The organism is Pantoea sp. CTOTU46764, assembly GCF_031974595.1.
Lineage (GTDB): Bacteria > Pseudomonadota > Gammaproteobacteria > Enterobacterales > Enterobacteriaceae > Pantoea > Pantoea trifolii.
Genome location: NZ_DALYOQ010000001.1, coordinates 115,344 through 227,860, shown reverse-complemented (window position 1 = coordinate 227,860; position 112,517 = coordinate 115,344). Strand labels below are relative to the sequence as shown.

98 protein-coding genes, 1 tRNA gene and 2 pseudogenes (1 of these 101 only partly in view) are annotated in these 112,517 nt (G+C 55.0%); 45 read left to right on the top strand and 56 right to left on the bottom strand.

What is annotated here, in order from left to right; all coding sequences use genetic code 11:
* Nucleotides 1-56: 56 nt before the first annotated feature.
* Complete coding sequence (locus RTM06_RS01020; protein ID WP_293794401.1) at nt 57-419, bottom strand: helix-turn-helix domain-containing protein; 363 nt, start codon at nt 417-419, stop codon at nt 57-59.
* Between the two features lie 97 nt (nt 420-516).
* On the opposite strand from RTM06_RS01020, the gene RTM06_RS01015 reads away from it, so the two are divergent.
* Both RTM06_RS01015 and treF read left to right on the top strand, forming a co-directional pair.
* Nucleotides 517-1,371, top strand: coding sequence for an SDR family oxidoreductase (locus tag RTM06_RS01015; RefSeq protein ID WP_312179262.1), 855 nt, complete (start codon nt 517-519; stop codon nt 1,369-1,371).
* 403 nt (nt 1,372-1,774) lie between these two features.
* Complete coding sequence (treF, locus tag RTM06_RS01010) at nt 1,775-3,433, top strand: alpha,alpha-trehalase TreF (RefSeq protein WP_052026007.1); 1,659 nt, start codon at nt 1,775-1,777, stop codon at nt 3,431-3,433.
* A gap of 164 nt (nt 3,434-3,597) precedes the next feature.
* Here the strand turns inward: treF and RTM06_RS01005 are convergent, their stop codons facing one another.
* On the bottom strand, nt 3,598-4,545 hold the full coding sequence (locus RTM06_RS01005) for a sensor domain-containing diguanylate cyclase (RefSeq protein WP_256697362.1): 948 nt from the start codon (nt 4,543-4,545) through the stop codon (nt 3,598-3,600).
* A 353-nt stretch (nt 4,546-4,898) separates the two neighbouring features.
* Between RTM06_RS01005 and RTM06_RS01000 the strand changes: the two genes are divergently transcribed.
* From RTM06_RS01000 to RTM06_RS00985, 4 genes are all read left to right on the top strand, one after another.
* A complete protein-coding gene (locus tag RTM06_RS01000) occupies nt 4,899-8,114 on the top strand; it encodes a transporter substrate-binding domain-containing protein (protein ID WP_312179259.1) in 3,216 nt (1,071 codons plus the stop codon).
* Nucleotides 8,115-8,126: 12 nt separating this feature from the next.
* On the top strand, nt 8,127-8,837 hold the full coding sequence (locus tag RTM06_RS00995) for a response regulator transcription factor (RefSeq protein WP_256697364.1): 711 nt from the start codon (nt 8,127-8,129) through the stop codon (nt 8,835-8,837).
* A gap of 111 nt (nt 8,838-8,948) precedes the next feature.
* Complete coding sequence (gene uxuA / locus RTM06_RS00990; RefSeq protein ID WP_312179257.1) at nt 8,949-10,013, top strand: mannonate dehydratase; 1,065 nt, start codon at nt 8,949-8,951, stop codon at nt 10,011-10,013.
* Between the two features lie 200 nt (nt 10,014-10,213).
* Nucleotides 10,214-10,627, top strand: a complete 414-nt coding sequence (locus RTM06_RS00985) for an ester cyclase (RefSeq protein ID WP_265299143.1) — start codon at nt 10,214-10,216, stop codon at nt 10,625-10,627.
* Here the strand turns inward: RTM06_RS00985 and RTM06_RS00980 are convergent.
* The 12 genes from RTM06_RS00980 to RTM06_RS00925 all read right to left on the bottom strand — a co-directional run bounded on the left by RTM06_RS00980 (nt 10,610) and on the right by RTM06_RS00925 (nt 21,030).
* Nucleotides 10,610-11,032 (bottom strand): MarR family winged helix-turn-helix transcriptional regulator, encoded by a 423-nt coding sequence (locus RTM06_RS00980; protein ID WP_265299140.1) that lies wholly within the window; start codon nt 11,030-11,032, stop codon nt 10,610-10,612. The genes RTM06_RS00985 and RTM06_RS00980 overlap by 18 nt on opposite strands.
* A 43-nt stretch (nt 11,033-11,075) precedes the next feature.
* Nucleotides 11,076-12,338: a beta-ketoacyl-ACP synthase II gene (gene fabF / locus RTM06_RS00975; RefSeq protein WP_312179256.1), complete on the bottom strand. Its 1,263-nt coding sequence runs from the start codon at nt 12,336-12,338 to the stop codon at nt 11,076-11,078.
* 35 nt (nt 12,339-12,373) lie between these two features.
* Nucleotides 12,374-12,916 carry a helix-turn-helix domain-containing protein gene (locus RTM06_RS00970; protein WP_312179254.1) on the bottom strand — a complete coding sequence of 181 codons (543 nt, stop codon included), beginning with the start codon at nt 12,914-12,916 and terminating at the stop codon, nt 12,374-12,376.
* 163 nt (nt 12,917-13,079) lie between these two features.
* A complete protein-coding gene (locus tag RTM06_RS00965; protein ID WP_312179252.1) occupies nt 13,080-13,772 on the bottom strand; it encodes an amino acid ABC transporter permease in 693 nt (230 codons plus the stop codon).
* Between the two features lie 15 nt (nt 13,773-13,787).
* The gene (locus RTM06_RS00960) at nt 13,788-14,474 is read right to left on the bottom strand and encodes an amino acid ABC transporter permease (RefSeq protein ID WP_293794437.1); all 687 of its coding nucleotides are present in this window, start codon (nt 14,472-14,474) and stop codon (nt 13,788-13,790) included.
* Nucleotides 14,475-14,556: 82 nt separating this feature from the next.
* Nucleotides 14,557-15,372 (bottom strand): transporter substrate-binding domain-containing protein, encoded by an 816-nt coding sequence (locus RTM06_RS00955; RefSeq protein ID WP_312179250.1) that lies wholly within the window; start codon nt 15,370-15,372, stop codon nt 14,557-14,559.
* 20 nt (nt 15,373-15,392) lie between these two features.
* Nucleotides 15,393-16,130, bottom strand: a complete 738-nt coding sequence (locus RTM06_RS00950) for an amino acid ABC transporter ATP-binding protein (protein ID WP_265299132.1) — start codon at nt 16,128-16,130, stop codon at nt 15,393-15,395.
* A gap of 10 nt (nt 16,131-16,140) precedes the next feature.
* Nucleotides 16,141-16,707, bottom strand: coding sequence for a peroxidase-related enzyme (locus RTM06_RS00945; protein ID WP_312179246.1), 567 nt, complete (start codon nt 16,705-16,707; stop codon nt 16,141-16,143).
* Nucleotides 16,704-17,186, bottom strand: coding sequence for a hypothetical protein (locus RTM06_RS00940; RefSeq protein ID WP_312179244.1), 483 nt, complete (start codon nt 17,184-17,186; stop codon nt 16,704-16,706). Before RTM06_RS00940 ends, RTM06_RS00945 begins: the two co-directional genes overlap by 4 nt.
* Complete coding sequence (locus RTM06_RS00935; RefSeq protein ID WP_312179242.1) at nt 17,183-18,637, bottom strand: NAD(P)/FAD-dependent oxidoreductase; 1,455 nt, start codon at nt 18,635-18,637, stop codon at nt 17,183-17,185. The genes RTM06_RS00940 and RTM06_RS00935 overlap by 4 nt, the downstream gene beginning before the upstream one ends.
* A gap of 297 nt (nt 18,638-18,934) precedes the next feature.
* Nucleotides 18,935-19,894 carry a LysR family transcriptional regulator gene (locus RTM06_RS00930; RefSeq protein ID WP_312179240.1) on the bottom strand — a complete coding sequence of 320 codons (960 nt, stop codon included), beginning with the start codon at nt 19,892-19,894 and terminating at the stop codon, nt 18,935-18,937.
* 227 nt (nt 19,895-20,121) lie between these two features.
* Nucleotides 20,122-21,030: a LysR substrate-binding domain-containing protein gene (locus RTM06_RS00925; protein ID WP_312179238.1), complete on the bottom strand. Its 909-nt coding sequence runs from the start codon at nt 21,028-21,030 to the stop codon at nt 20,122-20,124.
* Nucleotides 21,031-21,160: 130 nt separating this feature from the next.
* Between RTM06_RS00925 and RTM06_RS00920 the strand changes: the two genes are divergently transcribed.
* From RTM06_RS00920 to RTM06_RS00890, 7 genes are all read left to right on the top strand, one after another.
* Complete coding sequence (locus tag RTM06_RS00920) at nt 21,161-22,471, top strand: MFS transporter (protein WP_293794415.1); 1,311 nt, start codon at nt 21,161-21,163, stop codon at nt 22,469-22,471.
* Nucleotides 22,472-22,485: 14 nt separating this feature from the next.
* A complete protein-coding gene (locus RTM06_RS00915; RefSeq protein ID WP_312179234.1) occupies nt 22,486-23,574 on the top strand; it encodes a tartrate dehydrogenase in 1,089 nt (362 codons plus the stop codon).
* A 140-nt stretch (nt 23,575-23,714) separates the two neighbouring features.
* Nucleotides 23,715-25,121: an MFS transporter gene (locus tag RTM06_RS00910; RefSeq protein ID WP_312179233.1), complete on the top strand. Its 1,407-nt coding sequence runs from the start codon at nt 23,715-23,717 to the stop codon at nt 25,119-25,121.
* A 415-nt stretch (nt 25,122-25,536) separates the two neighbouring features.
* Entirely contained in the window at nt 25,537-25,719 is a 183-nt protein-coding gene (locus tag RTM06_RS00905) for a general stress protein (RefSeq protein ID WP_101761861.1), read from the top strand.
* A gap of 70 nt (nt 25,720-25,789) precedes the next feature.
* Nucleotides 25,790-26,302 (top strand): ferritin-like domain-containing protein, encoded by a 513-nt coding sequence (locus RTM06_RS00900; protein WP_137386456.1) that lies wholly within the window; start codon nt 25,790-25,792, stop codon nt 26,300-26,302.
* 129 nt (nt 26,303-26,431) lie between these two features.
* On the top strand, nt 26,432-27,049 hold the full coding sequence (locus tag RTM06_RS00895; RefSeq protein ID WP_312179228.1) for a glutathione S-transferase: 618 nt from the start codon (nt 26,432-26,434) through the stop codon (nt 27,047-27,049).
* A 10-nt stretch (nt 27,050-27,059) separates the two neighbouring features.
* Entirely contained in the window at nt 27,060-29,102 is a 2,043-nt protein-coding gene (locus RTM06_RS00890) for a pyridoxamine 5'-phosphate oxidase family protein (protein WP_312179226.1), read from the top strand.
* A 51-nt stretch (nt 29,103-29,153) separates the two neighbouring features.
* Here the strand turns inward: RTM06_RS00890 and RTM06_RS00885 are convergent, their stop codons facing one another.
* The 4 genes from RTM06_RS00885 to RTM06_RS00870 form a co-directional block, all read right to left on the bottom strand.
* Nucleotides 29,154-30,068: a hypothetical protein gene (locus RTM06_RS00885; RefSeq protein ID WP_409455781.1), complete on the bottom strand. Its 915-nt coding sequence runs from the start codon at nt 30,066-30,068 to the stop codon at nt 29,154-29,156.
* Between the two features lie 470 nt (nt 30,069-30,538).
* The gene (locus tag RTM06_RS00880; protein WP_312179222.1) at nt 30,539-30,964 is read right to left on the bottom strand and encodes a hypothetical protein; all 426 of its coding nucleotides are present in this window, start codon (nt 30,962-30,964) and stop codon (nt 30,539-30,541) included.
* A 62-nt stretch (nt 30,965-31,026) separates the two neighbouring features.
* Nucleotides 31,027-32,415, bottom strand: a complete 1,389-nt coding sequence (locus RTM06_RS00875) for an ATP-binding protein (protein ID WP_312179220.1) — start codon at nt 32,413-32,415, stop codon at nt 31,027-31,029.
* Entirely contained in the window at nt 32,415-33,092 is a 678-nt protein-coding gene (locus RTM06_RS00870) for a response regulator transcription factor (RefSeq protein WP_312179218.1), read from the bottom strand. The genes RTM06_RS00875 and RTM06_RS00870 overlap by 1 nt, the downstream gene beginning before the upstream one ends.
* A 206-nt stretch (nt 33,093-33,298) precedes the next feature.
* Between RTM06_RS00870 and RTM06_RS00865 the strand changes: the two genes are divergently transcribed.
* A complete protein-coding gene (locus tag RTM06_RS00865; protein WP_312179216.1) occupies nt 33,299-34,135 on the top strand; it encodes a MipA/OmpV family protein in 837 nt (278 codons plus the stop codon).
* Between the two features lie 70 nt (nt 34,136-34,205).
* Here RTM06_RS00865 and RTM06_RS00860 read toward each other — a convergent pair whose 3' ends face one another.
* On the bottom strand, nt 34,206-35,090 hold the full coding sequence (locus tag RTM06_RS00860; protein ID WP_312179214.1) for a LysR family transcriptional regulator: 885 nt from the start codon (nt 35,088-35,090) through the stop codon (nt 34,206-34,208).
* A 129-nt stretch (nt 35,091-35,219) separates the two neighbouring features.
* Between RTM06_RS00860 and RTM06_RS00855 the strand changes: the two genes are divergently transcribed.
* Nucleotides 35,220-36,617 carry an amidohydrolase family protein gene (locus tag RTM06_RS00855; protein WP_312179212.1) on the top strand — a complete coding sequence of 466 codons (1,398 nt, stop codon included), beginning with the start codon at nt 35,220-35,222 and terminating at the stop codon, nt 36,615-36,617.
* A 14-nt stretch (nt 36,618-36,631) separates the two neighbouring features.
* Nucleotides 36,632-36,845: pseudogene (locus tag RTM06_RS00850) on the top strand (hypothetical protein).
* A gap of 288 nt (nt 36,846-37,133) precedes the next feature.
* Here RTM06_RS00850 and RTM06_RS00845 read toward each other — a convergent pair.
* Nucleotides 37,134-37,817 (bottom strand): hypothetical protein, encoded by a 684-nt coding sequence (locus RTM06_RS00845; RefSeq protein WP_312179210.1) that lies wholly within the window; start codon nt 37,815-37,817, stop codon nt 37,134-37,136.
* Between the two features lie 215 nt (nt 37,818-38,032).
* Between RTM06_RS00845 and RTM06_RS00840 the strand changes: the two genes are divergently transcribed.
* Nucleotides 38,033-38,470 (top strand): VOC family protein, encoded by a 438-nt coding sequence (locus RTM06_RS00840; RefSeq protein WP_256697404.1) that lies wholly within the window; start codon nt 38,033-38,035, stop codon nt 38,468-38,470.
* Nucleotides 38,471-38,769: 299 nt separating this feature from the next.
* Here the strand turns inward: RTM06_RS00840 and RTM06_RS00835 are convergent.
* Nucleotides 38,770-38,845: transfer RNA gene (locus tag RTM06_RS00835), tRNA-Phe, on the bottom strand.
* 195 nt (nt 38,846-39,040) lie between these two features.
* Here RTM06_RS00835 and RTM06_RS00830 point away from each other — a divergent pair.
* The 5 genes from RTM06_RS00830 to RTM06_RS00810 all read left to right on the top strand — a co-directional run bounded on the left by RTM06_RS00830 (nt 39,041) and on the right by RTM06_RS00810 (nt 43,349).
* Nucleotides 39,041-40,363, top strand: coding sequence for a PAS domain-containing methyl-accepting chemotaxis protein (locus RTM06_RS00830; protein WP_312179207.1), 1,323 nt, complete (start codon nt 39,041-39,043; stop codon nt 40,361-40,363).
* A gap of 100 nt (nt 40,364-40,463) precedes the next feature.
* Nucleotides 40,464-41,687 carry a SpoIIE family protein phosphatase gene (locus RTM06_RS00825; RefSeq protein ID WP_312179205.1) on the top strand — a complete coding sequence of 408 codons (1,224 nt, stop codon included), beginning with the start codon at nt 40,464-40,466 and terminating at the stop codon, nt 41,685-41,687.
* Between the two features lie 9 nt (nt 41,688-41,696).
* A complete protein-coding gene (locus RTM06_RS00820) occupies nt 41,697-42,248 on the top strand; it encodes a SiaB family protein kinase (protein ID WP_312179203.1) in 552 nt (183 codons plus the stop codon).
* A 7-nt stretch (nt 42,249-42,255) separates the two neighbouring features.
* A complete protein-coding gene (locus RTM06_RS00815; protein WP_008103278.1) occupies nt 42,256-42,642 on the top strand; it encodes a DUF1987 domain-containing protein in 387 nt (128 codons plus the stop codon).
* Nucleotides 42,639-43,349, top strand: coding sequence for a GGDEF domain-containing protein (locus RTM06_RS00810; RefSeq protein ID WP_085982347.1), 711 nt, complete (start codon nt 42,639-42,641; stop codon nt 43,347-43,349). The genes RTM06_RS00815 and RTM06_RS00810 overlap by 4 nt, the downstream gene beginning before the upstream one ends.
* Here the strand turns inward: RTM06_RS00810 and mrdA are convergent, their stop codons facing one another.
* The 11 genes from mrdA to RTM06_RS00755 all read right to left on the bottom strand — a co-directional run bounded on the left by mrdA (nt 43,350) and on the right by RTM06_RS00755 (nt 56,108).
* Nucleotides 43,350-45,224: a penicillin-binding protein 2 gene (mrdA, locus tag RTM06_RS00805; protein WP_312179199.1), complete on the bottom strand. Its 1,875-nt coding sequence runs from the start codon at nt 45,222-45,224 to the stop codon at nt 43,350-43,352.
* A gap of 223 nt (nt 45,225-45,447) precedes the next feature.
* Nucleotides 45,448-46,161: a purine-nucleoside phosphorylase gene (gene deoD / locus RTM06_RS00800; protein ID WP_277977717.1), complete on the bottom strand. Its 714-nt coding sequence runs from the start codon at nt 46,159-46,161 to the stop codon at nt 45,448-45,450.
* Between the two features lie 33 nt (nt 46,162-46,194).
* The gene (gene deoB, locus RTM06_RS00795; RefSeq protein WP_312179194.1) at nt 46,195-47,418 is read right to left on the bottom strand and encodes a phosphopentomutase; all 1,224 of its coding nucleotides are present in this window, start codon (nt 47,416-47,418) and stop codon (nt 46,195-46,197) included.
* Nucleotides 47,419-47,512: 94 nt separating this feature from the next.
* Nucleotides 47,513-48,835, bottom strand: a complete 1,323-nt coding sequence (gene deoA, locus RTM06_RS00790; protein ID WP_312179192.1) for a thymidine phosphorylase — start codon at nt 48,833-48,835, stop codon at nt 47,513-47,515.
* Nucleotides 48,836-48,888: 53 nt separating this feature from the next.
* Complete coding sequence (deoC, locus tag RTM06_RS00785) at nt 48,889-49,668, bottom strand: deoxyribose-phosphate aldolase (RefSeq protein WP_256697413.1); 780 nt, start codon at nt 49,666-49,668, stop codon at nt 48,889-48,891.
* 292 nt (nt 49,669-49,960) lie between these two features.
* Complete coding sequence (locus tag RTM06_RS00780) at nt 49,961-50,740, bottom strand: TatD family hydrolase (protein ID WP_312179190.1); 780 nt, start codon at nt 50,738-50,740, stop codon at nt 49,961-49,963.
* Nucleotides 50,737-51,789, bottom strand: a complete 1,053-nt coding sequence (locus RTM06_RS00775; protein ID WP_312179188.1) for a DUF6363 domain-containing protein — start codon at nt 51,787-51,789, stop codon at nt 50,737-50,739. The genes RTM06_RS00780 and RTM06_RS00775 overlap by 4 nt, the downstream gene beginning before the upstream one ends.
* Nucleotides 51,790-51,968: 179 nt before the next feature.
* Entirely contained in the window at nt 51,969-52,130 is a 162-nt protein-coding gene (locus RTM06_RS00770) for a DUF1328 domain-containing protein (RefSeq protein WP_007893192.1), read from the bottom strand.
* Between the two features lie 93 nt (nt 52,131-52,223).
* On the bottom strand, nt 52,224-52,838 hold the full coding sequence (gene osmY, locus RTM06_RS00765) for a molecular chaperone OsmY (RefSeq protein WP_101761824.1): 615 nt from the start codon (nt 52,836-52,838) through the stop codon (nt 52,224-52,226).
* Between the two features lie 261 nt (nt 52,839-53,099).
* A complete protein-coding gene (gene prfC, locus RTM06_RS00760; protein ID WP_312179183.1) occupies nt 53,100-54,689 on the bottom strand; it encodes a peptide chain release factor 3 in 1,590 nt (529 codons plus the stop codon).
* 315 nt (nt 54,690-55,004) lie between these two features.
* A complete protein-coding gene (locus RTM06_RS00755) occupies nt 55,005-56,108 on the bottom strand; it encodes a M20 peptidase aminoacylase family protein (protein ID WP_265299056.1) in 1,104 nt (367 codons plus the stop codon).
* Between the two features lie 238 nt (nt 56,109-56,346).
* On the opposite strand from RTM06_RS00755, the gene ftnA reads away from it, so the two are divergent.
* Complete coding sequence (ftnA, locus tag RTM06_RS00750; RefSeq protein WP_256697419.1) at nt 56,347-56,853, top strand: non-heme ferritin; 507 nt, start codon at nt 56,347-56,349, stop codon at nt 56,851-56,853.
* Nucleotides 56,854-56,913: 60 nt separating this feature from the next.
* On the opposite strand, the gene RTM06_RS00745 is transcribed toward ftnA, so the two are convergent.
* From RTM06_RS00745 to RTM06_RS00725, 5 genes are all read right to left on the bottom strand, one after another.
* On the bottom strand, nt 56,914-59,757 hold the full coding sequence (locus RTM06_RS00745; protein ID WP_312179180.1) for a bifunctional diguanylate cyclase/phosphodiesterase: 2,844 nt from the start codon (nt 59,755-59,757) through the stop codon (nt 56,914-56,916).
* Nucleotides 59,758-59,959: 202 nt separating this feature from the next.
* Entirely contained in the window at nt 59,960-61,696 is a 1,737-nt protein-coding gene (locus RTM06_RS00740) for an iron ABC transporter permease (protein WP_312179178.1), read from the bottom strand.
* 2 nt (nt 61,697-61,698) lie between these two features.
* Nucleotides 61,699-62,688 (bottom strand): ABC transporter substrate-binding protein, encoded by a 990-nt coding sequence (locus RTM06_RS00735; RefSeq protein WP_312179176.1) that lies wholly within the window; start codon nt 62,686-62,688, stop codon nt 61,699-61,701.
* A 25-nt stretch (nt 62,689-62,713) separates the two neighbouring features.
* A complete protein-coding gene (locus tag RTM06_RS00730) occupies nt 62,714-63,781 on the bottom strand; it encodes an ABC transporter ATP-binding protein (protein WP_312179174.1) in 1,068 nt (355 codons plus the stop codon).
* A gap of 142 nt (nt 63,782-63,923) precedes the next feature.
* Nucleotides 63,924-65,624: a lysophospholipid acyltransferase family protein gene (locus RTM06_RS00725; protein WP_312179277.1), complete on the bottom strand. Its 1,701-nt coding sequence runs from the start codon at nt 65,622-65,624 to the stop codon at nt 63,924-63,926.
* A 277-nt stretch (nt 65,625-65,901) separates the two neighbouring features.
* Here RTM06_RS00725 and RTM06_RS00720 point away from each other — a divergent pair, with 277 nt between their 5' ends.
* The gene (locus RTM06_RS00720) at nt 65,902-66,522 is read left to right on the top strand and encodes a response regulator transcription factor (RefSeq protein WP_312179172.1); all 621 of its coding nucleotides are present in this window, start codon (nt 65,902-65,904) and stop codon (nt 66,520-66,522) included.
* An 85-nt stretch (nt 66,523-66,607) separates the two neighbouring features.
* Complete coding sequence (locus RTM06_RS00715) at nt 66,608-67,375, top strand: capsular polysaccharide synthesis protein (RefSeq protein WP_312179171.1); 768 nt, start codon at nt 66,608-66,610, stop codon at nt 67,373-67,375.
* 43 nt (nt 67,376-67,418) lie between these two features.
* On the opposite strand, the gene RTM06_RS00710 is transcribed toward RTM06_RS00715, so the two are convergent.
* The 6 genes and pseudogenes from RTM06_RS00710 to RTM06_RS00685 all read right to left on the bottom strand — a co-directional run bounded on the left by RTM06_RS00710 (nt 67,419) and on the right by RTM06_RS00685 (nt 73,238).
* Complete coding sequence (locus RTM06_RS00710) at nt 67,419-68,123, bottom strand: proteasome-type protease (RefSeq protein ID WP_008103315.1); 705 nt, start codon at nt 68,121-68,123, stop codon at nt 67,419-67,421.
* Nucleotides 68,124-68,140: 17 nt separating this feature from the next.
* Complete coding sequence (locus RTM06_RS00705) at nt 68,141-68,941, bottom strand: transglutaminase family protein (RefSeq protein ID WP_265299041.1); 801 nt, start codon at nt 68,939-68,941, stop codon at nt 68,141-68,143.
* Nucleotides 68,938-69,867 (bottom strand): alpha-E domain-containing protein, encoded by a 930-nt coding sequence (locus RTM06_RS00700; RefSeq protein WP_256697427.1) that lies wholly within the window; start codon nt 69,865-69,867, stop codon nt 68,938-68,940. The genes RTM06_RS00705 and RTM06_RS00700 overlap by 4 nt, the downstream gene beginning before the upstream one ends.
* Nucleotides 69,861-71,286 (bottom strand): annotated as a pseudogene (locus RTM06_RS00695) (circularly permuted type 2 ATP-grasp protein). The gene RTM06_RS00700 and the pseudogene RTM06_RS00695 overlap by 7 nt, the downstream one beginning before the upstream one ends.
* Before the next feature lie 110 nt (nt 71,287-71,396).
* On the bottom strand, nt 71,397-72,011 hold the full coding sequence (locus RTM06_RS00690) for a cupin domain-containing protein (RefSeq protein WP_256697429.1): 615 nt from the start codon (nt 72,009-72,011) through the stop codon (nt 71,397-71,399).
* Nucleotides 72,012-72,323: 312 nt separating this feature from the next.
* On the bottom strand, nt 72,324-73,238 hold the full coding sequence (locus RTM06_RS00685) for a flagellar motor protein MotB (RefSeq protein ID WP_372340028.1): 915 nt from the start codon (nt 73,236-73,238) through the stop codon (nt 72,324-72,326).
* Between RTM06_RS00685 and RTM06_RS00680 the strand changes: the two genes are divergently transcribed.
* Nucleotides 73,213-74,925: a flagellar biosynthesis protein FlhA gene (locus tag RTM06_RS00680; protein WP_256698448.1), complete on the top strand. Its 1,713-nt coding sequence runs from the start codon at nt 73,213-73,215 to the stop codon at nt 74,923-74,925. The two genes, RTM06_RS00685 and RTM06_RS00680, sit on opposite strands and share 26 nt — an antisense overlap.
* A 199-nt stretch (nt 74,926-75,124) precedes the next feature.
* Here the strand turns inward: RTM06_RS00680 and RTM06_RS00675 are convergent, their stop codons facing one another.
* Nucleotides 75,125-75,460, bottom strand: a complete 336-nt coding sequence (locus RTM06_RS00675) for a DUF559 domain-containing protein (RefSeq protein ID WP_312179168.1) — start codon at nt 75,458-75,460, stop codon at nt 75,125-75,127.
* Between the two features lie 174 nt (nt 75,461-75,634).
* On the opposite strand from RTM06_RS00675, the gene RTM06_RS00670 reads away from it, so the two are divergent.
* Complete coding sequence (locus RTM06_RS00670; RefSeq protein ID WP_312179166.1) at nt 75,635-76,117, top strand: YlaC family protein; 483 nt, start codon at nt 75,635-75,637, stop codon at nt 76,115-76,117.
* Here RTM06_RS00670 and RTM06_RS00665 read toward each other — a convergent pair.
* Nucleotides 76,114-77,526: a PLP-dependent aminotransferase family protein gene (locus tag RTM06_RS00665; protein ID WP_312179164.1), complete on the bottom strand. Its 1,413-nt coding sequence runs from the start codon at nt 77,524-77,526 to the stop codon at nt 76,114-76,116. The genes RTM06_RS00670 and RTM06_RS00665 overlap by 4 nt on opposite strands.
* Before the next feature lie 200 nt (nt 77,527-77,726).
* Between RTM06_RS00665 and RTM06_RS00660 the strand changes: the two genes are divergently transcribed.
* A complete protein-coding gene (locus RTM06_RS00660; RefSeq protein WP_312179162.1) occupies nt 77,727-79,997 on the top strand; it encodes an Ig-like domain-containing protein in 2,271 nt (756 codons plus the stop codon).
* Nucleotides 79,998-80,282: 285 nt separating this feature from the next.
* A complete protein-coding gene (locus tag RTM06_RS00655) occupies nt 80,283-82,577 on the top strand; it encodes an Ig-like domain-containing protein (protein WP_312179160.1) in 2,295 nt (764 codons plus the stop codon).
* 73 nt (nt 82,578-82,650) lie between these two features.
* Here RTM06_RS00655 and RTM06_RS00650 read toward each other — a convergent pair whose 3' ends face one another.
* Together RTM06_RS00650 and RTM06_RS00645 are read right to left on the bottom strand one after the other, a co-directional pair.
* Nucleotides 82,651-84,753, bottom strand: a complete 2,103-nt coding sequence (locus RTM06_RS00650) for a bifunctional diguanylate cyclase/phosphodiesterase (protein ID WP_312179158.1) — start codon at nt 84,751-84,753, stop codon at nt 82,651-82,653.
* A 156-nt stretch (nt 84,754-84,909) separates the two neighbouring features.
* Nucleotides 84,910-87,012 carry a putative bifunctional diguanylate cyclase/phosphodiesterase gene (locus tag RTM06_RS00645; RefSeq protein ID WP_312179156.1) on the bottom strand — a complete coding sequence of 701 codons (2,103 nt, stop codon included), beginning with the start codon at nt 87,010-87,012 and terminating at the stop codon, nt 84,910-84,912.
* A 548-nt stretch (nt 87,013-87,560) separates the two neighbouring features.
* On the opposite strand from RTM06_RS00645, the gene RTM06_RS00640 reads away from it, so the two are divergent.
* The 5 genes from RTM06_RS00640 to RTM06_RS00620 are packed head-to-tail and all read left to right on the top strand — an operon-like array spanning nt 87,561 to nt 92,783.
* A complete protein-coding gene (locus tag RTM06_RS00640; RefSeq protein ID WP_256697438.1) occupies nt 87,561-88,130 on the top strand; it encodes a spore coat protein U domain-containing protein in 570 nt (189 codons plus the stop codon).
* 38 nt (nt 88,131-88,168) lie between these two features.
* The gene (locus tag RTM06_RS00635) at nt 88,169-88,663 is read left to right on the top strand and encodes a spore coat U domain-containing protein (RefSeq protein WP_312179275.1); all 495 of its coding nucleotides are present in this window, start codon (nt 88,169-88,171) and stop codon (nt 88,661-88,663) included.
* Nucleotides 88,664-88,687: 24 nt separating this feature from the next.
* Complete coding sequence (locus RTM06_RS00630) at nt 88,688-89,386, top strand: molecular chaperone (protein WP_409455780.1); 699 nt, start codon at nt 88,688-88,690, stop codon at nt 89,384-89,386.
* A complete protein-coding gene (locus RTM06_RS00625; RefSeq protein ID WP_312179154.1) occupies nt 89,386-91,821 on the top strand; it encodes a fimbria/pilus outer membrane usher protein in 2,436 nt (811 codons plus the stop codon). The genes RTM06_RS00630 and RTM06_RS00625 overlap by 1 nt, the downstream gene beginning before the upstream one ends.
* Nucleotides 91,818-92,783, top strand: coding sequence for a spore coat U domain-containing protein (locus RTM06_RS00620; protein WP_312179152.1), 966 nt, complete (start codon nt 91,818-91,820; stop codon nt 92,781-92,783). The genes RTM06_RS00625 and RTM06_RS00620 overlap by 4 nt, the downstream gene beginning before the upstream one ends.
* A gap of 65 nt (nt 92,784-92,848) precedes the next feature.
* On the opposite strand, the gene RTM06_RS00615 is transcribed toward RTM06_RS00620, so the two are convergent.
* From RTM06_RS00615 to exbB, 3 genes are all read right to left on the bottom strand, one after another.
* A complete protein-coding gene (locus tag RTM06_RS00615; RefSeq protein ID WP_312179150.1) occupies nt 92,849-94,195 on the bottom strand; it encodes an MFS transporter in 1,347 nt (448 codons plus the stop codon).
* A 177-nt stretch (nt 94,196-94,372) separates the two neighbouring features.
* Nucleotides 94,373-94,795, bottom strand: a complete 423-nt coding sequence (gene exbD / locus RTM06_RS00610; protein ID WP_312179148.1) for a TonB system transport protein ExbD — start codon at nt 94,793-94,795, stop codon at nt 94,373-94,375.
* 5 nt (nt 94,796-94,800) lie between these two features.
* A complete protein-coding gene (gene exbB / locus RTM06_RS00605; RefSeq protein ID WP_293798374.1) occupies nt 94,801-95,529 on the bottom strand; it encodes a tol-pal system-associated acyl-CoA thioesterase in 729 nt (242 codons plus the stop codon).
* A 260-nt stretch (nt 95,530-95,789) separates the two neighbouring features.
* Here exbB and metC point away from each other — a divergent pair, with 260 nt between their 5' ends.
* Together metC and RTM06_RS00595 are read left to right on the top strand one after the other, a co-directional pair.
* Entirely contained in the window at nt 95,790-96,980 is a 1,191-nt protein-coding gene (gene metC, locus RTM06_RS00600) for a cystathionine beta-lyase (RefSeq protein ID WP_312179146.1), read from the top strand.
* 98 nt (nt 96,981-97,078) lie between these two features.
* Nucleotides 97,079-97,741 carry a DedA family protein gene (locus tag RTM06_RS00595; RefSeq protein ID WP_061720572.1) on the top strand — a complete coding sequence of 221 codons (663 nt, stop codon included), beginning with the start codon at nt 97,079-97,081 and terminating at the stop codon, nt 97,739-97,741.
* Here RTM06_RS00595 and RTM06_RS00590 read toward each other — a convergent pair whose 3' ends face one another.
* Nucleotides 97,742-98,653, bottom strand: a complete 912-nt coding sequence (locus tag RTM06_RS00590) for an AraC family transcriptional regulator (protein ID WP_265298925.1) — start codon at nt 98,651-98,653, stop codon at nt 97,742-97,744.
* A gap of 205 nt (nt 98,654-98,858) precedes the next feature.
* On the opposite strand from RTM06_RS00590, the gene dkgA reads away from it, so the two are divergent.
* Nucleotides 98,859-99,686, top strand: a complete 828-nt coding sequence (gene dkgA / locus RTM06_RS00585; RefSeq protein ID WP_312179142.1) for a 2,5-didehydrogluconate reductase DkgA — start codon at nt 98,859-98,861, stop codon at nt 99,684-99,686.
* Nucleotides 99,687-99,820: 134 nt separating this feature from the next.
* On the opposite strand, the gene ftsP is transcribed toward dkgA, so the two are convergent.
* The 3 genes from ftsP to parC form a co-directional block, all read right to left on the bottom strand.
* Nucleotides 99,821-101,248: a cell division protein FtsP gene (ftsP, locus tag RTM06_RS00580; protein ID WP_312179140.1), complete on the bottom strand. Its 1,428-nt coding sequence runs from the start codon at nt 101,246-101,248 to the stop codon at nt 99,821-99,823.
* A gap of 119 nt (nt 101,249-101,367) precedes the next feature.
* Entirely contained in the window at nt 101,368-102,105 is a 738-nt protein-coding gene (locus RTM06_RS00575) for a 1-acylglycerol-3-phosphate O-acyltransferase (RefSeq protein ID WP_061720484.1), read from the bottom strand.
* Between the two features lie 41 nt (nt 102,106-102,146).
* Nucleotides 102,147-104,417 (bottom strand): DNA topoisomerase IV subunit A, encoded by a 2,271-nt coding sequence (gene parC / locus RTM06_RS00570; RefSeq protein WP_256697446.1) that lies wholly within the window; start codon nt 104,415-104,417, stop codon nt 102,147-102,149.
* Nucleotides 104,418-104,824: 407 nt separating this feature from the next.
* Between parC and RTM06_RS00565 the strand changes: the two genes are divergently transcribed.
* The 6 genes from RTM06_RS00565 (at nt 104,825) to RTM06_RS00540 (ending at nt 110,170) form a co-directional block, all read left to right on the top strand.
* Nucleotides 104,825-106,387: a transcription antiterminator gene (locus tag RTM06_RS00565; protein ID WP_256697447.1), complete on the top strand. Its 1,563-nt coding sequence runs from the start codon at nt 104,825-104,827 to the stop codon at nt 106,385-106,387.
* A gap of 17 nt (nt 106,388-106,404) precedes the next feature.
* Nucleotides 106,405-106,875 carry a PTS sugar transporter subunit IIA gene (locus RTM06_RS00560; protein ID WP_061720482.1) on the top strand — a complete coding sequence of 157 codons (471 nt, stop codon included), beginning with the start codon at nt 106,405-106,407 and terminating at the stop codon, nt 106,873-106,875.
* Between the two features lie 24 nt (nt 106,876-106,899).
* Entirely contained in the window at nt 106,900-107,214 is a 315-nt protein-coding gene (locus RTM06_RS00555; protein ID WP_256697450.1) for a PTS fructose transporter subunit IIB, read from the top strand.
* 11 nt (nt 107,215-107,225) lie between these two features.
* The gene (locus tag RTM06_RS00550; RefSeq protein WP_154155105.1) at nt 107,226-108,317 is read left to right on the top strand and encodes a PTS fructose transporter subunit IIC; all 1,092 of its coding nucleotides are present in this window, start codon (nt 107,226-107,228) and stop codon (nt 108,315-108,317) included.
* A gap of 9 nt (nt 108,318-108,326) precedes the next feature.
* Nucleotides 108,327-109,178: a class II fructose-bisphosphate aldolase gene (locus tag RTM06_RS00545; RefSeq protein ID WP_312179134.1), complete on the top strand. Its 852-nt coding sequence runs from the start codon at nt 108,327-108,329 to the stop codon at nt 109,176-109,178.
* 128 nt (nt 109,179-109,306) lie between these two features.
* The gene (locus RTM06_RS00540; RefSeq protein ID WP_061720478.1) at nt 109,307-110,170 is read left to right on the top strand and encodes a ketose-bisphosphate aldolase; all 864 of its coding nucleotides are present in this window, start codon (nt 109,307-109,309) and stop codon (nt 110,168-110,170) included.
* Between the two features lie 61 nt (nt 110,171-110,231).
* Here the strand turns inward: RTM06_RS00540 and RTM06_RS00535 are convergent, their stop codons facing one another.
* Nucleotides 110,232-110,993: a transporter substrate-binding domain-containing protein gene (locus RTM06_RS00535; RefSeq protein WP_312179132.1), complete on the bottom strand. Its 762-nt coding sequence runs from the start codon at nt 110,991-110,993 to the stop codon at nt 110,232-110,234.
* Nucleotides 110,994-111,154: 161 nt separating this feature from the next.
* Between RTM06_RS00535 and RTM06_RS00530 the strand changes: the two genes are divergently transcribed.
* Together RTM06_RS00530 and RTM06_RS00525 are read left to right on the top strand one after the other, a co-directional pair.
* Nucleotides 111,155-111,733: an NAD(P)H-dependent oxidoreductase gene (locus RTM06_RS00530; protein ID WP_312179130.1), complete on the top strand. Its 579-nt coding sequence runs from the start codon at nt 111,155-111,157 to the stop codon at nt 111,731-111,733.
* 30 nt (nt 111,734-111,763) lie between these two features.
* The gene (locus tag RTM06_RS00525; RefSeq protein WP_293798320.1) at nt 111,764-112,072 is read left to right on the top strand and encodes a putative quinol monooxygenase; all 309 of its coding nucleotides are present in this window, start codon (nt 111,764-111,766) and stop codon (nt 112,070-112,072) included.
* An 85-nt stretch (nt 112,073-112,157) separates the two neighbouring features.
* On the opposite strand, the gene RTM06_RS00520 is transcribed toward RTM06_RS00525, so the two are convergent.
* On the bottom strand, nt 112,158-112,517 hold the end of the coding sequence (locus RTM06_RS00520; protein ID WP_312179127.1) for an Ig-like domain-containing protein. The gene runs 2,793 nt beyond the window's last position; 360 of the gene's 3,153 nt are visible here — the last part of the coding sequence; its start codon lies beyond the right edge, outside the window; the stop codon is at nt 112,158-112,160.

Genomic DNA, 112,517 nt, shown 5'->3' with positions numbered 1-112,517 from the left:
ATAGCACCCGGAGGAGAATGATCGAGATATAAGGGTCGCCATTCATGGCGACCTTCTCAATCCGCCTTCAATATCCGATGTACATTGCTTTCCAGCCAATCTGCCAGCCCGGTCACCTGCCCTTCCACCTCGCGGCCTAACGACGTCAAACGATACTCGACGTGCGGCGGAACCACTTCATAGGCGATGCGCTCAACAAAACCATCCTCTTCCATATAGCGCAGCGTCTGCGCCAGCATGCGTTCGCTAACACCGCCAATTTTGCGACGCAGCTCGCTAAAGCGCAGGGTTTCTTCGCGCAGCGCCAGCAAAATCAGTACGCTCCAGCGGCTGGTAATGCGTTTTAGCACTTCGCGCGACGGGCAGTTCACGTTAAGCAACTCACCGCGCGTAAATTTTTCACTCAGCTTTTCAGACATTTAACTTATCCACCTCAAACTAACAAATCAGTAAGTACTTACTAAAAGTTAGTTTATCGCTTAGGCTGTTTTCATACCAGTTCAAAAGGAGAACAACATGATTGCGATTACAGGTGCCACCGGCCAACTGGGCCGTTTGGTGATTGACGCGTTACTGAAAAAAGTGCCGGCTAGCGAAATCATTGCAGCGGTGCGTTCGCCGGAGAAAGCAGCCGATCTGCAAGCATTGGGCGTGACGCTGCGTGCGGCGGATTACGGCAAACCGGAAACGCTGCACAGCGCCTTTGCTGGCGTCGATAAGTTGCTGCTGATCTCTTCCAGTGAAGTCGGCCAGCGTGAAGCGCAGCATAAGGCGGTGATCGAGGCGGCAAAAGCCGCCGGCGTCGGCTTTATCGCTTACACCAGCTTGCTGCATGCCGATACATCGCCGTTGGGATTAGGCGTTGAGCATCGTGCGACTGAAGCGCTGCTGAAAGCTTCCGGCATTCCGTTCGCGCTGCTGCGTAACGGCTGGTACACCGAAAACTACGCGGCGAGTATTGCGCCAGCGCTGGCGCATCATGCCTTTATTGGTGCGGTCGGTGAAGGTCGTATTGCTTCGGCGGCGCGCGCTGACTATGCGGCGGCGGCAGCCGAAGTGATCAGCCGTGACGATCAGGCTGGCAAAGTGTATGAACTGGCTGGCGATGACAGCTACACGCTGGCGCAGTTCAGCGCCGAGATTGCCAAACAGTCGGGCGAGCAAGTGGATTACATCAACCTGCCGCAGACCGAATTTGCTGCCGCGCTGAAAGGTGCCGGTTTGCCAGATGGCTTGTCCGAGATGCTGGCAGATTCAGATGCCGGTGCTGAAAAAGGTGGATTGTTTGATGATAGCCATACGCTGAGTAAACTGATTGGTCGCCCAACCACGCCGTATGCGGAAGTGATTAAGGCGGCGTTGCAGAAGTAAGGTGCGGCCTGATGCCCTCACCCCGGCCCTCTCCCACGGGGAGAGGGAGATAAAGCTCGATCGGTTCCCTCTCCCACCTGCGGGAGAGGGTTAGGGTGAGGGGAAATACAGCTCCGTCCCCGCTGCGTATGCCATCAATTGATCAAGCCATCCCGCGCTTTTTCGCGCAAATTTTAGCGATTTTCTTAAATACAGATAATTCTGCGTACCTATTTAAACATCCATCTTAAACGCCGCTTTCATTTCCTGAAATATAGTCCGTTGTAATCGCTGAAAAATCGTAAAAACACCGGATCCATCGACATGATTTATTACGTTCATAGATAAATCGCATTGTTGTTTCGCCCGGTCAGAGCTCTATAATTTGTTCTTTACGCATTCAAGAATTTACCAGGAGGCTGCTATTAATACTAACCAACAGCAATATAACGCTTTCGAGGATCGACGCGCTGATGCTGAACTGGAGTATCAATATAATCCTCATGAGTTCGTTCGCGAAGGTATGCAGGATTCGGAGCCGGAACCCGAGCTGATTGAAGGTCTGCCCGCGCCGGATGCGCTGACGCCTGCCGATCGCTACATGGAACTGTTTGAGCAGGTGCAAACATCGCACATATTTGCCGACAGCAAAACGTTCCCGGACTGCGCACCAAAATTCGATCCGCTGGATATTTTAATTCGTTTTCGTCGTCGTAAACGCGCAGCGGATTTTGATCTGGAAGCATTCGTGCATGAACATTTTTATTCACCTCAGGTGAATGAGAGTTTTTATGTTTCCAATCCGGATAAAACCTTAACCGAACATATTGACGATCTGTGGCCGGTGTTAACCAAAATGCCGCAGCAACATTTAGCGCATTCATCGCTGCTGCCGTTGCCGAAACCGTATGTGGTACCCGGCGGCCGATTTGGAGAAACCTATTACTGGGACTCCTACTTCAGCATGCTCGGTCTGGCCGATGCGGGCCGCGACGACCTGCTGCGTCACATGGCGGATAACTTCGCCTGGCTGATTGATAACTACGGTCACGTGCCCAACGGCAACCGGACTTACTATCTCAGCCGCTCGCAGCCGCCGGTATTTGCGCTGATGGTCGAACTGTTTGAAGAGGATGGCATTCGCGGTGCGAAACGCTATCTCGATCAGTTGATGAAAGAGTACCAGTTCTGGATGGATGGCGCGGGTGAGTTGATGCCGCATCAGGCCTATCGCCACGTGGTGCGCATGCCTGATGGTTCGCTGCTCAACCGTTACTGGGACGATCGCGACACGCCGCGCGATGAGTCGTGGCTGGAAGATATTGAAACCGCGAAGAAATCCGGTCGTCCGGCGAATGAGGTTTACCGCGATCTGCGTGCCGGTGCCGCATCCGGTTGGGATTACTCTTCCCGCTGGCTGCGCGATCCGCAGCGTCTGGCGAGTATCCGCACCACACAATTTATTCCCATCGATCTTAACGCTTTCCTCTACAAGCTGGAGCTGATGATTTCGACTTTGTCCCATGCCAAAGGCGAAGAATTGACGGCGCTGGCGTGGCAGAAAAAAGCCGATGCGCGTAAGCAGGCGATTCACCGCTATCTGTGGGATAACACCGCCGGTGTTTACCGCGATTACGACTGGCGCCGCGAGCGCTTTGGGGCCTTTACCGCCGCAGCAGTGGTTCCGCTGTTCCTTGGTCTCGCCTCACCCGAGCAGGCGCACTTGCAGGCCGTTGCGCTACGTCATCTGCTGTTGACGCAAGGCGGTTTGCTGACCTCGATGGTGGAAAGCGGTGAACAGTGGGATAAACCCAATGCCTGGGCGCCGCTACAATGGATGGCGGTTGTCGGTTTGAATCACTACGGTGAAGAGACGCTGGCGACAGAAATTGCCGTTAACTGGCTGAATACGGTGAACAATTTCTACTCACTGCATCATAAGTTGGTGGAGAAGTATGACATCAGCGGCGATCGCGCCCGTCCGGGTGGCGGTGGTGAATATCCGCTGCAGGACGGCTTCGGCTGGACCAACGGCGTGACGCGCAGATTGATGACCATGTATGGGCATTTGCTGGCGGATTAAGGATGGTGCGGTTTGATGCCCTCACCCTGGCCCTCTCCCACAGGGAGAGGGAAACGCTGCCATATGTAAGCTCTATCGGCCTGAGGAGAGGGAAACGCTGCCACATGTAAGCTCGGATCTATTCCCTCTCCCGCCTGCGGGAGAGGGTTAGGGTGAGGGCAAAGCTACCCCGCCAACCCAAATCCCTGCTTACCGTTCTTCTTGATCTGATACATCGCCTCATCCGCCCGCATCAGCGCTTCATCGAAGCTGTCGCGTTCCTGCACCTGAGCAATGCCCATCGATGCGCCAATCTGTGCGTGACCGTTATCAATATCAAACGGTGTTAGCGCGGCATCCAGCACCGCCTGCAGCAGAATGCGTACTTTCGGGTAGTCGATCAGGAACGGCATCAGCAGTACAAACTCATCGCCGCCCAAACGACCAATCACCACGTTTGGCGGCAGCACATCGGTGATGCGCTGACTCAGCTGAATCAATACCTCATCCCCGCTGCGATGTCCCAGCGTGTCGTTGACGTGTTTGAAGTTATCGAGATCGATAAACGCCACGCATAGCGGCCCCAGCGCTTTCATCTTGCTGTACTGCGTGTGCAGCGCATGGCGGTTGGTCAGTCCGGTAAGCGGATCGTGATGCGCCAGCGATGAGAGCTGCGCTTCATACTGCTTCTCTTTGGTCATGTCGATGTGCGTGCCAGTGACTTTGATCGGATTGCCCGCTTCGTCCCATTCGGTGACGCGTCCGCGATCCAACACCCATTTGATGCTGTCGTCCTTGCCCAGCATACGGTGCAGCGCTTCGTAGTAAGGCGCGCGCCCTTCGATGTGATCGTAAAAGGCTTTCAGCACTTCGTCTGCGTCATCCGGATGCAAGCGATCGCGCCATACATCGAACTGGGCTTTGGTCTCTTTCGGCTGGAAACCCAGCATCGCGCCCCAGCGACGGTTAAAAATCACCAGTTTGCCGCTGGGAATATGCAATTGCCACAAACATAAACCGGTTCCATCCAGCGCTGCACTCAGCTTATTACGCGCGTCATGCGCTATACGCTTTAATCGCGCATTATGCTTTTTCAGGTTCTGAATCTGCTGACGCAGCGCTTCTTCTGACATGGTCGGCTGAAGGAGAGGAAATAAGCGCTATTTTGCCTGCCGGGAAATTTCTGTAAATAAAACAAATGAAAAGCCGATTAGCAGCGGTAAATTGGAGAAATTTCAGGAGTTACGTCGAAAGTTTCCAGTGAAAACAGCTGACTAAACTTACTTAAGTGCCAGCCTTAACTAAGCCCCCGCCTACAGACGTAAGAATTTTCCTAAATACCATTTAATAACTGTTTAGTTTCGTGCCGCTGTGAGGAGTCAACTGGCGCATCAAAGCACCGCCAGAAGGCCGCACCGCCGCACGGCAGTGCCTGACTGCAACAATGAAAACTGAGAATCAACTCGTGGGCAAACGCATTCTAAGCATGATGTTTCTGTTGGGGTTTTGCCTGTCGGCATGGAGTGCCACCACTCTAAAATTCACGCCGCGTTATGGACTGGTTTCCCCCGAAGTGACTTTGGATGCTGAAAGCCATCGCTGGCTACAACGCCATCCAGTGCTGCGCGTTGGCGTGTGGAGCCACACGTTACCCCCCTACTCGGTTGAATTTGAAGAAAATACCTTTGAAGGTTTATCCGCCGATTATCTGGCTATCATCGCGAAAACGCTGAATCGCCCCGTGGAAGTAAAGCGTTATAAGACCCGTATTGAACTGGTTAACGCACTCAGTAACAAACAAGTAGATTTAATTCCTTACTATCCGCAGGCCGCCAATCACGAGAGCAAACTGGCGCTGAGTACGCCCTATTCGCTGGCGCAGAGCGTATTAATCAGCCGTCGCCAGGCAAAATTTGATCGTCAGTTAAACGACAGTCACTATCGCCTGATGTACTACGGTGACGACGAACTCAAGGCGTTGCTGCATAAACGCTATCCCAAAGCGATCCTGGAGCCTGCCTCACCGCCGCTTTGGGCGTATACGGATACCGCATTTAACGAAAACACCGTGTTCTGGAGTAACTCCGCCACGCAACGCTATCTGTCACAGCGCGGCTTGCAGAACATCATTGAAGGGCACAGTACGCCTTACATTAATGATGTCGATGCACGCTTTGCCACCCGCGCCGATAACTCATCGCTCATTGATGCCATCAATGAAATCCTCAAAAACATTCCTCTGCGCAACGCCGTACAGATCGCCGAAGCGTGGGGGCTGGATTATCAGTCGGTGGTGAAAAACCATCCGCTGGATCTTACTGAAGCGGAAGCCAACTGGCTGGAGCAGCACCGCGATATCACGGTGAATTACGATCCTACCCATATGCCTTTTACTTTTCTGGATGGTAAGCAACGCATTGCTGGACTGAGCGTGGATCTGTTGAAATTGATTTCGCAACGCACAGGAATCCGTTTTCACTATCAACCGATGCAAGGTTTAAGCACTATGCGTGATGCCCTGGTCAATCAACGCGATTCGCTGATCGTGGTGAGCGACGCCGCCTCAAAGCAGAGTGAACATATTGTTTACACCCGCTCTTACATCTACTCTCCCTGGGTTGTGATGACGCGCAACGACAGTACCTGGCGTAATTTCAATGAGATGGCAGGTAAGCGGATTGGAATCTATGAGCGCTCTTATTATCGCTTCGACTTACGCCGTCGCTGGCCTGAGATTGATTTCAAAGAAAACGCCGTTTCAATCGATGCGCTTGGCCAACTGCAGGACAAGCAGGTTGATGGTTTCATCGTGCCGTATGAATCGGCACAGTATTTGCTCAATAACCACTTTAATGACCGCTTTAAAGTGGCCTTTGTGCCTTCCTTACCGATGTTTCGCCTGGCAATGGCGGCCAACGCTGCGGATCCGCATCTGATTTCGATCCTTAACAAAGCGCTATCCGATATTCCGCAGCCGACCATGCAGTCGCTGATGGAGCGCTGGATCAAATACACGCCGCCCGCCACCGTCACGTCATGGCAAAGCTATCGCAGTTACGTGCTACGCATTATCGGCGTGGCTGGCATATGCCTGTTGTTCTTCTTATGGCGTAATCATTTACTGAAGTCGTCACTATCGAAGCAGCGTCAACATGAGCGCGAAATGAGCAGCCAGCTGCATTATATCGAAACGCTGCTGGAGGATGTGCGTAAAGCCAAGCGCGCGGCGCTGCGCTCAAGCGAGGCCAAAAGTACTTTCCTTTCGCATATGAGCCATGAAATCCGCACGCCGCTGGCGGCGCTGATTGGCCTGCTTGAAATCGAACATTTAGGCCAGAGCGACGAATCCCAGCGGCAGAAGAATATCGATCTGGCGTGGGAATCCTCACGTTCGCTGCTCTCGCTGGTAGGCGATATTCTCGACCTGGCAAAAATCGAATCCGGCCATTTCAGCATTCGCCATATGCCGATGTCGCTGAGTGACGTGGTGCACGATACCGAAGCACTGTTCCGTCAGGTAGCACATAACAAAGGGCTATCGCTCAATGTGATGCTGGAAATTGATCAGGACTGCGTGCTGTTTGATCAGGTGGCGTTAAAGCAAATTCTCGCCAATTTAGTGAGTAACGCCATCAAGTTCACCGCTCAGGGTGAAGTCGAGGTGGCGTTGTATCAGGCCGATCCCAGCAAGCCCGAATACGTATTGGAAGTGTGTGACAGCGGCATTGGCCTGACGCCTGAACAGCAGAAAGCCATTTTCGACCCCTTTATTCAGGTTGAACAAAGTACTAATCGCGTTAGCGGCACCGGCCTAGGTCTCAATATTTGTCGCCGCCTGGCGGTGATGCTGGGAACCGAACTACATGTTGAGAGCGAGCCCGATGCCGGCAGCGTATTTATGCTGCGCTTCACTGCCCAACCTGCCGCTGTGCTGGAGACCGAAAGCCAGCATCCGCCGCTGGAGGAGCTGGCACAGATTTCGTTACGCATGTTAATTGTTGACGATAACGCCACCAATCGTCTGTTGCTTGCACAGCAATTGCGCTATGCCGGACACCACGTTCTGGTGGCTGATGGTGGTGAAACGGCGCTGACGCTGTGGCGAGAACACGAGATTGATCGTGTCATTACCGATTGCAATATGCCCGGCATGGATGGCTTCGAATTTACCCGTCAGCTTCGCATCGAAGAGAAATTACTCAATCGCCGCGCAGTACCGATTTATGGCCTGACGGCGATGGCGGAAGAGCGTGTCGCGCAGCTTGCCACACAAGCAGGTATGGATGGTTGTCTGTTTAAACCGCTGGAGCGCACGCAGCTGCTTAAAGTGTTAACCGGTGCGCCGACCAACCAGATACGTTCTGACACCTTACTCACGCTGGAAAACCTGGCCGCCAATGATCCGCAAGCCTGGTGCGATCTGGTGACAACAGCCCGACAGCAAAATGCACGCGATCTGGCTCAGTTGCAGCAGGCTGTAGCGGAGACGAATTTCGCCAGCGCGCGCCATGCGGCACATCAACTGCTGGGCAGCGCAAAATTGCTGCGCGCCGAGGCATTACAACGCAGTTGCCTTGCGGCGGAGCAAGCTGCAGAGCAACAAGATGGTGCATGCTTAGCGCAACAATTGCCAGGCGTGATCGCTGCTGTCGCTGAATTGGAAAAACTGTTCCAGAACGCACTCGAAAATACCCCCCATTAATGAGGTGAACCCATGAAAGATAGCGCCATTTGGCAAGTTGCCGTATTAGATGATCACCCGCTGATTGGTAAAGCGATTCAGTATCGATTAGCGCAAGAGCCCGAGTTGGCGTTGGTCGGCGCTTTCGCGCAGCGCCAACAGTTGATGACTTTCCTGCAGCGCAATGCTGTGGATGTGTTAGTGCTGGATTACATCCTCGGCGATGATGAACTGGATGGCTTACAGATGGTGAAACAGCTGCGAATGCGCTATCCGCAACTTAAAATCCTCATCTCTTCCGCTGTCGAAAAACCGGCGATTGTGCAGCTGTTGTTGAAAGCCGGTGTGCAGGGTTTTGTTGGTAAAAGCGAAGATCAGGAAGTGTTGATCAAAGCGCTACATCAGGTGTGCCGCAACAAACTTTTCCTCACGGCAGACATGCTGCTGGAGATGGACAAATTCAAGGAAAGCGACAAAGAGATGCACGATTATCTGCTGCCACGAGAGATGGGCGATGACATTACGCTGTTACTGCGTGAATTGAGCCCTCGCGAGATCGAAGTGATTCGCTGTTATCTGGATGGATTAAGCATCACGCAAATCGCCGGCAAATATGCACGCAGTCGTAAAACCATTAGTGGGCAAAAACAGACAGCCTTGCGCAAATTGGGTCTGCGATCCGATCTTGAATTATTTAAATACAAAGAGCATTTCAGCGGAATTGTGCTGAACCATAATGCTTAAATTGTGTTCTGTGACGCGGATCAAGGCTTATTCGCCGCATCACACTGTTATGATGTTTACTAGAATGGTAGTTTACCAGTTATCACAGATACGATAACGGTGGATGACAGTATGCAACTGACAATGCGTTGGTTTGGTCCGAAAGAAGATAAGGTTTCGCTGGAATATATTCGTCAGGTGCCGGGCGTGCGCGGCGTAGTGGGCGCGCTGTATGACGTGCCGGTGGGTGAAACCTGGCCAAAAGAGAAAATTAACGCGCTGGTTGAGCAGGTGCACGCCGCCGGGCTCACCGTGGAAGTGATCGAAAGCGTTAACATTCACGACGACATCAAAATCGGTTTGCCGAGCCGCGATCGATATATCGAAAATTATAAGCAGAGCATCCGCAACCTGGCCGAGGTTGGCGTGAAGGTGATTTGCTACAACTTCATGCCGGTGTTCGACTGGATGAAGACCGACATGAACTACGTGCTGCCGGATGGCTCGCTCACCATGGCGTTCGAGAAGAAAGGCATCGATAAGAGCCTCGACGAAGTGGTGCAGGAAGTGCTCGGCAACTCCAATGGTTTCGCCCTGCCGGGCTGGGAACCGGAACGTCTGGCAAAAGTGCAGGATCTGTTTGCCCAATATAAAGATGTGGATGACGCGAAACTGCGCGAAAACCTCGCTTACTTCCTGAAAGCGGTGATCCCGGTATGTGAAGAAGTGGGCGTGAAGATGGCGATCCACCCGGACGATCCACCGTATTCGATCTTCGGCCTGCCGCGCGTGGTGAAGAACCGCGACGATCTCGACTGGATCTGTAATGTGGTCGATTCTGAGGCCAACGGCATCACGCTGTGTACCGGATCGATTGCCGAAGATCCGAGTAATGATGTGTACGCTATTCTGGCTGAATTCTCGCGCCGCAAACGCATTCCGTTTGCCCATGTACGTAACATCAATATTATTCAGGACAAAGATTTTTACGAGTGCGCGCACCCAACGGAATACGGTTCGCTGGATATGTATAAAGTGCTGCAGTCGATGCATGACAACGGCTTCGATGGTTACATCCGCTCGGATCACGGTCGCTTTATCTGGGGTGAAACCGGTCGTCCGGGCTACGGTTTGTACGACCGCGCGCTGGGCACCACCTATCTGCTGGGATTGTGGGAAGCGCTGAGTAAGCGCTGAGTTGAGTGCGCTTTGTCCCTCACCCTAGCCCTCTCCCGCAAGCGGGAGAGGGGATTTTTTGCTCCCTCTCCCCGTGGGAGAGGGCCGGGGTGAGGGCATCAACGCGCAGCAGCCTTCACCGCACAAGCTATCAAACTCCCCCTTCCCACTTGCCGTTAAATATATACAGTTAAACTGTACATATTCAGCGGGGACTCACCATGTCAGAACATAACAAAGCCGTTGTGCGTCGATTCAATCAGCAGGTGATTGCCGAAGGCGATCGCCAGGCTTTCGATCAACTCGTCGGCGAAAACTTCATTAACCGCTCAGCGCCAGCCGGCGCGCCCAGCGATCGCGAAAGTCTTTGGTACACCTTCGATCAGATCCTGCGCCCTGCTTTCTCCCATCTTCAGGTGCACATTGAAGATCAAATCGCCGAGCGCGATTGGGTCACCACGCGCAAAACAATAACCGGCGTTCACAGCGGATCGCTGATGGGCATCGCGCCCACCGGTTTACCTGTAACGATCGCGGTGATCGATATGGTGCGAATTGAAGAGGGAAAATACGCGGAACATTGGGGCATGAACACGCTGGCGGCGGTGATGACGCAGTTAAAGCAGTTTGCGTAACGCAGCCAGCCCTTTTTGCAGATCGTCGCGATCCTGCTGGTCGAGTGTTTGATTGATGCGCGCCGCAAGCCAGTCGGCACGCTGTTGACGTGCGGCCGCCAACGCAGCGCGCGCCTGATCGCTCAGCACAATCACCTGCGCCCGCGCGTCCTGCGCGCTTTTTTGTCTCAGCACCAAATCTTGCGCCTCGAGTTCGTTAATCACTAATCGCATGCTTTGATGCTTCACGCCGCGCAGCCTCGCGAGATCGGCGATAGAAAGCGCGTCATGGCTGTCGAGCAGATCTAAGGTTTCATATTGCGAGGTGCGCACGGTCGCGGTGCTGACGCGGACGTTACGTACCAAATGACTGACCATCTTACGGAGCTCTTCCGCCAGCTGCTGGGTTTCATTTTCAGTGCTCAAAGGGGCGATTCCTGCGCGCTATCGTCGGTCCATTATAGGAAACCTATTGCCAGGCTTTAAACAACAGACTGGCATTCACGCCGCCAAAGCCAAAACCGTTGGAAAGCGCATAGGTCATCGCCGTCGGCTGTGGTTTCAGCGCCACCAAATTCAGGCCAGCAGCCGCTTCATCCGGATGCTGCAGATTGAGCGTCGGCGGTGCAACCTGATTGCGCAGCGCCAGAATCGAGAAGATCGCTTCCACGCCGCCCGCCGCACCAAGCAAATGTCCGGTGGCCGATTTGGTGGAGGTAATCGCCACCTTGCTGCCAGCGAACAGCGCGCTAATTGCGGCCAACTCGCCCTTGTCGCCAACCGGCGTCGACGTGGCATGCGCATTGATATGCTGCACCTCGCGCGCGGTAATACCCGCCTGCGCCAGCGCGGTTTCCATCGCCCGACGCGCGCCCTCACCATTTTCCGGACCGGCGGTGAGATGGTAAGCATCCGCGCTGGTGCCGTAGCCCACCAGCTCCGCCAGCGGTGTCGCGCCGCGCGCCTGCGCATGTTCCAGCGATTCAATCACCAGCAATCCCGCGCCCTCGCCCATTACAAAGCCGTCGCGGTCGCGATCGAACGGACGCGAAGCCTGCTCGGGACGATCGTTAAAGCCGCCCGACATTGCTTTCGCCGCCGCAAATCCGGCCAGGCTCACGCGATGGATCGCCGCTTCAGTGCCGCCGCACAGCGCGATATCCGCTTCGCCGCTGCGAATCATTCGTGCCGCATCACCAATCGCCTGCGCACCCGCCGCGCAAGCCGTCACCGGCGCGCCAATCGGCCCACGAAAACCGTGCGCAATCGAAACGTGTCCGGCCGCCAGATTGGCGAGGAACGAAGGAATGGTAAACGGCGACAGACGGCGCGGCCCACGCACGGCGGTGGTTTCTACCGCGTTAGCGATCTCGTTAAACCCGCCGATGCCGGTGGCGATTACCGTGGCGGTGCGCTGCTGTTGCACGTTGTCCTGTGGGAACCAGTTAGCTTGCGTCAGCGCTTCATGCGCGGCCACCAGCGCGAACTCAATAAAGCGATCCATCTTCTTACGATCTTTGGCGGCAATAATGCCGTCGGGATTGAAACCGTGCAGCGCATCCTGCTCCAGCGTCGGCACCTGTCCCGCCACTTTGCAGGCGATGTCTTGCACCATTTCCGCTGGCAAGGCGCTGATGCCCGATTTTCCCGCCAGCAGCGCCTGCCAAACCGCTTCCGTGCCGCATCCCAGCGGCGATACCAGCCCCATGCCGGTAATGACAATTCGTTTCATCTTTAACTCCTTAATCTGCAGGTGCTCGTTGCACGTCAGCGTGATGATTGCAGCGCCGGCGGCGCAAATTTTTGGGTGCTATCTCCAGCGCGTTTTTTCTGCAGATAATCATGGCGATAGTGCATCATCGGCTCCGCTGCCGGGCCGGGCACCATCTGATATTTATCCAGCGTCAGCGGCTGTCCGTTTTCGCTATCAACCAGTTGCATCTTCACCGGACGCTGCGTGGCGGTTTCCACCAGCTGCATCTGACGACCTTCCGGCGAGAAATGGGTGCTGCCCCATTCGGCGAGCGCCAGAATCACGCCGCGAAAATCGCGGCCTACAGCCGTCAGGTGATATTCAAAGCGTGCCGGGCTGGTGCTGTAACACACCTTCTCCAGCAAACCATCGTCCACCAGCGCTTTCAGCCGCCGCGACAAGATGTTGGGCGCCACGCCGCTGCTTTTCTGGAATTCATCAAAGCGGGTAAAACCGGCCAGCGCGTCGCGCATGATCAGCATGCTCCAGCCATCGCCAATGCGCCCAAGGCTGCGCGCGATGGGACAAGGCATGTTGTTGAGCGGTTGGTTTTTCATGACTGGGTATCCGACATCGGTATGATGGCGGATACTGTTGCAGAGTGACTTTCATTTTGCAAGTGACTTGCAGAATGAAAGTTTATAGCGAGCATAAAAAAAGGTGCGCATGAATGCGCACCTTACAGGGTTTCGTAGGGTCGCCATTCATGGCGACCTGGCTTTACGTCCGCACCCGCAACCTCGCCTCGATCTTGTCGGCGATCTTGGTCACCACATACGCAATCACCATGTAGAACACCACCGCCACCAGGAAGGCTTCGAGGTAATAGAAATTCAGCGCCGCCGTCAGCTGCGCCTGAGCAAAGATATCCACCACTTCGATGGCAAACGCCAGCGACAGCGCTTTCATGATCACCATAAAGGCGTTGGCCAGATCGGGAATCGCCGCCACGATAATCTGCGGGAACATCACGCGGCGGAACAGCTGACCGCCGCTGTAACCCAGCGACAGCGCCGCATCCGATTGTCCGCTATCAAACGAGTTAAGTGCGCCCTTCCACACTTCCGCCTGAAACGCCGCGACGCAGGCACTCAAGGCGACGATGATGATCACCCAATTCGGCAGTGAGTGTGCATTCACTTTCACGCCAATTAGTGTGGCGACTAAGTCCAGCGCCGGCGGCAAACCGTAATAGGCGAGGAAAATCACCACAACCATCGGCACGCCTTTGAAGGCAATCTTGTACGCGATCACCACCTGGCGCAGCACGGGAATACGGCGATGTTCAATAAAGGCAAACAGCCCGCCGAGCAGCGTCGAGCAGATAAACACCGTTACTGCCATCAGCAACGTCACCGGCACCGCATCGAGAATGCTCCAGAAGTCCGGCAGCAAAACCTCAAGATCAAACATGGTTTCTCTCCCTTATCAGACGCTGGTGAATTTGACGCGTGCAGCGGTTTTCGAGCTGTACTTCGCGTGACGTTGTTCGAAGAAACGGATAATCAACCAGGCCACGCCGCACAGCAGCGAATAGAGCACCGCCAGCACCAGATAAGTGCCGAACTGATATTGGTTGTAGTCGCGTTCCATAATCAGATGCGCCGTCGCCATCACATCCGCCGCACCGATGTACATCACCAGCGCCACGTTATGAATCAGATAGATAATCGCATTGCCGTAGCCCGGCAGCGCATAGTGGACCGCTTGCGGACCGACAATGCGCAGCATTTTCTGGCGGAAGCTGTAACCCATGCTGTCGGCAGCGTCATGCTGGCCGTTCTCCACGGCGAGAAACGCCGGGCGCATCACTTCCGACAGATAACCGCCGTGATACAGGCTCAGGCCAATCATCGCCGCGATATTGGCGGTGACAAAATCGCTGAAGCCAAACTGCTCGGCCACCAGCGGCAAGCCATAAAAAGCGACAAACAGCTGCAGCACCACCGGCACGCTGCGCGCGTACGAGACGTACAAATCGACACACTGGCTGATGACCGGGATGCGGCGCACGCGGAACACGGTGGCGATCAGCGCCAGGAAGAACCCGACGATCATCGCGACAAACATTATGCCAAGCGTCAACGGCAGTGCCGAGAGCAGCTCGGGAATCATCGAAGTCAGATTCACGGTGAAACACTCCTGCTAACAATGAAGCTGCGCCCGGCTCAGCGCCGGGCGCAGCTTTAATGAATCCTTATTTCATGTACTTCGTGACGTCTTCGCCAAACCACTTCTGCGCCAGCTTATCCAGCGTGCCGTCGGCTTTCAGCTGCTGCAGCGTTTTGTTGATGTCATCATTCAGCGCCTGGTTCTCGGCGGAACGATGAATCAGCACGTAAGTGTTGTTGATGGCCACCGGCTCGCTGGCTTTGATCGCCAGTTTCTGGTTGTCGATCACCGTTTGCTCGCCGAGGTTCGAAGGCAGGATCAGCGCATCATATTTGCCACGCTGCACCTCTTTCAGACGATCCGGATAAGGCACGCCAGCGCTCGAGGCTTTGATCTCAACCTTGTCGTTCGGGTTTTCCTGCTGCCACTGCGTCACGAATTTGTACACGCCGCCGCCAGCGGTGACCGGTACGATGTTCTTGCCGACCAGATCTTTCATGCTGTTGATGGTGCTATCGCTGCGGCTGTAGATCTTCATCAGGCTGGCACCGATTGGCGCATCCGGGATCAGGAACTGTTTGCTGCGCGTTGGCGCTTTGTAGTAACCGCCGGTCGCCATGTCATATTTGCCGGTGGCAAGGCCGGTTTCCTGGGCGATATCCGCCGCACCTTCCATCACAAATTTGTACTGCGGCAGTTTGGCGTTGATGGCTTTTAGCACGTCCGGCTCGTAGCCCTGCGGCTCGTGACCAATCGCGCCCCACGACAGCGGCTTTGATTCCGCTGCGGTGGCAATTTTGATGGTGCGCACCGCGTCGGCGAAGCTGTTACCGCTGACCAGCGCCAGCGCGATGATGCCAGGCGCGGCCAGGCGACGTAAGGTGGTTTTGATTGCAGGCATGTCGTTGATTCCTTTAATTATTAGAATACGCGTTCTGAATTGAGGAACTGAGCAAGTCGCGGCAGGGTTGGATTATCGAACATCTCAGTCGGGCTGCCCTGCGCGGCCACCACGCCCTGATCCATAAAGACGATGCGGTTCGAGATGCTTTTGGCAAATTGCATTTCGTGCGTCACCAGCAGCGAGGTAATGCCGGAAGACGCCACATCTTTAATCACTTTCAGCACCTCGCCCACCAGCTCTGGATCGAGCGATGAGGTCGGTTCATCAAACAGCATCACATCAGGTCGCACCGCCAGCGCACGGGCGATGCCGGTACGCTGCAGCTGGCCGCCGGAAAGCTGCGACGGATAGTGATCCAGCTTGGCACCCAATCCCACGCGATCCAGCTCCTGCACGGCGATATCGCGCGCTTGCTGCTTGCTTTTGCGTTGAATGACGATCAGCGGATCCATCACGTTTTCCAGCACCGTCATGTTTTTGAACACGTTGAACTGCTGGAACACCATCGCGGTGCGCAGGCGGATCGCCTGGATCGCCGCTTTATCCGGTGACTGATAATCCATGCGGATCTGATCGAGCTGAATGGTGCCCGAAGCCGGTTTCGCCAGATAGTTAATGCAGCGCAGCAGCGTGGTTTTACCGGTGCCGCTTGGCCCGATGATCGACACCACATCGCCGCGTTTCACCGACAGATCCACACCTTTCAGGATCGGCGTGCTGCCGTAAGCGAGCGTAATATCGTTGAGTTCTAACATGCAGCAGCCCTTATTTGTTCAGGTCAGCATGGCCAAGCACATGCATCAGACGGTTGGCCCAGCCAAAAATGGCGATGGCGTGGATCAGATCGATAATCTCCTGATCGTTCATGCCGACCGCGCGCAGTGCCGCCATATCCCCGGTGCTGGCTTCTGACGGCGTCCCCGACAGGCGACGGGCAAAACGGTAGATCGCCGCATCACGCTCGCCGAGCACATCCGCACGATCAAAATAGATGGCGCTCACCACCGCATCACTCTCCGCCAGCTGCGCATGGCGACGCGCATGCACCACCGCGCAATACTTGCAGCCGTTGACGATCGACGCACCCAGCGCGCCGAGTTCACGATCCGCGCGATCCAACCCGCCATCGACATACATAATGGCGTTGAACAGCACGGTACGCGCCACGTAGCTGTCGGGATCGTGCGCTAACGTGCGCACATATTCGGAGATCTTCTTATTGGATGGCGTCACTTTCATCGCATCGAGCTGCGCGGGCGTGGCATCTGCCACCTCAACCGGCGCGATATACGGATGCCAATGCAGTGGCTTGAGATTAACCGACGGAATCATGCAGACCTCAACAAACGTAATCCGGCCGCGACGCGCGTCTGGAAGTTAACAAAAGCGATCAGCTCGGAGAGCGCCACAATCTGCGGATTGCTCAGTCCGGCCTGCTCCAGCAAGCGAATGTGCTGCTCGGTGGCGTTCATTGGCTGCTGGGTAACGAGATCGGCATGGCGTGCAATCGTCGCCAGCGGTTCTGGCAGATCGCTTGCGCCTGCCGCCAGTGCCAGCAAATTATCCGAAGGCTGCAACGCCGCCAGCTGCGTCTGATAATCCTGTTGCAGCTCGGCATCGTGGTTGAGCTGCGCCATACGCTGCGCCAGCGCCAAACGCACATCCGGCGCTAAGCCCTGATCGTCGTTTGGTGCCAGCACCGAGAGGCGGCACTGTTCCGCGCCGTCAACAAATTCCGGGCGCAGGCGGCGCGTGCCGTACAGCGCATCTTCAGCGTTTAAGCCAACTGCGCGATCAATTGCGTCACTCACTGCGCGTTCTCCTGGTTGAGTAAGGGCGTTGAATCCACCCATTCATCACCCTGCAATTCAGGGGTATCAAAAGCCTGTAAGTTGGCGTAATGCTGCTCGACGTCTTCGGCAAACAGCGAAGCGGTGATGCCGCGCACAAGACGATCGGCACCGGCGCTCACCGCCGGAATATCGCCGGAGACTTTGCCGTGCGTCAGCATCGCCGCATCGTTGAAGCAGTGAATGTGCGCCAACAGCGGACATGCGCCTGGCGTCAGTTCGCGGAATTCAAAAGCGGGGCCGAGATCCGGCGCTTCCAGCAAACCGTGACGCGGCGCGCCCATTTGTGGCTGATAGCGTCCGTCACGCCAGCTGCGGATATGCGGCGCGATGGCGGCAAACTCCGGGCGGCCGTGGAAATCGTTGCTAAAGCCGGTCGCAGCAATCAGGTAGTCGTAGCGCAGCGGGCCTTGCGTGGTTTCGATCAGCAGGCCATCGGCTTCTTCTTTCACCGCATTGATGCCGCAATCAAGCAAGAAGCGCGCATTGGCATGGCGCGACACGCGCAGCGTTGAGGAGCGCGGCGGCGGCGTTTGCGTGGTGGCGGTGTAATCGACAAACTTCCACTTCCACGCGTCCGGCAGCTGATGCATGCCGTGCACCACGCCCTGGCTGCCGATGCCGGTCATTTTGTTGATGCGCGGCATCTGCTTACGACGAATCAGCAAATCTACTGCGCCCGCGCCGTGTTCCAGAGCGGTGGCGGCGTTATCCATCGAGGATGCGCCCGCACCAATCACCGCAATGCGTTTGCCTTTTAGGGCAGAGAAATCAATGTCGTCGGCGGAGTGCGCCCAGAACTGGCGGCTAACACCTTGCAGGAAATCCGGCACGGCGAAACCGCCAAGGCCAGAACGTCCGGTGGCCAGCACCAAACGGCGGGTGTAAATGCGGCCGGTTTCAGCACCGCTGAGATCGAGGGCAATCAGATCATCGGCAAAGGCAATGTTGTTGATGCGCACATTGTTGCGCACCGGCAGATTCAGCACCTCGCGATACCAAATCAGGTAATCCATCCACTGCGCTTTAGGAATTTTATCCAGCGCTTGCCAGGCTTCTTTACCCCACTGCGCGGTAAACCACGCGCGGAACGTCAGTTGCGCCATACCAAGCGCCGGGCCATGCAGCGATTTCGGTGAACGCAGCGTTTCCATGCGCGCAAAGGTCACCCACGGACCTTCCAGCCCGGCGGGTGCGGCGTCATACGCCACCACATTGCTGATGCCGGTGAACTGCAATTTCGCCACTGCCGCCAGCCCGCACATGCCCGCGCCGATCACCACCACGTCACGCACCGGCGCGCCGTCCTGCGTGCGCTCGGGCACCCAGGATTTCGCGGGCAGTTCAAGATATTCCAGATCCTGCTGAAGCTGAGCTTTCAGCACGGCAAGGCCATCGGCGGCATAAGTCATAGACGTTTTCCCAGAAATAAGCGGCAGCCAGAGTACGGACGAAACCACTAAAGCGCGTTAGTGACTATGCATTTCCATTATCCTGATAACACATAGTTAATGGGTAATAATCACTAAAAAGCATAGTAAGAGCTAAGGCTTCTCATAATCCTCTTGCCCTAAAACAGAGTCAATATTCTCGCTCAGCTTTTGACCAATGGATTTCTTATATCTTATGCCGAAAATGTTATAAGCGGATTTGACGTTCGAACGTAGGGTCGCCATTCATGGCGACCTTGCTAATCACCGCACAACACTTTATTCCTGATTAATCAACCGCATAATACGCGGATGTTCACTGGCGGGCAGACGCTCAAAACCTGGCAACAGAGTGGCGGCAGCATCTGCCAAAGCCTCAACCAAGGCCTGCGCAGCAGCAGAAATCTGGCGCCCCTGCGGCGTAATCACGCCAAAATAATAAGGAATATCCTCCTCCAGTGGACGAATCGCCACACCGGCCAGCGGCATGCCCCATGCGGTGACCGGTTCGAGGATCGCCACGCCCAGCCCAGCGCGCACACAGCCGAGAATATTGGCGGAGGAGTTGGTTTCGATGGTTTCGTGCAGCGGCGTTTTGACCTTTTTCAACGCTTTTTCGTAGCGTCCACGCAGCCGCTGCGGGCTCCACGGCGCAATCAACCGCCGTCCCGCCAGGCTGCTCAACGACAGCTGTGATTGCGCCGCCAGCTCATCGTTCTCGGGCAGCGCCACCACACACTGCGACTGCCCAATCCAGTGTAGCTCCACCGCGTGATGCTCCAGCGGCAAGCTGCATAAGCCGAGATCGGCTTCGGCAGTGATCACCGCATGCGCCGTCTGCACTGCGGATTCACTGATGATCTGCACTTTGTTTTGCAAATTGAGCGCGGCCAGCGCCTGCGGCAGCAAACCCGCCGCCAGTGCAGGCGTGGCGGCAATGCTCAGCGGACGATGTTGCTGATGGGCGATCTCCTGCGCACGCAGGCGAATCTGCTGCAATGAGAGCAGCGCTTTCTGCACGTATTGATGCAGCTGCAGCGCCTCTTCCGACGGATGAATACGCGGCCCGTTGCGGATAAACAGCGGATAACCCAGCGATTGTTCCAGCTCCTGAATCAAACGCGACACCGCCGGCTGCGAGCGATTGAGCGCCTTCGCCGCTGCGGTGACGCTACCGGCAGAGATCACTGCCGAGAAGGCTTCCAGCTGCCGCAAATCCAGGTCGTTTAAAATGGTCATCGCGCGATTTTCCCTAACTCATTGATCGTTCCCGACATTGGCGCGGGAAAGTTTTCATCATAGAGAGAGTGGTGGGAATTAGCCACAGGGGGAAAGTGCGCGTTGTCCCTCACCCTAGCCCTCTCCCGCAGGCGGGAGAGGGAACAATTAGGTGGGAGAATATGCCACCCCGCAGCAGACAGTTCCCTCTCCCATTTATGGGAGATGGTTAGGGTGAGGGCCAGCGATCACAACTTCGCCGTCAGCTCACGCTGATGCTCATGCAACAAACGCAGCATATCCAGTAGAAAACGATCTTCGTTGCCCTTCTGCCAGGCAATGCTCAGCGGCAAACCTCTAATCTCTTCCGGCAGATCCAGCGCGATATAACTGACGCTGTCGCTGTTCATGGTGCGATAGGAAGCGGGCACCACCGCTAATCCCAGTCCGGCAGAAACCAGGCTCAGAATGGTTTGCTTCTCTTCAGCAAACTGCGCGATGTGCGGCGTGAATCCCGCCAGTTTAAACAGGCTCATGGTGAGATCGTGACTGTGCGGGCGTGTGCGGCGGTCGGGAATGATCATCGCTTCATGTTGAAAATCGGCCACCGCCACCAGTTCGCGCTGCGCCAGCGCATGCTGGATTGGCACCGCCAGCACGCAGCTTTCGCGGGTAATAAAGCGCACTGCTAATGTCGCATCAATACTTTGCGGCTCGCGAATAAAAATCATATCCAGCCAGCCCGACTTTAATTTCGGCATTAAATTAATGGTCTTGTCTTCAATAATATGAATATCGCTGTGCGGATGCAGCGGAACAAATAAATTAAGTAACGCCGGCACTAATCCACGCGCGGCACTATCAATTGCGCCAATACGTAATGTGCGACGTTCATCTTTTAATCCCACTTTAAAACGTTTAGCCAGCGCATCAAATTGATCGATTAATTTGCTGGCGTCGTCAAAAAAGAGTGCGCCCTCGGCGGTTAATGAAACATTACGCGTCGAACGATTTAACAGACGCACGCCAAGGTCCTCTTCCAGTAAACGAATGAAGCGAGAAAGTGACGCAGGCATCATTTCCATCTTTTGTGCGGCGCGGCCAAAATGCAGTTCTTTACCCACCGCAACAAAGCAACGCAATTGATTTATATCCACATTCCCCTCACCCGTTGATTATGCAAATAGTTTATATAATCCACATCTGATGATAAGCCAAAGCAAAACTGCATACTGAACTCGATTACAAAAAAATAACACCACCCTACACAATCTGGAGCACTTTAATATGAACTCTCACCTCGAAAAAAGGGTGATGCGTAAAGTGACGTTACGCATTGTGCCCTTCATCATGCTGCTCTACTTCATCGCTTTTCTCGATCGCGTCAATATTGGTTTTGCTGCATTAACCATGAATCAGGATTTAGGTTTCTCGCCCACGGTATTTGGCTTTGGCGCCGGGATCTTTTTCCTCGGTTATTTTCTGTTTGAAGTGCCGTCGAATTTAATTCTGCATAAAGTCGGCGCCCGCATCTGGATTGCGCGCGTGATGATCACCTGGGGATTGGTTTCCGGCTGCATGGCTTTTGTGCAGGGCACCACCAGCTTTTACGTGCTGCGCTTTCTGCTGGGCGTGGCGGAAGCCGGATTCTTCCCCGGCATCATCCTCTATCTCAGCTACTGGTTCCCGGCGGCGAAACGGGCGCAGGTCACCGCCATCTTTATGGCTGCCGCGCCGCTTTCCACCGCGCTGGGATCGCCCCTCTCCGCCGCCCTGCTGCAGATGCACGGCCTGCTGGGCTACGCCGGTTGGCAATGGATGTTTGTGCTGGAGGCGGTTCCGGCGCTGCTGTTCGGCATCGTGGTGCTGTTTTACCTCACCGACCGCCCGGCAAAAGCCAAATGGCTGACCGATGAGGAGCGTGCGTGGCTGGAAACCACCATGCAGGCCGAAGAGCAGGCGCGCGCCGTCAAAAATAGCCACAGCAGCGCATGGCGCGGATTGATGGATAAACGGGTGTTAGCGCTGGCGCTGGTTTACTTCGGTACGTCAGCGGGTTTGTACACGCTCGGCATCTGGTCGCCGCAGATCATCCGCAGCTTCGGCGCATCCTCGATGGAGATCGGTTTCCTTAATGCCTTCCCGGCGGTGATCGGCGTGATCGCCATGATCCTGTGGGCGCGCCACTCCGACCGCACCAAAGAGCGCAGCTGGCATGTGATTGGTGCCTGTTTGCTGGCGGCGGCTGGCCTGATTTATGCCGGTAACGTCAGCACGCTGTTCACCGTGATTATCGCCCTGACGCTGGTCACCGTCGGCATCAGCGCCTCAAAACCGCCGCTGTGGAGTATGCCGACCTTATTCCTGAGCGGCCCGGCGGCGGCGGCAGGCATCGCCACTATCAACTCCATCGGCAACCTTGGCGGCTTTGTCGGCCCGATGATGATTGGCGTGATCCGCCAGCAAACCGGCAGCTATACGTGGGGCCTCTATTTCGTGGCGGGACTGCTGGCGCTGTCGGCCATTGTGGTTCTGCTGCTCGCCGCCAGCGGTAACCGACCGCAAACGGCGAAAATTCCCTATCCTCATACTCATTGATCTGGAGAAACAACATGCGTAACTACTCGATTGCCGCGATTCCTGCGGATGGTATTGGCCCGGAAGTGATCTCAGCTGGCGTGGAAGTGCTGCACGCGTTGACGCGTCACGATCCTCACCTTAAGTTCAACGTGCAGACGTTTGACTGGGGCTCGGATTACTACAAGCAACACGGCGTGATGATGCCGGAAGATGGCCTGCAAACGCTGAAGAAGTTTGATGCGATTTACTTTGGCGCGGTCGGTGCGCCCGACGTGCCGGATCACATCACGCTGTGGGGTTTGCGGTTGCCGATTTGTCAGGGCTTTGACCAGTACGCCAACGTGCGTCCCACCAAAATTCTGCCGGGCGTCACCTCACCGCTGCGCAATCGCGGCCCCGGCGATCTCGATTGGGTGATTGTGCGAGAAAATTCAGAAGGCGAATATTCCGGTAACGGCGGTCGCGCGCATCGTGGATTGCCGGAAGAAGTCGGCACCGAAGTGGCGATCTTCACCCGCGTTGGCGTGACGCGCATTATGCGTTATGCCTTCAAGCTGGCGCAGTCGCGTCCACGCAAGCTGCTGACGGTGGTGACCAAATCCAACGCCCAGCGTCACGGCATGGTGATGTGGGATGAGATTGCCGCCGAGGTGGCGCAGGAGTTCCCGGACGTGCAGTGGGACAAAATGCTGGTCGATGCGATGACGCATCGCATGACGCTGCATCCGCAGAGCCTTGATACCATCGTCGCCACCAACCTGCACGCCGATATTCTGTCGGATCTGGCCGGTGCGCTGGCGGGCAGTTTAGGCGTAGCGCCTACCGCTAATATCGATCCTGAACGTCGCTTCCCGTCGATGTTCGAACCGATTCACGGCTCGGCGTTTGATATCACCGGCAAAGGCATCGCCAATCCCATCGCCACGTTCTGGACAGCGGTGCAGATGCTGGAGCATCTCGGCGAGCGCGACGCAGCGGCGCTGATTATGCAAGGGATCGAATATGTCTGCGCGCAGGGCATTCTGACACCGGATGTTGGCGGCACGGCGAATACCGCAGAAGTGACGAAAGCGGTGGTGGCGTTTATTGAGGCCAAAGCTAGCGTGGCTGAGGCCGTCTGATTTAACCACGTGCGTATGGTTGTGGTCGCCATGAATGGCGACCCTACGACGGCATCAACATTTTGCTAAACAATTCGGTTTGCACCTGCCGCGCTTTTCATTAAAAGTCTTTGCATCCTTCTGTTTTCGCAGGTCCACGCATGATCGACTCAGGCAGAGAAGCCAAACCGAATTCCTATCGCACCCTGCTGTTAGCATTATTGGTCGCAGTAACCTTCTTTATGGAAAACCTCGATGCCACGGTGATCACCACCGCGCTTCCGCAGATGGCGCGCGATTTCGCCTCCAGCCCGGTGGCGCTGAACATTGGCGTCAGCGCCTATTTACTGGCGGTGGCAGTATTTATTCCGATGAGCGGCTGGCTGGCGGAGCGCTTTGGCGCGCGAACCGTGTTTGCCAGCGCCATCCTGATTTTCACCCTCGCCTCAATTTTGTGTGGCTTCAGCGAAACGCTGGCGATGTTCACGCTGAGCCGTATTTTGCAAGGTATTGGCGGCGCGATGATGGTGCCGGTCGGTCGCATGGTGGTGCTGCGCGTCACCGAAAAAAAGGAGATGGTGAAAACCATCGCCTTTATTACCTGGCCGGGTTTGATTGCGCCGGTGCTCGGCCCGCCGCTGGGCGGTTTGATTGTCACATACGGCCATTGGCCGTGGATTTTCTGGCTCAATATTCCGCTCGGCATCCTTGCCATCATCGCCACTGCTTATCTGGTGCCCCAGTTCAAAGCCGAACAGCGGCGGCCGTTTGACGTGCGCGGCTTTGCGCTGACCGCCACCGCCTGCACCTCTTTGATTATTGCGCTGGAAGCGCTCGGGCAGATGCATCTCAATTTTGGTATTCCGTTGTTGCTGCTGGGCGTGTGGTGCAGCTGGCTGGCGTATCGCCACAGCTTCCAACATCCGCAGCCGCTGCTGCCGTTTAGCGCGATGAAAATTGCCACTTTCCGCAATGCGGTAATTGGCGGCTCCTTCTTCCGCGCTTCGATCAATGCCGTGCCCTATTTGCTGCCGTTGCTGTTTCAGCTGGGCTTTGGCTGGAGCGCGGCGCAGGCCGGTGCGATGGTGTTGTGGGTATTTGCCGGTAATCTGGCGATGAAACCGGCGACAACCTGGCTGATGAAACGCTGGGGCTTCCGTCGCGTTTTGATGATCAATGGCGTAATCAGTTTGGTGGCGATGCTCGGCTGCTTGCTGCTCAAGCCGTCGCTGGGTTACTTCGCCATCGCCGCGATTCTGTTTATCGGCGGGCTGTCGCGCTCGCTGCAGTTCAGCTGCTACAACAGCCTGGGCTTTGCCGATGTGCCGCAAAACAAAATGAGCGATGCCTCAGTGGTGTTCAGCATCTTCTTCCAGTTCAGCATGAGCGCGGGCATTGCGCTGGCGGCGCTGTTCTTGCGCGCATCGATGTTGTGGCAGGAACATAGCGAAATCGCGCAGAGCGATATTCATATCGCCTTCGCCGGTGTGGCGTTGTTGGTGCTACTGTCGCTGTTTGACGTAACGCGACTGGAGAAAAACGCCGGTGCGCAGGTGCTGGTAAAATAATCTCAACGCACTATTTATGGTTAAAAAGCAGAAATAGTGCGCTTCGCTTAAAATAATCCCTTTTTTATTAGCATTTATATTTACTAAACCCCTTTTAAGATTATGGCTAATGATCTGGTCGCCACTCTCTGTCTGAGAAATAAATAAAAGCATCAGGAATGTTAATTTATTTCATCACGTTGGAAGAGAAAAAAGTTATAAGCGCAGCGGTCAATTATTTTCTCTCACCCATTAATCGCGAAGCTTTAATTATTTTTTTTGCCAAATCAAATTATTTTAAGTATGTAAAATAACTTAACGATTTCAATCCTCTTAGGATAATTCCTAATTGCAATTGGTTGTACGTTTGGCTTTTAGGGCTAACCTTAAGTAGCAAATGAAATATGCGTTATCCCCTCTATCTGAGGTATTCATTATGACAGCACCACGTGGCGGTTCTGGCAATTTTGCCATGGACCCGGAAAGAGCCCGCGAAGCGGGTAAAAAAGGCGGCCAATTAAGCGGCGGTAATTTTCGTAATAATCCAGAGCGTGCGATTGAAGCGGGACGAAAAGGCGGTAAAAAAAGCCGTCGAGTCGTCGATAAATCTCCCGCATAACGTTATTGCGGCTGGCCGGTAATTCGGCAACAGCCGCAATCTCCTTTTATTTATTTGTCAGGAAAATATTATGAGCCACAACAGCGAAGAGCACTTTCTCGATTGGGTAAAAGATGCCCATGCCATGGAAAAACAGGCTGAAAGCATGCTGGAAAAAATGGCCTCGCGCCTTGAACACTATCCCGACCTTAAATTGCGTATCGAACAGCATATTGTTGAGACCCGTGAACATCAGACGCTGGTGCAGAGCGTGATCGATCGCTACTCCACTTCTCAATCGGTATTGAAAGATCTCGCCGGCAAAATCTCCGCTTTCGGTCAGTCGATTGGCGGCGTGATGGTGGAAGATGAAGTGGTGAAAGGCGCGATCAGCGGCCACGTGTTTGAGCACCTTGAGATTGCCAGTTACACCTCACTGATTGCGGCGGCGCAGCATCTCAACGATCACGAAAGTGCCGATATCTTCTCGCGCATCCGCGAGCAGGAAATCGCCATGGCCGACTGGACCTTGACGCATTTGCCGGACGTGACCGAACAGTATTTGATTCGCTCCGCTACGCCAGGCGTGGAAGCTAAGAAGTAGCTCCGGCATGATTCTTCCATTTTTCGCAACAATGACTTCGCTAACCCGGCTATTCTGCCGCTAAATTGTCTGTGCGAACCTTATGGCAAGGCTCGGGATCATCCCGAGCAACACCTAAGGAACCGCAATATGAAACTCTATCACTTCCCGCTTTCTGGCCATGCTCACCGCGCACGTCTGTTCCTGTCGCTGCTGGATTTGCCGCATGAGGTTATCGATGTCGATCTCAAAACTGGCGAAAACAAAACGTCGGAATTTCTCGCCATGAATCCGTTTGGTCAGGTGCCGGTGCTGGAAGATGACGGCGTGTTTATTGCCGACTCCAACGCCATTCTGGTCTATCTGGCGAAGAAAAGCGGTCGCAGCGAATGGCTGCCGGAAGATGCCGCTGGCGCGGCGGCAGTGCAGCGCTGGCTCACCGTTGCTGCCGGAGATATCGCCTTTGGTCCGGCAGCGGCGCGGTTGATTACCGTGTTTGGCCGCCCGTTCAATCCGGAAGAGGTGATTGGCCGCGCACATCTGGTGCTGTCACGCATTGAGCAGCATCTCGAAGGCCGTAAATGGCTGGTCGGCGATGGCCCGACAATCGCCGACATCGCGCAGTACAGTTATATCGTCGGTGCGCCAGAAGGCAATGTCGATCTCTCCGGCTATCCGGCGGTGAACGCGCTGTTGCGTCGTATCGAAGCGCTGCCGGGCTTTGTGCCCTTTCCGCAAACTGCGGCTGGCCTGCGCAGCATCGCCTGAGTCCACCATCATGAGCAAGAAACTATCGGTTTGGCATCAGGGTGAAATCGCGCTGCAGCAGCAGGCGGGCGTGGCGGAACGCATGGCGGACGTCGGCCAGCGCGTAATCCGCGATCACATGCCCGATCAACATCGAGACTTCTACGCACAGCTGCCGTTTATTGTGGCGGGCAGCGTTGATGCGCACGGCGATGCGTGGGCCACGCTACTGGAAGGCCAACCCAGTTTTATCTTCTCGCCGAATGCCAGCACGCTGGATATTGAGGCGCGTCCGCATCAAGGCGATCCGGCGGCGGCGGGCATGCAGGATGGCGCGCCGGTTGGGCTGCTCGGCATCGAGCTGCACACGCGGCGACGTAACCGCATGAACGGCGTGCTGCAGGCGATTGGCGGCGGTTTTCGTGTGCAGGTGGAACAGAGTTTTGGCAACTGCCCGCGCTATATCCAGCTGCGTGATTTTCACTATGCCCGCGATCCCGCCGAACCTTATCGCGGAGAGGTGGAAACCCTGAGCGCGCTGGATGATGCCGCCCGCGCCACCATCGCTGCAGCCGATACCTTCTACGTCGCCACCTATACCGAACGTCAGGTTGATGCCTCGCATCGCGGCGGTAAAGCGGGCTTCGTGCGCGTCGGTGAAGATGGCCTGCTGACCATTCCCGACTTCAACGGCAATCTGTTCTTCAACACGCTCGGCAACATTCACCAGAATGGCAAAGCGGGATTGCTGTTTGTCGATTACGCCAGCGGCGACACGCTGCAACTGAGCGGCGATGCCGAAGTGATTCTCGACTCGCCAGAGATCGCCGCCTTTCAGGGTGCCGAACGGCTGTGGACGTTTCGCCCGCGCCGCATTGTGCGTCGTCGCGCTGCCCTCGCCTTGCGCTGGTTCACGCCGCCGGATGGTATCGCACCCAGTTCGCTGATAACCGGCGACTGGCAAGCTGCCGACCAGCGCCTGCGTGCGGTGGAGCTGGCAGCGCGCTGGCGCCCGTTCAAGGTGCTTAAGGTGGTGGATGAAAGCGCCACGATCCGCTCATTTCATTTAATGCCGGATGATGGCGCGGGTTTATTGCCGCATCTGGCGGGTCAACATCTGCCGATTCGCGTGCAGCTGCCTGGAAGCGAAAAGCCGCTGATGCGCGCCTATACACTTTCGGTCGCGCCGTCGGATGGGTTTTACCGCATCAGCGTCAAGCGTGATGGCGCGGTTTCGCGCTACCTGCACGCTCATCTTCACATTGGGGCTACGCTGGAAGCGCGTGCGCCGGCGGGTGATTTTACTATCGATGCCAGCGAACCGCGTCCGGCGGTGCTGCTGGCGGCTGGCGTGGGCATAACGCCGATGCTGGCGATGCTGCGACATCTGATATTCGAAGGACAGCGCAAACAGCGCCTGCGCCCAACGTTCCTGTTTCAGTCGGCACGCAGCAAGGCCGAGCGCCCTTTCGTGCGCGAATTCGACCAGTTGCTGGCGGCGGCGCAGGGCGCAGTGAAACTGGTACGCGTGCTGAGCCAGACGGCGGACGCAGAAGCGGATATTGATTACGATTTTGCCGGCCGCATCGATATGGCGCTGCTCTCGCGGGTGCTGCCGTTTAACGATTACGACTTCTATCTGTGCGGTCCGCCGCAATTTACCCAGGCGCTGTACGACGGGCTGCGCGCCTTGAATATCGCCGACGATCGCATTCACGCCGAAGCCTTTGGGCCGTCGTCGCTGCAGCGTTCCCGCGTAGTGGTGGCCGAAGAAAACCCGCTATTGCCGGTGGCAACGCAATCGGTGCCGGTGAAGTTTATGGATTCGCTGAAAGAGGCACGCTGGACGCCAGATGCCGGTTCGCTGCTGGAACTGGCGGAAGCGCGAGGCCTGAGTCCGGCGTATAGCTGTCGCGCCGGACATTGCGGCAGCTGTAAAACCAAACTGCTGCAAGGCGCGGTGACTTACCCAACGCCTCCGAGCGCACAAGTGGCGGATGATGAAGTGCTGATCTGCTGCGCAATGCCGGCGCAGCAGGAAGGTGAGTTACAGGCGATTCAGCTGGCGCTGTGAGTGACGAGGTTTACCGCACTTTGCCTTTATAGATGGTAATACTAATTTTCATTAAAAACTCATGGCCAGCCCCACGCCATATCCCTGGGTATTATTTCCGAACATATAACGTGCCACTATTCGTGTACGACTGATAAAAACCGGATATTTACTACTATCAAGCTCGAGCCCAACACCTAATGAATTTAAGCTATCGAATCCTAATTGCCCACGCTGCTCACCCAAATATTCAGTGCGTGCAGCTTCAAGCACATAGCGCAAAGGACTACCTAATAACGTCCAATCTGAAATTGGAGCACGACGACGCAAATAGAGTCCGAGATTTTCCGCCGTAGCACTCCCGCTTACCGCATCAGAAGTATTGCCGAAACTATTGAGCTCTTGGTATGAGTAGCGCAACTCAACATCTATATCCTGCTCTTTGCTAAATAATTCATAATCCAGCATTAACGATCCCCCCAAGCCATACGCATTGAGGCGGCCACCATCCAGAAATTTGTAGTCTGCATCATTAAATTTTTTTTGCAGAACATAAGCGCCAATACGCAGATCACTGGCCATTGTACCTAAGGTGAAATTTGCGATGGGTCGCAGAACCCAATTGCCGCCGAGCTTATCCGTATGAAGTTTTATATCCCAGCCAATACCGCCAGTCGCAGTTAAGCTATTCCATTTAACCGGAATTTTGCGGCTTTCATTGCCATTAGAAACAACAAATTGAGGATCATAACGGCTGTAACCGAGTGTACCTTCGAGATAGAGAGGAAATTCTTCACTAAGCGTTGCACCGCCGCCAAACTGCGTAATTGAAAGCGAGTTTTTTTCTTTGGTGTCAGCACCGATATTGAGGTCACTTGCGGTGACATCCGGTACAACCGTGTAGCTCATCAGGGAAAGTACGGCATTCGCGCGACTTTTTAGGGGGGTATCATCTGTAGCAAAACTGGTATAACTCATTAGAAGCATTACGCTAATTTGAATAATTGTTATACGAGAAAAGAAAAGAGCCATGTTTTACCCCAGATGTCACACCTCATGAGTGATGTTTTCTTATTGCATTGCAGCACCGCATATTTACTAATAAATCATTTACTTTATTTTAGACCGACCTATCTAATCGAAGGTTATTTTCATCATTATTTTTCCCTAAAGTGACAATAATCATAATAAGTAGTCACTTATTGATGGTTGGCAAAACGCTGCTGGAAAAATGCTGATCACGAAAGATATTCGATACGGCAGATTCACATCCATTTAAGAAAGAATATTATTTTTTCCAGAACAGCCTCAACCTAATGCAACCAACGTGAATGACAGCTCAGAGCGAGAAGCAGAAGTTTGAAGTGGCTCTCACCTCTGATGAAGGTATGACTTAAAATTGCGGTGTTAATCAATGTGGCGCAAGTCATATAACTGGGATGTTTCGCGGTGTCGCGCTAGCACGTTTTATCGCCGTCAGCCCAGCGCTTGATATCAATTATCTTTGGCGACCGAATTCCCGTGCTCAGGACGTTCTTGGTTGTATACAGGGAGACCTGTGCGTTGTCACCATGCCGGCTTTCGATCTCAATTAGCGTGTTATTTATCAACAATCCCTGTGAAAGGAACTTTTGATTAATCTCCCCTGCTTTGCGCTCACCATCAAATTCGCTCAGTACGATGACCGGATTTCCTGAATATGCCTCATATTCGAGGCACTGTCTTGCCATGTACCTTAGGGTTCGATAAGTATCAGATGAGCCTGCCTTGTTCACGAAACTGCCGTCAAAAGAGGATTGGCTGCTTTTTAGTTCACTGACCGTAATAGCGCATCCGCTGAGTAAGAGCGAAATTAACAGGCTTGCAAGAACAACGTATTTCACTTTTTAACTCCATCATTCAGGTAAAGGCCCTCCGCCTGGGCGGATCAACGTTGTCTTTGCTTTCAGGCGGACTTGTGATTTGGGAAATCAACCGAAACCATCAGCCCACCTTCTGCCGACGTACTGAGGCTTACGCTGATGTTGTGTTGCTGCGCAACGGCTTTAACGATGGCAAGCCCCAGCCCACTCCCGCTTTGTATCTGGTTAGGATCCCGAAAAAATCTGTCAAACACGCGCTCCCTCAATTCAACGGGAATGCCAGGCCCTGCATCTGAAACACGTAACTGCGTGGATTGATTTAAGGATCGTAATTCCACCTCAATGCTGCCGCCCCAGGGGCTATACTTCACGGCATTTTCAACTACGTTATCGATAAGCGACATCAACCGTTCCCTGACGCCAGTCACCCAGATTTCCTCTTCGGCGTAAAATTCAAGTTCAATCCTGCGTTCCGCCGCGAGCGGTGCCAGCCCGGCCATGCGTTCTTGTATGAGCGTTGTCAGCGGCAAAGGCTCCATCACCATGTCAATGCGCGCTTCACTGTGCATCAACAGCAGCAACTGATTGACCAGACGAGCCGCACGGCTGTTGCTGCGAACAATGCCCGCAAGCAACTCTTTATGGCTGTCACTGCTCACATAAGACTCCAGCGCCTCAACATTGATTCGCATCGCCGCCAGAGGGGTACGTAACTCGTGAGCAGCATCGGCAATGAAAACGCGCTCCCGTTCAGTGCTTTCCCGCACCCTGGCAAGAAATCCATTAACCGCGTCAACCATCTGACGAAGCTCCCTGTGCTTTGGCACTGCTTTTAAGGGCGAGAGATCGTCAGGCGTGCGCAAGGACACTTCATTTACCACCTTATTCCATGGGCGCATTGCAATGCGGATCGACAGCCACGCAGGGAACAAGAGAAAAGGAATGCATACCAGCAGCGGCATCACGTAGTAGCCGCGCGAGTTCAGGTAGATAAAGAAATTCCAGCCTCCAGCAGGGGTGATAAGCGTGACCTCTGTGTCGGCGTCCCTGGACTTTAAGGTACGGCTGTTCCAGGCGCGACCATCACTCTCCACGCGCTCAATTTTTCCATAACGACTATTTATCACTCCGACTGGCGCACCATCAGAGGCATAAATTATCTCTTTATTCTCGCGTACGATAAGGCTGATTGAGAGTGCTGGATCTTCACCGCCGCCATAATTTTCCCGTACTGCCTTACTTAATGCAGCCAGCACATGCGTTCGCTCCTGCGGGCGATCGTCCATACTCTTAACCACCGTAAAAATGGTTTCGTACGTCTTACTGCCCGTTAATATCGGCGGACTACGTAAGTCCTCCCACAAAACGTAAGTCAAAAAAAGACACCAGAGCAGAGTGAGCAATAGCATCTGCGCTACCATAATTCGCCGTACGAACGTTGGGGTTCTCAGGTGGCGCCAGACATTTTGCATCAACCTGCCCCCTTCTGAATGGCTACGGTATCAATGACATACCCAACGCCCCTCACCGTTCGCACATAGCCTTCGCCGATTTTGCGACGCAAATTCCCCATATGCACATCAAGCGCATTACTCATATTTTCTTTTGCGCCGAAGATCCTTTCTTCCAGAAAACTACGAGTCAGCACGCGGTCAGTGCGTAACATCAACGTTTCAAGCAGCGCGTATTCACTTGCCGTCAACTCAACATGCCGTGCATTCACGGTCACGCGTCGTGTGGGCACAAACAGTGATAATCCGCGAAGTTCTATCGCCTCGTTCTGAAAACCATAACTGCGGCGCGCAAGCGCTCTCACCCTCGCCAGCAACTCGGCGAGAACAAACGGTTTGACGAGATAGTCGTCTGCACCCGCGTCCAGCCCGGAAAGGCGATCGTGCAGTGTGCCTCGCGCCGTCAGGATGATGACGGGAATTCTCTTAAGCTGCTGACGCAAGCACCCCATCAGGCTCATGCCATCGCCATCGGGTAATCCGAGGTCGAGCAACACAAGTTCAGGCACACAGACATCAAGCTGATGCTGCGCATCCTCTTTGCGGCGAACCCATATAACATCAAACCCTTGATCTGCAAGGGCAATACGTATGCCGTTACCGAGATCCAGGTCGTCTTCAATTAGGAGTATTTTCACAATGGTTACGGTATCAGCAGTGAATGAAGAACGTCTGAAGAAAAAAACGGTATCAGGAAATCTATCAGCTTTGCAGCATCTGTGGTTGCTTCACCCTTTCTTCATTTTTGGCTCATGAGAACTTTAGCGGGCGCATCCAAAATGAACGTTCTGGCGGTTACAACCCGCTTGCATCGTCATCATTTGAATGCATAAGGACTTCTTTAATGAGAAATAGCACACTGCGTCATAAGTTCCCCCTTTCACTCACGGGGTGCAGCCTGAAAAAAATGTTGTCGGGCGCAGTCCTGGCGTTACTGGCCACCCCGATACTGGCGGCAGCACAGAATCAGGGCAACGCGTTGACGGTGGGAGGCGGCGCGAACGTGACGCCACGCTATTCTGGTTCGGACAAAAGCCGCGTCACGACTTCCCTGGTGCTTGATTACACCATGGAAAATGGTTTCTTCGTCAGCTCCACGCGGGGCATCGGTTATGGCAATAACATCGGCAAATTTGATTACAACGCGGCGGTGAGCTATCGCGCAGGCCGTAAGGATCGCGACGTGGACAGTGACTCCCTCAGCGATGGCAGCGACTATTTGCGTGGTATGGGCGATGTCAAAGGCTCGGCTCTCGGTGTGCTTGGCCTGGGATACGGGGTGACCGACTGGCTCAATTTGCAATTGCAGGCTGAAGTGCCATTTTCTGAACAAAACAATGGCACGGCACTGCATTTTGGCATTCATAGCCCGCTTTATACTTCACCGAATAATACAGTAACGCTGGCGCTGACCGGCAGTTGGGGGACGGACAAATACATGCAGACTTACTACGGAGTCAGTGCATCTCAATCGGCCGCATCAAGGTTTATCCGATATGATGCCGGGTCGGGTATTTATGCCTGGTCGATGAATATTGACTGGACACACATGTTCAATGAGGATTGGAGCGTGATTGCCGCAGCAGGCGTTACGCAGTTAACGGGAGATGCGCGCAATAGCCCGTTTGTGCAACAAGAAACATCACCCACCGGAAGCCTGCTGGTAACATACCGCTTCTGATCGTTATTCAATGTGTGTTTCCCGCCAGCTTAGGGCACTAAGCGGACACGCAGACATCGTAGCGGCGATTTTAAAGGATGTCGGTCATCCATTCAGTAAAGGCACGCACCGTGGGAGAAAGGAAGCGTTGATGCGGGTATAGCAAAGTGACCGGGACTGAAGGCGGCTGCCAGTCGGCCAACACTTCGACCAGCGCCCCCTTCTGCAGATGTTCAGAGACAATATTCTCAGCAAGCTGCGCCAGTCCGAAGCCTTCAAGACACATTTTTATATAAAGACCCGTTTCATTCACAGCGGCGTTTCCATTTACTGCTACAGACTGTATTTCATTGCCACGAACAAAATGCAGTTCATTTGAGCGCCGGGTCGAGGCGGAAAAATAATGGATCGCACGATGCTTTAGCAACTCTTCAGGTGTCTCGGGAATCCCGTATTCATTGAGATAGTCTGGAGAGGCACAGGTTATCCATCGAAACCGGCCAAGCGGTCGGGCAACCAGCGAGGAGTCATTGAGCTCACCGGTTCTAATCACACAATCCACGCCCTCCTGAACCAGATCGACTTGTCGGTCACTGACACCGATCATCAGATAAATATCCGGATAATGTCGGTAAAAATCCTTGAGCTTCGGCATAACAATGAACTGAGCGATCCCACAGGGCATGTCAACTCGTAGACGCCCCTGAGGACGTTTGACAGAATCTGCAAGGCTGGATTCCGTGTGTTCTATTAATGACAGGATCTCCCGGCACTGTGCAAGATACTGTAGGCCTTCAGGAGTGAGGCTGACGCGCCTTGTCGTCCGGTTTAGCAGACGCACCTTCAGGTATTTCTCCAGGTTTTTAATCGTACTGGTGACGGTGGAAGAAGGCAGTGACAGTGTTTCTGCAGCGCGTACAAAACTCCCGGCTTCAGCAACCCGTGTGAAAACCTGCATAGCCTGAATCCGATCCATCGTGTTTCTCCCGGATGAAGTTAGCCTGATTGTTCGGGAATTATGAATTATGAAAACGTTTTACGCATCTTTTTAAGGTCAATGGTGTGGCGTATCGTTTCCCCATTAATCAGAAAAGAGGCCGGTTTAATGACCGATTACATCAGAAATATTATTCATAATCAGAATGTCACTTCACAGGCCACGTTGATTCGTGGCGCTACCCTACTGAGCATGGACGAGAACGTCGGTAACATTGAACGCGGTGATATTCTTATTAACGGCTCAATGATTACCGCAGTGGGCCAGCACCTTGAAGCCCCGGGTGCGCAGGTCATTGATGCCACCAACATGATCGCCATGCCGGGAATGGTCGATTCTCATCGTCACGCATGGGAAGGACAGCTGCGCCGAATTAACCCAAACGCTACCTGCCTGGACGACTACAGCAACGCCACGCACTTATCCTTCGCTAAATATTACCGTCCTGCCGATATCTATGTTGGCAATCTGCTGACGGCGCTGGGCGCGATTGACGCGGGCATTACCACGATGATCGATAACTCGCACAACAGCCGAACCGCAGCGCATTCCGATGCCGCCGTCGAAGCCTTACTTGATACCGGCATTCGTGCCATTCATGCTTCCGGCGCACCGGTTGCTGGCGAATGGGATAAAGCGCACTGGCCGGGAAACTGGCAGCGTCTGCAGGATAAGTATTTCAGCGATAACCCTGAAAGCCTGGTCTCTCTCGCCGTCATGGCTCAGCTGGAGCCGGAGTTATGGGCCGAGGCCCGCAGGCTGGGACTGTCGATTGTCACTGAGTTCTTTGGCGCTGAGATGGGGTCTGAACTTGAGTCGCTGCATCAGCAGGGGCTGCTGGGTCCGGATAATATTTTCAATCACTGCACGGCGCTGCCCGACCGGGGATGGAAAATTCTCCAGGAGGCCGGTGTCCGGGTTAATGTCTGCCCGCGCTCAGATTCGCACTATGGCATCGAAAGTGGGCTGTTCGCCATTGAGGCCGCGCAGCGTCATGGCATCAATCCTGGCCTGAGCGTAGACAATGAAACCTCGTACAGCACCGATATGTTTATGGAGATGCGCGTCGCCTTTTACCTGCAGCGCGTGATGGGCATGCATCAGCAGCAGTGCTGCGATTCTGAACATGCGCTGAAAACGCTTCCGGCGGCGCAACTTCTTAAAGCTGCGACTCTTGATGGCGCTGCCTGTGCAGGGCTGCAGGACAAAGTGGGCAGCCTGACGCCGGGCAAACAAGCCGACCTGGTGCTGATTAGCGTCAGTGATCTCAATCTTTACCCGTCCGGCAATGCTTTTGGCACGGTGGTTCATGCCGCCGAGCGCAGCAACATCGATACTGTCATGATTGGTGGACGCATCGTTAAACAGAACGGTAAGGTGCTGGGCGTAGACAGCGCGCGACTACGAGCGGCGATTGATGAGTCGCGTGAGCACCTTTTTGCAGCCTCTGGCTACCAGCCTGACATTTTTGCTGACACCTTCCTACCGCTGGTGCAGGCCGACTGACCAGGATGAAAAGTATGGGTATGATCTATTACGTAATCGCGTTTGCCGCAGGTCTGTGGATCACCCTGCAGACGACCCTGAACAGCCAACTGGCAAAGGGGCTGGGCGGCGGCCCGGTCACTGCGGCGTCCGGTTTCGTTACTCAGGCTGGGGGGTATGGTTGTCATGCTGATCGGACTTGCCGTCATGCTTTTCGGCGATCGGCTCTCTGCACGTTTTCTGCAGTAACCGCGTTATCCACTTTTGCCATCGTGCAGGACCTTTCATATCTGCAGGATTATCATGTTTTCAATTGCAGCTGAGGTCAGGAATACGCTCGGAGAGTGCCCGCTGTGGTGTGAAAGAACTCACCGGCTCCTTTGCACTGACTTAACGAGGCTGGCTTTCTATAATCTCAACAGCAGGTTAATTAGCCCAATAGCCGCCTCTCCGGGAGACACCGGCACCAAACTCACTCACCTTTAAAGCCAGAACATGCGGGAAGGACGTTTTTGGCATGCTGTTACAACGTATTCATTAATTCTCCAAGGGATAACATTTTGTCCAGTTGTAATTGACCTTAGCCAATATAAGTTCTTCGGCAACATCGCCGAAATTCATAGCCTGACGTTCAATAAAAAATTGACGCACGGTTGCAGGTAAAAAAGCAGCGCGGTAGCGCAGAATTGTGCTGTGCCAGAAGGGGGCGGGTAAAGGGCCACCGGTGTGCCGCGTCAGCAACTCATTATTCCACTGTGAATCCAGAACTTTTTCACAAAACGACTGGCGCATATCTATCGCAGAACAATCAGGAATCCCAGCAAGCAATAGCTGACTGGGCAACGCGACTAACCGGAGTTGCCGGATAATAATTTTTTTCGCGTGATATTCGGTCCAAATATTCGTTAATTGATCCACTTTCTCTGGCAATGGTTCGTTCACTTTATACAGGGGAAGGGTCAGGGGTAAGAAAGTAAAATGAAAACCCTGAGTTGGCAGCGTGTCGGCGAGAGAATCATCCTTTGTGAGACCATTCAGTTCATCAATTAGCTGTGAGACACAATCTGGCACAGTAGGCTTAATGCCCGCTGCAAGAGCGAGTTTTAGCGGATCGTAATAGTGATCTTTTTTGCTATCCCCAATCCCACGATTTTTCATCCAGCTAGCGATAGTGTTCTGGTTTGTAGAAAGATACATCTTTTGCAGGCTTTCTGATTGCATAACAGACCTTATGATAGAAGTGTGAAAACAGGTAGCAGATGGCCAATCATATTTCTTTCAGCCATAGCTGTCGTTGTGTATGAATTGTAAATATATAATTTAGACCGCACTTAATTTTAATTTTACCTGAAAATCTCCCGGCACTTATCGTGAAGAAATAAAACCAGGATATAAGATAGTTAGATGATAATTTTCCAAGCCCAGCAGGTAATCTCATGATCTTAAGTGCCAATCACGTCGGTTTTTCAGTTAAAAACGTTGAAGAATCATTATTCTTCTGGACTCATATTCTTGGAGGTAAAGTATTACGCGAAGGAAAAATGTCTGGACCGATTATTGATGAAGTAACAGGCGCAAGAGGTGCTGATGTACGAATGGCTTTGCTTGAACTGGCTGGGATGAAAATTGAATTACTGCAATACAATAACATTGAACAGCCAGAAGAGCCCTCAGCACCCTACATTCCTGGCTACGCTCACCTTGCTTTTATAGTCGAGGATCTTGATACGCTTTTGAGCAAAGTTTCGGACTATGGCTGGAAGACGCCAGGGAAACCTCAGACAGTCCTGGCAGGGCCCCTGCAGGGGACCAGAGTAATATATTTACAAAGCCCCGATGGTCAAACGCTTGAATTGATGGAATGCAGTCAATGAAGTCCACATGTTATGACCCGTTAACTTCTTATTAGAAAAGTGATACTTGCAATGTCCGTTTCTGGCACTTAGCGAACATTTTGGGGCTTCTTATCGAATTAGAGTATTGAACTCAAATGGCCGTTGAAATGATGTTCGCAGACATGGGGACAATAGATTAAAAGTATTAGCCAGGGATAAATAAATTGGTATCGATCAATGCTGAATAATCTACGTGTAGGGAAGGAAAGGAGGCAGTGGTTGAGATTAGCAAACGCATAAAAGCAAAAACCCAGCCATAAGCTGGGTTTTCAGAATGTTGGTGCCCGGACGCGGAATCGAACCACGGACACGGGGATTTTCAATCCCCTGCTCTACCGACTGAGCTATCCGGGCAACGGGGCGCATTAAACCCTACTCGCGCGGCACCGTCAAACGCTTTTCGGCAAAAATCAGCTGATTGATGCCTTTTAAAGCAACCTCCAGACCAACAGGTAAAAATTTATTCATCTATCGCTGCTATAGGTGAATTTTTAATCTCTTGTGCCGATAACCGTGCTGACATCCTATACCAATAATAAGGTTCGCCCCATGTTCAGCACAATTGCATCAGGAATCTTGTCACGTCTTGCGTGGCAAAAGCGCAGTAATAGCATGGCAACGCTCAGTTCGCTGCAAGACGCTATCGCTATGATTGAATTCACTCCAGAAGGAAAAATCCTCACCGCTAATGAGCTGTTTCTCGAGCGTATGGGTTATTCGCTCAAAGAGATCGTCGGCCAGCATCACAGCATGTTCTGTACCGCAGATTTGCTCAACTCGCCGCAATACCGCGACTTCTGGCGACGCCTGAATCGCGGTGAAGGCTTCAGCGATAAGTTCCTGCGCGTGGCAAAACACAGCCGCCCTATTTGGCTGGAAGCCAATTACGTGCCGGTGCAGGATCGCAGCGGTCGGGTGATTAAAATCATCAAGCTGGCGAGCGATATCACCGCGCGCATCATGGACGCCCAAGAGCAGCGCGCCATGACCACCGCGATTGAGCGTTCGATGGCGGTGATTGCCTTCAATCTCAAGGGCGAAGTGTTGATGACTAACGACAACTTCCTGAAAACCATGGGATACAGCGCGTCAGAAGTGATCGGCGTACATCACAGCCAATTCTGTCCGCCAGAAATGCGCAACAGCGACGAGTACCGCCGTTTCTGGCACAAGCTGAATCAGGGCGAATTTATCTCCGGCCAGTTCCAGCGCGTGAATAAACGCGGCCAAACGGTGTGGCTGCGCGCCACATACAACCCGGTGTTTAACGAAACCGGCGAGCTGTACAAAGTGGTGAAGTTCGCCACCGATGTCACCGCGCAGGTGGAGAAGAATCAGCAAGAGCGCGAAGCCGCGCAGCAGGCGTATAAAACTGCGCTGCAAACCAGCGAAAGTACGCGCATCGGTGCCACGGTGATTGAGAACAGCGTGCAGACCATGAATGATTTGGCGGGCGAGCTGCACGGTATTTCCGGCGACATCAACGACCTGAGCGAGTCTTCAGACCGCATCGGCGCGATTGTCGAGAGCATCCGTCGTATTGCCGATCAAACCAACCTGCTGGCGCTGAACGCGGCGGTGGAAGCGGCGCGCGCCGGTCAACATGGTCGCAGCTTTGCCGTTGTCGCTAATGAAGTACGCACTCTGGCTGCCAATATTAACCGTGCCACCACGGAAATTGAGAACAGGGTGCAGCAGAACCATACGCTGGCGGAGAAAGCGCTGAAAGGTATTGCATCGAACCTGAAACGTGCCGATCAAGGCGTGGTGCTGGCGAAAGAGGCTGGCGGCATGATGGCGGATATTCGCGGCAGCTCCAGCGAAGTGGTGCGCGCGATTGGGCACGTTACGGCGGCTTTGAAGGAAGAGTGATTTGTAGCCAGGTCGCCATGAATGGCGACCCTACAGATCATAAAAGTGTCACAGGGGCGCAGTAATCTAAGATAATTCCTAATCAACGCCAGATTCCTCTATGCAGCTGCCTGATTTACGCGCAGGCCTTGCCTCCCTGTCGAGTCGTTCTCGTGCGCGTTCGCTGCGCATTGCCGTGCCGTTTGTCAGTCCCGCGATGGATAACACGGCGGTGATGGCGTTGTTTACCGAGCACAAAGATTTGATTGGTTTGCCGGTGATCGAAAACGGTACGCCGTTTGGCATGATCAACCGCCATATCTTCCTGTCGCAAATGTCGCGCCCGTTTTTCCGTGAACTCTACGATCGCAAAAGCTGCATCGCCTTTATGGATAAAGAGCCGCTGGTGATCGATGCCGACACCGAGCTCGATCAGGTGGCGCAGCAAGTGGTGGCGACCGGCGATAAGTCGGTGACCGATGGCTTTATCCTCACCGAGCAAGGCCGCTACATCGGCATCGGGCTGGGTATCGATCTGATTCGCACTGTGTCGGATTTGCAGCATCAACAGCATCAGCAAATTTTGCAGAGCATCGATTACGCGCGCGTGATTCAGGACGCGATGCTCGATCGGTCCAGGCAGCAGATGGCGCAGCAGCTCAGCGATTGGTGCCTGCACTGGCAGCCGCGCGATGGCGTCGGCGGCGACTATTACGCTTTTCATCAGGATCAACACGGTTGGCTGGCGCTGATTGCCGACTGCACCGGCCACGGCATTCCCGGCGCGTTTATGACGGTGATCCTGCAATCGGCGCTGGAAAATGCGCTGCAGCAGAATCGACGCGCGCCGTCCGACGTGCTGCAATCGCTCAATCGCCATATCAAGCAAACCCTTGGCCAGCTCAACGCTTCACAGCAAACCTCGCTGTCGAACGACGGTTGCGATGCCATCGCGCTGCGTCTGGATAGCGAAAATCATCAGCTTTCATGGTCGAGCGCGCGCATGCACGCGCTGCTGCATAGCGCTGGCGGCGAGGCGGAATCGCTGAAGGCCGACCGCGTTGGCGTTGGCTATACCGATACGCCGCAGGATTACGTCTGGCCGCAGCAGCAACGCACGCTCAATCCCGGCGACATGCTGCTGGTGATGACCGATGGCGTCACCGATCAGCCCGGCGGTGAACGTCACATTATGTTTGGCAAAAAGCGCATTCAGACGCTGCTGAATCACTATCAAACGCTGCCGATGCCGGCGCTTTCCACGGCATTCGAGCAGGAATTTCTTCGTTGGCAAGGCAACCAGCCGCGACGCGATGACGTCACCTGGTTTGGCTTCCGCTATTAGAGTCACGTTATGACACCAGCTTCGAATCTCAGCCGCCTCCCGCCCGACAGCGTGGCGCTGCACTACACCGGCCTCTTTTCACCGCAGAACATCACCGCGATGGGCGAAGTGATCAAAGTGTTTCTTGAGAATCAGCAGGCGCCGGTCAAAGTTCGGCGTCGCTTGTTCTCCAGCTTTGTCGAGATCGTGCAAAACATCCTGCGCTATTCACAAGACAGCCGCAGCACCAGCCACGCCGAGCAGGATTTCCGCTTCGGCACGGTGACGCTGCACGTTGAAGGCGACAAATACGTGCTGGAGAGCAGCAATCAGGTGGATGAAATCGCCTGCCAGCAGCTGCGCTACTGGCTTGATTTGCTGCGCACCATGAGCAACGAAGAGATCAAACAGGCGTATCGCGTGGGATTGCGTGCCGAGAGCCCCGCCACCAGCAAAGGGGCCAACATTGGATTATTAACGCTGGCGCGCGACGTCAGCGAACCGCTGGAGTATGAACTGCGTCCGTTGGCCGCCAACGGTTACGCCACGTTTTGGCTGAAAGCCACCATTCACCAGGATTGATCGATTGATGCAAAACCTTGTTATTGCTGCCACAGAGAGCACGCCCGAAGTGAGTTTTGATTTTGCCGCCGGCCAGTTTGCCTTGCGCGGTGAATCCTGGCCGGAGAACGCGGCGGCGTTTTACCGTCCGCTGCTGGACGCCTTAGAGAACTGGCAACCACAGCCGGGCGGCGACGTTGAAGTGAATATCGCGCTGCGCTACTTCAATAGCTCGAGCACCAAAATGCTGTTCAGCCTATTTGACCTGTTCAACCAGCGTGCACAGAGCGGGCAAACCGTGGCGCTCAACTGGTTCTTCGACGCCGAAGATGATGTCTCAGAAGAGTTTGGTCAGGAGCTGGCGCTGGACTTCACCGATCTGCAGGTGAATCTACAGGCGGAAATGGCATCGTGATGGACCTCAACGAGCTGTTCCGCGAAGAGAGCGATGTGCTTAATCGCTCGCAGGATGTGGCGGCTCAAACCACGCTCAGCGCTGAGGATTATCGCGATGCGCTGCTGATGGTGAATCGTCATTATCAGCGCCTGATGCGTGAAACCTATCGCATGATCTCGCGCAGCGACCGCGCCGAGCGTGAGCTTAATCGCGTCAACGAACAGCTGCATCAGCTGGCGCAGGAGCTGGAGTACAAAGCCAGCCACGATCCGCTGACGGCGGTGTGGAATCGTGGGGCGATTATTCAGCGCATCAGCCAGACGCTGAGTAACGGCGCGGCGGCGCTGATCATTCTGGATATCGACCACTTCAAACGCATTAACGACGAATTCGGTCATCCAATGGGCGATAAGGTGATTTGCGCGCTGGTGTCGCGCATTCAGGCGCACTGCCCGGCAGAAGCCAGCATTGGGCGCATTGGTGGCGAAGAGTTTACCGTGCTGCTGCCGCACTATCGCCTATCCGATGCGGTAATTGTGGCGGGCGCGATTCACGCCTCGCTGAATGCTTCACCGCTGGCAGTGTTGCCCGGCCAGCTAGTGACCGCCAGCCTTGGCGTCAGCTACGGCAAGCCGGGTTCCGATTTCGAGACGTTGTATAACAACGCCGACGTGGCGCTGTACGATGCGAAAAATCACGGCCGCAATCGGGTGTTCTTCCGCTGATTATTTTGCCACTGTCGCCACCGGCGGCGGCGTGGCTTCCGGCACAAAGATGTGGTCGAGAATATTGCGCATCAGCGGCGCCGCCGTGACGCCTTCGTTGCCACCGTTTTCCAGAATCAACGCCACCGCCACTTTGGGATCGTTAAACGGCGCAAACGCGGTGTAGAAGATATGGTCACGCAGGCGCATTGGCGTCATTTTGGCGTTATAGATCTGGTTCTTTTTCAGGCTGAATACCTGTGACGTACCTGATTTCGCCGCTATGCCGTACGGCGCGGTGTGGAAGTATTTGTAGCCGGTGCCGTTTGGCGCATTCGCCATGCCGAACATGGCATGGCGCACCAGCGACCAGTACGGCGATTTGGCATCGCCAATCTGCGGCTGCGGCAATTTTGCCTGATACGGCTGCACCACCGTGCCGCGCTGCGATTTCTCCAGCAGATGCGGATTGATGACGCGGCCATTATTCAACAGCGCCACCAGCGCTTTCACCATCTGAATCGGCGTCGCCACCCAATAACCTTGCCCAATCCCAACCGACACGGTATCGCCCTGATACCACATCTTTTTGTGCACTTTTTGCTTCCATTCACGGCTTGGCAATAATCCGGCGTACTCTTCGTTGAGATCGATGCCGGTGGATTTGCCGTAACCAAACTGGCTCAACATGGTGTGGATGCGATCGATGCCCATCATGAACGCCACCTGATAGAAGAAGCTATCCGCCGACTCTTCGATGGCTTTCGTCACGTCCAGCATGCCGTGACCGGTTTTTTTCCAGTCGCGATATTTACGATCGGTGCCCGGCAGCGTCCAGGTGGGCGCGCCAAATATCGTAAAGCTCGGCGTGATGACTTTGGTCAGTAGCGCCGACATCGCCATATAAGGTTTTACCGTGGACGCCGGCGGATACAAGCCTTGAGTGACGCGGTTGATCAGCGGCAGGTCTTTATTCTGCAGCAGGGTTTTATAGGCTTTGTAGCTGATGCCTTTGACGAACGGGTTGGGATCGTAGCTCGGCGCGGACACCATCGCCAGCACGCTGCCGTCGTGCGGATCTTCAATCAGCGCCGCCGCACGTTGCCCGGCCAGTTGGCTCTCGACGTATTGTTGCAAATGCAAATCGAGCGTCAGCGTGATGTTCTGACCGGCCACCGGCGGCACCTCTTTCAGCACGCGCACGATGCGGCCGTGGTTATCCACTTCCACTTCCTGATAGCCGGTTTTGCCGTGCAGCAGCGATTCGTAATAGCCTTCAATGCCCTGCTTACCGATGTTGTGGTCCGCCGCGTAGTTCTCGCCAACGCCTTCTGCATTCAGACGTTTGTAGTCGTTATCGTTGATTTTCGAAACGTAGCCGAGTACGTGCGCCAGGTCGGCGCCGTAAGGATATTCGCGGTCCTGATAGGTATCGACGGTAACGCCGGTAAAACGGAATTGATTGACGGCGAAGCGCGCCACTTCTTCGTCAGTCAGTTCCGCTTTCAGTTCAACCGGCTTGTAGCGGCTGTTCTGTTTGAGCTCGTGCTCGAAGGTTTCAATCTCTTCCGGCGTGAGATCGACAATCGGCGTCAGCTCCTTCAGCGTTTCCTGCATGTTGTCAATTTTGTACGGCGTGATGTGAATGTCATACCAGCTGACGTTGCGCACCAGCGGAATGCCGTTGCGATCAAAGATCAGCCCGCGCGTGGGCGCGAATGGGATCATTTTGATGTCGTTCTCGTTGGAACGCGTCTGGTAATAGCTGTGCTGATCGACCTGCAGGCGATACAGGTTGATGCCTAAAATGGTAAAGCAGATGACAACCAGGGCAAAAGCGACAATCGCACGGCGGGCAAACAGCTTTTCTTCTGCTTCGAAATTACGGAAATTCATCAGGTGGGCTTAGTCTCTTTGTTATCACGCTAATGATAAGCAGAGATTGCTTTAGAGCCAGCACGAAGATGCACAAGCCTGGGTAAAAGTGTGTCAGATGTTTACGGGATGGTGCGGTCTGGTGCCCTCACCCCGGCCCTCTCCCACGGGGAGAGGGAGAAAAACGATCCGATCTGTCCCCTCTCCCGCTTGCGGGAGAGGGTTAGGGTGAGGGAAAAAGGAATCAATCGCCCAGCAGCACGGACTCCAGCGCGATCTTAATCATATCGTTGAAGGTGGTCTGACGCTCAGCCGCGGTGGTCTGCTCGTGGGTGCGGATGTGATCCGACACGGTACAGATGGTCAGCGCTTTGGCACCAAACTCTGCTGCCACGCCGTAAATACCCGCCGCTTCCATCTCCACGCCCAAAATGCCGTACTTCTCCATCACGTCGAACATCTGCGGATCTGGCGTATAGAACAGATCGGCGGAGAAGATGTTACCCACGCGCGCATCAACGCCCAGCGCTTTGGCGGCATCAACCGCATTACGCACCATGTCGAAGTCCGCAATCGCGGCGAAGTCGTGATCCTTGAAGCGCATGCGGTTCACTTTGGAATCGGTGCAGGCACCCATACCAATCACCACGTCGCGCAGTTTCACGTCTGCACGCACTGCGCCGCAAGAACCCACACGGATGATCTTCTTCACGCCGAAATCGGTGATCAGCTCTTTGGTATAGATCGAGCAGGATGGAATGCCCATGCCGTGACCCATCACCGAAATTTTGCGGCCTTTATAAGTCCCGGTGTAACCCAGCATGCCGCGCACGTTGTTCACTTCCACCACATCATCAAGGAAGGTTTCAGCGATGTGCTTAGCGCGCAGCGGATCACCCGGCATCAGTACGACGTCCGCGAAATCACCCATTTCTGCATTAATATGAGGCGTTGCCATGGTTATTTTCCTTATTAAATTTGGGGCGCTGTTTTACAGCATGCTCTTGCCGTAGTCCATGCTGGACAGGCCGAAATATTTTGCGATGGTCTGGCCGATATCAGCGAAGGTATCGCGGTATCCCAACGAACCTGGCTTCACATTCGGGCCGTAGATCAGAATTGGGATGTGCTCACGCGTGTGCTCGGTGCCTTTCCAGCTGGGATCGCAGCCGTGATCGGCGGTGAGGATCAGAATGTCACCCTCTTTCACCAACTCCATCAGCTCTGGCAAGCGACGATCGAAGAGCTCCAGCCCGCCCGCATAACCGGCGATATCGCGACGATGTCCCCACGTTGAGTCAAAATCAACGAAGTTAGTGAACACAATCGAGGTATCTGGCGCTTTCTTCATCTGCTCGATGGTGGCGTTGAACAGCGCGTCTAAGCCGGTGGCTTTGACTTTCTGCGTGATGCCCTGCTCGGCGTAAATGTCGGCGATTTTACCCACCGAAATCACTTCACCGCCCTTCTCATCGACCAGCTTTTTCAGCATGGTCGGCGCTGGCGGTTCCACTGCCAGATCATGACGGTTGCCGGTACGCTCGAAGTTGCCCGCTTTGTCGCCGACGAACGGACGCGCAATCACGCGACCGATGTTATAGCCGCCATTGGTCAGCTCTTCACGGGCGATTTCGCACAGTTCGTACAGGCGATCGAGGCCAAACGTCTCTTCGTGGCAGGCAATCTGGAACACCGAATCCGCCGAAGTATAGAAAATCGGCTTGCCGGATTTCATGTGCTCTTCGCCGAGCTGGTCGAGAATCACCGTGCCCGATGAGTGGCAATTACCGAGATATCCCGGCAGATCGGCACGTTTCACCAGAATATCCAGCAACTCCTGCGGGAAGCTGTTCTCTTTGTCGCTGAAGTAGCCCCAATCAAACAGCACCGGCACGCCGGCGATTTCCCAGTGGCCCGACGGCGTATCTTTACCGGACGACAATTCGCTGGCGTAAGCGTACGCACCGATGATTTCCGCGTTGGGATCGAGGCCTGGCGGGAAACGACCGGTGGAGAGCTCAGCCGCTTTGCCGAGGCCCAGTTTAGTCAGGTTAGGTAAGTGCAGCGGGCCTTCGCGGCCTTCATTGGCGCGGCCTTCGAAACAGGCTTCGGCGATATGGCCGAGCGTGTCCGATCCTTCATCACCGAATTTATCGGCGTCTTTACTGGAGCCGATCCCGAAGGAGTCGAGAACCATAATAAAAGCACGTTTCATGCAAGTCTCCTGCGCAATGCGCGATGACAAGTCAAAAAAAAGCGATCAGATCAGTATACCCGAACGGCCGCTGCCTGGCACGAAGAAGCGCCAGTTATTCGCTGACGCGGCGATAAACCACCGGCGTGATCGCTGGCGCAGTATCGCTCAGCGTAATGGCCGCTTTAACGGCGGCGGCGGCCTGTTGCCACTGCGCTTCCGACGCGGCGTGGATAATCGCCAGCGGACGCTGCGCGTCTACTTCCGTGCCGAGCGTGATCATGTCGCTCAGACCCACGCTGTAATCAATGCTGTCGCTGGCGCGCTGACGTCCACCGCCGAGCGCAACCACCGCCATGCCAAGCGCACGCGTATCCATCGCGCTGACAATACCCGCGCCATCGGCGTACACCGCTTTGCTCAGCGTTGGCGCTGGCAGATAGCTGTCCATGCGCTCGATGAAATCGACCGGACCATTTTGCGCCGCCACCATGCGGGCAAACACGTCAGCGGCTTTGCCGTTATCCAGCACCTGCTGCAGCTTTTTACGCGCATCGGCGTCGTTCTCAGCCAGTTTGCCGGAGATCAGCATTTCCGAGCACAGCGCCATCGTCACTTCCAACAGACGCGGATTGCGCGCTTCGCCGGTCAGGAACTGCACCGCTTCACGCACTTCCAGCGCATTACCCGCAGTTGAAGCCAGCACCTGATTCATGTCGGTGAGCAGCGCAGTGGTTTTGCAACCTGCGCCGTTCGCCACGCCCACAATCGCCTGCGCCAGATTTTCTGAGGCTTCAAAGGTCGGCATAAAGGCGCCGGAGCCCACTTTGACGTCCATCACCAGCGCATCCAATCCTTCCGCCAGCTTTTTGGCGAGGATCGACGCGGTGATCAGCGGAATGGAATCCACGGTGGCGGTGATATCGCGCGTGGCGTAGAAACGTTTGTCGGCCGGTGCCAGTGAGTTGGTCTGGCCAATAATCGCGATGCCGACGTCTTTAATAATCTGGCGGAAACGATCGTCGCTCGGGAAGATATCGAAGCCCGGAATCGCTTCCAGTTTATCCAGCGTGCCGCCGGTGTGGCCGAGGCCGCGCCCGGAGATCATCGGCACATAACCGCCGCACGCCGCCACCATCGGGCCGAGCATTAGCGACGTGACATCACCGACCCCACCGGTGGAGTGCTTATCAACAATCGGACCGTTAAGATTCAGCGATTTCCAGTTCAGCACCGTGCCGGAGTCACGCATCGCCATGGTCAACGCCACGCGCTCGTCGAGCGTCATATCATGGAAATAGATGGTCATCGCCAGCGCGGCAATTTGACCTTCCGAAACGCTGTTGTCGCGCACGCCGTTGATAAAGAAGCGGATCTCCGCTTCACTCAGCGCCTGACCGTCGCGTTTTTTACGAATAATTTCTTGTGGCAGGAACACAATGGCCTCCCGAAATAAAAAGAGGTCACCATAAATGGCGACCCTACGTGAACTTAATAACCCGCTTTGCTGGTCGCGGTTTCGTGGCCCAGCGTATTCAGCAGGCTTGCCAGCAGGCTGGAAGCGCCAAAGCGGAAATGACGCGCATCCGCCCAGCCTTCACCCAGCAGGTCGTCCGCCAGCTTCAGATACAGCGCCGCGTCTTCCGCAGTGCGCACGCCGCCGGCCGGTTTGAAACCCACCTGCTGCTTCACGCCTTTATCGCGGATCACTTGCATCATGATCGCCGCCACTTCTGGCGTCGCGTTGACCGGCACTTTACCGGTGGAGGTTTTAATGAAGTCCGCGCCCGCATCGATAGCGATTTCCGACGCAGCACGAATCAGCGCTTCGTCTTTCAGCTCGCCGCTTTCGATGATCACTTTCAGCAGCACGTTTGCCTCTGCGCAGGCTTCTTTACAGGCTTTCACCAGCTCGAAACCGATGTCACGGTTGCCCGCAATCAGCGCACGATACGGGAACACCACGTCCACTTCGTCAGCGCCGTAGGCGATGGCCGCGCGGGTTTCAGCCAGCGCGATCTCAACATCATCGTTGCCGTGCGGGAAGTTGGTGACGGTGGCGATGCGGATTTCCGGCGTACCCTGCTCGCGCAGCGCTTTACGTGCCGCTGGGATGAAACGCGGATAGATGCAGATGGCAGCGGTGTTACCGGCTGGCGATTTCGCCTGACGGCACAGCGCGATCACTTTCTCGTCGGTGTCGTCTTCGTTCAGGGTGGTTAAATCCATCAGTTGCAATGCGCGCTGTGCTGCTGCTTTCAGGTCGGTCATGATGCTCTCCAAAATTCAGATCGGCGGGCACAACCCACCGGGGAATGTGATAATTCTAACAACTACCGTGACAACGAATTGCGCTTCATGTCACACGAAAAAGAAAACCTGTCATTTAAATACAGTTATTTAGTGATATAAATCACAAATAACCGCCAGTCAGGCCGAAATGCGCCGTGATGACCATTGTTATTATTATCACAAAAATGGGCGCGAAAGTGTACTCTCAGCTTTATCAATGTAGCTAATCAGGCGTAAGGCAGCGTAAATGCAGAATCTGTCGGGGGGAGAATCAGGCAGGCAAGGCGAACAGTTGCTGGCTGTTATGCCACAGCGCGTCGGCAATCACTTCGGGGGATTCACTGCGTAACTGGCACAACACGTCAAACACATTGCGCGCCCGCTCCGGACGATTGGGCTGGCCCTGAAAACCGTGCAACGGCATATCGGGCGCGTCGGTTTCCAGTAATAACGCACTGAGCGGCAGGCTGGCGATGGTGTTGCGGGTTTTACTGGCGCGTTCATAAGTGATGGTGCCGCCCACGCCAATCGCGTAGCCGAGCTGAATAAAGCGCTCCGCCTGCTGCTGGCTGCCAGCAAAGCCGTGTACCACGCCACGTCGCGGCAGATCGTGACGACGCAAATGCAGCGCCAGCTGATCGTGGGTGCGGCGCGAGTGCAGGATCACCGGCAGATCGTACTGCTTCGCCAGCCTGAGCTGCTTATCGAGCAGCCGCGTCTGTTTGGCGAATTGCGCATCGTCCATATAGAGATCGAGACCGATCTCGCCGATCGCCACCCGCTTGCTATCTGGCTTTTTCAACCAGTGCGCTAACTCATCAAGATGCGCATCTTCCTGATGCTCAGCAATGTTGATTGGATGCAGGCCCAGCGCGGCATACAGCGCCGGATGCTGCTGCGCCAGTTGCGTCACCCGCGCGAAACGGCTGGCATCCACGCTCGGTACAATGATGCGTTCCACGCCCGCCTGCGCAGCGCGCGCAATGCTGGCGTCTGCATCATCAATGAACGGCGGGAAATCGAAGTGGCAATGCGTATCGATAAACTTCATGCCAGCGAGCCTTTATCATAATCCGCATCGTTTTCCGCCAGCGCGGGCGTAATCAGTGGACGGTTGTCGGGCGAATTCGCCACAGCGGCGGGCGGCATAATCGTGGTTTGCCGTATCAGCGGCTCGGCATCACTCAGCCATTGACCGAGCGTGGCGAGGAAATAGCGCCCACTGCGGCGGCCTACATGGTAATCCTGATTCAGCGATGACAAGCGGCTGCCGAGCGCCATGCTCGCCAGCGGTTTCGGCGGACAGATTTCGATGATGCGCAGGTTATCCGGCGGCTGCTCGATGAACTGCTGAATCTCGCGATAGCTCTCTTCATGCTGATGCAGGATGTTGATCATCGGCTGCAAGGCGCTGTCAGACAAAAAGCGCTCCATGCGTTTGAACCACTTCGGCGTATAGGATACCTGCGACGGCACGGTGCGGATCACGACAATGGTATCCGCGCCACGGCGTGCGGCTTCGCGCACCGGAATTGCATCGCTGATGCCGCCATCCAGATAACTTACGCCATCCATTTGCACGCCGCTGCGGTAAAAGCCGGGAATTGCGCTGGACGCTTTCAGGATGTCATGCCAGTTGGAGCTAATCGGATTGAAGTACTCGGCGCGGTAATCGTCGCTGCGGCAGGCGCACATATAAAACTCGCTGCCTTTGGCAAACAGCCCTTCAGCGGTATTGAGCGCCAGCGGAAATTCCTGTTTGGTGATGTCGATCAGCCAGTCGAGATCGATAAGATGCCCGCCGCGCACGAATCGAAGCGGATCAAAAAACAGTTTACTGGTGGTGTAACGGGAGATGACGCGTCGCGCGTAGCCAGGCTGGCCACAGACAAACGCCGACAGATTTTGTGCCCCGGCCGAGGTGCCGAGTAACAGTTGAAAGGGGTTGAAGCCTGCGCGTTGAAACTCATCCAGCACGCCTGCGGTAAAGATGCCGCGCTGGCCGCCGCCTTCGCACACCAAGGCGATTTTACTGGATTTGAAAGGGGTTAAAGCCAGCGGTTCAAGTGAACCTAACGTCAACGGAATACGTGTTCCCAATGGATGTCCCTCAGTGTTGCTTGCTCTGAGGGAGTCGCCGAAGCAGCATCCCGGAGAACCAGTCATTGTCGTTCCCTGACCAATTGCTTCTGCAATCGTTGCGGCTTCATAGTATGCCGCAAAAGACCGGTCTCCGCTTTAGGTGACTCGCGGGTTAGCGTCTATTGAGACGCAAGTAGTCAGGGTCGTTTGCGCCCGGTAAACAGGCTCACGAGGAACAGAATAATACCGACAATAAAGACAATTTTAGCTGCCCATGCTGCCGTACCCGCCAGACCGCCGAAACCTAATGCTGCAGCGATCAGAGCGATGACCAGAAAGATAATACCCCAACGAAACATAAGCCTCTCCTTTACCATTGTGAAAATCGAACTGCTTATTTACACCTTTGTTTTTATTACGAAACGGCACCAGCGGGTGCCGAGTCGCTCGCGTTAAGATTTCACCTTCAGGTCATTCTTCACGCTTTTCACGCCTTCAATGGCTTTGGCGATTTTCTCAGCACGATCGGACTGTGCCTGGTTCGCCACTTCCCCTGATAACTGCACCACGCCGTCGGTGGTTTCCACCTTAACGTTGCGTGATGGCACGATGTCATCTGCTAACAGCTTAGCTTTAATTTCGCTGGTGGTTGCGGTATCGCCCGCATAACCTTTGAGAGAAGCATTTTTGCTGTCTTTAACGTGTAGTTTGTCGCTGACGGATTTCACACCTTCGACTTTCTGCACCAGCGCGACGGCTTTTTCAGCCTGATCCTGAGAAGCCACAAAGCCGCTCAGTGTCACCACGCCATCATGCGTCTTGACGGAGATATCCGTACTTTTGATCGCGTCATCATCCACCAGCGCCGCTTTGGCTTTCGCAGTGATGCCGCTGTCATCCATATAACCATCGACTTTTTTCATAGAGCTATCGATCTTCGCACCCGCGCTGTCGGAGGTTTGCTGTGCTTTCTGCGACAGTGATTCATCTGCGAACGCCGCGCCGCTCAGCAGAGCAGAACCGGCCAGGGCAGCAATCAGGGTTTTGGCAATCTTAGTCTTATTCATCGATATCATCCTTCTATCAGTTAACTCATCCGTTATCGCGGATGCGCCAGCAACGAACGGCGTTGCTGAGTTACTGGACGTAATGAAACCCGAAAGGTCTCTTTTCTCGTCCGACAGAATAATAGTAGTAGGGATTACAGCTTTTGCTGGCTCTTGTGGTTGATATATCGCCAAAAAGGGAAAAAAGCAGCGGAATTAGGAGGAGTCTGTAACCAATAAAACAGGGCCAGTGAAAATCACAGGCCCTGCTTCCAACGCCGATTAGTGCTCGCGCGTTTTGCGGAATCGCACGTCAGGATAGCGTTCCTGAGTGATGTTGAGGTTCACCATGGTCGGCGCGATGTACGTGAGGTTATCACCGCCATCGAGCGCCAGGTTCACTTCGTTTTTACGCTGGAAATCATCGAATTTCTTCGCGTCATTACACTCAACCCAGCGAGCGGTTGAGACGTTGATGGCTTCGTAAATCGCCTCAACGTTGTATTCGCTTTTCAGGCGAGCCACCACCACTTCGAACTGCAGCACACCGACCGCGCCAACGATCAGATCGTTGTTATGCACCGGACGGAACACCTGCACCGCGCCCTCTTCCGACAGCTGAACCAGCCCTTTCAGCAGCTGTTTCTGCTTCAGCGGATCGCGCAGACGAATACGACGGAACAGCTCTGGCGCGAAGTTCGGAATGCCGGTGAACTTCATGTTTTCACCCTGGGTAAAGGTGTCGCCGATCTGAATGGTGCCGTGGTTGTGCAGACCAATAATGTCGCCCGGATAGGCTTCTTCGACGTGCGAACGGTCACCGGCCATAAAGGTCAGCGCATCGGAGATCACCACGTCTTTACCGGTGCGCACCTGACGCAGCTTCATGCCTTTTTCGTACTTGCCGGATACCACACGCATAAAGGCGACGCGGTCGCGGTGTTTCGGGTCCATGTTTGCCTGGATCTTAAACACGAAGCCGCTGAATTTCTCTTCTTTCGCTTCCACAAGACGCGTGTCGGTGTTGCGTGGCATTGGGCGCGGCGCCCATGAAACCAGGCCATCCAGCATATGATCAACGCCGAAGTTACCCAGCGCGGTGCCGAAGAATACCGGCGTGATTTCGCCGCTCAGGAACAATTCCTGATCGAACTCGTGCGACGCGCCCTGCACCAGCTCCAGCTCATCGCGCAGCTGCTGTGCCAGATCTTCGCCTACCGCCGCATCCAGTTCTGGATTTGCCAGACCTTTAACAATGCGCACTTCCTGAATGGTGTGGCCTTTACCGGTTTGATACAGGTAGGTTTCGTCGTTGTAGAGGTGATAAACCCCTTTGAACAACTTGCCACAGCCAATTGGCCAGGTAATGGGCGCGCAGGCGATCTTCAGCTCGCTCTCCACTTCATCCAGCAGCTCCATTGGATCGCGGATGTCACGGTCAAGTTTGTTCATAAAGGTGATGATTGGCGTGTCACGCAGGCGCGTCACTTCCATCAGCTTACGGGTACGATCTTCAACCCCTTTCGCGGCGTCGATCACCATCAAACAGCAGTCCACCGCCGTCAGCGTACGGTAAGTATCTTCGGAGAAGTCTTCGTGTCCTGGGGTATCCAGCAGGTTCACGAGGCTGTCGCGATACGGGAACTGCATCACCGAGGTGGTGATGGAGATACCACGTTGTTTCTCCATCTCCATCCAGTCCGATTTCGCGTGCTGGTTGGAGCCGCGGCCTTTGACGGTACCGGCGGTTTGAATCGCCTGTCCGAACAGCAGCACTTTTTCGGTAATTGTGGTTTTACCGGCATCCGGATGCGAGATGATCGCAAAAGTACGGCGGCGCGCCACTTCTTCTAAAAAGGGAGCATTAGACATTGAGTGAATTCTTCTTCAAGGGCAACACGCGGGCGGCGCGCTGCGAATAAATCGTTTCGGGGTCATTGCGCAGGATAACGCGGCCAATGGCGACGCAGTGGCGTCAGTTCACAGCAAGAGGTGTGCGATCTACATTGGCGGCAGTTCCGATTATCCCGGCAGCATTGAGGCGGCATAGCATACAATATTTCGCAGAAAGGGGGAATCGGTGCCCTTCATGGCCCTCACCCAGAGGGAGAGGGAATAAATAGGCAAACCCGCATGGACAGTTCCCTCTCCCTCTGGGTGAGGGCTAGGGTGAGGGAAACCCTCTAATCACCCCAACACCCGCACCACCGCCGCCTTAAAGATCTTCACGCCAATCTCCAGCGAGCTGAGCTCAAAGCGCATCTCGGGATGATGCAGGCCCGGCACCAGATTGGTTCCCAGTCCCCAGAAACCGGCTTTCACCTGCGGATTTTTCACCGGGTAATAGAAGAAATCTTCGCTGCCCGGCGTGGTTTTGGTATCCAGCAAACCGTCTTCACCCAGCACATCGACAATCGCCGCACGAATCACCGCCGTGGCTTCTTCATGAATTTCTGCTGCCGGCATCTCCTTCAGCACCGCCACGTCCGCCGTGGCACCCAACGCCGCCACGCTGTGCTGAATCGCCAGCGTGACTTTCTCTTTCAGCACCTCCATTGGCGCGTTTTCCTGCGAACGCAAATCCCACACCACGCGCGCCTCATCCGGCACCGAGTTGGTCACGCCCGCATCGCACAGAAAACGCGTGGCTTTCACGCTCCAGGTCAAACCCGGCGGCAGATGGATGGCGTTGACGGCCTGCACCGCTTGCACCGCCGCATCCAGCGCGTTAACGCCCAAATGCGGACGCGCTGCATGCGCCGGTGCGCCTTTGATGGTGGCTTCCAGCGTGCTGCAGGCGGAGTAAATCACCGCTGGCGTCGCCTGCCCCACATGGCACTCTTCCAGCGGACGCACATGGAAGCCGAGAATCATCTCCACATCCTCCAGCGCGCCGCCCTCAATCATCGCCAGCGCACCGGCACCGAGTTCTTCCGCTGGCTGGAACAGCAGCTTCAGCCGCCCTTTCTTGATCGCGCCCTCTTTCAACAGCTCTTGCGCCGCCGTCAGCACCACCGACGAATGGCCGTCGTGGCCGCAGGTGTGACGCGCACACGCCACGCCGTCAATGATATGACCGAGCGCATCCATATCCGCACGCAGGGCCAGCACCGGACCGGGCACGCCGCTGTCGATTTCCGCCACCATGCCAGTGGTATTATTGATGCCGCGCGTCACCTTAATTCCGGCGCTTTCCAGCTGATCGGCAATATAAGCAGAGGTTTTGAATTCCTGAAAACCCAGCTCGGGGATTTCATGCAGAAAATGATAATGCTCTAAGACGTTCGACACCGCTAAGCTCCTGACAAGTAAAGGCAAGCCTCAGCATCGCCCGATGCGCAGCTATAATCAATCCAGCGTGAATGAAAATTAGTCAAAAGTGAGAACTCTTCGCATTCAACATGTGGAATAATTCCATTTACAATCAATAAGATAAATTCAACTTTTTTAAGGAAAGTCCTTCACAAAAAAGTATAGATTGATGCATAATTCGCCGTACTTCACCTGACAAATTAAAAAGGACTCAGCCATGTTAACTGCTGAAATGACCTCGCGTTTGAACGACCAACTGAATCTCGAATTCTTCTCTGCCAACCTCTATCTGCAGATGAGCGCCTGGTGCAGCGATAAAGGCTATGAAGGTGCCTCTTCATTCCTGAAAATGCACTCTCGCGAAGAGATGCAGCACATGCAGAAGCTGTTTGATTACGTCAGCGATGCCGGTGCTCTGCCGGTGCTGGGCAGCATTGCGGCTCCGGCCATTAGCTGGACGTCACTGAACGACGTGCTGGAAGAAGCGCTGAAGCATGAGCAGTTGATCACCAAAAAAATCAACGAGCTGGTGCACACCGCATTAACCACGCAGGACTACTCGACCTTCAACTTCCTGCAGTGGTACGTTGCCGAGCAGCATGAAGAAGAGAAGCTGTTTAAAACCGTGCTGGATAAACTGGCGATGGTGGGTAATAAAGGCGAAGGCCTGTTCCTAGTGGACAAAGATCTCGGCCACATGTCTGTCGACGGCCACAGCGCATAATAATAAAGATGACACACAGCAAAACAGAGAACGCCCGACATGTCGGGCGTTTTTTTATGCCTATTCCAACTCTTTCAACCGCAATTCCGATGGCTGCGGACGGCCAAAGAAATACCCCTGGAACAGCGTACAACCCTCTTCACGCAGTTTGGCGTATTGCTCGCCGCTCTCCACGCCTTCGGCGGTGATCTGAATATCGAGGCTGCGGCTCATGCCAGTAATGGCGCGGATGATCGCCAGCGCCTCGCGGCTGTCGCCCATATCGTTGATGAACGACTTGTCGATTTTGATCTTGTCGAACGGGAACGATCGCAGATAGCTCAGCGATGAGTAGCCGGTGCCGAAATCATCCAGCGCAATCTGCACGCCAAGCGTTTTCAAACTCTGCAGCGTACGGATATTACCGAGCGTATCGTCCAGCAGCACCGATTCGGTGATCTCCACTTCCAGCCGATGCGGTGCCAGTCCTGATTCACGCAGCGCGCCCTCCACCACGGACACCAGCGAGCTGTTCTTAAATTGCAGTGGCGACAGGTTTACCGACACCGATTGTTCGGTATTCCAGCTTTGCGCTTCGCGGCAGGCTTCATACAACGCGTAAGCACCCAGCATATGAATCAAGCCGGTCTCTTCGGCGATCGGGATGAAATCGTTCGGCATAATCAGCCCTTTAATCGGGTGATGCCAGCGCATCAGCGCTTCATAGCCGATGATGCCCTTCTCGTCGGTGATCGGTTGATAATAGAGTTTGAGCTGACGGCCGGAGATCGCCTCGCGCAGATCGTTCTCAATCACGCGACGACTACGCGCCTGATCGTCCATTTCTATGGTGAAGTGTTCGAAGCGATTGCGGCCATTACGTTTTGCTTCGTACAGCGCCATATCGGCGCAGCGCAACATATGTTCCGGCGTGTTGGTGGCTTGCGAGGTGAGCGCGATGCCGACGCTCAAACCCACCGACAGGTTATGTCCTTCAACATTTATTGGCGGACGGATTCCCTCGATCAGCCGCTGCGCCACCACCGCCGCTTCATCAGCAGAACGGACATTGGGCAACACGATGGCAAACTCGTCGCCACCAATACGCGCCAGCGTATCGTGATCGCGCAGCGCGCTGCGCAGGCGTTTCGCCACTACGCGCAACAGGTCATCACCAATCTGGTGGCCGAGCGCATCGTTAACGTTTTTGAAGTTATCGAGATCGAGACACAGCGTGGCGCTAACCTGATTATTTTGATTATCCACGCGCAGCGCTTCACTCAGTTTCTGGCGGAACAGCACGCGGTTCGGCAGGCTGGTAAGATTATCGTGATGCGCCATATGACGGATGCGCGCATCGGCTTCGCGCTGGTCGGTCACGTCTTCGACAATCAGCATCACGTAGTTCTGACGCATATCTTTGCCGCTGATGGTGGTGGCACGCGTATGCAGAATACGCTCGCCGCCCGCCGTCAGCAGCAGCTGTTCGCGCGAATGAATGCCCTCACTGCGCAGCGCCACATCCGCCAGGCTATTAAAATAATCGCCCAGTTCCGCCGACATACATTCGTGCGGGCGTTTATGCATGATCAGCGCTTTGTTAACGCCAAACAGCTGCTCGGCTTTGTCGTTCACCATCAGGATTTCACGGCTGATGGCATCTTCCACAATCACGCACGATGGAATATTGCTGATGATGGTGTCGAGAAAGCCCGACAGCTCCGACATTTTGGCACTCTGCGACTGCGCCAGATCCCGCGCGCGCAGCAGCTGCTGCTCGTTTTCACGGCGTTCGGTGATATCGCGGGTAATTTTGGCGAAACCGATCAGTTTGCCGGTCTCATCCCGGATTGCCTCAATGACAACGTGCGCCCAAAACGCCGATCCATCTTTACGGTAGCGCCAGCCTTCATCTTCATAACGGCCGGTTTTCAAGGCGATGCCAAGGTTGGCTTCCGGCGCGTTGGCATTACGTTCCGCTGAACCGTAAAACACCGAGAAGTGCTGGCCGACAATCTCGTCAGCCAGATAACCTTTGGCGCGCTGCGCCCCGTTGTTCCAGTTCACTACGCGGCCCTCCACATCCAGCATATAGATGGCGTAATCGCGCACCCCTTCCACCAGCAGGCGGAAATTCTTCTCCTGCTCGTGCTGTTTACGCAGCAGCGCCTGCTGTTCGGTGCAGTCGCGGGTAATTTTGGCGTAACCGATCAGTTTGCCCGCATCATCGCGGATCGCGTCAATGATGACATGCGCCCAAAACGCGCTGCCATCCTTGCGGTAACGGTAGCCTTCGTCTTCGAAACGACCGGTTTTAAAGGCGGTGGTGAGGTTTTTTTCCGGAATATGGTTGAGTCGATCCTGCGCGCTGTAGAAGCGTGAAAAGTGCTGTCCAACGATCTCTTCGGCCACGTAGCCTTTCGCGCGCTGTGCGCCCACGTTCCAATTTTCAACGTTGCCGTCAAGATCGAGCATGTAGATGGCGTAATCGCTGACGCCTTCCACCAGCATGCGAAAACGCTGTTCCTGCTCACGCTGTTTACGCTGCTGCTCCTGCTGCTCGGTGCAGTCGCGGGTGATTTTCGCAAAACCCAGCAGCTCACCAAACTCATCGCGGATAGCGTCGATCACCACATGCGCCCAAAACGCGCTGCCATCTTTACGATAGCGCCAACCTTCGGTTTCGAAGCGTCCGGTGGCCGTCGCTGTCGCCAGCCCGCGCTGCGGCGCGCCGTTTTTACGATCCTCTTCGCTGTAAAATAGCGCAAAATTCTTCCCCACGATTTCATCGGGGGTATAGCCTTTGGCACGCTGCGCGCCGGCGTTCCAGTTCGCCACGGTGCCATCGGGTTTGAGCATGTAAATGGCGTAATCCACCACGCTCTGTACCAAAAGTCGGTACATGACGTCAGAGTTATTATTCATTGTTATTCGCCTATTGCTGGCCTGGTATCGTCGAGATGATTAAGAAAATTCTTAATTATCGTGCAGACTTAAGCGCAAATACGCAGCGCTGACAAGCGCTATTCATCTACAGACAAATGTTGGTAGGTCAGTTATCGGCAGTGGCGAGAAAATGTTCAGCGGGATACTTTATAAATCATCATGCGTTGACGGCAGGCTGGCGTTACGTTTGCCACGGCAAAGTGCCGTGCGGCAGGCGCCGGGTCAGACGTGTGGCCAACGCCATTAATAAGCACACCACCACAATCATCAAGCAACCGACCGCCGCCGCCAGCGAAGCGGAACCGCCTTCATCGAGAAATACAATGGTCGGCCCGATGGTTTGCGTTTGCGAGGTAACCAGCAATACCGAGACCTGGATTTCGTTGAGTGCGGTGAGAAACACCAGCACGCTGCCTGCCAGCGCGGAGGGTGCCGCCAGCGGCAGCAAGATGTCGCGCATGCGGCGCAGAAAACCGGCGCCGCACAAACGTGCGGCTTCATCCAGTGCCGGTTCCAGCTGGGCAAATCCGGCCAGCGTGGGGCGCAACACCAGCGCGAGGAAGTTCGCCAGATAGGCGGCGAGAATGATCCACACCGTGCCATACAGCGAAATATTGACGATCGGCAGCGGGCGCAGGAAGAACAACATCGCCGCCACGCCGGTGACAATGCCTGGCAGCGCATAGGTCAGTTCACTCGCCAGCCACAAACCGCGCACCAGTTTGGTACGCCGCCAGCTAAGGAAGTAGGCGAGAAACAGCGCGCAAACCGTCAAAATCAGCGCCGTCAGCGTGGTTAATCCGAGGCTGGTGAGAAACGCGTGCCGCACCGCCGGATAGCCCCACAACGCGGCGTGGAAGTTCTCCAGCGTCAGCGTTCGCCAGCTGAGCGCCTGACCAAAACCGCTGGTGAGCGCGGTGATCAACAGCGCACTGAGCGGTAACAGCAAGGTCAGCGCCATCCACAGCCAGGCAACGCCTTCAATCGCCACTCGCCCGCGACCCAGCGATTGCTGCCATAAACGTGGCGCACCGTTGACGCGCACATCATGGCGTCCGCCCAGCCAGGCGCTGGCCGCCATGCCCGCTAACGTGATCACCGCAATCAATAACGCATACACCGCCGTGTTCGGCAGCGCGCCTGGGCCAATGCCATTCAGCTGCTGATAGACCAGCGTGATCAGCGTAGGCACGCGCGCCGGGATCCCCAGCATCGCCTGAATACCGAAGTTGCCCGCCGCCGCGACAAAAGTCAGCGCGGCGCCGGCAAAGATCGCCGGGCGCGCCAGCGGCAGCACAATAGTGAACAGGATGCGGGCGCGAGACGCCCCGCTGGCCTGCGCCGCTTCCACCAAATCAGCAGGCAAACGGCGCAAACCGGCGCGCACGGTGAGAAACACTAAAGGCGCATTGTGCGTGCCGAGCAGCAGCACAATGCCGGTTAAGGAGTAAAGCGGCTGCTCGCCGGGGGCAAACCATGGCAATCCAGGCGTGGCGAACAGCAGCGCCAGCGGACTGCCTGGTGCCAGCGCCTGCAGCCAGGCCAGCGCAGTCACCTGCGGCGGAATCATCAGCGGCAGGATAAACGCAAACACCCAGGCGGTTTTAGCACGCAGATCGCTGAGCGCCACCAGCCATGCGGCTGCGGTGCCGAGCACCACGGAAATCAGGGTAGAACTGAGCGCTATGAGCAAGGTATTGCCGCTGGCGATCAACACGCGATCGCTCGCCAGCAGGCGCGTTAAGCGCGCGATATCCGGCACGCCGTTGGGCGCGATGGCGGTCCACACCAGCCGCATCAGCGGAGCGACCGACAGCAAACCAATCAGCAGCACCATCAGCGCCAGAATCAACCGCTCGCTGTTAACGCGCGGCGCTTTGCGCGCCGCACTGCGCCATTCGTTGCTCAACACGCTCATGCTTAGCCACCGAACAGCGCGGTGAACTGATCGCGCACTGCCGCATCTTCTTTTATCGCTTTCGCCACGTCCGGCGACAGCAGCTTGATTTTGTTGATCGGCGTGAAACCTTCCGGTGCTGAGACACGATCGTCCACCGGACGGTTGCCCTGCTCGACCACCAGCTTCTGGCCTTGCTCTGACAGCATAAAGTTGACGAAGGCTTTGGCGGCCGGCAAGTTGTGCGCGGTTTTCATGATGGCAACCGGCTCGGTGACGTAGGAAACGCCCTCTTTCGGATAGACCAGATCCACCGGCGAACCCTTTTTCTTCGCCAGAATCACGTCAGCGTCGGTGATGATGCCGTACTTATCCAACCCGCTGGCGACCGCTTTTAGCGCCGGGCCGTTGCCGCCCTGCGGCGCTACGCCGATGGCCGCCAGCTTCTTATAGAAGCTCCAGCCAATCGACGGCGTGTTGATATCGGTGTGCAGCTTGTAGAGCGCCGCGCCGGAATAAAGCGGGCTTGGCACCGCAATCTGCCCTTTATTGGCATCGACCGCCAGCGCGTTCCAGCTATCAATCGGCTGCGCGTGCTGGGTGTTGTAGGCAATCACCGTGGCGATGATTTTGGTACCGAAGAAGGTTTTGTCTTTGTCGTAGAACGACGGATTGATGTGGCTGAGCGGCGCATCGCTGTAACTGTAGAGACGGTTTTCGTTTTTCAGCGCGCCAAGGTTGATGGCATCGGCAATCAGCAACACATCCGGCTTGACTTCACCGCTCATCATTTCGGTGCGCAGCACGTTCATTAACTGCGTGGTGCCGTTGCGCGTCCATTCGACCTGCACATTGGGATAGGCGGCTTTAAAGGCATCCATGGTTTGCTGGGCAATTTCCGGTGCCTGCGAGGTATAAACCACCAATTTTCCGGCCGGTGCCTCGTCGGCAAGGCTGGCGGCAGACATCACTAAACCACTGGCTAACATCAACACGTTGAACGACGTACGCATAGCATTTCCCTGAAGGTTTAAGAAGTTAAGAAGGAAGAATCCAGCCGTCGCGCAGTGCCACACCGACAGTGGCATCGACAGCGGGTAAAGGTTGATCGGCCAGCAGCAGCGTGATGCTGCACTCGGGCGCATCCAGCGGCGTGACATTCAGTTGATGGTGGCCGCCGCGATAAATCACCCGCTGCACACGCGCGGCAAACTGCGGTTCGCCCGGCGCGGCTAACTGGAAATCGACGGCATGAAAGCTGGCTTGCGCCTGTGGCTGCGGGCGCTGATCCCGCGCGCAGCGTAACGGCACGCGCAGGCCGCACAGCGTGGCAAAGGCGCGGCCATCGCCGAGTGGTTCGATATCGCTGATCGGCAGTACTTTGCCGTCATCAATAAAGCGCGCGACCATGGCATTCGCCGGTTCGCGCCACAGCGTTTGCGGCGTGGCGAACTGCATCACGCGGCCAGCATCCATCACCACGATGCGATCGGCCAGCGCCATCGCTTCATGCTGATCGTGGGTGATGTAGAGCAAGGTGGCGCGGCTGTGATGATGGAAGCGGCGGAACTCCTCTTCCATGGTGGCGCGCAGGTGGACATCAAGGTTGGCGAGCGGTTCATCCAGCAAAACCAGCGTTGGCTGCGCCACTAAACAACGCGCCAGTGCCATACGCTGACGCTGGCCGCCGGAGAGATCGGCAGGACGACGTGCGGCGAACGCCTCTAATCCCACCAGTTCCAGTGCCTGCTGTGTGCGGCGCTCACGCTCTGCACGCGCGATGCCGTTAACTTTCAAGCTGTAGGAGACATTCTCCGTCACCGTCATATGCGGCCACAGCGCGTAGCTCTGAAACACCACGCCAAGCTGACGATCTTCCGGCGGCAGATGCACGCCCGGCGCGGCGAAGCAGCGATCGCCAACGTGAATTTCTCCGCCATCGGCGGTTTCAAATCCGGCCAGCAGGCGCAGCAAAGTGGTTTTGCCGCAGCCCGACGGACCCAATACGGCGATGAATTCTCCCTGCGCAATCTGCAGCGAGATGTCTTGCAATACCGGCTGCGCCGCAAAGGATTTGCGCAGCCCGCGCAGTGTGATTGATGCCATGTTTCTGGCCTTTCGCTAACAGTCCGGCTAAGACCCTACGACACTGTGATGACGATTCCATGACATTGGGCCAGGTCGCCATAAATGGCGACCCTACAAATGCTCGGGTGCCGTCGTAGGGTCGCCATTTATGGCGACCAATTCACAGGTGCATGCCGATATACCGCTCATAACGCGCAGGCTTCACCCGCGTCAGATCCACCAGCACCAAACCATCGATACAATTATTGAAATCTGGATCGCTGCCGAAATCGATAAACTGCACGCCGCCCGGCTCGCACACCTCGGAATATTGCTTGTAAAGCGTGGGAATGGCAGTCCCGAGGTTCGCCAGCAGATGCTTCAATCGGCGTAAATCTTCGCTGTAGTTATCGCCGGTGAACTGCGCCAGCACTTCCGGCAGCGAGGCCGGATAAGGGCGGCGAGAGGTTGCCAGCGGCAGTTCGGTGGGGAAATACAGGCGATAGAACGCCACCAGTAGATCGCGCGCCGCCAGCGGCATGCCACCCGAGATTGAGACCGGACCAAACAGATAGCGGGTTTCGGGATACCTGGCGATATAGGCACCAATGCCCATCCACAAATAATCGAGACCGCGTTTACCCCAATAGGCGGGCTGAATAAAACTGCGGCCCAGCTCCAGACCCTGATTGATGATCGGCAACATGCGCTCGTCGTAGTGGAACAGGCTATCGCTGTAGATGCCTTCCAGCCCGCGGCGCTCCAGCTGCTCAGCGCCGGGAATAAAGCGATAGGCACCGACGATCTCCAGCGCATCGTCATCCCACAGAATCAGGTGATAGTAATCGTCATCGTATTTGTCGAGATCGCGACGTCGCCCGCTGCCCTCGCCCACAGCGCGGAACGCCACTTCGCGTAAACGTCCAAGCTCACGCAGCAACGGCACCCAGCTGGCGCAGTTGCGTCGCCACAGGTAGATCTGCTTGCCATCCGGCAGCGTGCCGAGTCGCTCGCTTTCCATCAGCGCTTTTTTCAGCTCGGCGCGATCTTCCGGACGCGCGATCGCCGCTTCGGTCTGAAATAGGCCGCGCCGCCCTTGTCCAATGCGATACAGATGTTTGCGCAGCCGCTTCGCCAGCTCTTTGCCCGGCGTGTGGCCATCATGCCAGTTGGCAAAGGGGATCTGCTCGCCGATGTGCAGCTTGATGCGCGTACCGCGCTGGCGAAACATTTCGCGTACCAGCATTAATAACGCCAGCGGCGAGGCTATTTTAGCAGCGGCGTAGAACGCCAGGCTGTTGCGCCCCACTACATGCACCGGCACGATTGGCGCGCGAGCGCGGGCGGCGAGGCGTAAGAAGCTATGGTGCCAGTGACGATCGCGTACGCCACGGCTGGAAAGGCGCGACACTTCGCCCGCCGGGAAGATGATCAGCACGCCCTGATTATCGAGATGCTGCTGCATATGTGTCAGCTGTTCGCGGCTGGTGCGGTTGCCCATGTTATCCACCGGCAGCATCATGTTGTTGATCGGTTCCAGCATCATCAACATGCGGTTAGCGACAATTTTCACATCACGCCGCACCTGCGAAACCGCCGCCAGCAGCGCCAGGCCATCCAGCGCACCAAGCGGATGATTAGCAACAATCACCGCCGGCCCGCGCGTTGGGATCTGCTCCAAATCGCGTTCGCTCAGTTCACAACGCACATCCAGGTGCTCCAGCACTTGCTCCACCATATCCACGCCTTTAAGGTGGCGATAGCGGGCGGCAAACGCCTGGAATTCATGTTCACGAACCGCCCATTTCAGGACGCTTTTTTGCCAGTTCGCCGGTTGATGGCCAGGCCAGTAAGTATCGAGAAGCTGATCAACTGAAAACATCATTCACCTTTTTATGCGCAGCGGTTTATCGCCTCGACGTTAAAACGGCTTGTTTTCAGATTTATGACTGCTCTACAGCCAGAGCGTAAAAAGTAGCAGCCTGCTTTGTTCTAACGCATAAAAAACAGCAACTCCCCTTAAAATCCTAAATTCAAGACATGGCTTAAAGCTTATTCTTAAGCAGCGTGAATTAATCTGGTCACACCACTATTTAGTGTTTAGTCATTGGTGTTTTAACTTTGCATTTATTTTTTATTTTCTCCTTTGGACTACACATATGATTCACTCAGTTTTTATTGTGGACGATCACCCATTAATCTGTACGGGTATCCAGGCGCTGTTACAGTCATTTAACTACACCATTGTCGGAATAGCCGAAAAAGGCGATCTTTTGATTACTCAGCTTCATCAGTCACGCCCGGATGTCCTTTTACTCGATCTCACCATGCCAGGCCGCGCGGGAATTCCGCTAATTGCAGATATTAAGCGCGCCATGCCAGAGCAAAAAATCATTGTCTTTTCTGCTTCAGAAAGCCTTTTTTATCAACGCTGTTGCCTGCAACTGGGTGTGGAAGGATATGTATACAAGCGCGGAGAGTTAGAGACGCTTCTTAGCGCAATTAAAGAGGTTGAGCGCGGAAACCGCTTTTATCCTGTCACGCATACGGCTGCAGACATGAATGAGTTCATTGAAAGTGAAAAATTGATGAGCCTCACACGCCGGGAATTGATGGTATTAGTTAAGCTCGCATCAGGAATGAGTAATAAAGAGATTGCCTCCCAATTGCAGCTGAGCAGTAAAACTGTGAGTACTTATAAAATAAAAATCTTGCACAAGCTTGGATTGAAAGGGATAAGCGGGATTAATATGACAGCGAAGATCAACGAACTGGTGTAATCGATCGGTGCTCTTTTGAACCCTGCCACTTAAGTTTTTTCACAGCGTGTCGCCTATGCTTTTCATGCCACTCAGGAGACACGAAATGATTATTTACACCTATTGGGTTGACCTGCCAGGGAAAACCAAACCGGCCTATCTTAATTTATGTATGAAGAGTTGGAAAAACAACATCCCCAACCTGGAAATAAAAATCATTAATCATAAAAATATCTATGATTTCATACCTAAAAAGATACTGCCGCCGGTTTTCTTCCAGTTCTCTTTAGCAATGCAATCAGACATGGTTTCAGCATGGGTATTAACCATGTTAGGCGGTGTTTTTATTGATGCCGACACCATAATCACAAAAAACATCAGTGATATGAATTTTCTCAAAGGGGATAAACTGTATACTTTTGGCTATCCAGCATCGCGAGGCATTCATCTTGCCGTGTTATCTGCTAATAAAAGAAACAAACTGACTGCCGCGTGGTTCATGGGGATCATCGCGCGTCTTAATAACATTAGCGGCGAAATTTCATGGAACTATGTCGGCAACGGCATTTTAGATCCCCTGATCAAAAGTGGTGAGTATGATGATTACCTTCATATTCTGGATGCCGTTGAAGAGGGAAATATTTTAGAGGCCAGGCAACCTGAGAAAGAGCCATGGGAACGCTATTTGTCATACTATTTCATGCCAAAATCGCAGAAGGATTTTTCCAGCGAACTGGCAAAGTGTAAATGTGGCATTATTTCACTGCATAATTCATGGACACCAGAAGTCTTCAAAGATTTCTCTGAAGAGAAAATTACAAGCATGAAAAATGATTACTTGCTTCCTTATATTCTGATGGAAGCGAATAGCTAGATATAACGTAATAATATCCAGCTTCGCTTTCATAACGCTCAGCTTATAGCTTCAACGGCGGCAGTTGCGAAAAAACGCTCAGCAGCCCTTTGCTCCACAGCTGACGAATTTGTGAAAAATAGGGATGGTGCTCGGTGATGTGATATTGCTCGCTGTCGCTGAAACTGTCAGTGCGGTAGACCATTACATCCAGCGGTAAGCCCACTGAAATATTACTCGCCAGCGTCGAATCCATCGAAATCAATGCACACTGCATCGCCTGACTCAGCGGCGTTTCATAGCGCAGCACGCGGTCAATAATCGGTTTACCGTACTTACTCTCACCAATCTGAAAATAAGGCGTATCGACGCTGGCTTCGATGAAGTTGCCCTGCGGATAGATCTGGAATAGACGCGGCTCCTCACCACGAATCTGCCCGCCCAGCAGCAGCGTGCCGCCAAACTCCTCGCCATCGCGCTTGATCACCTCGCGCAGCGTTTCGCCCACCATCAGCGCGATGTCATACAGCGATCGCCCATTGAGCAAATTCGGTTGATCGCTATCGCCGTTGTTGCGCCGTAGCAGGCTCAGCACGCTCTGCGTAGTAGCCAGATTGCCGGCGCTTTGCAGCACCAGCGTGCGTTCATCATCGACCTGAAATACATGCAATTTACGGAACGAGGAAATATGATCGACGCCCGCATTGGTGCGTGAATCGGATACAAAAATCATCCCTGACGATAAACGCATTGCCACACAATAAGTCATAGTCACGCCTGTTCTGATTACTGCTGCGCATGCACCTGAAGCACCGCAGCCACCGCCAGCATATCTTCACCGCCGCCGCCCAGCCGCATACCGCGCACCGGACACGCATCGAGATAATCCACACCGACCGCCAAGCGTAAATGCTGGCGCGTGCTGCGAGTATTATTGGTGATATCAAAGCTGTGCCAACTACCATCCAGCCAGGCTTCAACCCAAGCGTGAGTGGCGACGTGCTCAACGTTTTCAGTATAGAGATAGCCGCTCACATAGCGCGCCGGAATCCCCAGACTACGACAGCAGGCGAGAAACACGTGACTGTGATCCTGGCAAACGCCGCTGCCGGCGGCAAATACTTTCGTGGCGGCATCAGTAACCAACGTGCTGCCCGGACGATACGGCATCTTCAGCAGCAGTTCATCCATGAGTTTTTCCAGGCTGGCCAGCGGTTTTTCCGGTCGCCAGTAGCGCTTGGCGAACTCACGGATCTCACCGTCCGGCTGCGTCAGCGGCGATGAGCGCAGAAACACCAACGGCGACAATAATGATTCCGGATCGGGTGCCCATTCGCCATCATCAAGGATCTCCACCACGCCACGCGCGGCGATATCCAGCTGCTGATGCGGCGTATCCAGCGTCAGCACATGCATCACATTGCCGTACGCATCCTGCGTGCAGGTGGCTTCACACGGCAGCTCGAGCTCCCACGAGATTATCTGCTGATGCACCGAATTTTGCGGCGTCAGGCGCAGATATTGGGTGCTGAGTGTCACCTGATGTTCATAGGCGTAACGGGTTTTATGCTCGATGTTCAGTCTCATTTCGCCTCCAGATAGGTGTGATTGATGCTGTCGGCCAGCGCATTCAGGCGCGTCAGGAATGCATTGAGCCAGTGATACAAGCCTTCCTGAGTCAGGCTTTCCCAGGTACTGAAGCGCATTTCGGCCAGCAGCACGGTGATCAAATAGCGCGGGCGATCTTCGCCGCTGCTGCCGATGTTCTCTAACTGTGTGGCGATCTCATCAATACAGGAGTGCAGCGATCGCGGACTTTCGCTGCGCAGGATCAGCATCTCATTCACCAGATCGGGCAACAGTTGCTGCTTGAAGATGGCGTTGTAAGCTTCACGCGCTGAAACCGCGCGCAGCAAGGTGTCGAGGCAATAATATTCACGCACCGAATCCGACTGCTGCTCCAGCAATTGCTGATTCACACTCAGCAAACGCGCGGTGCCGTCGCTGCGCTCCATCAGCGTGCCAATGCGGATAAAACTCATCGCATCGCCGCGCAGCAAGGTGCCAAACATCGCGCCACGAAACAGGTGCGAGCGCTCTTTCACCCAATCGAAAAAGGTGTCGGCGTTAGCGCTGGTAATGCCGCGTCGCCGCGTGTTACGCATCTCAATCCACGTCGAGTTGATGCTCTCCCACACTTCCGACGACAAGCTGCCGCGCACCGCATGCGCGTTGTTCCACGCCTCCTGCCAGCAGCTGAAGATGCTGCACGGATTGCGGTCATCGAGCGCGAAGAAGTTGAACAACTGCGGCATGGTGCAGCGGCCATTCAGGGTTTCAAACAGTTCACGTGTACCGGTGAGATTGAGCGGCAGCAGCAGCTCATCGCCCTGGCTGCCGCGCACCGGCATTAATGACAAACGGTTGGTCACGTCCAACACGCGTGCGAGTTGTTCTGCGCGTTCGAGATAGCGCGCCATCCAATAAAGGCCACTGGCCGTGCGGCTTAGCATGATGCGTCATCCTCCAGAACCCACGTGTCCTTGGTGCCGCCGCCCTGCGACGAATTCACCACCAGCGAACCTTCGTTCAGCGCCACGCGGGTTAAGCCGCCGGGCACCAGACGAATATCCGCGCCGCACAGCGCAAACGGACGCAGATCGATATGGCGTGGCGCGAGGCCGTTGTCGATAAAGGTCGGGCACGTTGAGAGCGACAGCGTGTCCTGCGCGATATAATTTTCCGGTCGCGCTTTGAGGCGATCGCGGAAATCACTCAGCTCCTGCTGGCTCGCCACCGGTCCAATCAACATGCCGTAACCGCCCGCGCCGTGTACCTCTTTCACCACCATTTTCGCCAGATTAGCTAGCACATAGGTGAGATCCTGCGGTTTGCGGCATTGCCAGGTTGGGACGTTATTGAGGATCGGATCTTCATCGAGGTAGAAACGGATCATGTCCGGCACATACGGGTAGATCGATTTGTCATCGGCGACGCCGGTGCCGATCGCGTTCGCCAGCACCACGTTGCCAGATCGATATACCGATAATAAGCCCGGCACGCCGAGCATCGAATCCGGGCGGAATGCCAGTGGATCGAGGAAGGCATCATCCACGCGACGATAGATCACATCGACTTTGCACGGCCCGGCGGTGGTACGCATCATCACTGCGCCATCTTTCACAAACAGATCGGCGCTCTCCCATCTGCTGCGCAAGAAAGCTGTGTTCAAAATAGGCGCTGTTAAAGCGGCCCGGCGTCAGCACCACCACCACTGGATCGTTGACCGGCGAGCTTTCACGCAGGGTTTGCAACAGATGCGAGGGATAGCGCTCAACCGGCGCGATGTGCTGCCCGGCGAACAACTCCGGATAAAGGCGCATCATCATCTTGCGGTTCTCCAGCATGTAGGAGACGCCAGACGGGGTGCGCAGATTGTCCTCCAGCACGTAATATTCGCCATCGTTATTGCGCACCATATCCACGCCGACAATATGCGCGTAGATATTGCGATGCAGATCGACGCCTTGCATACAGGGCTGATATTGATCGTTCACCAGCACCTGTTCGGCAGGCACGATGCCCGCTTTGAGGATCAGTTGCTGATGATAGATATCGTGCAGGAAGGCGTTGAGGGCTTGCACGCGCTGGCGAATGCCGCGATCGAGCATCGCCCACTCGCTGGCAGGAATGATGCGTGGCACGCTGTCGAAAGGAATTAAACGTTCCGCGCCGCCATCATCACCGTAAACGTTAAAGGTGATGCCGACGCGATGGAACAGCAGTTCCGCCTCTTCACGCTTGCGCGCTACGGCATCGACGTCCGCCTGTTGTAACCATTCCCAGTATTGCTGGTAGTGAGCGCGGTATTGGCCATCGCTCAACAACATCTCATCATAGAAGTGCGATGCTATCTGGTAGCTTTCTTTCATGATTTACCCGGCGCTTGTCTAGAGATATTTCTCTCCTGCACAAACTGTGCCAGAGGCTTGCCCCCGGCATGGCACACGCGCCGCGTATACGGAAATGGCTGTTATGCACTTTACTGGTGCATCAGCTGCTGCGCGATTGGCAGCCAGATCTCCGTCATCGCGCCTTCGCCACCGGTAAAGGGATCGCGGTGCGGCAGGGGAACATGCTGGATCGTCTCCTTCGACGCACGTAAACGCGATGGCTCATCACGCACGGTTTCCGGGGACATGCCTTCAGGATAGGCGCCAACGGTGAAAAAATCCTCTGAGGCAAACACCTGTTTGTGGCCAACGCCTGCGGGGATCAACACCGCGTCGCCTTCGCGCAACGTCACCATGCGGCCGCTGTCGCCGCCGAACAGTACTTCCGCCCAACCGGCAGCGACGCCCAGCACTTCATGGGTGTTCGGATGGTAATGCGTATACGGGAAGATCGGCGCACGCCACGCGGCAGGCCAACCGTTGCGGGTAAAGGTGGTTTCAAACCAGACGGCGCTGTCTTCGGTGGGATTTTCAGCGTCATACGGCACGATGCCAGGCCAGATGATCAGCGGTAACGGACTGTTGGGCACGCCGCCGGAGGGCAGCGACAGCATCAGATGTTGCGGATTGCTGGAGGATCCAGCAGAAAAGGTGCCGGCGGCGAAAGACATCAGTAACAGCAGGCTGGAGTGGTTGGCAGTCATACTCTTTCTCCGGTTAATCACGATGCTTAATTGTGGCTTACCAAAGCGGCATTGCAATGTGCGCCCGGCGACAAAATTCACAAAAAAGAATGATTTAGCTAACTAAAGCCAAATTTATTGGCAACATCATTAACATCGCGTGCGGGAAATGATTGGTCGCCATGAATGGCGACCCTACGATGCATTATCACGATTTTGTAGGGTCGCCATTTATGGTGACCTGGCCGCAAAGTGCAGAAATTTTAGGCGAAAAAAAACCGGTGGATTTCGCCACCGGCCGAATCAAAAAAACGATTCAAAGGCACTGACAGGTTATCGCAGGCGCTCAGCAATGGGCTTCACAACGTTCTCCCCTTCGCGGCCATAAAATTGGAATAAGGTTTCAGCAGCGGCATCGGTTAACACCAGAATTTCGATGCGACGATTGCGCGCACTCATCGGATCGTCTCGATCGCGTGGCATACGTGATGCCATGGCATTAACCTGCAATACACGCGCACTCTCTAACCCGCCACGCTCCAGCGCACGGCGCGCCGCCAGCGCGCGATCGCCAGACAGGTTCCAGTTGTTGTAGGAAGCTTGGCCGCTATATTTCGCAGCATCGGTATGACCGCTGATCATGATTTTGTTGTCGATACGGTTAAACACCGGACCGAGTTCGGTCAGCAATTTCTGGAAGAACGGGGTTAACACTGCGCTTCCACGTGGGAACATCATGCGATCCTGATCGTCCTGAATTAGAATGCGCAGCCCCTGCGGCAAGGTTTCCAGCATCAGATAATTTTGCGCGTTATAGCTGTTGATCATCCGTTGCAGCTGGCTATGTAACAGCGCCAGTTCCGCATCCGAACGTGACAGCACGCTGTCTAAATCTTCCTGCGGTTGGTTGCCCGCGTTCAGGCTGATGTCATCCTGAGATGAACTGACGGTCGCAGCTTGCGTCGGCGGAGAAACCGCCATGGTTTCGCCAATGATCGCCGATGAGCCCGCGCTCTCAACATCAAAGGGATTAAAGTTGGTCCCAGTAAAAACGGAAGTGCCGTTCAATTGCGCGACGATCTCTTTACGTTCCTCTTCGCTCACCGCGCCCATAATCCACAGCACCATAAACAACGCCATCATCGCCAACGTAAAGTCGGCAAAGGCCACTTTCCACGCGCCGCCATGATGCGCATGGTGCGCCTTTTTGCCGCCGCGTTTGATGATCAACTTTGTGGTGGTCACCAAAGGAGCCGAGCGTATTTCCGAAGTCTCGGCACGTTTTACCCTCGATGCCTTGCCGGGCAAACAGATGGCGATCGATGCCGATCTGAATGCCGGTTTGATCAATCAGGAACAGGCCGGTCTGCGCCGTAAAGACGTTGCCAACGAAGCCGACTTCTACGGCGCGATGGACGGAGCCTCTAAGTTCGTGCGCGGTGATGCTATCGCCGGGATCATGATCCTGATGATCAGCGTGATCGGCGGGATTCTGATCGGCGTGTTCAAGCACGGTTTACCGGCGGGACAAGCATTTGAACAGTATGTCCTGCTGACCATCGGTGATGGTTTGGTGGCGCAGATTCCATCGCTGCTGCTCTCAACCGCCGCGGCCATCATCGTGACGCGCATCAGTGATGGCGCGGACATGGGCGATGACATCAAGACGCAGCTGCTGGCACGACCGGGTACGCTGTACACCGCTGCCGCCGTAATGTTTGTGCTGGCGATTGTGCCGGGCATGCCGCATCTGGTGTTCCTGATTTTTACCGCCATGCTGCTGTTTGCCGCCTGGCGTCAAAGCCGTGGCGTGAAAGCACCGACGCAAGATCACCACGATATGGCAGCGATCAATCAGGCGCTGATGCAGCCGGAAGAGCAGCCCGCCATCGGTTGGGACAATATCCCGATGGTTGAGCCCATCGGCCTGAATCTTGGCTACAAGCTGGTGACGCTGGTGGATAAAGGCAAAGGCGCGCCGCTGACGCTGCGTATGCGCGGCGTGCGCCAGGTGGTATCGGAAACCAGCGGCGTGCTGCTGCCGGAAATTGCGCTGCGTGAGGATTTCCACCTCAAACCGGCGCAGTATGCGATCAAGATCAACGGTGTGCGCACCGCCGTCGGCGAAGTGCATGCCGATCGTTTAATGGCGATCCCGACGCCGGAACAGTACGGCGAGATCGATGGCGTATTGGATACCGATCCCGCCTACGGCATGGCGGTGACGTGGATTCTGCCCGAGCAGAAAGCCAAAGCGCTGAACCTCGGTTATCAGGTGGTGGATTGCGCCAGCGTGGTCGCCACCCATGTGAATAAAGTGGTGCGTGAGAATCTGCCCGAGCTGTTTAACTATGATGACATTACCCAGCTGCATCAGCGTCTGGCGAACGTGGCACCTAAACTCTCTGAAGATGTGAATGCGGCGGTGAACTACAGCTTGCAGCTGAAAGTGTATCGTCTGCTGCTGAACGATCAGGTCTCGCTGAAGGACATCACCACCATCGCAACGACTTTGCTGGAGAGCGTGGCGATCACCAAAGATCCGATCCTGCTGACGTCCGATGTGCGCTATGCATTGCGCCGTGCGATGGTGGCAGCGATTGCGCCGGATAATAAACCGCTGTCGGCGTATACGCTGGAGAACAGTCTGGAGAACCTGCTGCTGGCGGCGCTAAATCAGGCGCAGCAAGCCGGCAAAGTGGCACTGGATAGCTTCCCGGTGGATCCGAATATCCTGACGCAGTTGCAAAGCACGCTGCCGGTGATGATGGAGCAGCTGAAAGCGCAGAACCTGACGCAGGTGTTGCTGGTCACGCCGCAGCTGCGTCCGCTGATTGCGCGCTACGCGCGTCTGTTTGCCAATGGGTTGAATGTGCTGTCGTATAACGAAGTGCCCGATGAGGCGAATTTGCAGATTGTGGGTCAGGTGAGTTAGAGCGTGCTGCCTGTCTTGGAACGTGCTCGCTGTCCCCCATCCCGGCCTTCCCCCGCTAGCGGGGGAAGGAGATGCTGCCACATGCAGCTCTAGAACTAACATATGGCAGTATCTTCCTCCCCCATTCATGGGGGAGGACCGAGGAGGGGGACACCGAGCACCGACCGAGGAGGGGGACAGCGAGCACCCACCACCAGCACTACCCCATCAACGCCGCCATAATCACTGCAAAAACCGCGTCCGGCTGCAGCATCACCTCATGATTCCAAAACCTCAGCACGCGCCAGCCCTGTCTGTTTAACCGTTGCGTACGTTCATCGTCATATCTGACAGTTTCGCCATGGTGCGATCCATCGAGTTCAATCGCTAGCCGCTTCTCCAGGCAGGCGAAATCCAGAATATACGGGCCATAAGGATACTGGCGGCGAAATCGCATGCCGCCACATTGTCTGGCGCGCAGCAGAATCCAGAGCTTTCGCTCTGCTGGCGTCATGTTATTTCTCAATTCCTTAGCACGCAGCACATGATGTCGCATCAATATTCATCCTGAAAAAGCGCATCGTGTTCCCGCTGGTGCCCAATCACAACGCATGGAGTGCCATCTTGAGCAGTAGATTCCAACTGTTATAAAAAATCACACCCAATCTGTCTCTAATTCGCTTCACTGTTATGTGCTTTACTGGCAGGCAGTGATAAATAGAGGTGAACAATGGACGCGATCAAACAAATTCTGCTCGACGAAATCGCCACGCTGAACCGCGAAGGACAGCGTGATAATTTGCCGCGCTTTAGCTTTTCCTTCCTTAAAACCCATCCGGGACTCTGGGCCATCATGTACTTATGCTACGCGCTGTGCGTGGCGTTGATCTTCTCAACCGAGATGCTCGGCTGGCCCGCGTTCTGGTTTGCCACGGTGTTTGTGGTGGTGATGAGCGTGCTGATGCTGATGGATATCAACCCGAAATACCGCTTCGAAGATATCGATACGCTGGATCTGCGCGTGTGCTACAACGGCGAGTGGTATTACGTGCAGCCGGTTTCGCAGCAGGCGCTGGACAAAATTCTTGATAATCCGCACACGCCGGATCGCGTGCGCAACGGCATTGATCGTCTGATGAAGCAGAAAGGGGAAGTGGATTTCTACGACGTCTACTATCTCACCTGGGGCCACCAGCAGGCGGCCCACGTTTAATGGTTTAATCCGGCAATCAGTTTTCCCAACATCTCCACCGCCGCTTCAGCGCGTGCATCCCACGGCCAGGCGGTGTTAAAGCGGAAACAGTGACTGAAACCTTCGCTGCTGGAAAACAGCTGGCCGGGCGCGATGCTGATCCCCTGCTGCAACGCCAAATGATAGAGCTCGGTGGTGTTGATGTGCGCCGGCAGCGCAACCCAGAGAAAATAGCCGCCCGGCGTGTCACTGATGCTGGCATCGGCAGGTAATACGCGGCGCAGCGCCTGTTGCGCCAGCTGTTTACGTTTTGCCAGCGTCTGACGCAGCTTCTTCAGATGCGTATCGTAGCTGCGCGTGCTGAGGAAATCCGCCAGCGCCAGCTGCATCGGCGCGCTGGTCGACAGCGTGCTCATCAGCTGAATGCGCTGCACGCGCTGGGCGTGACGTCCCGCCGCCACCCAACCGACGCGAAATCCCGCCACCAGATTCTTCGAAAAACTGCCGCAGTGCAGCACGTTGCCATCCCGATCAAAGGCTTTGGCCGGTAGCGGCTTGTCATGCCCTTCATACAGATCGCCGTACACGTCGTCTTCAATCATCGCCACATTGTAGCGCGCCAGCAGTGCCACCAGCTGCTGCTTGCGCTCGGCGCTCAGGGTAAAGCCGAGCGGATTTTGCCGGTTGGTCATTAGCCAGCAGGCTTTCACCGGCCAACGCTGCAGCGCCTGCTCCAGCTCATCCAAATCCATGCCGTGTTCCACATCGCTGGCGATGGCAATCGCGTTTAGCTTAAGGCGTTCGATCGCCTGCAATGCGCCATAAAACGACGGATTTTCAAGGATCACCCAATCGCCGGGCTCGGTGACGGCCTGCAGGCTGAGATTGAGCGCTTCCATCGCGCCGTTAGTGATGACGATGTCATCCGGCGACAGCGTGATGCCCTGCTGCGCATAGCGCTGGGCGAGAATTTTACGCAGCGCTTCATTACCTGGCGGCAGGTTATTGAGCGCATCGGTGGGTTTCAGGTTGTGTGAAACTTTCACCAGCGAGCGCATTAGCTGGCGCTGCGGGAAGAGTTCGGGATCGGGAAACGCCGAACCAAACGGCATGATGGCGGGATTGCGCGTGGCCTGCAGCACATCAAATACGAAGCTGTTGGTATCGGCCTGGTCGGTTTTGGCGATCTCCTGGGTGGGCAAGCGCGGACGGCTCTCGGCGGCGCGCGGCGCCACGTAATAGCCCGATTGTGGCTTAGAGACGATCCAGCCCTGGCTCTCCAGCACTTCATAGGCGTGCATCACCGTCATCAGGCTTAATCCGCTCTGTTCCGCCTGCTGTCGCAGAGAAGGCAATTTCTCACCCGGCGGCCAGATGCGCGCTTCCATTTGCGTGCGCAGCCTGTCTACCAACTGCTGATATTTCGCCACCCGAACTCCGATGTAGAGGATTTGGCGGCTATTTTAGCGCAAATCGCTGGCGCCTGAACGCCTGTGGTTTGTCAGCGGCCGTTTGTTCGCTCTAAGAGTTTTCCTACTTCGAGACATTTCTGCTAAGTCAACGTTAGCAACCTCACTAACATCACGGGTTTTCAGGCCTACCCAACATCAGATAGACAAGGATATTTATCATGCAAGAAACAGTGCAAAAATGGACCACGAATCCAAAACCCTCTCTCAGCACGACCATTCCTGAGGAGAAAGGCGGAGTTATGGAAATCGTGCTGAACGGCACCATTTACACGACGAAAATTGACAAGGTGACGGGCACATGGAGCTGGACACCGGATGCCGCACTCGCCGACGGGCCCTATAACATCACCTTCCGGGTTATTGACGTCGCGGGCAATTATGGTGATCCCACGCAGTTAATTCTTCACGTTGATACCACGGCGCCTTCCAAACCTGAAATTCTGCGCGTTCTGGATGATGAAGGTTCAGAGCAAAGCTGGCTGATGCCGGGTGCCAAAACCGATGATAAAACGCCGGTCCTGAGCGGCTACGCTGAAGCCGGTTCGATTGTGCGCCTGTACGACGGCAGCAATGAAATTGGCAGCGCTAAGGCTGCTCAAAACGGCCGCTGGGAAATTATTCCAGCGACCGAGTTGCCCGAGGGTACCCACAGTTTCACGGTAACCAGCACCGATCGTCTGGGCCACACCAGCGAGGCGTCTGATGCCTTCAGCCTGACGATTAAGCCTGACAGCGTGCCGCCGATTGGCATCGATGCACCCATTACCCATGCCAGTGATGATGTGGGTAGCGTAACGGGCATGCTGCTTGATGGTGCCATCACGGATGATACGACACCCACTCTGAACGGCACTGCCAAAGCTGGCAGCGATGTGCGCGTACAATATCGTACCGAAACCGGCAGCTGGATTGAGGGCGGCTTTGCTACATTAAACGGCACTGACTGGACGTGGACGCCCAACCCGGCGCTGGCTGAAGGTCAATATGCGTTTCGTGCCAATGCCGGTTATGGCTGGAGCGATGAATTCAGGCTGGACATTGATCTGACGCCAGAAGATCGCTACGAGATTACGCACGCCTATGATGATTTCGGTACGGATACCGGCGTACTGGGCAACGGTGCGCAAACTAATGACCGCACGCCAACGCTGCATGGTCGCGGCGAAGCGAACAGTGTGGTCTTTATTCACTGTCTCAATGAGCAAGGCGCATGGGTATTGCTGGAAAGCGTCACCGTCGGGGCGGATGGTCAGTGGCGCTATGATCCTGATTTGCTGGACGTGGGTAATTATGAATTCAGCGCGGAAAGCAGTGCGGTTCATGATGCTAATGCGAAAAGCTTTGGATTGAAAATTGTGCCTGACGGCAGCGTTTACCCAACCATTGACGGAGTCATTGATGATGCAGGGTCGATAGATGGATTTATAAAAAAGCATCAAGTAATAACGGATGATACAACACCCACTTTAGTAGGTACTGCTGAAGCTAACAGCGTGGTGGAGATTGAATACCACTCTGGCACAGGTCATCTTAATGTTATGTCCGTTGTGGCTGATTCCAATGGTAAGTGGGCCTTCACTCCCGCCCCCTTAACGTACCATAATTATAGATTCGACATTAAATACCAGGACGGTGATTTTTCACCAGCGCCGTACTTTATATATGTCTTGCCGAATGACATTGCAGCTTATTCATATAGTTTTGAAGATAAAAAATCATATGGGATTTTACGTATAGACTATCCCTGCTATCTGAATGAGGACGTTTCAGTACAACTTGATCATGGAAGTGCAAAATTTTCCTCTGATAGTTTATTTTTAAATGACGATAGTCAGGCCACGTTTAGATTAATTGACGTTAGAACATTTGAGTTTGATATCATAGGCAGTAACGGAGGTATTGCTACCCTATCGGTGTACGACACATCCAACAATCTTATATCAAGTACGCCATACCAATTACGTGAAAACCCGGCAAATGGAACTCCGTCTCAAGAACGTATTTCAGTTAATTTCGACGATCAACCACTTGGCAAAGTAACAATATCAGTTGATGATGAACTCGGAGTTGTAATTGACAACCTGAGATGGAAACCTAATTTGTATCCTAATGAGCTTCCAGAAGAAAATACCAATGACAGTACATTATTCATTATTGATGACGCTAACCCTTTATCACTGAACATTTCCGACGTGCTGTCTTCTGGCCAGAAAGATCTTTATATCGATGATGGTAAAACCCAATTAATGGTCAACGGTAAAGCGGATGACATCCTGCAACTGGAGGATATTCTGCCAGCAGGCAATGAAACCAGCGGCTGGACGGCGCTGGCGGGCACCGTCACCATCGCGGGCTGCGAATATCAGGTTTACAGCAATGGCGATGCCGAATTGCTGGTGCAAGAAGGTGTGAAAACCGAACTGGTGTAATTGCTGACATCACCACCTTGAAGGCCGGATTAACAACCGGCCTTTTTTTTATTAACCGCATGTCTTTCCGCTGTAGCAGCGATGGCCATTTCTCACCCCGCAGCCGTATTCGCGCTTCTATTTGCCTGCGCAGCCTGGCGACCCACTGCTGATTTTTCAGCGGCCGTTTGTCCGCTCTAAGAGTTTTCCTACTTCGAGACATTTCTGCTAAGTCAACGTAAGCAACCTTACTAACATCACGGGTTTTCAGGCCTACCCAACATCAGATAGACAAGGATATTTATCATGCAAGAAACAGTGCAAAAATGGACCACGAATCCAAAACCCTCTCTCAGCACGACCATTCCTGAGGAGAAAGGCGGAGTTATGGAAATCGTGCTGAACGGCACCATTTACACGACGAAAATTGACAAGGTGACGGGCACATGGAGCTGGACACCGGATGCCGCACTCGCCGACGGGCCCTATAACATCACCTTCCGGGTTATTGACGTCGCGGGCAATTATGGTGATCCCACGCAGTTAATTCTTCACGTTGATACCACGGCGCCTTCCAAACCTGAAATTCTGCGCGTTCTGGATGATGAAGGTTCAGAGCAAAGCTGGCTGATGCCGGGTGCCAAAACCGATGATAAAACGCCGGTCCTGAGCGGCTACGCTGAAGCCGGTTCGATTGTGCGCCTGTACGACGGCAGCAATGAAATTGGCAGCGCTAAGGCTGCTCAAAACGGCCGCTGGGAAATTATTCCAGCGACCGAGTTGCCCGAGGGTACCCACAGTTTCACGGTAACCAGCACCGATCGTCTGGGCCACACCAGCGAGGCGTCTGATGCCTTTAACCTGACGATTGAGTCTCCTCCAGTTCCAGGCGACGCAACCATTACCCATGCCACTGATGATGTGGGGACCCTAACGGGCATGCTGGGTGATGGTGCCATCACGGATGACACGACACCGACCCTGAACGGCACGGCCAACGCCGGCAGCGATGTGCGCATACAATATCGCACACAAAACGGCAGCTGGATTGAGGGCGGTTTGGCCACACTAAACGGCACTGACTGGACGTGGGCACCCAACCCGGCGCTGACTGAAGGTAAATACGCGTTTCGTGTTAATGACGGCAGCGGATGGAGCGATGAGTTCAGGCTGGACATTGATCTGACGCCTGAAGACCGCTACGAAATTACGCACGCCTACGATGATTTCGGCACCTATACCGGTGAACTCGGTAACGGCGCGATCACCGATGACCGCACGCCAACGCTGCATGGTCGCGGCGAAGCGAACAGCGTGGTCTATATTCACTGCCTCAATCTGCAGGGCGCATGGGTATTGCTGGAGAGCGTCACCGTCGGCGCGGATGGTCAGTGGCGCTATGATCCCGATTTGCTGGAGGTGGGCAATTATCAATTTAGCGCGGAAAGCAGTGCTATTCATGATGCTAAAGTGAAAAGCTTTGGCCTGAAAATTGTGCCTGAAGACAGCTTCGCTCCCACTATCGAAGGCGCGATTGATAATGCAGGATCGATTAAGGGATTTATATATAGTAATCAAATAACGGATGACACCACTCCCACGTTGACAGGCACGGCTGAAGCGAACAGCCTGGTGGTGATTTCATACAAATCTGATGCCGGTGATGATAATGTTTTCTCCGTTGTGGCTGATTCCCGTGGCATGTGGAGTTTCACACCCGATGAATTAACACTGGGCAAGTGGGAATTCAATGTTAAACGCCCGGAAGGTGATTTTTTATCAAAAGCATTCAAACTATCTATCGTGCCAGATAATGATGATATTTATTATTATGGATTTGAAAACAGAGTTGCTGGAGAGTATTTCTCAAGGTATAGTGATCAGTATTTTAAACTCACTAAAGACATATCTTTTAGAGTAAATGATGGACATGCAGACATTTCATCATCTACGGATAATAGGCCGGTTATTAGTGGAAAAAACTCCTTGCGGTTGTACAATGAGACTGAGCTTGAATTTTTGTTGAAGGGAATCAGAACATTTTCGTTTGATATAAGCGAATTTTCACATCATTATTTTAAAGTGAAGATTTACGACACATCCAACAACCTTATATATGATAAGATTTTTGACTTAGATTATAGGGATTATGGAGATGATCCAACAAAACATTTCTCATTTAATATTAATGACCGACCGCTCGAAAAGGTAATTATAACTAATAGAGCTGGTGCTGGACTTATCTTAGATAACCTGGAGTGGTCACCCTCTTTACCTTCTAATAAGATTTCAGAAGTAAATGATAATGATAGTGCACTGTTTATGATTGACGAATCTAAGCATATATCATTAGACATTTCCGACGTGCTGACATCCGGCCAAAAAGATCTTTACATCGATGACGGTAAAACCCAGCTAATGGTCAACGGTAAAGCGGATGACATCCTGCAACTGGAGGATATTCTGCCAGCAGGCAATGAAACCAGCGGCTGGACGGCGCTGGCGGGCACCGTCACCATCGCGGGCTGCGAATATCAGGTTTACAGCAATGGCGATGCCGAATTGCTGGTGCAAGAAGGTGTGAAAACCGAACTGGTGTAATTGCTGACATCACCACCTTGAAGGCCGGATTAACAACCGGCCTTTTTTTATTAACCGCACTGTTGCCGCAGAATTAAGGCATCTGCTCCACTTCCCGTTCGTCCTCTTCCACCGCCGCAAAAAAATTCGGCAGCTCCTGAATACGCTCCGGCGGGACCGGTTTGCCCAGTAAATAGCCTTGCAAGGTATCGCAGCCCAAGCCGGTGAGGAACGCCTGCTGATCCTGGGTTTCCACTCCTTCAGCCACCACTTTGAGGTGCAGCGACTGCGCCAGCGCAACAATCGCGGAAACGATGGTGGCATCTTCGGAGTGCGCCTGCAGTTCGTTAACAAAGGCGCGATCGATTTTCAGCTCGCTGGCCGGTAAACGCTTGAGATACAACAAGCTGGAATAACCGGTGCCGAAATCGTCAATCGAGGCTTTCACGCCCATGTTGGTGAGTTCGGTAAGGATACGCACGCTCTCTTCCGGATCGCGCATCGCCGTGGTTTCGGTGACTTCCAGCGTCAACAGCTCAGCCGGAATCTGGTGCTGCGCCAGCGCCTCGGTAACGGTTTCCACCAGATTGCTTTGCTCAAACTGTACCGCCGACAAGTTGACCGCCACCGACCAGTGCGGATGGCCCTGCAAATGCCAGGAACGCAGTTGGCGACAGGCTTCGTTGATTACCCAATTGCCGATGTTAATGATCATACCGGTCTTTTCCGCCATCGGCAGAAAGGCGTCCGGTGCCAGCAAACCGCGTGAAGGATGCTGCCAGCGCAGCAGCGCTTCAAAGCCCAGGATCGGGCCGCTCGGCGCGCAGTATTTTGGCTGGTAGAACAGGCGTAACTCTTCGTTATCCAGCGCTTGCCACAGATCGTTATTCAGCTGCAATTGTGACTGCGCCAGCGTGTTCATCGACGGCTGGAAGAAGGTGTAGCCGTTGCGACCGTTGTTTTTGGTGTGATACATGGCGGCATCGGCATTGAACATCAGCTCGCGATCATCTTTGCCATCGCCAGGATAAACCGCAATACCAATACTCAGCGACACCACCAGCTCATAGCGCGAGATATCGAACGGACGATCCACCGCTTTCACCAGCGTATCGGCAACCGCTGCGGCATCGTTGGGTTCATCGATTTCCAGCAGCAGCACAAATTCGTCGCCGCCCATGCGCGCCAGCGTGTAGTGCCCTTTCATCTGTTCGGTCATGCGCTCGGTCACGCCGATCAGTAAGTTGTCGCCCACGTGATGTCCAAAGGCGTCGTTAACGGCTTTGAAGCCATCGAGGTCCATAAACATCAGCGCAAACTGCGACTTCTCGCGATTGGCTTTATTGAGGGCTTGTTCGAGGCGATCTTCCAGCAAAATACGGTTGGGTAAGCGCGTCAGGTTATCGTGCAGCGCCAGCTGCGCCAGTTCGCGGTTGGCCTCCGCCAGCGAGTGAGCAAGGATCGAGGTGCGTGCCTGCAAACGCGCATCCAGCATCGAAACCAGCAAGGTAATACCGAGGATCGCCAGGGTCACCACCGTCACCACAATCGCCAGCCAGTTGCTGTTGACGCCCATTTGCGTCGCGTGGCTCTGCATCGGGAAGTCGGCCGCCGCCATGCCGGTGTAGTGCATACCCGCAATCGCGCAGCCCATCACCACCGATGCGCCTAAACGCAACACGGTGACGCGGCCGTGGCCTTCGCGCAGGTTAAACGCCAGCCACAGCGCGGCACCCGACGCCACCAACGCAATCGCCACCGATGCCGCCACCCAACCCCAATTCCACGTAATGCCAGGCGCAAACATCAGCGCCGCCATGCCGGTGTAATGCATCGCCACCACGCCGGACCCCAGCACCAATGCACCGCCACACAGTCGCGGCCACGGCAAGGTCGGTGTTGAACACACCAGCCACAGCGCAAATACCGAGGCTAATACCGCCACCACCATGGAGGTGACGGTGAGCATGGGATCGTAGCTCATGACCATATCAAGGCTCATCGACAGCATGCCGATGAAGTGCATCGCCCAAATGCCGACGCCCATAGCGAATCCACCGCCAAATAACCAAACCAGCGCCACCTTGCCAGTTGAGGAAGCCACGCGCCCTGCCATATCAAGTGCAGTAAACGAGGCCAGCATCGCCACCAGGATCGAGACGATGACGGTAAACGAGTCGTACGAAGTCACTAACATAGTGATTTACCAAGTAAAAGCCGGTTTGAGTCAGCTGTGGTGTTGTGATTAAAAGTGAGATCTTTGGGTTTTATTGCAGGAATTATCGGCAGCATCACTGCCGATCTGAGTTTTTGAACGATGAAACCTTCCGATGGGGAAGAAACTAAAAATTGTTTATTGCGCGCCTGCCAGCGGCACCAGGTTATCGCTATACGCCAGCGGCACGTTAAGCGCAGCGGTAAATTCACCGATGCGGTCGGCGGGTGTGGGCTTGCCGAGCAGATAACCTTGCAGCGTGTCGAAGCCTAAACCGGTGAGCAAACGCTGCTGCTCCTCGGTTTCGACGCCTTCCGCCACCATGCGCAGGTTGAGCGTTTGCGCCAGCGTCAACATCGCGGTGACCACCGTGGCGTCTTCGCTACCGGCGCGCAAACTGTTGATAAAGGCGCGGTCGATTTTTAGCTCGCTGGCTTCGAGGTGTTTCAAATGCAGCAAGTTGGCGTAGCCGATGCCGAAGTTATCAATCGCCACTTTTACGCCAAGACGATGCAGCTCGGCAATGCGCTGCTGGCTGAACTGCGGATCGCGCATCGCGATATTCTCAGTAATTTCCAGCATCAACGCCCCTTCCGGGATCTGATGGTGCTGCAACGCCTGGCGCACGCTATCAATCAAATCGCGCTGCTGGAACTGTAGAGCCGAGAGATTGACAGAGACGGTCCAGTCACCGTTGCCTTCATCGTGCCACTGCTTAAGCTGGCGGCAGGCTTCATTGATCACCCAGTTACCCAGCGCGACAATTTGCCCGGTTTTCTCGGCGCGCGCCAGAAACATATCCGGCATCAGCAGTCCGCGACGCGGATGCTGCCAGCGCAGCAGCGCCTCAAAACCGATTAATACCGTGCCGCCCGCGCGGAATTTTGGCTGGTAGAACAGGCGCATCTCCTGATATTCCAGCGCGTTCCACAAATCGTTGGCCAGCGCCAGCTGATGCTGCGCCACCGCGCTCATCGCCGGTTCAAACAGGCACCAGCCGTTACGGCCGCTGTGTTTGGTGTGATACATGGCGGAGTCGGCGTTAAACATCAGCTCCTGCTGGCTGCGGCCGTGCAGCGGGAAGATCACAATGCCAACGCTCAGGGAGACGCGCAGCGAATAGCGATCGAGATTGAAAGGCGCATCAATGACCTGCACCAGCCGCTGCGCCAGTTTGGTGGCCTGATGCAGATTGAATTGCGGACACAGCAGTACGAATTCATCGCCGCCCAGACGCGCCAGCAGAATCTCTTCAGCGAGTTCACTTCGTAAACGCTCAGCCACCGCAATCAGCAAGCGATCGCCCACGTGATGGCCCCATGTGTCATTAATGGCTTTGAAACCATCGAGATCCATGAACATCAGCGCAAAGTTCTCATCCTGCAGCGTCGCCTGTTTGATCTCCGTGGTGAGTTGCTGCTCCAGCATCACGCGATTTGGCAGCGCGGTGAGGTTGTCATGCATCGCCAGCTGGCGCAGCTCGCTGTTGGCGCGCTTGAGTTTAGCGGCGAGGCGCGCGGCACGGATCTGCGCATCCAGCATCGAGATCAGCAACATGAATCCCAGAATACTCAGCGTGATAATGGTGACCCACACCGCCAGTCCCTCTTCGCTGGCACCGTGATGTTGCATGCTTACCGGCATAACGAACTCTGCTGCCGCCATGCCGGTGTAATGCATGCCGGCAATCGCAATCCCCATCACTAACGCTGCGCAGGCGCGCAGTAATAACAGGCTTTCGCCCTGGCGCAGATGAAACGCCAGCCACAACGCCGCGCCTGATGCCGCATAGGCAATCAGCACCGAGAGCGCCACCAGCGGCAGATTCCAGTCAATTGGGCTTTCAATCATCAGCGCGTTCATGCCGAGGTAATGCATGACAATGATGCCGCTGCCCATGATCAGGGTGCCGCGAATTAAGCGTCGCCGGGTGAGATGGCTGCCCTGCACGCCCTGCGCAAAGGCAAAGATGGCGGTGACAATCGCCACCAGTAATGAGATGGCGGTGAGCTCGACGTCGTAGCGCATGGTCATTGGCATCATCATCGCCAGCATGCCAATAAAGTGCATCGCCCACACGCCGATGCCCATCGCGGTGCCTCCGCCGATTAACCACAGTTTTGCCAGACAGCCGCGTGAAACGGCTACGCGCCCGGCGGTATCTAAGGCGGTAAACGCGGCAATGAAGGCCACGATCAGTGAAACGGTAACCAGAACGCTATCCCAGGTAACCAGCAGCATGTGCGCTCCTAAACTTCACCCGCTACGGAGCAGGTGCGGTGTCGTCAAATTAGAACAAGGATGATAAAGCGCCGATCAAGGGCGATTCATGACCGCCTGCGGCGAAGTTCAACTTAGAACCGATCCAGACAAATCTTGAGTCATGGTGCGGATTTTTTTTATTTTCATCGTCAGTCGTTAAGCGAAAAATTAATAATATCTGATTAATGCACGAACATAACATTGAACCGTAGCGTGCGGTAGAGGGAGAAATCATCGGCTGTTTAGTTTTTCTAACCGCTCGCTACCCCTTGTGTTTACTGAGTTATCGGCGAAAAGTGTGAATTGATTAGGGAAAAATTGAACCCTCGGCGTACAAGTGCCGATTTGCTGATCTATAGTAAAGAAAACTGATATAAATCATTAATCCGTCATCTAGGAATTTTCTTAGATGGCAGGCGCTTACGCTGTCGAGTCCATTGCGGCTCTTGTTTAATTTCGGATGTATTTCCATAAATGTCTGACCAGGTGAAAAAGCACTGACCTTGGATAATCAGTAAGGAATGATTATGAAACTCAAGCTTTTTCTTATGGCTACTAGCCTAAGCGCCGCGCTAGCCCCTACTGCTGTTTTTGCCGCCACCACCACGGGAACCATCAATGCGACGTTGACGCTGACCACCGGTTGTTTGGTAAACGGCCAGTCTGCAACGACGGGGGTTAACTTCGGTACCCTGAACTTTGGTAGCAGCGCCGCCACCTTTGATACGCTCAACGCCACGCTGGTCGGTGCCTCGGGTAACGGCATCTTTGTCCGCTGCACCACCGGACAAACCTTCAACGTGCAGGTCACCAGCAGTAATGCCGCTCCGGCGACCATTTACGGCACGGTGAGTGGGCAGCCACGCTATCTGATCCTCGGCTCCAACAATACGCAGGGTATTGCCTATACGTTGTATAGCGATGCCGCCTTTACCACTGCTATCGCCAACAACACCAATATCGCCGCCAGTGGCACCACGGATCCAACGTTGGGTACCAACTACGCCATTTATGGTCGCGTGGTCGGCGGCGGCTTTAACCCGTTGATTCCCGCAGGGACTTACACCGACACCATTAACGTGGCGGTGAATTACTGAGGGAAAGGATAATCAGGGTGGCCGTGGTGCAGCGGTTGATGCACAGTGCAGGCGGCCTTGCCCTGCTGATAGGGAGCGTCTCCGCCTGGGGGTTGCCCACGGCAACGTTTCAGGTTTCAGCATCAGTAGTGGCAGGCTGTGTTGTTTCCGGTACCAATACCGGGGTCTTTGGCACGCTTAACTTTGGTACCCAATCTGGCGTGGCCGCGAGCAGCGTCAGCGCCAGCTATGTGCAAAGCACCACTATCACTCTCGCCTGCACGCCAGGCACCGCCGTGAGCATGAGCATTAACGGCGGTAGCAATTACACCTCCACGCGCAACCTCAAACATACCAGCGACACCAATACCGTGGCCTACAGCCTGTATACCAATGCGGCACACACCACGGCGATTCCAGTGAACAGCCCGATGGCGTTGAGTTACAGCAATGCCAATAACATCACGTTGCCGATTTACGGCTTATTAACGCTGCCCGGCCCCACGCGCGCCGGGACGTATACCGACACCTTAACCGTCACACTGAGTTGGTGACGGCGTCAATAAGAAGGATGAATGATGATGAACCTGCGCGCCCTGATTCTGTTGTTATGTGTGGCACTAACGCCTGCGGGATACGCCGCCAATTCACTGATGGTGTGGCCGATCGATCCCGCGATTGATCCGCAAGATAAAGCCAGCGAGCTGTGGCTGGAGAATCGCGGCAATGCCACCACCATGATGCAGGTGCGCATCTTCAGCTGGCAGCAGGTCAACGGTCAGGAGCAGTATCAAACCCAGCAGCAAGTGGTAGCGAGCCCGCCGATGGTACGCCTTGAGCCAGGGCAAAAGCAGCTGGTGCGTTTAATCAAGCAAACGCCGCCTGAAGCCGGACGTGAGATGTCCTATCGCGTGGTGCTGGATGAGATCCCCACGCCGCGCACGCCGGGCGAGAATCAGGCCGGGCTGACGTTCCAGATGCGCTATTCGGTGCCGCTGTTTGTTTACGGCAACGGCGTAACACGCAACACGGCGAAACCGCAGCTGAGCTGGCAGGAAGTGAACAGCGGCGGCAAGCGCTGGCTGGAGCTGACCAATCACGGTAACGGCCACGCGCGTTTAAGTAACGTCACCATCGGCGGGCGCAAAATGGGCAACGGCTTGTTTGGCTACGTGCTGGCCAACAGCAGCCATCGCTGGCCGTTAACCAGCAGCGTAAGCGGTGAACTGTCGGCCGAAATGAACAAAGGCCACTGGAGCAGCGCTGCCGCGCGTTGATGAAGTTAACGCCGCATCCCTGCGCGCTGGCCGTTGCCAGCGTGCTTTGTATCAGCCCGATGAGTAGCAGTGCGGAGACCTTCTCCGAACTGCCACCGCCGCCTGCGCTGGAGAATAACGCCAGCGGCCAGCAATACATGCTGGAACTGGTGGTGAATCAGGGCGAACGCGGCGACATCGTGCCGGTTGAACGCAAGAACGGTGATTTCTGGCTGCGACGCGGCGATCTGCAACGCGCCGGTATTCCGGCCGAGAAACTGCAAGGGCAGCACATCGATGTCAGTCAACTGAGCGGAGCGAAAGTGGAGTATGACGAACGACGCCAGCGCCTGTTATTGACGGTGCCGCCCGCCTGGCTGCCGGGTCAAACCATTGGCCAACTGCAGAATGCACCGCGCTTTCCTGGCCGCGCCAGCAACGGCGCCCTGCTCAACTATGACTTCTACGCCACGCGCACCGATAACGCCGGTTCGCGCCTCTCCAGCTGGAATGAATTGCGCTTCTTTGGCCCGGTTGGGCAGTTTTCGACCAACGGGGTTTATGTGCAGCAACTGGAAGGTGGCGTTGCCGGTCAGCAGGAAGGCTATATCCGCTACGATACCTGGTTCAGTAATGAAAACGAGAACGCAGCGATCAGCTGGCGCGCCGGGGATTTGGTTACTGATGCGTTGAGCTGGAGCAACAGCGTGCGGCTGGGAGGCGTGCAGATTGGCCGCGACTTCAGCGTACGGCCGGATCTGGTGACCTATCCGCTGCCGGCGTTTTCCGGCCAGGCGGCGGTGCCCTCTTCGGTCGATCTGTTTATTAATGGTTATCGCAGCACCCAGGCCGATGTGCAGCCGGGTCCGTGGTCGCTCACTAACGTACCTTTCGTTAACGGCGCAGGCGATGCGGTGATCACCACCACCGATGCAGTGGGCAGACAAGTCACTACCACGCTACCGTTTTACGTCTCCAGCAGTTTGCTGAAAACCGGATTATCCGATTACTCGTTTTCTGCCGGTGCCATTCGCGAAAACTACGGCATAAACAATTTTGATTATGGCGCGGCGGCGGCCAGCGGTTCGTATCGCTATGGTATCAACGATTGGCTGACGCTGGAAAGCCATGCAGAAGGCAGCGACAGCGTGGCGATGGGCGGCGCAGGTGGCCTGGTGAAGCTCGGCAGTTTTGGCGTGGTGAATGGTGCGCTGGCACAAAGCCAGATGGACGGCAATCCGGGTACGCAATACAGCTGGGGCTATCAGTACAACAACAGCTGGTTCAGCCTCGGAACTCAGCACATCATTCGCAGCGCCGATTTCGGCAACCTCGCGCTGGTTGGCAGTCGCGGCGACAGCGCGAACACCAGCTATTCACTGGCGCGGCGCAGCGCGCAGTACACCGCCAGCGTATCGCTGAATGATTACGGCAGCCTGGGATTGGCCTATTTTGATATCTCCGGCGGCAACGGTGACCGTACACGGTTACTCAATCTGTCGTGGAGTAAAAATCTTTGGGGTAACAGCAGTTTGTATATCTCCGCCAGCCGCGATCAGGAACAGGGCAACTGGAGCGGCGCGATTTCGCTGGTCATTCCGTTTGGCGAGCAGAGCAGCGCCTCGGTCAGCACCGAACGCGATCAGCAAGGCAATAACAGCCAGCGACTATATGTGTCGCGCGCAATGCCAACTGACGGTGGCTTCTCATACGATGCCGCGTGGGCCAATCAGGCCAGCGACAGCGGCGATTATCGCCAGGCCAGCCTGCGTTATCGCAACAATAAAATCGATACCTCAGCCGGTTTCTACGGCGATAACGACAACACCACGCAATGGGCTGATTTCACCGGTTCGGTGGTGTTGATGGATAACCGCGTGTTCGCTGCCAACGACATCAACGATGCCTTTGTGGTGGTGAAAACCGATTATCCCGACGTCACGGTGCGTTATGAGAACCAAACCATGGGCCGCACTGATAAACAAGGCTATCTGCTGGTGCCCTCAATCAGCAGCTATTACGGCGCGAAGTACGATATCGATACGCTGGATCTGCCTGCCGATCGCACCGCGCCGAAGGTCGAACAGCGCTTTGCGGTGAAGCGTAAGAGCGGCTATCTGCTCAACTTCCCGGTTGAGCGCCTGCGCGCCGCCAGCGTGATACTACAGGACAGCAATCACCAGCCGCTGCCGATTTCCAGCCAGGTGTTACGTTCGAATCAGGCCACCGAATATGTCGGCTGGGACGGCATTGTGTGGATGGAAGATCTGGCTGCCAGCAACCCGATTCACGTGGTGACGCCAGATGGACGCAGTTGCTATACGCAACTGGAGATCGCCGACGGCCAGCCAAAAGCGCTGGAAACATACGGACCACTCACCTGCCCGCTGCCACCGCCGCCGCAAGGTTCGGCGGTGAGCAGCGCGGATCATTCACAGTCAGGGATTTCACCATGAGAAAGCTTCTGCTCCTGCTGGCGCTGTTTTTACTGCCGGGCACCAGCTATGCGCTTTGTAGCTTATCGGCGCCGACTGCCACCTTTGGCTCGGTCACCACATTTTCGGTGGCGTCAACGGTGAATAACACCTCCAGTACCACCAATGTTAACTGTGGCTCGGGTACGCTTTCGCTGCTGGGCTCCGACAACATCACCTATGCCTTTACCACCGCCTCAAACCTTAGCGGCACGCGCGCCGTGTTGAAAACCGCCAGCGGCGGCACCGATAACATTCCGATCCAGCTGTGTATCGATAGCGCCTGCGCCACTGAATTACAGCAGGGCGGCAGCTATCGCTGGAGTTCCGCCTCGCTGCTGGCGCTGGGTAACACCCTCAACTTCAACATTCCGCTCTACTTCCGCACCCTTACCGGGCAGGTGATTGCCGCTGGCACCTATACCACCACCATCACGCTGACCGTGAGTTATACGGTGTGCGCCGGGTTGAACGTGGCAGGATTGTGCGTGGGAACGGTGCAGAGCAGCACCGGTACGGCGATGCCAATTACTGTGAATCTGCTGGTCACCAATGATTGCACCACCATCACTGCGCCGAACGTCAGTTTTGGCAGTGCACCTTTAGTAGGCAGTTTCTCAACCGTGCAGCAGACGATTAACGTGGTGTGTTCAAAAGGCAGTACTTACACCGTGGGTTTGAGCAACGGCAGTTACTACAGCGGCACCACGCGACAGATGGCGAGCGGAACCAATCGGTTGGCGTATGACATCTACAAAGGCACCACCACCACCTCACGCTGGGGACCGACCGGCACCGATCGCTGGAGCAGCACCACCTCGACCTCGTTGAATGCGGATACCGTGACGCGCAACTTTACCTATACGGCGCAGATTTTGACGACGCAGAATACGCCCGCCGCGGGGAATTATACCGATAGCGTGGTGGTGGATGTGTCGTTTTAGGTGGGTGCGCGCTGTCCCTCATCCCAGCCTTCTCCCGCAAGCGGGAGAAGGAGCCGATCGAGCGGTTACCTAAACATTCCCTCTCCCGCTTGCGGGAGAGGGTTAGGGTGAGGGGAACGGTGTTGCGCTTGATATTGCTTCACCATACGGCCAATCAGCAGCGTACCGACCAGCCCGCACACTGCCGCAAAAGAGAGCCACACGCCCGGCATTGCTTTGTCGCCGGTGGCATGAATCAGGTAGCTCGACACCGCTGGCGTAAAGCCGCCAAACAGCGCGGTTGCCAGGCTGTAAGCGAGCGAGAAGCCCGAAGCACGCACTTCTGCTGGCATGATCTCAGCCAGATAAACCACCATCGCGCCGTTGTAGCTGGCATAGAGGAACGACAGCCACAGTTCGGCCTCAACCAGGCGGGCAAAGGTCGGCGCGCCCACCAGCCAATGCAGCACCGGCCAGGTGGTTAAAATCATCAAGATGGTGCAGATAATCAGCAACGGACGACGGCCAACGCGGTCCGACAGCGAACCCATCACCGGCAGCCAAAACAGGTTGGAGATGCCGACAAACAGCGTCACCAGGAAGCTCTCTTTATCGCTCATCATCAACACGGTTTTGCCGAACGTCGGGGTAAACGCGGTGATCATATAGAACATCACGGTGGTGGTGACCACCATCAACATTCCCGCCAGCACCAGCGCCCAATTCTGCCCGACCGAACGCATAATCTGACGCATTGAGGGGTGATGTTTACGCTGGCTGAAGGCTTCGGTCTCTTCCAGCATGCGGCGGATATAGAACAGGAACGGCACGATCATACATCCCACCACAAACGGGATACGCCAGCCCCATTCGGTGACGGCATCTTTCGCCAGCAGATGATTCAGACCCAAACCGAGCAGCGCGGCGAAGATCACCGCAATCTGCTGGCTGCCCGATTGCCAGCTGACATAAAAGCCTTTGCGCCCTTTCGGCGCCACTTCCGCCAGATAAACCGACACGCCGCCCAGCTCAACGCCCGCCGAGAAGCCCTGTAATAAACGACCAAGCAGAATTAGAATCGGCGCGGCGGCACCCAAGGTGGCGTATCCGGGCACCAGCGCAATGGTTAAGGTACCAATCGCCATCAGACCGAGCGTTAACAGCAAACCTTTACGGCGGCCATGATGGTCGATGTAAGCGCCGAGAATAATCGCGCCGAGCGGGCGCATCAGGAAGCCTGCGCCAAAGGTCATCAGCGTGAGCATCAGAGAGGCAAAGGGATCATCGCCGGGGAAAAAGGTTTTGGCGATCGCGGTGGCGTAATAGCCAAATACCATGAAATCGTACATCTCAAGGAAGTTACCGCTGGTAACGCTAAAGATGGTTTTGGCACCGCCTTGCGACGACTTTTGTAAAGAGTGACTCGAGCTCATATTGTCCTTCCTGGTTTTTCTTCCGTTTTAACGTGCCGGGCCAGGAATAAACGTGATCCTCTTCACCATTGCAGTTTACAAAAACAAGACCAATCGTAACAATAAATTAACAAACTGAGTATCAGATATAAAAAAAGGTCGCCATGAATGGCGACCCTACGATTGAGCTGAGAAACGTTACTTTCTGACCGTTTCCATGCCCATCAAGCCAATCTTCAGATAACCGGCTTCACGCAGCTGATCCATCACTTCCATCAAAGTAGCGTAATCAACCGATTTATCCGCCTGGAAGAAGATGGTGGTGTCTTTCTTGCCTTCGGTTTGTGCCGTCAGCGCGTTCACCAGCGTCTCTTTGGTGACCGCATCGTTACCGATGAAGATCTGCTTATCTTCTTTGATAGAGAGATAAACCGGTTTTTCCGGACGCGGCTGCGGCGCGCTGGTCGATGCTGGCAGGTTAACGCGCACATCGACGGTGGCTAATGGCGCGGCGACCATAAAGATGATCAGCAGAACTAACATGACGTCGATAAACGGCGTCACGTTGATTTCGTGCATTTCGCCATCGCCGACCGAGTCATCGTTTAAACGCATCGCCATAATATTTATCCTACGCGCAGTTTCTGTGCCGCCGCTGGACGGTTGGCTTCTTTCGCAGTATCGACGTTGCCGAGATCCAGATCGCGGCTCTGCAGCAACATCACCTGCGCGGCGACATCGCCCAGCGACGCTTTGTAGCTGGCAATCATACGTGCGAAGACGTTGTAGATAACGACGGCTGGGATTGCTGCAACCAGACCAATCGCGGTGGCCAGCAGCGCTTCGGCGATGCCCGGCGCGACGACAGCGAGGTTGGTGGTTTGCGTTTTAGCGATACCGATGAAGCTGTTCATGATGCCCCAAACGGTACCAAACAGACCAATAAACGGCGCAACGGAACCGATGGTAGCGAGGAAGCCATTACCGCGACCGGCATGACGGCTAAATGCGGCCACGCGGCGATCGAGACGGAAGCTGGTACGCTCTTTAATGCCATCCAGATCTTCGGTGCCGGCGGACAGCTCCAGCTCATTCTGCGCATCGTTAAGCAGCACAGCGCTGTGGCTGTTGGCTTTGAAGGTTTCAGCAGCACGGTAAGCATCGTTTAACGAGCGGGCTTCGCCCAGCGCTTGCTGCTCGCGTTTCAGGCGACGTTTCGCCCCGCTCAGCTCCGCAAACTTACCGAAGAAAATTGCCCAGGTGACAACGGAAGCCAGTAACAGGCCAATCATCACCATCTTTACCACGATATCGGCATGCTGATACATGCCCCAAACGGAGAGATCCGTTTGCATCAAATCACTGGCTACCACGCTGCATCTCCAACTTCTGTTGCACAGTTCACGATTGAAGCGCGGATCATAGCAAAAAAAACGCCCGAAGTGATAGTGGTTCTCATTACTATTTACAAAGCAAAGAGACCAGCAATTTCCACAATTTAGCGGATGTTATGCGCAATACTGGCCTCACTCTGATAATCCGCAATCAGGCTCAACCCACTACGCTGATTCGTGGTAACGTGGATGTTTTGTGGGAAATGTCAGGAAAGGCAGTGATGGCAACGAAGAAAATAGACACCACGCTTGTCAGCGCGGGACGCAGTAAACGTTACACTCAAGGCTCAGTTAACAGCGTAATTCAACGCGCTTCATCCCTGGTTTTTGACACGGTCGCCGACAAGAAACGTGCTACCGCCGGTCGCGCTTCAGGCGAGCTGTTTTATGGCCGTCGCGGCACCCTCACCCATTTCTCGCTGCAAGACGCCATGACCGAGCTGGAAGGCGGCGCAGGTTGCGCGCTCTATCCATGCGGCGCGGCGGCGGTCTCCAATGCCATTTTGTCCTTTGTCGAAGCCGGCGACCATATTCTGGTTAGCGGCGCGGTCTATGAACCGACGCAGGATTTCTGCTCGAAAATTCTCAGTAAGCTGAACGTTACCACCAGCTATTTCGATCACTGCATCGGCAGCGAAATTGGCGAACTGGTGCAGCCGAATACGCGCGTGGTGTTCCTGGAATCACCGGCGTCAATCACCATGGAAGTGCAGGATATTCCGGCGATTGTTGCCGCCGTGCGCGCCAAAGCGCCGGATGCGATCATCATGATCGATAATACCTGGGCGGCGGGCGTGCTGTTTAACGCGCTGCAGCATGGCATCGATATTTCGATTCAGGCCGGCACCAAATACATCATTGGTCACAGCGATGCGATGATTGGCACGGCGGTAGCCAATGAACGTTGCTGGCCACAGCTGCGCGAGAACTCCTATCTGATGGGCCAGATGGTTGATGCTGATACGGCCTATATGGCGAGCCGTGGCATTCGTACGCTGGGCACGCGTTTGCGTCAGCACGAAGAGAGCGGATTGCAAGTGGCCGAATGGCTGGCAACGCAGCCGGAAGTGGCGCGCGTGAATCATCCGGCGCTGGCGCAGTGTAAAGGCCACGAATTCTGGCAGCGTGATTTCAGCGGCAGCAGCGGTTTGTTCTCCTTCATCCTGCATGAAAAACTGAGTCGTGAGCAGCTGGCAAATTACCTCGATCACTTCCACCATTTCAGCATGGCGTATTCGTGGGGCGGCTATGAATCCCTGATTCTGGCTAACCAGCCTGAAGAGCTGGCGGCGATTCGTCCGGCGGGCGGCGTGGATTTTGACGGCACTTTGGTGCGTCTGCATATCGGCCTCGAACATGTCGACGACTTGCTGGATGACCTTAAAGCCGGTTTTGCACGTTTAAGAAGTTAAACAGAAGATAAACCACGCTGTGGCGGCGATGAGAGATCAACGTATGTGATGCCACAGAAGGTTAAAATTAGACTCCTTGTGACTCGATGGAATAGCTGATGGGTGTTTTACATGAGATTGTCCAGGCGCTTTGGCATCAGGATTTTGCCGCGCTCGGCAATCCGGATGTCGTTTGGATTGTTTACGGCGTAATGTTTTTAACGCTGTTTCTGGAAAACGGTTTACTGCCCGCCTCATTCCTGCCGGGCGACAGCCTGCTGTTACTGGCGGGCGCGATGGTCGCCAAAGGTGTGATGGATTTCGTGCCGACGATTGTGATTTTGACCACGGCGGCCAGTCTCGGCTGCTGGCTCAGCTATCTGCAAGGGCGCTGGCTCGGCAACACCAAACTGGTAAAAAGCTGGTTGCTGCATCTGCCCGCGCAATATCACCAGCGCGCGTGGAATATGTTTAACCGCCACGGTTTGATGGCGTTGCTGGTTGGCCGCTTCCTCGCTTTTGTGCGCACCTTGCTGCCCACCATGGCCGGCATTTCCGGTTTGAACAATGGCCGCTTCCAGCTGTTTAACTGGCTGAGCGGTTTGTTGTGGGTTGGGATTGTGGTGACGCTGGGCTACGGCATCAGCCATGTGCCCTTTATTAAGCGTCACGAAGATCAGGTGATGGCGATCCTGATGATTCTGCCAATCGCGCTGCTGTTTATCGGCCTGGCCGGCAGCATTGTGGTGATTTGGAAAAAACGCCGCCAGAAAGTTTCCTGATTACGACGCGGCGTCAAACGGTAAGGTTTGACGCACGCGGCTCGCCTCTTCTCCCGGCGTCACGCCGAAATAGCGCTTAAACTCTCGCGAAAATTGCGACGGACTTTCATAGCCGACGCGCACCGCCGCCGCGCTGGCTTTCATGCCATCCTGCAGCATCATCAGGCGCGCCTGATGCAGGCGATAGCGCTTGAGGTATTGCAGCGGCGAGGTTTGCGTCACCGCTTTGAAGTTGTGATGAAACGCCGAAACGCTCATGTTCACTTCAGCAGCCAGCATGTCGACGCTCAGACTTTCCGCAAAGTGACTTTCGATGCGACGCAGCGCGCGCGCAATCTGGCTGAACTGCGTCTGGCGATTGACCAGCGACAGCAGCGCGCCGCCAATCGGTCCGGTTAACACGTAATAGATCATCTCGCGCACCAGCTGCGGACCGAGCACGCGGGCGTCGCGCGGATTGTTCATCACATCCAGCAAGCGTTCGGCCGCACACAGCATCTCTTCACTCATAAACGCTGAATGGATGCCGGAGGTTTGCGCCTGTGGCTGGAACTGCTCGTCATCGCCGATATCCATCAGCAAATCCTGCAGGCTGGCGACGTCCACGCTCAAACACATGCCAGCCAGCGGTTCCGCCAGCGTGGCTTCGGTTTCGCACTCCACCGGCAGCGGCACGGTGAGCATCAGGTATTTGGTGGCGTCGTAGTGGAAAACCGTGCTGCCGAGATAACCGGTTTTACGCCCCTGAAACAGAATCACAATGCCGGGTTGATACATCATCGGCGTACGCGGCAAGGTTTCGCAGGCGTAAATCAGCTTGACGTTTTCTACCGCGCACAGCGGCTTATGCAGGTCACTCATCAGCGCAACTACGCGCTGCGCTAGCTGGCGGCAAAGGGCGTCGTTTGGCATGCATCTCTCTCGGGCAGCAAAAAAGTCAGTTTGCCGCAAGGCTGTGCAAAGCTCCACCATTCTGGAGAATCAGGCAAGATTCTTGCAGAAATCCATCAGGCAAAAGTGCCGCCCACTTGCCACAATGATCCTGAGGTGAGGTTTGTTGACTAGACTTAAGCACATCTTTTCTACGGTAAGTCACTGCAACAGATAAGGAGCAACTATGGCAGATCAACCCATTATTAAATTGCGCGACGGCAACATGATGCCGCAGCTTGGCCTCGGCGTGTGGCAAGCGAGCATTGAGGATGCGCGTAACGCCATCCTGGAAGCGTTGAAAGTCGGCTATCGCTCCATCGATACCGCCGCTATCTACAAAAATGAGGAAGCGGTTGGGCAAGCGCTGCAAGAGACCGACGTGGCGCGTGAAGACATTTTTATCACCACCAAGCTGTGGAACGACGATCAAACCAACTGGCAGCAGGCGATGGAAACCAGCCTGAAGAAGCTGCAGCTGGAGCAGGTGGATTTGTATCTGATGCACTGGCCGTGCCCGGAAAAAGATAACTACGTTGAAGCCTGGAAAGGCTTGATTGAGCTGCAGCAACAGGGCTTAACCAAGAGCATCGGCGTATGTAACTTCCACGAGGCGCACCTGAAGCGTTTGATCGATGAAACCGGTGTGTCGCCGGTGGTGAACCAGATTGAGCTGCATCCGATGCTGCAACAGCGCACGCTGCATGCGTGGAATGCGCTGCATCAGATTCAAACCGAATCCTGGAGCCCGCTGGCGCAAGGCGGCAAAGGCGTGTTCGATCAGGAGATTATCCGCGAGCTGGCGAAAAAGTATGGCAAGACGCCGGCACAAATCGTGATCCGCTGGCATCTGGATAGCGGTTTGGTGGTGATTCCGAAGTCGATTACCCCGGAACGTATTCGTGAGAATTTCCAGGTGTTTGATTTTAGATTGGATAAAACTGAAGTGAGTGAGATCAGTAAGCTGGATAGCGGTAACCGTTTGGGGCCGGATCCGGAAGCGTTTAACGGGTAGGATGGTGCGCTTTTCCCCTCACCCTAGCCCTCTCCCGCAGGCGGGAGAGGGAACAGATTGAGCGCTGATGTAAAGCTGAAATCCACCTAAACGTCCCTTCTCCCACTTGTGGGAGAAGGTTAGGATGAGGGACATCAGGACACCGAGTTAACCAACAACTGCCCCGCCGTACCGCGATCCGCCATCTCTAACGTCTGGCTGTAATAGACAAACGGGAAATGATCTGACGAACTCTGCGGGAAGCTCACCAGTAACTCCACGCTGCCATCCACCCATACGGTATCTTTCCAGCCGCGATCTTCACCCATCGGCTGTGCGCCATTGACGTTCTTAATCAGGAACATCACGCCCTGAATATGCAGCGATTGCGGGCGATCGGCGTGGATAATCCAGCGCTCAAAGGTCCCCTGCTGCACGGTAGTATCGATGCGGTTCATGTCCCACAGCACGCCATTAATGCCCGGCTCGCTGTCGCCAATGCGGAATTCACGCGTGCGAATCGCTACGCCATCGAGAATCTGATCCGCCAGCAAACGCATCGGCAGATTGTCGGTGACCAGCGGCAACAAACCGGTTGGGCGCAAGCTCAGCACCAGCGTGTTGGTCAGAATTGATGACGGCTCAAACAGCCCGCGCAGGCGATCCATCAGGCCCGCCGCCGTTCCGGCCGTAATCGACACTTCATCGCCCTGCGACATATCCACCAGCACTTCGCGACGCTCGCCGGGTGCCAGCGTCAGCAGCTGCACCGCCACCGGCGCAGGCAGGAAGCCCTGATCGCTGGCGATCACCGTAAAGGGACGATTATCGGAGAAGCTAAGATCGAAGCGCCGCGCGTTTGAGCCGTTCAGCAAACGCAGGCGCACCCAGCCGCGTGACACTTCGACATAGGGATTTTGTACGCCGTTCACCAGCAGCACATCGCCGATAAAACCGCCGCTGGAGGGCGGGTTATAAACCGGCGTGGCGAAGTTATCGAGGCGCTTGTCTTGAATGATCAGCGGAAAATCATCGACGCCATAATGCTTCGGCAGCGGCAGCGATTTACTGACGTCATCTTCCACCAGCCACATACCGGCGAGTCCGTTGTAAACGTGCGGCGCCATGCGGTTTGGCGTGTTGGCGTGATACCACAATGTGCCCGCGCCCTGACGAATCGGCAGCACCGGTGCCCAGTCGGCCCCCGCCGACATCATGCGCGGCGCACCGCCCATTAACGCGCCCGGCACCTGCAAACCGCTGACGGTCATTGAGACCGGTTCGTTGAGGCGATTGCTGTAAATCAGCTTCACATCGTCGCCGCTATAAACGCGCACCGTTGGGCCGAGATACATGCCGTTAAAGCCCCACACCGGCACTTTATTACTGTTGCCGCTGAACGACCAATGGCTGCGCTGCAAGGTGAGAAACAGCGGCTGACCGCGACGGGATTCAATCAGCGGTGGAATAGGAAGTGGCGTATCGCCCAATGGCGCGGCGGCGCGGGCGGCGAAAGGCATAGCGCCGGAAGCCAGTGCGACACCGGCAGAAAGCTGAATAAACTGACGTCTGCTGCAAGACATAAAACTTCAGACCTTTTGAGCGTGGCGTGAGGACGCCGTGTCCATGTTGTTTTAATTAATGATGAGTTGCTGTGTGGCTTGAGAACGGGGCAGATGATCACCTGCCCCATTTTGGCTGGTCAGAGTTTACCGCTTTTTTCGCGCTCGGCGACTTCTGCGTTCAATTCTTCCAGTTTAGTCGACATTAATTCACGGCAGTGCGTGGCGAGCTTGCGCACCGAGGTGGTGGCAAACTGCGAGGTATCAACCGGCGGCAACATCTCAACAATCACCAGCCCGTTGTTCCAGCGGTTCAGCTTGATCTTGTCGTGGGTGTTAGACACTACGATCGGGATGATCGGCACACCAGCCGCGACCGCCGCATGAAACGCACCGGTTTTGAACGGCAGCAGACCACGTCCGCGGCTGCGCGTCCCTTCCGGGAACATCCAGAACGAGATGCGCTTTTTGTTGAACTGATCCACCAGCTCACCGATGGTGCCGTGCGCTTTGGAGCGGTTATCACGGTCAATCAGCAGGTTACCGGTCAGCCAGTAGAGCTGGCCAAAGAACGGAATCCACAGCAGGCTTTTCTTGCCCACGGTCACGGTGGTCGGCTGCACGATTTTGGCTGCCGTGATCATGTCGTAGTTGTTCTGGTGGTTCGCGATATAGATCGCGTTACCGTAATGCGCGGCTTCCGCCGGTTTACGCAGTTCCACCTTGAGACCAAATACCGTCGACAGGCGACCAAGCATATGGCCGAACGTCGCAACATGACGCGGGTTGCGCGGTGAAAACAGACACCAAATACTGCCGAAGATACAAACCAGAATCGAATAAACAATAACAATAATTGCTCGTAAAATTAGTAACATAGATTCCTCAAATTGGGCATTCCGTCGCCTGAATAACAGCGTTACTCTTCACTCGCGTCGGCTTTCGGACGCGCTGGTGCATTCACTTCTACGCTATCGATACGTTGCAGACCACGCGCCACGCTGCCGCGACGACCGCGCTCGGCACGCACTTTCTGCAGATCTTCATCACGCATGATCAGCTTACGTTTACCGACATACACGGTGATCGAGGCGCCTGGCGGCAGAATCAGCAACCATTGTAGTTTGTCGGTGCCCGCAGCGGCTTCCGCTGAAGGGATCGAGATGATCTTGTTGCCTTTGCCTTTCGACATCTGCGGCAGATCGCCAACCGGGAACATCAACATGCGTCCGGCCTGGGTAATCGCCAGCAGCATATCATCGCCCGAATGCACCGCCATTGGCGTCATCACTTTGGCGTTTTCCGGCAGCGTCAGCAGCGCTTTACCGGCACGGTTGCGCGATACCAGATCGGCAAAGGTACAGATAAAGCCATAACCGGCATCAGAGGCCATCAACAGCTTCTGATCATCGGGTTCCATCAGCACCTGCTCAATCACCGCGCCCGGTGGTGGCGTCAGTTTGCCGGTGAGCGGTTCGCCCTGCCCGCGCGCGGACGGCAATGAGGTTGGATCCAGCGTGTAGCTGCGTCCGGTGGAGTCGATAAAGGCGACTGGCTGATTGCTCTTACCGCGTGCGGCGGCCAGATAGCTGTCGCCCGCTTTGTAACTCAGGCCCGCTGGATCGATATCGTGACCTTTGGCGCTGCGTACCCAACCCATTTGCGACAGCACGATGGTCACCGGCTCGGCGCTCACCAGCTCGGTTTCGCTCAGCGCTTTGGCTTCTTCACGCTCGCGCAGCGGCGAACGACGATCGTCGCCGTAGGTTTGGCTGTCGGCCAGTAGCTCTTTCTTCAGCAGATTGCTCATCTTGCGTTCGGACGCCAGAATCGCCTGCAGCTGATCGCGCTCTTTTTCCAGATCCGCTTGCTCACCGCGAATCTTCATCTCTTCCAGTTTGGCGAGATGACGCAATTTGAGTTCGAGAATCGCTTCGGCCTGAGTTTCGCTGATGTCAAAGCGCGACATCAGCACCGGCTTCGGCTCATCCTCGGTACGGATGATGTGGATTACTTCATCAATATTGAGGAACGCCACCAGCATACCCTCAAGGATATGCAGGCGGCGCAGCACGCGATCTAAACGATAGTTGAGGCGGCGCGTCACGGTATCGCGACGATACACCAGCCATTCAGACAAAATTTCCAGCAGGTTTTTCACCGCCGGACGGTTATCCAGTCCGATCATGTTCAGGTTAACGCGGTAGCTTTTTTCCAGATCGGTAGTGGCAAACAGGTGATTCATCACCTGCTCGAGATCCACACGATTGGAGCGCGGCACAATCACTAAACGCGTTGGGTTTTCGTGATTGGACTCATCACGCAGATCTTCCACCATCGGCAGCTTTTTATTGCGCATCTGGTTAGCGATCTGCTCCAGCACGCGGGCGCCCGACACCTGATGCGGCAGCGCGGTGATGACCACATCGCCATCTTCTTTCTTCCACACCGCGCGCTGGCGAATCGAACCCCGTCCGCTTTCATAAAGCTTACGGATTTCGTTGCGTGGCGTGATGATTTCCGCTTCGGTCGGGTAATCCGGACCTTGCACAATATCCAGCAGCTCATGCAGCGTGGTGTTCGGGTTGTCGATCAGCTTGACCGCCGCTTCCGCTACTTCGCGCAGGTTATGCGGCGGAATGTCCGTCGCCATACCCACGGCAATGCCGGTGGTGCCGTTCAGCAGAATGTTGGGCAGGCGCGCCGGCAACATCTTCGGCTCCTGCATGGTGCCGTCGAAGTTCGGGATGTAATCGGACGTGCCCTGGCCGAGTTCACCCAGCAGGATTTCAGCGTATTTCGACAGGCGCGATTCGGTGTAACGCATCGCGGCGAAGGATTTCGGATCGTCCGGCGCACCCCAGTTTCCCTGACCATCCACCAGCGGATAGCGGTAAGAGAACGGCTGCGCCATCAATACCATTGCTTCATAACAGGCGCTGTCGCCGTGCGGGTGGTATTTACCCAACACGTCACCGACGGTACGCGCCGATTTTTTGAATTTGGCATTGGAATTGAGGCCCAATTCCGACATGGCATACACAATACGGCGCTGCACTGGCTTGAGGCCATCGCCGATGTACGGCAGCGCGCGGTCCATGATCACGTACATGGAGTAGTTCAGGTACGCGTTTTCCGTAAACGTGTGCAGGGCAAGACGCTCTGCACCATCCTGCGTCAATTCGCTCATTCAGCTCGTATCCTCACTTCGTGGCCCGCAACGGCGGGACATCCGGCGGTCATTTGGCGAGGATATTACCTTATTCATGCGGTTTAGTCACAGAGAAGCCCGCTCAGCAAACAGAATCGTCTTGCATTAAATAGCGTGATATTGGTCAGAGAATTAAAACGGAATGGGAGCCCTGTCACAGTGAATATCGCCCATAATCTGTGAGTAACGTCGCAATTAATATCCCGATGCGCCTGGCGTATTAATCGTGTCCGCAAGCCGGGACAACATTTAGTATTGTTGCCTACTGATTACTCTCCTAAATTCATACTCCACCAGCACCACATTTTTGCGCGTCTGATTTCTGGCATGGAATAAATATAAACATCAATTAGCCATAAACGTTTTGCCAAAATAAGGGTGAACGAATGCAAATACTGACTTCGCGACAACACCGATTAGTAAAATTGCTGCTGCATCATGCCGCGCCGCAGCCAACAAAAGAATTAGCGTTACAGCTTGGCGTGTCGGAGAAAACCATTCAGCGTGATTTACAGTGGCTGGAGAGCTGGCTGAGCGACTGGTCGCTACAGCTGGAAAAAATGCCGGGACGCGGCGTGCGCCTGCGGGTGGACGATCTGCAGCAGTGTCTGCAACTGGAGCAGCAGCTCAACGGCGACGAAAGCCGTTCGGATGCGCTGAGCCACAATAGCCGACGGGTGAAGATTGCTTCGCAGCTGTTGAGTGATGCGCCACGCGCCACCTCAATCAGTAAATTGTCGGAGCGCTACTTCATCAGCCATGCGTCGATCGTGAATGATCTGAAGGTGATTGAAGAGTGGCTACAGCCGTTGGGATTAATGCTACAGCGCGGCCCCGGCGGCACGCATATTGAAGGCAACGAGCAGACGCTACGCCAGGCGATGGTATCGCTGATTAATGATGTGATGCAGCAGAACGTCGCCGGCACGCCGCTGCTACCGCGGCTCGATCCAGGCAGCCAGCAGGCGCTGGTGCACTATTTTGGCGATGAGGATGTGACTTTTGTGCAGGCGCTGCTGGAGCAAATGGAGCAGCAGCTGAGTTATCCGCTCGGCGATGCGTGGTACCTCAATCTCTGTACCCATATTCTGATCATGATGCATCGCATGGCGCAAGGTAACGCGCTGGCGCTGGAAACGCTGACCAGCGCGCAGGATCTCGACCAGCGCATTCTGAACATTGCCCAGCAGATGGTGGTGCAGATTGAACAGCGCATGTGCTGCGCATTGCCAGCCGATGAAGTGGGTTTTATTTATCAATATATTGTTTCGTCCGGCATTGTGGTGGAAGAGCGTGGCGATAATGCGCCGCTGCATAATCAATTTTCCACCGCTGAATCGGTGAAAATAACTTGTGAATTAATCGATCGCTTCGCCTCATTTATTCAGCAGGACTTAGCACAGGACCGATTATTATTTGAAGGCTTATTAGTCCATATAAAGCCATTATTAAATCGACTCAAATATCATATTCATATTCGTAATCCGCTGCTGGAGGATATTCAGCAGGAGATGAAGGCAATATTTTCCTTAACTCAACAGGCGATGCAATTAACCGCGCGCAGTCAGGGACTTTCATCGGTGGCGGATGACGAAATAGGTTATCTGTGCGTGCATTTCCAGGCGGCGCTGGAGCGACAAATTGCCCACAAACGCATTCTGGTGGTGTGCTCGAGCGGCGTGGGGACTTCGCATCTGTTAAAGAGTCGCATTTTGCGCGCCTTCCCGGATTGGGCGATTGTCGGCGTGGTTTCCGCCAGCAATCACGCAGCGTTTTGCCAGCGAGAAACGGTGGATTTGGTGATCACTACCATTCACCTCAATGCCGGATCGGTTCCGGCGGTGTATGTCAGTGCCTTTTTTAACGATGACGATATTCGGCGGGTGACAGACGCCATGATTGGCAGCCAGCTGCCCGACGGCGCCTCCTGCGCTTTGGCTGAACATTAATTGAATGAGGATTGATCATGGATATTTCGCGCATTCTGACGCCACGCCGCGTTAACCTGGCGCTGACCGCCACCACCAAAGAGCAAGCGATTCATGAGCTGACCGATTTGCTCTACCACGACGGCGCCATCAGCGACCGCGCCGCCTTTATCGAAGACGTCTGGCTGCGGGAAGCCGAGGGTTCCACCGGCTTCGAAAATCACATCGCCATTCCGCACGGTAAATCTGCGGCGGTGAAACAGACCACGCTCGCCATCGGCCGCACCCAACACGACATTCCGTGGGAAACACTCGATGGCAGCCAGGTGCGCTGCATCATTCTGTTCGCGGTGCGACTGGAAGATCAGAACACTACCCATATTCGCCTGTTGTCGCAGGTGGCCAGTGCGCTGGCCGATGATGAGGTGATAGCCCAACTGCTGGTCGAAAATGATGCCAGCAATATCATCCGGCTGTTCAGTCAGTACGCCGAAACCGACCTCTGTTAACACCCTAACTCTTTGAGGTGACACATGAATATCGTCTGTGTAGCGGCCTGCACGGCAGGCATCGCGCATACCTATATTGCGCGCGAAAAACTGATTAAAGGAGCCCACGCGCTGGGCCACACCATCCACGTTGAAACTCAGGGCACCATCGGCACCGAAACGGCGTTGACGCAGGAAGAGATCGCCGCCGCTGACGTGGTGATCCTCGCCGTTGACGTGAAGATCAAAGGCGAGGAGCGCTTTCAGGGCAAACCCATTGTGCGAGTGAAAACCGAAGTGGTGATCAAATCACCGGTGAAATTCCTCGAAAAAGTGGCGGATTCACTGGCGCGCGCCTGAGGAGATCCATCATGAGTGACAATAAACGTCAGTACGGCCAGGAGATCAAAGGGCACTTGCTCACCGGGATCTCGTGGATGATCCCGCTGATCGTCGCCGCCGGGATCTGCATCGCGCTCGGCCAGGTGATTGGCGGGCCGGATGTCGGCAAACAGACCGGCACTATTGCCTGGATGCTCAACCAGATCGGCGGCTGGGGTATGGGCTTGATCGTGCCGCTGATCAGCGCGGCGATCGCCTACTCCATTGCCGATCGTCCCGGCTTCGCGCCAGGCCTGATCGTCGGGTTTATCTGCGGGCAGATCGGTACCGGCTTTATCGGCGGCATCTTCGGTGGCTTCCTGGTGGGTTACACGGTGCTGCTGCTGCGCCGCACCATTAAGTTACCGAAATCGATGCAGGGTTTAATGCCGATTATGGTGCTGCCGGTGCTGAGCACCATCATCGCCGGGCTGCTAATGATGACCTTTATCGGCCAGCCGATTGTCTGGCTGCAGAAGGCGCTGATTGCCCTGCTGGAGTCGATGCAGGGCGGCTCGAAGTTTGTGATGGGCGCGATTCTCGGCGCGATGGCCACCTTCGATTTCGGCGGTCCGGTGAATAAAACCATGTCGCTGTTCGCCGACGGCATGCTGGTTGACGGCATTTACGGGCCGGAAGCGGTGAAGTTTGTCGGCTCGATGATTCCGCCGTTCGGCATCACGCTCTCTTATCTGCTGAGCCGCAACAAATACACCAAAGCGGAAAAAGAGGCGCTGAAAGCCGCCTTCCCGATGGGCATCTGCATGATTACCGAAGGGGTGATTCCGATTGCGGCGCGCGACCTGTTCCGCGTGGTCGGCAGCTGCGTGGTGGCCTCCGCCATCGCCGGTGGTCTGATTATGGTGTGGGGCGTTGGCGCACCGGTGCCGCACGGCGGCATGTTTGTGGTGCCGCTGTTCACCAAACCCTGGCTGTTCTGTTTAGCGCTCGGCATTGGCACCACGGTGTGCGGCGTGATGCTGTCGGTACTGAAAAAGCCGGTTACGCAGGCGGATGAAGAGTTCGATGACGTGGAAGCCCCCGGCGTTCGCGATGAAGAGATCAAATTCACTCTGGAATAAGGAGCCACCATGTTTGCCATGATGAACGACCTGATTCAGGCCGCTGCCCAACAGCGTTATGCGGTGCTGGCGATCAACTGCTTCAACCTGGAAACCGCGCGCGCCGCCATTCAGGCCGCTGAACAGCAGCGCGCCCCGCTAATCCTCAATGTGTATCAGGGACACAGCGCGCACTTTCCCCCTGCTGTCGCGGTGCCGTTAGTGCGAGCGCTGGCCGATGCCGCCAGCGTGCCGGTGGCGCTGGCACTCGATCACGGCAAAGCCTTTCCGCTGATTGGTCAGGCGTTTCGCGCCGGTTTTACCGGCTTGATGATCGATGCCTCGTCTGAGCCGCTCGCCGAGAACATTCGCCAGACCGCTGCCGTAGTGAAGATGGCGCATACCGCCGGCGTATGTGTGGAAGGCGAGCTGGGGCACATCGCCGATGCACCAACCTACGAGCTGGCCGATGCTTCAGTGAAGATGACGCAGGTGGCCGATGTGCTGCCGTTTATCGAACAGACCAACATTGATCTGCTGGCGATCTCGGTCGGTACCGCGCACGGACTTTATCCGGCTGGGGTGAAGCCGAAAATCGATTTTCAGCGCCTGCAGGCGCTGCATGCGGTATCCACGCGACCGTTGGCGCTACATGGTGGATCGGGCACGCCGGCCGAGGATATCCGCCGCGTCAGTGAGTTTGGCGTCGCCAAGATCAATGTCGGTGCGGCGGTGTTTGATGCCGGGAAAATGGCGGTGGAGCAGGCCTTGAAGCAGCATCCGCATGTTGAACTGGCCGACTTGCTTAGGCTGATGGAATCAGCCTGCCGTGAAGTGGTCGTCGAGTATCTGAGCTGGTCGGGATCGGCGGGCAAGGGTTAGCCATCGGGTTAGCTGGTGGTCGCCATGAATGGCGACCCTACATCGTTTTGTAAATTTCACATTCATATCCACTATCGGGTCGGCGCGTGCGTCGGCTCCAGTAAAAATCACGCTGAGGAAATATTAACATGTTGATTTCAATGAAAGAGATGTTGGCACCGACTCGTGAACACCGTTACGCGATTGGCGCTTTTAACGTGGCTGACAGCTGCTTTATCCGCGCGGTAGTTGAAGAAGCTGAGGCCACCAATACGCCGGCGATCATCTCCATCCACCCGAGCGAACTGGAGTTTGTCACCGATGAGTTCTTTGGCTACGTGCGCGAACGCACCCTAAAAAGCAAAGTGCCGTTTACCATCCACCTCGATCACGGCGCGTCTATCGCTCAGGTGCTACGCGCCATTCAGTGCGGCTTTACTTCGGTAATGATCGATGGCTCGCTGCTGCCTTATGAAGAGAACGTGGCGCTGACCAAAGAAGTGGTGAAGCTGGCGCACGCGGTGGGCGTTTCAGTGGAAGGGGAACTCGGTACTATCGGCGATACCGGCACTTCAGTAGAAGGCGGTGTGAGTAAAGTGATCTACACCGAACCGGCGCAGGCAGAGGATTTTGTGCAGCGCACCGGCGTAGATACGCTGGCGGTGGCGATTGGCACCGCACACGGCATCTACCCGAAAAATATGAAGCCTGAGCTGCAGATGCATATTCTCAGAGACATTTCACAGCGCACCACGATTCCATTGGTGCTGCACGGCGGTTCAGCTAATCCTGATGCTGAGATCGCGGAAGCGGTGACCCTGGGCGTGGGCAAAATCAATATTTCCAGCGACATGAAGTTCGCCTATTTCGACAAGCTGCGTGAGATTCTGGCGCGCGAAACCTGGTGGGATCCGAACGTGATTTATCCGGATGCGATTGCTGCGGCGAAGTCAGTGATTCGTTACAAGATGAATCTGTTTGGTGGGCTGGGTAAGGCGAGTTTGTATCGTTGAGTTCTGTTATCTGGTGCGCACTATTGCGCACCAGTAACACAGGTCGCCATGAATGGCGACCCTACTTCACGCCTAACCATTTCTGAGTAATCTGGGCGTATTCGCCGGTGGCGGTGCTGAGATGCAGCCATTGATCGACATACAGTTTCCAGCTCATATCATCGCGCGGGATCATGTAGGCCTTCTCGCCGTACTGCATCGGTTTGTCCGGATTGATGGCGCACAGCGTTGAATAATGCTGCTGCTGGAACAGCGCTTCAGACGCATCGGTGATCATCACATCCGCTTTGTTATCCACCAACTGTTGAAAAATTCCGACGTTATCGGCCAGCTGCAGCGTTGCCTGCGGTAGGTGGCTGTGTACGAAGGCTTCGTTGGTGCCGCCCGCTGGTTCGATCACGCGTACGCTGGCCTTGTTGATCTGCTCAACCGTTTGATATTTCGCTTTGTCATCGCAGCGTACCAGCGGAATTTTGCCATCGACGCCGAGCGGCTGGGCGAACCAGGCAATCTGCTGACGCTTGAGCGTTACCGAAACGCCGCCGAGTGCGATATCACACTGCTTTGCGACAAAATCATCGCTCAGCGTCTTCCAGGTGGTTGGTACCCACTCGACTTTCGCGCCAAGGCTGGTCGCCAGCAATTGCGCCATGCTGATGTCCAATCCTTCGTATTGGCCATCGCTGCGCAAATAGCTATATGGCTTGTAATCGCCGGTGGTACAAACTTTTAAGGTCTTGCTTGCACGGATGTCATCAAGATGGGATTGCGCCTGAGCAGCGCCGGTCCCCACAAGTAATGCACTCAGTATCGCGGTTTTCATGGTTTCTTCTTTTATAGGTTAATGTTGGTTTGCATGCGGATTGTTTCATAATCGTCCGCATTATTGCTTTATTAGCAAAAGTGTTGTGATCAATCACGCATTTTTCTCGCTCCTGCGCGCGCGTAGAGTGTGCGGCTTCAACCAGAAACGGAGCGGATTAGATGAATTTTTTAATTATCGATGGCGGCAAAACCTTCGCCCATTCGAAAGGCGAACTGAACCATACCTTAACTGACGTGGCTGCCAGCCAGCTGCGCAACCTTGGCCATCAAGTGCAGGTGACCATCGCCGATAGCGATTACAATGTGGCAGAAGAAGTGCAGAAGTACCTCGACAGCGATGTGGTGATTTATCAGATGCCGGGTTGGTGGATGGGCGAGCCGTGGACGGTGAAAAAGTACATCGATGATGTTTTCACTGAAGGTCACGGTTCACTGTATGCCAGCGATGGCCGCACGCGTAGCGATGCCGGTAAAAAGTACGGTTCTGGCGGCCTGATTCAGGGTAAGAAATACATGTTGTCACTGACCTGGAACGCGCCGCTGGAAGCCTTTAACGATCCCGAGCAGTTCTTTGAAGGTGTGGGCGTAGATGGTTTGTATCTGCATTTCCACAAGGCCAACCAATTCCTCGGTATGGAAGGTTTGCCGACCTTTATCTGTAACGATGTGATTAAAATGCCGGACGTGCCGCGCGATATCGAGCGTTATCGGACTCATCTCAGCCAGATCTTTGCTTAACTGTAAGCACCCAGGAAAAAAGGAAGCGCTATGTTAACCGTCGTTGCAGAAATTTGTGTCAAACCGGGCCGCCGTCAGGTGGTGCTGGATGCGATTAATCAGCTGATTCCAACCGTGCTGGAAGAGGATGGCTGTCATCAATATGACGCATTAGTGGATCATCAGGCACAAGTGCCGTGGAAACAGAATTCACCCGATTCGATTTTCATGCTGGAACTGTGGGAATCACTGCGCCATCTGGAACAACATCAGCAGATGCCACATATGGATGCGCATCGCGCACTGATTAAAGATGACGTAGTGGATGTGAAGATTCTGGTGCTGGAAGCGGCTAAATAAGTCGATTTACTGTGTCGCTCAGCATCATGCATAAAAAAAGCCCCGATCTCGCGACCGGGGCTTTTGTTTAGCAGCTCATCAGGGATTAGTGCTGTTCTTGAATCAGGTGCTGAGGAACCATTACTTCAGCATCGCCACCGTTGTTCTGGTAAACGTTATATTCAACGCCTGCCACGGTTACGGTGCCATTTGCCTGGCTCCAGTTACTCACTTCTTCACCTTTCGGCAAGATGTCTTCCAGAGCAACTTCTTTACCTGCGTCAGCAATCATCAACTGGGTTTTACCGTTGTCAATGAACAGGGAATCATCGCTCATTCCCAGGATGTCATTCAGAGACATAGTCATCAGAATGTCATTCACTGAATCCGGGAACAGATCGCCCGGATCAACAGCGCCAGGAGGCGTAACGTCAATGACCAGCGTGAACGTTTCGCTACCCGCAGT

Excerpts from the sequence above, each read along its gene's own strand:
- RTM06_RS01020 (WP_293794401.1), bottom strand. The coding sequence starts at position 419 with ATGTCTGAAAAGCTGAGTGAAAAATTTACGCGCGGTGAGTTGCTTAAC.
- RTM06_RS01015 (WP_312179262.1), top strand. The coding sequence starts at position 517 with ATGATTGCGATTACAGGTGCCACCGGCCAACTGGGCCGTTTGGTGATT.
- RTM06_RS01005 (WP_256697362.1), bottom strand. The coding sequence starts at position 4,545 with ATGTCAGAAGAAGCGCTGCGTCAGCAGATTCAGAACCTGAAAAAGCAT.
- RTM06_RS01000 (WP_312179259.1), top strand. The coding sequence starts at position 4,899 with ATGATGTTTCTGTTGGGGTTTTGCCTGTCGGCATGGAGTGCCACCACT.
- RTM06_RS00995 (WP_256697364.1), top strand. The coding sequence starts at position 8,127 with ATGAAAGATAGCGCCATTTGGCAAGTTGCCGTATTAGATGATCACCCG.
- uxuA (WP_312179257.1), top strand. The coding sequence starts at position 8,949 with ATGCAACTGACAATGCGTTGGTTTGGTCCGAAAGAAGATAAGGTTTCG.
- RTM06_RS00985 (WP_265299143.1), top strand. The coding sequence starts at position 10,214 with ATGTCAGAACATAACAAAGCCGTTGTGCGTCGATTCAATCAGCAGGTG.
- fabF (WP_312179256.1), bottom strand. The coding sequence starts at position 12,338 with ATGAAACGAATTGTCATTACCGGCATGGGGCTGGTATCGCCGCTGGGA.
- RTM06_RS00970 (WP_312179254.1), bottom strand. The coding sequence starts at position 12,916 with ATGAAAAACCAACCGCTCAACAACATGCCTTGTCCCATCGCGCGCAGC.
- RTM06_RS00965 (WP_312179252.1), bottom strand. The coding sequence starts at position 13,772 with ATGTTTGATCTTGAGGTTTTGCTGCCGGACTTCTGGAGCATTCTCGAT.
- RTM06_RS00960 (WP_293794437.1), bottom strand. The coding sequence starts at position 14,474 with ATGATTCCCGAGCTGCTCTCGGCACTGCCGTTGACGCTTGGCATAATG.
- RTM06_RS00955 (WP_312179250.1), bottom strand. The coding sequence starts at position 15,372 with ATGCCTGCAATCAAAACCACCTTACGTCGCCTGGCCGCGCCTGGCATC.
- RTM06_RS00950 (WP_265299132.1), bottom strand. The coding sequence starts at position 16,130 with ATGTTAGAACTCAACGATATTACGCTCGCTTACGGCAGCACGCCGATC.
- RTM06_RS00945 (WP_312179246.1), bottom strand. The coding sequence starts at position 16,707 with ATGATTCCGTCGGTTAATCTCAAGCCACTGCATTGGCATCCGTATATC.
- RTM06_RS00935 (WP_312179242.1), bottom strand. The coding sequence starts at position 18,637 with ATGACTTATGCCGCCGATGGCCTTGCCGTGCTGAAAGCTCAGCTTCAG.
- RTM06_RS00930 (WP_312179240.1), bottom strand. The coding sequence starts at position 19,894 with ATGACCATTTTAAACGACCTGGATTTGCGGCAGCTGGAAGCCTTCTCG.
- RTM06_RS00920 (WP_293794415.1), top strand. The coding sequence starts at position 21,161 with ATGAACTCTCACCTCGAAAAAAGGGTGATGCGTAAAGTGACGTTACGC.
- RTM06_RS00915 (WP_312179234.1), top strand. The coding sequence starts at position 22,486 with ATGCGTAACTACTCGATTGCCGCGATTCCTGCGGATGGTATTGGCCCG.
- RTM06_RS00910 (WP_312179233.1), top strand. The coding sequence starts at position 23,715 with ATGATCGACTCAGGCAGAGAAGCCAAACCGAATTCCTATCGCACCCTG.
- RTM06_RS00905 (WP_101761861.1), top strand. The coding sequence starts at position 25,537 with ATGACAGCACCACGTGGCGGTTCTGGCAATTTTGCCATGGACCCGGAA.
- RTM06_RS00900 (WP_137386456.1), top strand. The coding sequence starts at position 25,790 with ATGAGCCACAACAGCGAAGAGCACTTTCTCGATTGGGTAAAAGATGCC.
- RTM06_RS00895 (WP_312179228.1), top strand. The coding sequence starts at position 26,432 with ATGAAACTCTATCACTTCCCGCTTTCTGGCCATGCTCACCGCGCACGT.
- RTM06_RS00890 (WP_312179226.1), top strand. The coding sequence starts at position 27,060 with ATGAGCAAGAAACTATCGGTTTGGCATCAGGGTGAAATCGCGCTGCAG.
- RTM06_RS00885 (WP_409455781.1), bottom strand. The coding sequence starts at position 30,068 with ATGCTTCTAATGAGTTATACCAGTTTTGCTACAGATGATACCCCCCTA.
- RTM06_RS00875 (WP_312179220.1), bottom strand. The coding sequence starts at position 32,415 with ATGCAAAATGTCTGGCGCCACCTGAGAACCCCAACGTTCGTACGGCGA.
- RTM06_RS00865 (WP_312179216.1), top strand. The coding sequence starts at position 33,299 with ATGAGAAATAGCACACTGCGTCATAAGTTCCCCCTTTCACTCACGGGG.
- RTM06_RS00860 (WP_312179214.1), bottom strand. The coding sequence starts at position 35,090 with ATGGATCGGATTCAGGCTATGCAGGTTTTCACACGGGTTGCTGAAGCC.
- RTM06_RS00855 (WP_312179212.1), top strand. The coding sequence starts at position 35,220 with ATGACCGATTACATCAGAAATATTATTCATAATCAGAATGTCACTTCA.
- RTM06_RS00845 (WP_312179210.1), bottom strand. The coding sequence starts at position 37,817 with ATGCAATCAGAAAGCCTGCAAAAGATGTATCTTTCTACAAACCAGAAC.
- RTM06_RS00840 (WP_256697404.1), top strand. The coding sequence starts at position 38,033 with ATGATCTTAAGTGCCAATCACGTCGGTTTTTCAGTTAAAAACGTTGAA.
- RTM06_RS00830 (WP_312179207.1), top strand. The coding sequence starts at position 39,041 with ATGTTCAGCACAATTGCATCAGGAATCTTGTCACGTCTTGCGTGGCAA.
- RTM06_RS00825 (WP_312179205.1), top strand. The coding sequence starts at position 40,464 with ATGCAGCTGCCTGATTTACGCGCAGGCCTTGCCTCCCTGTCGAGTCGT.
- RTM06_RS00820 (WP_312179203.1), top strand. The coding sequence starts at position 41,697 with ATGACACCAGCTTCGAATCTCAGCCGCCTCCCGCCCGACAGCGTGGCG.
- RTM06_RS00815 (WP_008103278.1), top strand. The coding sequence starts at position 42,256 with ATGCAAAACCTTGTTATTGCTGCCACAGAGAGCACGCCCGAAGTGAGT.
- mrdA (WP_312179199.1), bottom strand. The coding sequence starts at position 45,224 with ATGAATTTCCGTAATTTCGAAGCAGAAGAAAAGCTGTTTGCCCGCCGT.
- deoD (WP_277977717.1), bottom strand. The coding sequence starts at position 46,161 with ATGGCAACGCCTCATATTAATGCAGAAATGGGTGATTTCGCGGACGTC.
- deoB (WP_312179194.1), bottom strand. The coding sequence starts at position 47,418 with ATGAAACGTGCTTTTATTATGGTTCTCGACTCCTTCGGGATCGGCTCC.
- deoC (WP_256697413.1), bottom strand. The coding sequence starts at position 49,668 with ATGACCGACCTGAAAGCAGCAGCACAGCGCGCATTGCAACTGATGGAT.
- RTM06_RS00780 (WP_312179190.1), bottom strand. The coding sequence starts at position 50,740 with ATGAAGTTTATCGATACGCATTGCCACTTCGATTTCCCGCCGTTCATT.
- RTM06_RS00770 (WP_007893192.1), bottom strand. The coding sequence starts at position 52,130 with ATGTTTCGTTGGGGTATTATCTTTCTGGTCATCGCTCTGATCGCTGCA.
- osmY (WP_101761824.1), bottom strand. The coding sequence starts at position 52,838 with ATGAATAAGACTAAGATTGCCAAAACCCTGATTGCTGCCCTGGCCGGT.
- prfC (WP_312179183.1), bottom strand. The coding sequence starts at position 54,689 with ATGTCTAATGCTCCCTTTTTAGAAGAAGTGGCGCGCCGCCGTACTTTT.
- ftnA (WP_256697419.1), top strand. The coding sequence starts at position 56,347 with ATGTTAACTGCTGAAATGACCTCGCGTTTGAACGACCAACTGAATCTC.
- RTM06_RS00745 (WP_312179180.1), bottom strand. The coding sequence starts at position 59,757 with ATGAATAATAACTCTGACGTCATGTACCGACTTTTGGTACAGAGCGTG.
- RTM06_RS00740 (WP_312179178.1), bottom strand. The coding sequence starts at position 61,696 with ATGAGCGTGTTGAGCAACGAATGGCGCAGTGCGGCGCGCAAAGCGCCG.
- RTM06_RS00735 (WP_312179176.1), bottom strand. The coding sequence starts at position 62,688 with ATGCGTACGTCGTTCAACGTGTTGATGTTAGCCAGTGGTTTAGTGATG.
- RTM06_RS00730 (WP_312179174.1), bottom strand. The coding sequence starts at position 63,781 with ATGGCATCAATCACACTGCGCGGGCTGCGCAAATCCTTTGCGGCGCAG.
- RTM06_RS00725 (WP_312179277.1), bottom strand. The coding sequence starts at position 65,624 with ATGTTTTCAGTTGATCAGCTTCTCGATACTTACTGGCCTGGCCATCAA.
- RTM06_RS00720 (WP_312179172.1), top strand. The coding sequence starts at position 65,902 with ATGATTCACTCAGTTTTTATTGTGGACGATCACCCATTAATCTGTACG.
- RTM06_RS00715 (WP_312179171.1), top strand. The coding sequence starts at position 66,608 with ATGATTATTTACACCTATTGGGTTGACCTGCCAGGGAAAACCAAACCG.
- RTM06_RS00710 (WP_008103315.1), bottom strand. The coding sequence starts at position 68,123 with ATGACTTATTGTGTGGCAATGCGTTTATCGTCAGGGATGATTTTTGTA.
- RTM06_RS00705 (WP_265299041.1), bottom strand. The coding sequence starts at position 68,941 with ATGAGACTGAACATCGAGCATAAAACCCGTTACGCCTATGAACATCAG.
- RTM06_RS00700 (WP_256697427.1), bottom strand. The coding sequence starts at position 69,867 with ATGCTAAGCCGCACGGCCAGTGGCCTTTATTGGATGGCGCGCTATCTC.
- RTM06_RS00690 (WP_256697429.1), bottom strand. The coding sequence starts at position 72,011 with ATGACTGCCAACCACTCCAGCCTGCTGTTACTGATGTCTTTCGCCGCC.
- RTM06_RS00680 (WP_256698448.1), top strand. The coding sequence starts at position 73,213 with ATGATCAACTTTGTGGTGGTCACCAAAGGAGCCGAGCGTATTTCCGAA.
- RTM06_RS00675 (WP_312179168.1), bottom strand. The coding sequence starts at position 75,460 with ATGCGACATCATGTGCTGCGTGCTAAGGAATTGAGAAATAACATGACG.
- RTM06_RS00670 (WP_312179166.1), top strand. The coding sequence starts at position 75,635 with ATGGACGCGATCAAACAAATTCTGCTCGACGAAATCGCCACGCTGAAC.
- RTM06_RS00660 (WP_312179162.1), top strand. The coding sequence starts at position 77,727 with ATGCAAGAAACAGTGCAAAAATGGACCACGAATCCAAAACCCTCTCTC.
- RTM06_RS00655 (WP_312179160.1), top strand. The coding sequence starts at position 80,283 with ATGCAAGAAACAGTGCAAAAATGGACCACGAATCCAAAACCCTCTCTC.
- RTM06_RS00650 (WP_312179158.1), bottom strand. The coding sequence starts at position 84,753 with ATGTTAGTGACTTCGTACGACTCGTTTACCGTCATCGTCTCGATCCTG.
- RTM06_RS00645 (WP_312179156.1), bottom strand. The coding sequence starts at position 87,012 with ATGCTGCTGGTTACCTGGGATAGCGTTCTGGTTACCGTTTCACTGATC.
- RTM06_RS00640 (WP_256697438.1), top strand. The coding sequence starts at position 87,561 with ATGAAACTCAAGCTTTTTCTTATGGCTACTAGCCTAAGCGCCGCGCTA.
- RTM06_RS00635 (WP_312179275.1), top strand. The coding sequence starts at position 88,169 with ATGCACAGTGCAGGCGGCCTTGCCCTGCTGATAGGGAGCGTCTCCGCC.
- RTM06_RS00630 (WP_409455780.1), top strand. The coding sequence starts at position 88,688 with ATGATGAACCTGCGCGCCCTGATTCTGTTGTTATGTGTGGCACTAACG.
- RTM06_RS00625 (WP_312179154.1), top strand. The coding sequence starts at position 89,386 with ATGAAGTTAACGCCGCATCCCTGCGCGCTGGCCGTTGCCAGCGTGCTT.
- RTM06_RS00620 (WP_312179152.1), top strand. The coding sequence starts at position 91,818 with ATGAGAAAGCTTCTGCTCCTGCTGGCGCTGTTTTTACTGCCGGGCACC.
- RTM06_RS00615 (WP_312179150.1), bottom strand. The coding sequence starts at position 94,195 with ATGAGCTCGAGTCACTCTTTACAAAAGTCGTCGCAAGGCGGTGCCAAA.
- exbD (WP_312179148.1), bottom strand. The coding sequence starts at position 94,795 with ATGGCGATGCGTTTAAACGATGACTCGGTCGGCGATGGCGAAATGCAC.
- exbB (WP_293798374.1), bottom strand. The coding sequence starts at position 95,529 with ATGCAAACGGATCTCTCCGTTTGGGGCATGTATCAGCATGCCGATATC.
- metC (WP_312179146.1), top strand. The coding sequence starts at position 95,790 with ATGGCAACGAAGAAAATAGACACCACGCTTGTCAGCGCGGGACGCAGT.
- RTM06_RS00595 (WP_061720572.1), top strand. The coding sequence starts at position 97,079 with ATGGGTGTTTTACATGAGATTGTCCAGGCGCTTTGGCATCAGGATTTT.
- RTM06_RS00590 (WP_265298925.1), bottom strand. The coding sequence starts at position 98,653 with ATGCCAAACGACGCCCTTTGCCGCCAGCTAGCGCAGCGCGTAGTTGCG.
- dkgA (WP_312179142.1), top strand. The coding sequence starts at position 98,859 with ATGGCAGATCAACCCATTATTAAATTGCGCGACGGCAACATGATGCCG.
- ftsP (WP_312179140.1), bottom strand. The coding sequence starts at position 101,248 with ATGTCTTGCAGCAGACGTCAGTTTATTCAGCTTTCTGCCGGTGTCGCA.
- RTM06_RS00575 (WP_061720484.1), bottom strand. The coding sequence starts at position 102,105 with ATGTTACTAATTTTACGAGCAATTATTGTTATTGTTTATTCGATTCTG.
- parC (WP_256697446.1), bottom strand. The coding sequence starts at position 104,417 with ATGAGCGAATTGACGCAGGATGGTGCAGAGCGTCTTGCCCTGCACACG.
- RTM06_RS00565 (WP_256697447.1), top strand. The coding sequence starts at position 104,825 with ATGCAAATACTGACTTCGCGACAACACCGATTAGTAAAATTGCTGCTG.
- RTM06_RS00560 (WP_061720482.1), top strand. The coding sequence starts at position 106,405 with ATGGATATTTCGCGCATTCTGACGCCACGCCGCGTTAACCTGGCGCTG.
- RTM06_RS00555 (WP_256697450.1), top strand. The coding sequence starts at position 106,900 with ATGAATATCGTCTGTGTAGCGGCCTGCACGGCAGGCATCGCGCATACC.
- RTM06_RS00550 (WP_154155105.1), top strand. The coding sequence starts at position 107,226 with ATGAGTGACAATAAACGTCAGTACGGCCAGGAGATCAAAGGGCACTTG.
- RTM06_RS00545 (WP_312179134.1), top strand. The coding sequence starts at position 108,327 with ATGTTTGCCATGATGAACGACCTGATTCAGGCCGCTGCCCAACAGCGT.
- RTM06_RS00540 (WP_061720478.1), top strand. The coding sequence starts at position 109,307 with ATGTTGATTTCAATGAAAGAGATGTTGGCACCGACTCGTGAACACCGT.
- RTM06_RS00535 (WP_312179132.1), bottom strand. The coding sequence starts at position 110,993 with ATGAAAACCGCGATACTGAGTGCATTACTTGTGGGGACCGGCGCTGCT.
- RTM06_RS00530 (WP_312179130.1), top strand. The coding sequence starts at position 111,155 with ATGAATTTTTTAATTATCGATGGCGGCAAAACCTTCGCCCATTCGAAA.
- RTM06_RS00525 (WP_293798320.1), top strand. The coding sequence starts at position 111,764 with ATGTTAACCGTCGTTGCAGAAATTTGTGTCAAACCGGGCCGCCGTCAG.